Raw genomic sequence first — 113,101 nt, 5'->3', positions numbered from 1 at the left:
CGTCGCCCTCTCGGACCGCACGAGTCTTGATGTTCTGCAGATCCGAGCCCGTCCCGGGCTCGGTCATACCGATCGACAACACCATCTCACCGCTGGCGGCCTTCGGCAGTACCCGGCTCTTGAGCTCCTCGGACCCGAACTCCTTGATGTACGGCGCGATGATCGACGAATGCACCGGCATACCCAATGATCCGTCCCCCGCGAACGACTGCGCCTCGATCAATGCCGCCTCGTGCGCGAAAGTGCCACCGCCACCCCCGTATTCGGCGGGAATCGCGGGGCACAGCAGGCCCAGCTCGCCGGCCCGGTTGTACAGCTCACGATCCGGATGCCCCTGCGCGACGAACTTCTCCTCGTTCGGCAGGACCTCCTTCTCGAAGAAGGTCTTCGCCAGATCCCGGACCGCCTCGACCTCATCGTCGCTCCACGCGGAACGCGCCATCGTTACTTCCTTCGTCTCGAACCCCGCGCAGGCCTGCACCGGCCCGCAGGCACCCAGCCTGACCGACTATTGGCGAGATGTCAACAACGCGCCGCCGCTGCCGCGCCCCGCCCGCGCTCACCGTCCGCGCGGCCACCCGGCCCTCGTCGAACAGCGCCCTCACCAGCGATGCGACAATGGTCCGGCAACCCCACCGCAGACGAAGGAATCACCCGGCAGCACGATGGCTGAGTACACCGCGACGAACGCGCCCACCACCCCCCTGCCCGGCACCTCCATCGATCCCGACGAACTGGCCATCTGCCTGCGGGTTATCGATCAGGCCGCCCAGCTCGACGACAAGGACCCCGATTCGATCGCCGTCCAGCGCGCCGTCGGCCTGATGTTCAAGAAGCTCAAGCGGCAACGACGCACTCAGGCCCGCGATGCCATCGCCGAGGCCGACCGGGCCGTCGTCGCCGCGACCGCCACCGGCTCCCCGCAACGCATCGACGACGAGACCGCCGGCATCCCGCTGTCCACCACCACCGTCGGCGATGCCGCCGGCACCCTGCTGCGCCCGCGCCCCTGCTACATCTGCAAACAGCGCTACACCCGGGTGGACCGCTTCTACCACCAGCTGTGCCCCGACTGCGCGACCCGCAATCACGCCAAACGGGACGCCCGCACCGACCTGTCCGGTCGCCGCGCCCTGCTCACCGGCGGCCGAGCCAAGATCGGCATGTACATCGCCCTGCGACTACTGCGCGACGGCGCGCACACCACCCTCACCACACGCTTTCCCAACGACGCGATCCGTCGTTTCACCGCACAACCGGACAGCGCGCAATGGCTGCACCGGCTCCGCATCGTCGGCATCGATCTGCGCGATCCGGCCCAGGTCGTCGCCCTCGCCGACGACGTCGCCGCGCAGGGCCCGCTCGACATCATCATCAACAACGCCGCCCAGACCGTCCGCCGGTCGGCCGGCGCGTACGCCGCCCTCGTCGACGCCGAATCCGCCCCACTACCCGCCGGCCCACTGCCCGACACCATCAGCTTCGGCACCACCACCCAGGCACATCCCAACGCGCTGACCGCCTCGCTCGACGCCGCGCTCGTTCCCACCACGGTGTCGGCCGCCGAGGTCACCGATCTCGCCCTTGTCGCCGGATCGGCCACCCCCGAACGCATTTCACGCGGTGTCGCGATCGACGCAGGCGGGCTGGTCCCCGACCTCGCCCACACCAACAGCTGGGTGCAGACCGTCGCCGAGGTCGACGCCACCGAACTGCTCGAAGTACAGCTCTGCAACTCCACCGCACCGTTCCTCCTGATCTCCCGGCTGCGCCCCGCCCTCGCGGCATCCTCGGCCCGCCGCAAGTACGTCGTGAACGTCTCGGCGATGGAGGGCGTCTTCAGCCGCGGCTACAAAGGCCCAGGCCATCCGCACACCAATATGGCCAAAGCCGCGCTCAACATGCTCACCCGCACCAGCGCGCGCGAGATGTTCGAAGCCGACCGCATCCTCATGACGGCGGTCGATACCGGCTGGATCACCGACGAACGCCCGCACTACACCAAGGTTCGTCTCGCCGAGGAAGGTTTCCACGCTCCCCTCGACCTCGTCGACGGCGCCGCTCGCGTGTACGACCCCATCGTGCGCGGAGAAGCCGGCACCGACCTCTTCGGCTGCTTCCTGAAGGACTACGAACCGTCCAACTGGTGAGCTCGGCTTGTCTGGGCCTTCTTTGACATACGTGAGGTGCTCGGTTGTTCGCGACACTCGAATCGGTGATACATAGTTAGATGCGCATATCCACGTATCGATATTGATTGTGTCTCAGATGGCATCCCATCAGCTCGATCGGATGCCGATCCCCTGAACTTTCCGCGGAGCGTCCGCCGTGCTTCATCCACGGCGGACGCTCTCCTTCTCGACGCGAATCCGATGTATGCGTCGCCCCCCGCCCCCGCTTACGGCCGGCCTCGGTGTCCTCCCCCGCGACCCGGGGACACTCCCAATCTTGGATGCATAGATGCGCATATTGGCGTACCGGCATTGTTCAATGTCGCTCACCTCGAAAGGCGTGTGGGACAAGATGGTTCGGGATACCGACACTTTCCGCGACGAGACGAAATCCCGCGCATCACGTACGCGCTCGACCTAATCTGGATTATGTGCTGTACCGGATGCTGGCGGATGCCACCGCGGGTGTGCATTTCCTCTTCATCGCCTACGTTGTCGTCGGCGGCTTCGTCGCATGGCGTTGGCGCTGGACCATCTGGACTCATATCGCGGCTGTGGCCTGGGGATTCAGCACGATACTCGTCAGTGTCGAATGTCCGCTGACCCGTCTCGAGACGTGGGCCCGTGAGCGCGGGGGCGAAGCCGCCCTGCCCTCCGGCGGATTCATCGACTACTACATCACCGGTGTGCTGTATCCGCGCAGCGCTCTGGATATCGTGCGCGTGCTGGTCGTCGCGACAGTCGCGGTGTCGTGGATCGGCTTCGTCCGGTTCGGCCGGCGACGGCGGCTCGGAACCGCTATCCCCGGCTCATCGCCCGCACCGCGCGAACCACATCCTCCCCGGTGAGCATCTCACCGGCCGGAGCGATCAGCCACTGTAGCGCGACGCCCTGGAACAGCGCGAAGTACACTTTCGCCACCGCACGCGCGTCGGCGGCCGACAGCTCCGGGTGGACCTCGCGCAGCGGTTCGGCCAGCGCTCGGTACACCTCGTCGGTCGCATCCGACATGTAGGCCTGCGATTCCGGCGACCGCGCCACGCGCACGCCGTTCTCGAAACTGAGCATCAGCTGGTCCGGATGATTCTGGATCACGTCCACCATGCCGTTCCAGGTGGCCTCCTGCGCGTCCGCGAGCGACCTCCCCTCCCCCGCGTCGCGAATGGCAGCCTCCATCCCGTCACCGATCTCATCACCCGTCGCCTGTGCGATCGCCTCGGCGACCAGGCGATCCTTGGTGCCGAAGTGATAGCCGATGGCGGCCAGGCTCACCCCCGCGGCACCGGCGATATCGCGTGCGGTGACCTTGGCCAGTCCCCGTTCCAGGATCGCCTTGCGCGCGCCTTCCAGTAGGTCCTCTCGATTTCCCATATGTCCAGGTTACAACGTCTCAGACGTTTGTACTAGACAAACGTGCCAACCGTGTGGCACATTTGTCTAAGACGTTCGAACCAAGCGTAAGGGAATCACCACCATGAGCAACCACTCCACCGCACCGCACATCCTCGTGTCCGGAGGCGGCATCGCCGGCAACGCCGTTGCGCTGCAACTGCTTCGCGCCGGCATCCGGGTCACGGTCGTCGAACGCGCCGCCGCACCCCGCCCCGGTGGCCAGGCGGTCGATCTTCGCGGTCCGAGCCGGGAGGTGGCCGAGCGCATGGGACTCATGCCCGGTATCGCCCGGTACCAGCTCGAGGAACTCGGAATCTCCTATATCGACACCAAGGGCCGCACTTACGCCAACATCGCGATGGAGCATTTCGACGGCAAAGGCCCGGTGGCCGATATCGAGATCACGCGCGGGGATCTCAACCAGGTGCTGCTCGACGCGGTGGAGGCGGCCGGAGGTCTGCTCGACTACCGATACGACGACGGGATCGAGGAGCTGACCCAGGACGATGCCGGCGTGGAGGTCGGCTTCACCTCCGGCCGCCGCGGCCGATTCGACCTCGTCATCGGCGCCGACGGCGTTCATTCCCGGACCCGGCGGCTGGCATTCGGGCCGGAGGAGCAGTTCAGCACCTTCCTCGGTGGTTATGCCTCCTTCTTCACCATGCCCACCCCGTCCGGTCTGCGGCCGGGCTGGTTCGCCATGCAACTCGTCCCCCACGCCGCCGTCGGACTGCGGCCCGATCGGGATCCCGCGACCGCCAAGGCGATCCTGACCCTGCTCGGCGAACCGGACCCGAGCCTGCGTCGCGACGTCGCCGCTCAGCAGCGCCTGATCCGCGACAAGGCCGGATCGAACGATCAGTGGCACGCACCCGCGATTCTGGACGCGATGACCGTCGCCGACGACTTCTACTTCGACGAACTCGCGCGGATCGATATGCCGACCCTCGCGGCCGGGCGGGTCACCCTCGTCGGCGATGCGGGCTACTGCGGCTCCCCCATGACCGGTATGGGCACCGCGATGGCGCTGGTCGGCGCGTACGTGCTGGCCGGTGAGATCGCCGCCGATCCCACCGATATGCCGGCGGCGCTGCGGCGCTACGAGCAGGTGATCACCCCGTTCCTCGACAAGGCCAAGGAACTTCCGGGGGGTGGCATCTCGATGATGCTGTCCACCGGCGAATTCGGAACCGCGGTGCGCCGCACCGTCAACCGGATCATGCTCTCGCGGATCATGCGACCGGTGATGATGAAGATGTTCTTCGGCGGCACCGACGACTACGAGCTGCCGGCCTACTCCGCTACGGACCACCCCGCGGCCGCACCGCGGTAGGCCCGGATCAGACCTCGGCGGTCGTTCCCGGCGCCAGCCCCTCGGCCAGACGTAGCTTTCTCGCCATATCCGACAGCAGTTCGACCGACGCCCAGGACAGGCCCGCCGCGGCGGTCAGCAGCCGCCGCAGCGCCGGATCCGCCACCGCGGCCGAGAGCGTCTCGTCGCCGGGAACCGGATCACGCTGGCCGCGGTCGTTGAACTGGGTGAGTTCCACCGCCAGCGCCCGGGCTACCGCCTCGACCAACGCCGGCGAGGGATTGTCCCGATTACCCGAACGCAGCTGGGACAGATAGGTCGCCGAGACCGGATGTCCCGACTGCGTGACTCGGAACGCCAACGCGCGGTTGGACATCCGAGCGCCGTTCACCTGCTCCCACTGCGATACGACTTCGTTGAAACGGTCCGCGAATCTCACCGGCACTACACCCCCAGGCCGCGGCGGGGACATCCGCGCATCGGTCCACAACGCGAGCAAATTGACATGTCAAAACTACTCCGCCGCTGTCCGATTCGCTCGGCGACAGGCCGCCGAGCCCGGCAAGCCCGGTTCGCGACAACCGATTCGGCGAGTCCGCGCAAGACCGAGCAGTCCGATGAACGCTCGCAGCGAGCGCGGCGCGGCGGTCGATATCCTTGCCGTACAGCCGATTCGGCGGACCATCCGTACCGGCCGCGCCGATCGCCGCGATCATGGCCGCGCTCAACCATTTTCGCATCGGCCCTCGAGTGACCCACGATCGACCGATTCCGCGGGACCCGGGTCTTGCCGCACCGATCAAGCAATAGTACTGTCCAGACAGTTGTCCAGATTGGAGTGCAGTAACTATGACCGACACGTCTCGCACAGGATCCGGTCGCGGGACCGCGACCGAGGCCGACTATGTCGTCGTCGGCGCGGGCAGCGCCGGGGCGATCGTCGCGGGCCGGCTCGCCGACCAGGGCGCGAGCGTGATCCTGTTGGAGGCAGGACGGAAGGACAACACGCGACTGGTCACCATGCCGGGATCCATCGCGATGGTGCACACGGTTCCGCAACTGAAGAAGCGGGTCACCTGGAAGCAGTACTCGACGCCGCAGAAACACGCCGGCAACCGCCGGATCCCGATGACCCGGGGCAAGGTGCTCGGCGGCTCCAGCTCGGTCAACGGAATGCTGTTCGTGCGGGGCAACAAGGCCAACTTCGACTCCTGGGCCGCGGAAGGCTGCACGGGGTGGAGCTATGCGGATGTACTGCCCGCCTACAAGCGCCTCGAGAACTGGGAGGACGGCCCGGACGAGCTGCGCGGAGCGGGCGGTCCGATCGAGGTGACGCGGCAGCAGCACCTGACCCCGATCGCCCGGCAGTTCGTGGAGGCGGCCACCGACACCTTCGGCGTGTCCGAGATCGCGGACTACAACGGCGAATCCCAGGAAGGGATCAGCACTTTCCAGCAGAGCGTGCGGCACGGGTTGCGCTACAGCTCGGCGCGCGGCTACCTCACCGACCGCCCGAACCCGAACCTGACGGTGATCACCGGCGCACATGTGGCGCGGGTAGTCCTCACCGGCGGCCGGGCCACCGGCGTGGAAGTGATCGGCCCACACGGCCATTCCACGATCCGGGCGGCGAGGGAGGTCGTCGTATCCGGCGGAGTGATCGGCTCGCCACAGATCCTGATGCTGTCGGGGATCGGCCCGGCCGCCCGGCTGCGCGAACTCGGCATCGATGTGCACGCGGATCTTCCGGTCGGACAGAATCTGCACGATCACATGTTCGTACCGATGACATTCGTCTCCCGGAATGCCGTGCACCGCAGCACACCCACCCACTTCGCGCCGGCCGTGCTCCGTGAGCTGTTGCGGCCGGGCAGCACCTGGTTCGGCCGCACCATGTTCGAGATGGTGGGGTTCGTGAAAACCCGCTTCGCCCGGGATATCCCGGATATGCAGATTCACACGCTGCCATGGGGATATCCCGTCCCGAATCAGGACGAGGACACATTGCACACCGTCGACCGGCGCGCGGCGCTGACGATCTTCCCGACGCTGATCTATCCCGGGAGCCGGGGAGAGCTGACGCTGGCCTCGGCCGATCCGCTCGATGCGCCGCTGATCGACCCCGGATATCTCACCGACCCCGCCGATACCGAATTGCTCCTCGAGGGCATGCGCATGATCCGAGAGGTGATGGCGCACAGGGCCATCGCCGGTGACATCACCGAAGAGCTCACTCCCGGTCCCGCCTATCTCGACGACACCGCATTGCGCCGCGAACTGCCGAATCGAGTGCATTCGGTTTATCACCCGGTCGGTACCTGCCGGATGGGCGTCGACGAGCGCGCCGTAGTGGACCCGCTGTTGCGCGTGCGCGGAATCGAGGGCCTGCGAGTCGCCGACGCCTCCATCATGCCGAGTATCACCGGCGGGAACACCAATGCGCCGTCGTACATGATCGGTGAGAAGTGCGCCGAATTCATCGCCGCCTCCTAGGGCCCCAACGCCCGAACGTTGCGAACCTGCGCCGCGACCGGCGCTCCGGTGACCGCCGCGATCTACGACGCACTTGTGGTGCGCCTGTCCCGCTATCTCGCGGCAGGAGACCAGGCCTGGATGACAGCGTGCTCACCGCTGGTGCGCCACTGCGATTCGGCGGCATCGAGCTCGTCGACCTGCGCAGCCGTAAGCCCCACCACGACATCGGATTTCAGCGTCCGCGCCGCGATCAATGGGGACGGGAAGTAGTTCGCGGTCTCGGCGAACGGCGTGGTGGCGGGCCAATGCAGGTCCCCCACGAGCCGGCGGTAGTTCAGATCGCCCTTCAGCACGGTGATCGCCGTGTCCCGGAATTCGGAGGCCAGATCGCCGGGCATGGCGGTGAACGGCAGTGGAGCGCAGAAGAAGTCGTGAGTCCGGACCTTCAGATCCCCGGCTGCCATGGCGCCGTGCAGGCGCTGACCTATGGCGGCCGCCGCCCGATGTGGCGACGTGCGTAGGAAGCCGATCGTATCGACCACATCGGACATGGTCGCATCGGATACGTAATAGGGATGGGGCTTCACCCAGATCACGACCTGTGCGGCGAGCCCCGTCGTCAGCAGGTGGTCCACCAGCACCAGATCGGGAACCAGTTCGCCCGCGGCATTGTCCGCGATCAGGCTCACGGCCGGGTTCGCGGCGGCGTCGAGAACCGACCACAGCACGGCACTGTCGTCGACGAGCACACGGCTCGACCCGGTAGAGATCGGCGCCGAGGTGAGCTGAAATCCCAGATCTGCTCGATTGCCCCACAACGCGGAGGTGAGCAACCGGTCACGGCGGTCCTCCACGGCCGAACCGGTGTGCGCCGCAACTGTACTCAGCTGGTCCTCGACCGTCTTCCCGGTCAGCTCGGCGTTCTTGAACGAGGCGAACACATCGATCCCCCGCCAGGCACCGGTTCCGAAGTAGCCGGTCGCCTCCAGCAGCTTGCGGTAGAAGAAGCTCTCCGCCCACAGGAACGGCGCCTCGCCCCAGGGCCTGCCGTAGAGGCCCGCGCCCCAGACTCGCCACCGGTCGCGATCGGCGGTGTTCTCGGTCAACGGCTCGAGTACGCCGGATGTGCTCTCGACCAGCAGCCGCTCGATCGCGGCGCGCTCGCAGGGCCCGAAGGGCACCGCGTCCAGCACCCGCTCCACCAATTTCGGATGCCGCTCGACGAACACGCCGTGCGCGAACGAGCCCGGAACGCCACTGAGAATCGGAGCGGGAGTCGACAGTGGCACGGTATTGCTCCTCGTTCGGCCGGCGGTGGTTGCTCCGACCATGATGCCGCGCGCATCCGGGCATCGGCGCCACCCCCCGTGCCGCGGCACGCATCCACCGTATTCCCGCCGCGCTGCGGCACCGTTCGATCCGGCGGCGGGGGCACAGTGTGACGGCTTCGGCGCGCCGAGTACCGACAGCGCCGCGGCCGGAAGGCCGGCGACGCCGTCGGGTATCGGCAGGCGCCGCGACCGGTGACCGATCCGGGTCACATTCGAGACCTTCTCATCGGGACTGCCCTTCTTCTTCACCCGAATTACCGGTTGGTCTGCGGAATTTCGATACTGAGGGGCATATGTAGCTCGGACATGTACCAGAGCACGAATTGCCGCAGGAACTCGTCGAACATCCAGGTCGCATCCGCGGTCGGCGGAATCACCCCCATCACTCCCTCGCGGACGGCCACGAACGGCCGCCACGCGACCTCGAGCAACGGGCTCCATACCGGTTCGCGAGGGATCTGCAGCCAGTCGGCGACTCTGTCTCCCAGGATGAATCGGGTGAAGGCCCCCAGGATGGGCTTGCTCAGCAATGTCAGGTCGATATCGAAACCGAGGTCGAGCAGCTTGTGCGCCAGATCGACACCTTCGGCGGTCGGCGCGATGATCGGATCGAGCACCTGCTTGGCCTGATCGTCGGCCTGCTGCCACGACGCGGGGATGTACTCGTCGCGGATACCCAGCAGATGCCCGGCCAGCTGCCAGCTGTGCAGATAGCCCTCGGACTCGGCCTGTGGAATGACCACATTCCACGAGTTGAACGTCCGCATGATCGTGGTGGCCAGGCTGTGCCAGGTGACCATCAGATCGTCCTGGCTGATCGGCGTGTGTCCGGAGGGCCAGTGCGGCGACTGCGGCAGCAGATGCCGGACCGCGGCGTGGATGATGCGCGTCTTGACGCAGGTGACGATCATCTGGCCGTCGGGGCCGTAGGCGTTGACGGTGCCGATGTCGTATCCGAACTTCGCTGTCTTGGCGATGCGGTCCTTCATATGCGAACCACCGCGCGAGTAGTACACCGCCCGCGCCTCGTGCGGGATGACGGTGGACATCATGCCGCTGGCGAACGCGTAGAGCACACCGAGGTAGGTTCCGCGCTTCTTGTTGAACTCGAACGAGGCCGACAGTTTGTTCTGATCGGTCCACGGCGGCAGCTGTCGCGCGTACTCCATGAAGTCGCGCAGACCGGATGGTAACTCGTTCGGAACGGGCTGATCGTTGCGGACCCAGGTAGCCAGCGCCCGGTTGATCGCCGGCACGTCGCCGCGGTCCATCACATCGGCGATGACCGGGTCGGCCTCGGGGTCCCAGAGTGTCAACGGATCCGCGCCACCGCCGCTGCCGACGATCGAGCCTGCCGGCGACCACGTCCACGGTTCGGCACGCGCAGTGCGCGCCCCCAGGGCGAGTACGCCGACCGCGCCGAGCAGCCCGCCGCTGACCCGCAACGCCTCACGTCTGCTGAGTCCATCCATGCTAACGTCCCTCTTCATCGAGTCGCAGATACAGAGATACACGTTCCGTATCTGAGTATCTCGATGAGACCACACCATGTCTCCGATCACAAGGAGTTGGCAAGATTTCCGGCGATCGGCCCCGTACGAGAGGAAAATGTGAATCCTGGACCTTCCGACCCCGACAGCGCGGCAGATACCGGCTCGCTGATCGAACGCGCCTACACCGCCGCCGTCGACGGGGCCGACGACGGTGACGACATCCGCAGCCGAGTACTGGACGCGGCCTGCGAGCAATTCGGCGCGCTGGGTGTTCGCCGCTCGACCATGGACGATGTGGCACGGCGGGCCAACGTCTCACGCATTACCGTTTATCGCCGATTCGCGACGAAAGACGATCTGGTCGAACAGGTGATCCTGCGGGAGTATCGCCGCTACTTCGACCAGTTCCTCACCGACATCCGGCGCGCCCGCACCCCTGCCGACCGGGTGGTGCTCGGTTTCGTCAGTTCATTGCGCACGATCCGCAACAATCCGATCATCGGCGGATTGCTCACCGCCGAACCGGATATGGTCGTCGGCTCGATGATCGGCGACCAGGGCCGCACCGTCGCCATGGTGCGGGCATTCGTCGCCGGCCAGCTCCGTCGGGAGCAGCGTGCGGGCCAGGTCTCCGCCGAGGTCGACGCCGAACTGGCGGCCGAGCTGATGGTCCGGATCTCGGCGTCGTTTCTGGCGATCCCCAGCGGAGTCGTCGACCTCGACGACGACGAGCAATTGACCGAACTGGCCCGGCGTTACCTTGTTCCGATGCTGGAACCGCCGCACCCGGCGCCGCCCGGCACCGGAACACGCTGAGCGCCAACGGATCCGGCCACCGCGCTCGCACCGGGATGCCGATCCCGGCACCGAGTCCTCAGGCGCCGAATCCGGCCGAACCCATGTCGAGGCGGTTGAGGAGATTCTGGATCAGAACCCACGGGATCATCGTCGTTGCCCTTTCACTGGTCGTACGCCCGCGATCGAACACGCTTCAACCACGGGATCCTCACCGGTTCCCGCGGTGCGGAATACGAACGGAGACCGCCACCCGCATAGATCGGAAGTGATGAGAACTGTCAATAACATACAACCGCGCACACTGGAATATGTATGAAATCCGATAAGAATGATCGGAAACTTACAGACCGAGGTGTGCCGTGCCGCAGCATCGTGGTGATGGGAGTGTCGGCAACCGGAAAGACCGTGACGGCCCGGCTCCTGGCCGCCCGGCTCGGCCTGGTGTTCGCCGATGCCGACGACATGCACCCCCCCCCGCCGGCATCGCCAAGATGTCGGCCGGGGTCCCGCTCGACGACGCCGATCGCGAACCGTGGCTCGACACGGTCGGCCGGTGGCTACGGGAGCGCCACACCGAGGGGCGCGGCGGAGCCATCGCATGCTCGGCGCTCACACGCCGCTATCGCGATCGGTTGCGAAGCGCCGCACCGGAACCGGTCTTCCTGCATCTGACGGCCGATCGCGCGGTACTGCTCGATCGGCTCACCCGGCGCGCCGATCACTTCATGCCGGTGACGCTGCTCGATTCGCAACTGGCGACCCTCGAACCGCTCGAGCCGGATGAACTCGGCGCCACCGTGCGCACCGATGAGCCTCCGGAGGCCGTCGTCGACCTCGCTCTGCACCTGCTGCCGCGGTGAATCGCGCTCGACTGCCCGCGAATCCGGCGGCTACGGCACCACCACGACCTTTCCGGTGGCCTCGTTGTTCTCCATATACCGATGCGCCGCACCGATTTCCCCCAAACCGAAGACACGGTCGAGATTGGGCCGGTAGACGCCCGCTTCGACCTCTTCGACGATCCGCTGCAGCAGACTCCTGCCGGCATCGCCCTCGAGGGTGCCGCTGTGGAACGCGGTGAGCTTGGTGCCCGTCGGGATCATCGCTATCGGTTCGAGATTCGGGATCAGCCAGCCACCGAGTGAGCCCGCCACACAGACGGTGCCGCCCCGTCGCACCAGACGCAGCGAGTCCACCGCGGTGCTCGCCCCCACCAGGTCCAGCACCTGGTCCGGCCCCCCGGGCCACAGCGCGCGCACGTTCGCGGCAAGCGATTCGCCGTCGTCGATCAGCACGTGCGCGATGCCGGTCGCGGTCAACGCGTTCACCTTGCCGGGCCTGCGGGTGGTGGCCACGGTCTCGATACCGTGGCCGGCCGCGATCGATGCGGCCGCCATCCCCACCGAGGAGGTTCCGCCCCGAATCAGTAACCGGCCTGCGCTGTTCGGCAGGACCCCCAGGGCATCCAGCGCGCCCCGTGCGGTCAGGTACGTTTCGGGCAGCGCCGCCAGAATCTCCCAGGGCAACGTGGTGGTGATCGGCATCAGCAGCCGATTCGGCAGCAGCGCGTACTCCGCGTAACCGCCGTCGAACTCGCGGCCCATCTCGCCCATGACCGCCGCGACCGTCGCTCCCAGCGGCAGGGCGCCGGGAGCGCTGGACTCCACAATCGTTCCGACGCATTCGATCCCGAGCACACGCGGGAATCGCACGTTCGGCGAATGGCCCTGCCTGGTCCGCAACTCCGACCGATTCAAGCCCGCACCCCGCACTCGCACGAGACTCCAGCCCGCCCGAACGGCCGGCACCGGCAGCTCACGCGGTTCCAGCACCTCCGGGCCACCCGCCCGGACACAGACAACGGCTCGCATCGACGTGCGATGTTCGGTTCCGGCGGCCGGGGCCGAGTGATTGCTCATGCGTCCACTGTGACCGGACCGTCCGATGGCCGACCACCGATAGAATGCCAAGCTGTGCCGATCGGCCGCCACTCTCGGCCGGCGGGTGCGCACCGGAGACCACGGCGGCGGGGCCAGGGAATCGGGCCGATCGCCGGTCGATAGTCTCCTATCGTGCGGCAGACGATCATGCTCGACGTCGATACCGGAATCGACGATGCGCTGGCACTGCTGTATCTGCTGGCGGACCCGCGAGCAGATATCGCCGCAATCGCATCGACGGCCGGTAACGTCGCCGCCGAACAGGTGGCCGCCAACAATCTGGCGCTGCTGGATCTGTGCCGGGCACCCGACATCGAGGTGGCATTGGGCGCCGCGCAACCACTGGCGATTCCGTTGCGGACCACCGAGGACACGCACGGGCCGCACGGAATCGGTTATGCCGAACTGCCACCCTCCACCCGCGCCCTGTCGTCTCGTTCGGCGGCGCAGCTCTGGGTGGATATCGCGCACTCCGCGCCCGGCACGGTCCTGGGCCTGTGCACCGGACCGCTGACCAACCTCGCGCTGGCTGTGGAGCTCGAACCCGATCTGCCGCAATTGCTTCGGCGGCTGGTGATCATGGGCGGAGCGTTCCAGCACCCGGGCAACACCACGCCGACGAACGAGTGGAATGTCCACGTGGACCCGGAGGCCGCGAAGGTGGTCTTCGACGCGTTCTCCGCCGCGCCGGCCGATCGCCGGCCGATCGTGTGCGCGCTCGACATCACCGAGACGATCGAGATGACGCCCGGGCATCTACGGCGCATCGCCCAGCGCGCCGGCGCCGGAGCGGACTCGATTCCCGCCCCGGACGACCCCCTTGGCCTGCGGTCGCGAGCGGCGAATCCGATCGTGCGCTTCCTCATCGACGCGGTGCGGTTCTATTTCGAATTCCACCAGCAGCACGGTCAGGGCTATCTGGCGCATATGCACGACCCGTTCGCCGCGGCGGTGGCATTGGACCCGGCCATCGCGGTGCTGCGTCCGGCCACCGTCGATGTCGAACTCGCGGGAACCATCACCCGGGGTGCGACGGTGGCAGATTGGTCCGGGCTGTGGGGACGGCGGCTCAACGCCGACATCGCGGTGAGGACCGATCCCGCCGCGTTCTTCGACCAGATGATCACGCGTATCGGCGATTTCGCGGCATCGGTCCATCCGCCCGCGGTACAGGAGGTTCGGTGAATTTCGACGAGGGTGACCGGGCGGCGGTCGCGGATTTCCGGTCCCGGCTGGGCCTGTCCGGAATCATCGATGTCCATACCCATTTCATGCCGGACCGGGTCCTGCGCAAGGTGTGGGCGTATTTCGATTCGGCCGGCCCACTGATCGGACGCCCCTGGCCGATCGCCTACCGCGACGACGAGAAGGAACGCCTGACCACGCTGCGCGGATTCGGGGTCCGTGCGTTCACCTCACTGGTGTACCCGCACAAGCCCGATATGGCGGCGTGGCTCAACGAGTGGGCGGCCGATTTCGCCGCCCACACCCCCGATTGCCTGCACACCGCGACCTTCTTTCCCGAACATCACGCCGAGAGTTACGTGAGCGCGGCGATCGAGTCCGGGGCCCGAATCTTCAAATCCCACATCCAGGTCGGCGGCTACCATCCCGGCGATCCGCTGCTGACCGACGTCTGGGGGTTGCTGTCCGAGGCCGGAATCCCGGTGCTGGCCCATTGTGGCTCCGGTCCCGCACCCGGCGACTTCACCGGGCCGGAGCCGATCGCCGAACTCCTGCGACGCTTTCCGAAACTACGATTGATCATCGCCCATATGGGCGTACCCGAACATTCGGAATTCCTCGATATCGCCCAGCGGTACGACACCGTATATCTGGACACCACGATGTCGTTCACCGATTTCGTCGAGGAGCGAACTCCGTTCCCGCGCAGCGAGTATCCCCGGCTGGCCGACCTCGGTGACCGCATTCTGTTCGGCAGCGACTTCCCGAACATCCCGTATTCCTACGCCCACGCGCTCGAGGCGCTCGAACGGCTCGACCTCGGCGAGAATTGGTTGCGCGCGGTGTGCCACGACAATGCCGCTCGGTTGTTCGCACTGGACTGAGACTTCGCGGTCGCCGAGCGGTGGTCACGCGGCGGACTACCCCTGGGCGCACCCGGCCGCGCGCTGCCGGATTCCCGTCAGCACCGTGTCGAGCATCCGGTCGAATTCCGCTACGGATCCGAAACCGGCGAGCCGCGGCGCGAGTGTGGCCATCGTCGGATACCGCGCGGAGTCGATATCGGGAACGGTCGAAGGGCCGCCGGGGCCGAGTATCGCCATCAGATAGCCGTTGAGGAATCCGAACAGCAGCGTCGGCGTGTCCGAGACGACCTCATCCGGCAGACCGGCCGCGCGCATCGCGCTGACCAGCCGCTCGAGTGCGGTCAGCGCCGAGGGTGAGGTCTGCGGCCGGGCGGCCAGCAGCGCGACGATGTGGGGGTGCCGAGAGGCCGTCGCCAGGTAGTCGCGAGCGGTCCGGCGCGCGATCTCCTCCCAGCTTCCGGCGTCCTCGGCATCGGCCGAGATCTCGGCGAGTACGGCTTCGGTGGCCGCGTCCAGCAGCGCCGCCTTGCCTTTGATGTGGTTGTAGATCGACATCGGGTCGACCCCGAGTTCCTCGGCGAGCCGCCGCACACCGAACCGCTCCAGGCCGTCGCGATCGATGAGTGCGACCGCCGCGGCCGCGATCCGCTCGCGACTGAGTCCCGCCGCCGTCCCCTGCGTGCGCCTGGCCACCCACACTCCCTTCCCTTGCCAAACCTACATCGTAGGATATACGGTCGACCCGAAACCTACGTCGTAGGTTTATGTGACCCCCGCACCGAGGAACTCAGATGTACGAGCCCATCACCGAACGCCGGGCACCGACATGAACCGCCGGGCGTTTCTTCGCGACCTGACCGCGACGGCGACGCTCCCCTGGCTCGCCACCGGTTGCGTTGGCGGCGAGGCGGATTCGGTCGTCGCCACCGCCTCGGGCCGGGTACGGGGCAGGGTGGACGCGGGGATCCACGCGTTTCGCGGCGTGCCCTATGCGGCGCCGCCCATCGGTGCGCACCGCTATCGTCCGCCGCGCCCGGTCCGAGCCTGGAGCGGCGTGCGTGACGCCATCGCGCTGGGACCCACGCCACCACAGCCGGCTACTCCGCCGCCGTTGGAGTTCTTCGCACCTCCGATTCCGGGAGCGGACTATCTCAACCTCAATATCTGGACTCGCGAACCCGGTTCGGCGCGGATGCCGGTGGTGGTGTGGATCTTCGGCGGCGGATTCGACACCGGCAGCAACGGCCTCTACGACGGGACCGCGTTCGCTCGCGACGGGGTGGTGTTCGTCGCGATGAACTACCGCCTCGGCGCCGAGGGGTTCTTGTTCCTCGACGACGAGGTGGCGAATGTGGCACTGCTGGATCAGATCTCGGCGCTGGAATGGGTGCGCGACAATATCGCCGCGTTCGGCGGCGACCCGGACAACGTCACGATCGCCGGACAGTCCGCGGGGGCGATGGCCGTGGGCACGCTACTGACCATGCCCCGCGCCTCCGGGCTGTTCCGGCGGGCCATCCTGGAGAGCGGAGCGGGCAATCTGTGCTACTCCGCCGCCACCGCCCGCGAGATCGGGCAACGTCTCGTCACGAAACTCGGTGTGGCCGCCGACCGTGACGCCGTGGCGACGGCGGGGGTCGAACGGGTGCTGGCCGCCCAGACCGCGGTGATGGGCGATCTCGCGCGGCAACCGGATCCACAGCGATGGGGTGGTGAACCGGGATGCCGGGTCAACATGTGGCGGCCCACGCTCGACGGCAGCACACTGTCCGCCGCGCCCGTCGACGCCGTCACCGCCGGAGCGGGCGCGGATGTCGATGTCCTGATCGGGCACAACGGTGCGGAAGGGCGGCTGTCACTGGTTCCGTTCCGCGGCCTCGACTCGGTCACCGAGGCGGAACTGGCCACCGCGATGCACCTGTATCGGCTGCCCGTCGAGCGTGCGCTGACCGCCTATCGCGCCGCCTATCCGGGCGCCGATCCCGGGGCGCTGCTGGCGATCGTGCAGGGCGACTGGTTCTATACCGTGCCGGGACTCCGGCTGGCCGATGCCCACGCACCCGCGCCCGCGTCCACCTACATGTACGAATTCACGTGGCGCTCACCGCAGTTCGACGGACAACTGGGGTCGTGCCATTTCCTGGAGGTACCCTTCGCCTTCGATCGGCTGCACGACCCGCGCATGCGCTGGCTCACCGGACCGAACCCGCCGCAACAGCTGGCCGATCTCGTCCACGGCGCCTGGGTACAGTTCGCCACCACCGGCCGAGTGCACTGGCCACCCTACGAACCTCTCCGCCGCACGACGATGCGATTGGACCTGGAGCCCACCGTCATCGATGACCCGTGCCCGGTCCGGACGTTGTGGGAGGGCATCGCTCTCACCTGAGCGCCCGCTGGAACGCTATCCCTCGTCGAAGGCTCGCAGCAGTTCCTCCGCGGCCAGTGCCGGAGTCAGCGAGCCGTCGCGGATCCGCTTTTCGACCTGACCGCGGATCGCCTTGACACCGGGACTGTCGGCCAACCGCCGCAAGAGCTGGTCGTGCACCATGGTCCAGGTCCAATCGACCTGCTGGCGGCGGCGCTTCTCCGCGAACTCCCCCGCCTCGGTGAGTACCCGGCGGTGTTCGAGCACCGTGTCCCAGAAGGTGTCGAGGCCGCTGCCGTTGAGTCCGCTCATGGTGAGAACCGGTGGCCGCCACAGCGATTCCCGCGGATGGATCAGCCGCATCGCGCCCTGCAGTTCGCGGGCCGCCGCCCGCGCCTCCACCTCGTGCCGCCCATCGGCCTTGTTCACCGCCACCAGATCGGCCAATTCCAGCACCCCCTTCTTGATGCCCTGCAACTGATCTCCGGTGCGGGCGAGGGTGAGGAAGCAGAACACATCGACCATATTCGCGACGGTCACCTCGGACTGCCCGACGCCGACAGTCTCCACCAGGATCACGTCGTACCCGGCCGCCTCGAGTAGCACGATGGTTTCCCGGGTGGCCTTGGCGACGCCGCCGAGGGTGCCCGCCGTGGGCGACGGACGGATGTAGGCGTCACGCTCCACCGACAGCCGCGCCATGCGGGTCTTGTCCCCCAGGATCGAACCGCCGGTGCGGGTCGAGGACGGATCCACGGCCAGGACCGCGACCCGGTGCCCCTGACCGATCAGATACATCCCGAGGGCGTCGATGAAGGTCGACTTGCCCACCCCGGGCACGCCGGTGATGCCGACCCGATTGGATTCGGCGCAGTCACCGCCGGCCAGTTCGAGCAGCAGCTTCTGAGCGGCCTCGCGGTGATCGGCGCGGGTCGATTCGACCAGGGTGATCGCCCGCGCGAGCGCGGCACGCTGATTGCCGCGGATGGCCTGTGCCAGCTCCGCGACATCGATGCCGCGTTTGCCGGCGGACCCACCGCCGCGTTTGCCGGCGGACCCACCGCCGCGTTTGCCGGCGGACCCACCGCCGCGTTCCGGACCGGCCACCCGCAGCGCCGGGGGCATGCCGCGCTCGGTCGACAGCGCCTGGGTGCCGGGCAGTTCCGCCCCGGCGGACCCACCGCCCGCCGGGGTCAGGTCGGCGTCGCTCATTCCGCCCCGGCTTGTCCGCCGATCTCGTGGCCGAGTTCGGCCGCCAGCTTCTGCAGCAGGCCGATCGCGGCATCGGCGATCACGGTGCCCGGCGGGAAGATCGCCGCGGCACCTGCGGCGTACAGCTCGTCGAAGTCACCCGGCGGGATCACACCGCCGACGATGACCATGATGTCGGGACGTCCGACATCGGCCAGCGCCTGGCGCAGGGCGGGCACCAGCGTGAGGTGACCGGCCGCCAGCGAGGAGACACCGACGATGTGCACGTCGTTGTCGGCCGCCTGCTGCGCCACCTCCTCCGGAGTCTGGAACAGCGGGCCCACATCGACATCCATGCCGAGATCGGCGAAGGCGGTCGCGATGACCTTCTGCCCGCGGTCGTGGCCGTCCTGGCCCATCTTCGCGACGAGGATGCGGGGACGGCGCCCCTCCGCCTCGGCGAATTCCTCGACCAGCTCGATGGCCTTGCTGATATTGGTCACCTTGCCGGCCTCCTCCCGGTAGACGCCCGACAGTGTGCGGATCTCGGCCTGGTGGCGGCCGTATACCTTCTCCAGCGCGTCGGAGATCTCGCCGACGGTCGCCTTGGCGCGAGCCGCGTCGATGGCCAGGGCGAGCAGGTTGTTGCCCATCCCGCCCTCGGAAGAGCCCGCGGCCCTGGTCAATTCGGCCAGTGCCCGCTCGACCTCGGCGCTGTCGCGTTCGGCGCGCAGACGCTGGAGTTTCTCGTTCTGCTCCGCGCGCACGCGCGAGTTCTCGACCTTGAGGACCTCGATCTCCTGGTCCTCTTGCACCTGGTATTTGTTGACGCCGATCACCGGTTGCGCGCCGGTGTCGATCCGCGCCTGGGTGCGCGCGGCGGCCTCCTCGATGCGCAACTTCGGAATACCCTCCGAAATCGCCTGTGCCATACCGCCGTGCGCCTCCACCTCGGCGATATGGGCCCGAGCCCGCTCGGCGAGCTGGTGGGTCAGCCACTCGACGTAGTACGAGCCACCCCACGGGTCGATCGGCCGCGTAGTGCCCGACTCCTGCTGCAGCAGCAGCTGGGTGTTGCGGGCGATGCGGGCGGAGAAGTCGGTCGGCAGTGCCAGCGCCTCGTCGAGGGCGTTGGTGTGCAGCGACTGGGTATGGCCCTGGGTGGCCGCCATCGCCTCCACGCAGGTGCGCGCGACATTGTTGAACACGTCCTGGGCGGTCAGCGACCAGCCCGAAGTCTGCGAATGGGTTCGCAGCGACAGCGACTTCTGGCTCTTGGGCTCGAACTTCGAGACCAGTTCGTTCCACAGCAGCCGGCCCGCGCGCAGCTTGGCGACCTCCATGAAGAAGTTCATGCCGATCGCCCAGAAGAACGACAGCCGCGGTGCGAACTGATCGATCTCCATCCCCGCGTCCAGACCGGCACGGATGTACTCCACACCGTCGGCGAGGGTGTAGGCCAGCTCCAGATCGGCGGTCGCACCGGCTTCCTGGATGTGGTAGCCCGAGATCGAGATCGAGTTGAACTTCGGCATCTTCGCGCTGGTGTAGGCGAAGATGTCGGAGATGATCCGCATCGAGGGCTTCGGCGGATAGATGTAGGTGTTGCGGACCATGAACTCTTTCAGAATGTCGTTCTGAATGGTTCCGGCCAGCTGTTCCGGCTTGACGCCCTGTTCCTCGGCGGCCACGACGTACAGCGCCAGGATCGGCAGCACCGCGCCGTTCATGGTCATCGACACCGAAACCTGGTCCAGCGGAATCTGATCGAACAGTTCCCGCATGTCCAAGATGGAGTCGATGGCGACACCGGCCATACCCACGTCACCGGTGACGCGCGGATGATCGGAGTCGTAGCCGCGGTGTGTGGCCAGGTCGAAGGCGACCGACAGCCCCTTCTGGCCCGCGGCCAGATTACGGCGGTAGAAGGCGTTGGAATCGGCGGCGGTGGAGAAACCCGCGTACTGGCGGATGGTCCACGGCTGATTCACGTACATCGTCGGGTACGGGCCGCGCACGAACGGCGCGATACCGGGCACGCTGTCGAGCGGATAGCCCTCGGCGACCACACCGTCACGGTCGGCCTTGGTGTACACCGGCGCGACGTCGATCCCCTCCGGGGTGGCCCACACCAGCTGTTCGGGGGTGTAGCCGTTGGCGGCGGCGGATTCGGCGACGAACGCCTCCACCCCGGCGCTGTCGACCCGCGCGGGCGACGAATCGCCCAGTGGCACCTCGGCGAAGCTGCCGATCACGTGGTTCACATCTCGAGTAGTCATTACGCTCCCAGCTTCTCCAGCAGGCCGGACAGGGTGGCCACCGCGTCCATGCGAGCGGTGAGGAATCCGTCCGGCCGCTGTGTGCCGGTCACCTCCGCCACCGCTTTCTCCGGCCCGGCAAGCAGAACCGTGGCGACACCGGCGCTGCGCAACTGCTGCACCGCGGCCGCGGCCTCGGTCCCGTAGCGGGCGTCGGCGCCGCACAGCACCGCGAGGGTCGCCTCGGATTCGGTGGCGGCGGCGCCGATTCCGGCGATCGCCACCGGGCCCGGGTGGACGGTCTCGATTCCGCCCGAGGCCAGCACGTTCGCGGTGAAGGTCACCCGCACATTGTGCTCGGCCACCGGTCCCAGCGGCACCAGCAGCGCCCGCGGGCGACGACCATGGGTGGCCAGGTACGCATCGGAGCGATTGCGCAATTGCTCGAAGGCCGCACCGTAGCGGGCCGCCGAGCCGGTCGCCCGCGCGGCTTCCGACAACGGTTCCTCGGCGAGGTTCGGGAATTCGTTCACACCGGTGACCGCGGTGCGGCGGTGCGCGATATCGGATTCGCGGCGCGCCTTCGTCTCGGCGATCCGCTCGGCCAGCACGCCCGAACCCAGCGCCGCGCGATATCCGCCGGCCCGTTCGAGTTCCTGCATGAACGCCCACGCCGCCGCGGCGACCTCGTCGGTCAGGCTCTCCACATGCCAGGAGCCGGCGCCCGGATCCTGCACGTGCCCCAGGTGCGACTCCTCGAGCAGCAGGAGCTGGGTGTTGCGCGCCATGCGCTCGGAGAACGCCTGCGAGACACCGAGTTCCCCGGCGGGCAGGGCCGCGTCGAACGGCAGCACGGTGACCAGATCGGCGCCACCCACGCCGGCGCCGAAGGCGGCCAGCGTGGTGCGCAACATGTTCACCCAGGGATCGCGCTGGCTGAGCATCGCTTCGGAGGTGACCGCGTGCTGCGGGGCGTTGCCGAAGTCGGGCGCGCCCACCTGGTGCGCCACCCGGGCCCACAACCGGCGGGCGGCGCGGAACTTCGCGATGGTCTCGAATTGATCGTCGGTGGCCGCGAACCGGAAACTCACCTGATCCAGCGCGTCGGCGATATCGAGTCCGGCATCGGTCAGCAGGCGCAGGTAGTCCAGGCCCGCGGCGACGGCCGCGCCGATCTCCTGCGCGTCGGAAGCGCCCGCGTCGTGGAATACGGTGCCGCACACCGTGATCGCGCGCACCGCCTCGGGGCGCTCGGCGGCGGTGCGAGCCAGCTCCACCGCGCCCTCCACCGAGATATCGGGAATCGAGGCGAACTCACCGGTCAGCGGCGACGCACCGAGGAACACGCGGATATCGGAGCGATCGGCGACCTGATAGGCGTCGAGCACCGCCAGCACCTGCGCGGCCGCGGCCGCGGTATCGGCCCCGGCCCGCACACTCAGCGGCGCGAGTTCGAACAACAGACCGCGCAGCGCGTCCGGCAGCCCGGCCACCGGCACCCCCTCGACCCCGACACCCAGCCACACCGCGCTGACGCCGTTTTCCAGCGCCGCCAGGATCTCCTCGTTGACCCGGGCCGGATCCGCCCCGCCGAACCGGGCGCTGACGTGCCAGCCCCGGTGCACATCCCGGGTCGCCTCGTTACCGCGGACGAACGGGAACTGTCCCGGCAGTGGCTGCTCGGGCAGCTCGTCGCGGCGGGTGTACAGCGGCGCGACGGTCACTCCGTCGTAATTGGTGACCTCGAGCAGACGCTCCGGCTCGTCCCCGAGTTCGGCGGCATCGACCCTGCGGGATTTGGCCAGAACTCCGGCCACGCCCTTACGCCACGCGGCGTACCCGGGCACGGTGTCCGCGCCCGGATCTGAACCAATCGGCATCGCTGCTGTACCTCTTCCACTCGACTGGCGATACTCCACCTGTACCGGATACCGGCACCCGAACCCAACTCTTCGCAGGGCCTTCGCAACCGGCTGTGTGTCCGCTTCACATTGCCGCCGATATGCGATATCGGCAGGTCACAGGCCAGTTCGGTTAACGTTCATTCCTCAACCTTCATGTGATGCTAGCCCGGTGTTCGCACCCGCTTCGCACAGGCTCGTCCTACCAACCGGTAACCTGTCGCGGGTGCCGAGGACGACGGAAGTGGCGCTGCGAATGCTGCGCAATCGACGGGTCGCAACGCTGCTACTGCTCGCGATCGCGCTGGTCGCGGTAGCCGCGCTGGCGCCGCATCCGGCTCCACAGCAGATTCGTGAATGGGCCGATTCGGTCGGTCCCATCTTCCCCCTCGTGTTCTTCCTCGTCCACGCGATCGTCACCGTCGCGCCCTTCCCGCGCACCGTCTTCACTCTCAGCGCCGGGCTTCTGTTCGGGCCGGTGGTCGGCATCGCCCTCGCCGTCACCGCCACGACGGTCAGTGCGGTGCTGGCACTGCTGCTCGTGCGCGCCCTCGACCGGGACCAGGTCGCGGCGCGGCTGCATCACCCGGCAGTGCGGGCGGTCGATCGGCGACTGGCCCGGCGGGGCTGGCTCGCCGTGGGCTCACTGCGGCTGATCGCACCGGTACCGTTCTCGGTGATCAACTACTGCGCGGGGTTGTCGTCGGTGCGGATGGTGCCGTATCTGCTGGCGACCTTCCTCGGCATCATTCCCGGCACGATCGGCGTGGTCGTGCTCGGCGACGCGCTGACCGGCCGGACCGATCCCGGCCTGCTCATCTTGTCCGGAGTGTGCATCACCCTCGGCGTCATCGGGCTCGTCGTCGACGCGCGCTGGGGCGCGGACGAGTTCATCGAGACCGCCGCCGCGCCCGCGGACGAGCCCGCACCACACTGAGCCCGCTGGGCGGTGTCCGACGGGTACTTCCGCGGCGGCTCGCCACGATCACCGCGATCCGATCGAGATAGTCCGGCTCGCCGGGGACGATTGCGCCGCGATACATGTCGATCGCCGTCCTCGTTCATCACGTCGGCGCGCCACGATATTCGCCCCCGATCGGCGGCAATCCGTGGCCCTGGAATTCGTTCCTCCGCGTCGGTGATCCGCTCGCGCTGCGCACAACCATTGCCCCAGGTCTGCGGGCAGGACAGAGTGCGATACATCGTTTTCGGTCCCGGCAGGAGGATCTATGGCCGCCACCGATGAACCGCGTTCGGGCGCACGCGCAGTCGATCGTGCGATCGCGATACCGAACTGCTTCGACGGCGACGACCCCGAACTGTCGGTCAGCGATCACCGCGGGTCATCGCGATCCGCGCCGCCGGTACGAGCATTTCCCGAAAAGGCCACCCGATGAATGTCTTCCGTCCACTGACGCGGCGCCGCACGGTCGATCTCATGCGCGTTTCGCACGGGATCTGTCGCGCCTGAATCCGGGCGCCATCGCCGTCGCCGAAAGCCCCTCCCAGGCAATTCGTTTCGCGGACCTGCGGGTCGTCGCATTTCCATATGCGTGCGACCGCGGTCGCATTCAGTGAAAGAAACCATCATGTTGTCGTTCAGACGACCCCGGGTCGTGCGCGCCCTCGCCGCCGTCCTGGCCCTGCCCATATCCCTCGCGCTCGCGGCCGGCTGCTCGAGTTCTGGGGCCGGCACCACCGCCGACGGTAAGGCCATCCTCCGGTACCAGGGCCAGGCCGGAACGGTCACACCCTACGAACTGGCCGCCGATCTCGGTTACTTCTCCAAGATCGAGCTGAAGTGGGAGGGAGATACCACCAGCGGCCCCGCCAATATCCAGGCCGCCACCACCAAGCAGATCGAATTCGGCAGCGCCTTCAACGGCGCCGTCGTCAAGCTCATCGCCGGCGGCGCCCCGGTCACCTCGGTACTCAGCTCCTACGGCGCCGACGCGCAGAGCTTCACCGGCTACTACGTCCGCGACGATTCCGGTATCAAGACCGCCAAGGATCTGATCGGCAAGAAGGTCGGGGTCAACACCCTCGGCGCACACCACGAATTCATCACCCGGCAGTGGCTGCACGATCAGGGCCTCACCGACGACGAGATCAAACAGGTGCAGCTGGTGGTGCTGCCACCGGTCAACACCGAGGACGCGCTGCGCAAGCGGCAGATCGATGCCGCGGCCCTCGGCGGACCGCTGCAGGACATCGCGCTGGCCCACGGCGGCATCCACCCGCTGTACACCGACAAGGGGCTGTTCGGTGAGTTCGACTACGGCACCTACGTTTTCCGCAACGAGTACATCTCCGATCACAAGGACGCGGTAGCCGACTTCGTCCAGGGCACCGCCCGCGCGACGCGGTGGTTGCAGCTCACGCCGCGCGATCAGGTGGTGGCACGACTGGCCGACATCATCCACAAGCGCGGCCGCAACGAGAACACCACATTGCTCGACTCCTACAAATCCTCCGGCATTCCGGTGCCCGGTGCGGTGATTCAGGAGCGAGAACTGCAGATCTGGATCGACTGGCTGGTCCGCAACGGTGAACTGCCGGCCGGGAAAGCCGCGGCCAAGGATATCTACACCAACAGCTTCAACCCCTACGCCAACGGGAAGTACCCGCCCGGCAGCGGGCCGACCGGAGAGGCGGTGGCCGCCAAATGAGCGACACGGCAATCAAACTCGCGCTCGACGGGGTGCGCAAGGAGTTTCCCGCCCGGGGCGCCGGCACCACGTTCACCGCGCTCGAGAACGTCACGGTCGACGTGCGCGACGGTGAATTCCTCGTACTCGTCGGCCCCAGCGGCTCGGGCAAATCCACACTGCTGGATCTGCTGGGCGGTCTGACCCGCCCCAGCCACGGGCAGATCCTGCTCGACGGTGAACCGGTGACCGGGCCCGGACTCGACCGCGGCATCGTATTCCAGCAGTATGCGCTGCTGCCGTGGCGCACCGCGCGCGGCAATATCGAATTCGGGCTGGAGGCCAGACGAATTCGCCGCCGGGAGCGCCGCCGGATCGCCGAGGAATATCTGGAGCTGGTCGGCCTGACCGGCTTCGGCGACCGGTATCCGCACGAATTGTCCGGCGGTATGAAACAGCGTGTCGCCATCGCGCGCAGCCTCGCCTTCGATCCGGAGGTGCTGCTCATGGACGAGCCGTTCGCCGCGCTCGACGCGCAGACCCGCGAATCGCTACAGGACGAATTGCTGCGCATCTGGCGCACCACCGGGAAGACCATCCTGTTCATCACCCACGACATCAATGAGGCCGTGTATCTGGGGCAGCGAGTGGCCGTCCTCACCTCCAGGCCGGGACGGGTCAAGGCGGTGGTCGATATCGATCTCGACCGCGACGCCGATCCGGACGCCGACGTCCGCTCGAGCGAACACTTCAGCGAGATCAGGCATCGGATCTGGTCACTGCTGCACGACGAGGTGGCCCGCGCTCAGGGCCTCGAGCAGGCCGAGCTCGCGGCCGCCGACAGGAGGTAACACCGTGTCCACCACTTTGCCCGCCACCGCCGAATCCGTGCTGGTGCCGAAGAAGTCGCACATCTCGGCCGCGAGTGCGGCCGAGTCCCCCGCCCGCCCGGCTTCCGGATCGGGACGGCGACTGGTCGGCATCGCCGGCCGCTGGGGCTGGCGATTGCTCAAACCCGTTCTGGTCATCACCCTGTTCTTGGCGTTCTGGGAGCTCGCGCCCCGGTTCGGTCTCGTCGATCGGATCTTCCTGCCGCCCTTCTCCACCGTGGTGACACGGGGTGAGGAGCTGATTCGCAACGGCCAGCTCTGGGACAACACCTCCGCCAGCCTCGGACGGTCGCTGGTCGGGTTCGCGATCGCGGTGGCGCTCGCGGTACCGGCCGGGGTCGCCATCGCCTGGTACAAACCGGTCGCCGATTTCCTGAACCCCCTGCTCGAACTGTTCCGCAATACCGCGGCGCTGGCGCTGCTACCGGTGTTCATCCTCATTCTCGGCATCGGCGAGACCTCCAAGGTGGCGATCGTCGTCTACGCCGGGTTCTTCCCGATCCTGCTGAACACCATCAGCGGCGTGCGATCGGTGGATCCACTACTGGTCAAATCGGCAGTCTCACTGGGTTTCTCACCGCTGCGGCTGTTCCAGAAGGTGATTCTGCCCGCCGCGGTCCCGACCATCTTCACCGGCATCCGGATGGCGGCGTCGGCGTCCATTCTGGTTCTCATCGCCACCGAGATGTCGGGCGCGCGAGCGGGGCTCGGCTATCTCATCACCGCCGCCCAGCAGAATTTCCAGATCCCCGATATGTACGTCGGGATCGTCGCCATCGCGATCGTCGGACTGGTCTACAACGCCGTCCTCGTCGCGATCGAACGCCGCCTCACCCGCTGGCGCCCCGAATCCGATCGCTGAAGCACTCTCTCGAAGGGACGACGACGCCCGATGTCGCCATCACGGAAAACCTTTCATATCAACGCCTTTCTGATGGGCGTCGGCCACCACGAGGCGGCCTGGCGCCATCCGCGCACCGAAGAACAACGCGTTCTCGACGTACGGCATTTCCAGGAATTGGGCCGCATCGCCGAGCGTGGGAAATTGGATTCGGTATTCTTCGCCGACGGTTTGGCGGTGGGCCCGCGAATTCAGCGCAATACGCTCGCGGTATTCGAACCGGTGACGCTGCTGTCGGCCATCGCCGCCGCGACCGAGCACATCGGCCTCATCGCCACCGCATCGACCACCTACAACGAACCGTTCAATCTGGCTCGCAAATTCGCCTCGCTCGATCACATCAGCGGAGGCCGGGCCGGGTGGAACATCGTCACCTCCGGCACCGTCGACGAGGCCTATAATTTCGGCTACGACGCCATTCCCGAACATGCTCGCCGATATGAGCGCGCAACCGAATTCGTCGATGTCGCACTGCAATTGTGGGACAGCTGGGAGTCCTCGGCGATCGTGCTCGATCCCGAGACCGGGGTCTTCGCCGATCCCGACAAGGTCCACACCGTCGACTACGCCGGCGACCGGTTCCGGGTGCGGGGCCCCTTGAATTCCCCGCGCGGTCCGCAGGGCCGCCCGCTACTCGTGCAGGCCGGATCCTCGGAGAGCGGAAAGGAATTCGCCGCCCGCTATGCCGAGGCGGTGTTCACCGCGCAGCGCGGTCTCGAGGAGGGGCAGCGCTTCTACCGCGACCTCAAAGCTCGGCTGCCGAAATACGGCCGGAGCCCGGACGAGCTGAAGGTGCTTCCCGGCCTGGTTCCCTACATCGCCGATACCACTGCCGAGGCGCTCGCACTGGAGCAGGAGTTCACCGACCTCATCGCACCGGATTACGCACTGCGCCAACTGTCTACGCAGCTGGGCATCGATCTGACCGAGCACCCCCTCGACGCACCGCTGCCGCCCCTGCCGGCCGAAAGCGATATCGAAGGCGGCAAATCACGGTTCACGCTGGTCAAGGATCTGGCCACCCAGGAGCAGCTGACCGTCCGGCAGCTGATCGGCAAGCTCGGCGGCGGGCGCGGGCACCGCAGCTTCGCGGGTACACCCGAGCAGATCGCCGACGAACTGCAGACGTGGTTCGAGGCGGGCGCGGCCGACGGATTCAACATCATGCCGCCGTATCTGCCGGGCGGACTGACCGATTTCGTCGACCGGGTGGTGCCGATCCTGCAGGAACGCGGCCTGTTCCGCACCGAGTACAGCGCCGACACCCTGCGCGGGCACTACGGCCTCGCGCCGGTCGAGAGCCGTTACGCGACCGGCGCCGCAATCGGCGCCTGAACTGGGATAACGACGACAGGCCCCGCCCGGCACTTCCGGGAGGGGCCTGTCGGCACGCTATCGATGCGGGAGTCGATCGAGCGGCGAACCCTTACAGGTTGGCGCCGCAGACCGGCCAGGCGCCGGGGCCCTGGCTGGCGAGCACGTTCTCCGCGACGCGGATCTGCTCGGCCCGGCTGGCGTTGGACGGGCTGCCGCTGCCGCCGTTGGCCTCCCAGGTGCTCTGGGTGAACTGCAGGCCGCCGTAGAATCCGTTTCCGGTATCGGCGCCCCAGTTGCCGCTGGCCTCGCACTGCGCCACGGCATCCCAGTCGTGGCCGCCGTCGGCAGACGCGGTAGCGGTGAGGCCGAACGGGACGGCGACGATGGCGCCGGCGACGGCGGCGAAGCCGAGTGCGCGAGTGCTGAACTTCCGGTTACGAGACATGTAAGTATTTCCTGCCTGCGCCCAGCCGGCCCGCCGGTGGCGATCGCGGGTCCCTGCCCCCAGGTATGTCGGGGTCGAACTCGAACCGCGGGACAGGGTTACCGGTGTTCAGCGATTCGAGCGTCAGCCCGGAATTCCGAGCTGCAGACGACGGTAACGAATAAATCTCGACAGATCACGTTGTGGTAACAACCAAAACTCATCGAGTCATATCCCGGATCATTCACGTTTCCGCAGGGCATGCGCGGATAAACGCGCCTTACACAACTGTAGTTATATAAACGTTATGTGGCGGAGATCACCCGTATATAGTGACTCGGGTCGCAGTATCACGCCCGAAATGACCGAATCCGACGCGGCGAAAGCCCCGCAACCCGCGGCGACAGCTCGGATGAGGCTACCGCTCGGACACTTCGATCGGCCATCGGCCCACGGTGTCGCGGACCTGCACCCGCGCGGCACGCAACACCCGCGTGACCTGGCGTCTATAGCGGCGCGCGAGCAGCGAGTCCGGCGCGGGACGGTCGGGGCGGTGCTGTTCGGCGTAGGCCAGCCAACCCGAGGCCTCGCTGAGAACCTCGCCGGTATCCACCGGCCCGGCCAGCACCAGACCCCCGTATTCGGGTACCACCACGACCGCACTGCCCAGATGCTGCAAGCAGCGGCAGATGCCCAGTTCATGACCCAGATCGCGATAGCGGGTCAAGGCCAGCAGCCACCAGCGCAAGGCTCGGCGCGGCTCCCCGCGCATCCACCACAACACGCCGAGGATCTCGAAGGTGTGCGCACGCCCGGAGGGGTTGCGCCCGCCACGGGTCAGCGCTTCGGCCAGCTCCAGCCGATCACGCGCGGCATCCAGGCGGCCCTGATGCAGCTGGGCGATCGCCAGGTCGATCAGGGCGCACACCTCACCAGCGGTGTCACGACGGGGGAACAGCCACCAGGCCCGCTCGAATCCGTCCACGACCTCCGACAGCGACCCCGCCGCGGCCGGACCCGGCGCGCCGTCCCAGCGCCGGTAGCGCTGGAGGCCACGCAACGCGGTCTCGTGCGCGCGGCGCGCTCGCAGGCCCGTCGTTCCGCGACGCCTGCGGACGCGCGCCCAGGGCCGCCGGCGAGAGCCCGATTCCGGTTCCGACAGGTCCCCGCAGCGGATCGACGCCAATTCCCGGATCTCGGGGTGTGAGCGGGACGCGAGAGTGCGCATGGCCACGGCCGCGGCACTACCTGGCGGCACCCCGATGCGCGCGTACCAGAGGTCCAGGGCGTCGGCGATGCGCGCCAGGGCCGTGATATCGAGCTCGATGCCGTGCTCGGCCTCGGCGCACGCGCACAGCAGCGCGGCGAGACGATCGGCCGATCCGAGGAACCAGCGGTGAGCGCCGGCACCGAGCCGATCGGAGTCCAACGCCACCGCCCAGCGGTGCGCCAGATCCGCGTAGTGGCGGACCAGGGCGGGCAGGGCGGCCCGCCACTGCGGGGTACGACAGACGTCGCGTCCCGGCCCGGCGGGTGGGCGATCCCCGCGATCCACCCGGAACCGGTCGTGACCGTCGTGTGCGACGATCCCACCGGCGGCCAAGCGGATCAGCACATCACTCGCGTGCCGACGCGCCACCGCCTGATCGCCCGGCAGGATGGACACGCAGTCCAGCATCGCGCTCACCATGTCGTAGAGCGCGGCCGACTCGTAATCGGCGAACGGCAGCGCCCGCAGGACCGCGACCACCGGTTCGTCCTGCGCGTCGAGCCGCGGCGCCGGCTCCGGCGGCAGCGCCGGTGCGATCGTCACCGTGCGGGCGACCGCGGCCGGTGGCTCCACCAGATCCGACGTCAGATCCAGCTCCCGGCGGATCCGCGCGCCCTCGCGCATATCCATACTCTTGCGCCACAGCACGTACAGCGCGGCGGCCAGCACAACCGCCACCGCAACCCAGCGCAGGACCCCGGCCAGTGAGTTCAGCACATGGCTCTGGCCGACCGAGCCCTCGAGCAGTTTCGCCACCACCTCGAGCAGCAACGACGAGGACAACACCCAGGCGGCGCCCAGAAACCCCTGCCACACCGACGCTTTCGGTGCCGTGATCAGCGCAGCGGCGGACTCGGTGTCGTCTCGGCGTTCGGTATCGGTGCTCATCGCACGAAACCGCCGGTCAGGCCGGGAACGAGAAACCGCCGCCAGGTCGCGAGCAACAGCAGCGCCGGCGGCACCGTCGACAGCAGCGCACCCGCCGCGAGGTGGGCGGCATTCTCCTGGAACTGGCGCGCGTCCCCCCACAGCAGCAGCGACCACGGGCTCACATCCGCACCGCTGACCATCAATCCGATGAAGAAGTCGTTCCACACCTGGATCAGTTCCAGGACCGCGACCGCCCCGACGGCCGGCCACGCGGTCGACAGCATCCGGCCCACCACGGCCCACGGTCTGGCCAATCCGCGCAGCGTGTCCGCCGCCGGACTGTCCGACGGCGCGAGCAGCGCACCGCGCAGGATCAGGATCGCGATCGGCAGCCCGATCGCGGCATGGACGACGATCAGCGAGGAGATCGAGGTGCCGGTCAAGCCGAAGCTCTCGATCACGCGACGGATGGGTCCCACGGAGAACTGCGCGGGCAGCACAGTGAACACCACCAGCACCACCAGGGTGATCCGCGATCGCATCGCATCGGCGGGCAGCCCGGCGAGCCGGTGGGCCACCGGAAACGCGGCGCCGATGACGAGCAGGGTCGCCCAGCCGGCAACCCATCCGGTATTGGCCATGGCGTGCAACAACTCTCGGTGGTGCCACACCGAGCCCGAACCGGCGAACGCCGGGCCGTCGGCGCCCACCCAGCTGAACACCACCAAGGCCAGCAGCGGCCCGAGCGACAGCAGCGAGACGATGCCGACCCGGACCACGCCCCGGGCGTCGCGCCGGGTGCGGAACGGGTCGACCTCCGGGCGGCGTATCCAGCCGACCCGGTGCCGACGCACCGTGGTCTGCATGATCCACGCCGCCGCGCCGATCAGCACCGCCAGCGGCAGCGAATACGCCGCCGCCACGCCGGGATCGGCATCCGGATCCGAGACCAGGCGCCACCAGTGCACGGTGGCGGAGTCCAGCGAATACTGCAGTGATCCGGGAACCGCGATCAGGATGATGTCGAAGATCCGGGCCGCGGCGATCGCGACCACCAATCCGAGGATCAGGAATACCGGTCGCACGAGCTCGAACAGCCGCGCCCGGGTACGCCAGGCCCCCTGCGCGTCCTCGAGGTATCCCCGCCGGACCGGATCGGCCTCGATCGCGGCGATCGCGGCGCGGAACAGGGCGAACAGGGCCCCCAGCCAGCACCAGACGAACGCGGTGATCAGCATGGCCATCAACCAGACGCGCTGACCGGTGACGCCGGGCACCGGCATCCGGTAGTCCGGATTCTCGGCCAGCAGCCGAAACGCCAGCCCGGCGACGAAGGCGGATACCCCGAACGGCAGGATCAGCGGCTGCCACGGCCACCAGCTGCGGCGGCCCCGCCAGGCCAGCTCGAGTGCCAGCACCAGAACCGCTACTCCGCACACCACCCACACCAGCGTCCGGGCGTAGGCCCCGCGCCCGGACGCGCCCAGCTCGACGCCGATGCCCCCCAGGGTCACCCCCAGCGCCAGCATCAGCACCGGCCACCACAGCGACCGCCACCGCATGCGCCGCGGCACGGGTCCCGGCCCCACCGCGCGGCGCACGACCAGTTCCCGCAACCGGATTCGCACCAGCGACCAGCGGCCCCGGACCACCGCGGCAACCACGCCGCGCGCGGCGGCATCGGCCCGCCACAGCAGCGTGACCGCGGCGATCAGCACCACCAGCAGCGCACACCACGCCACCATGTCCCAGCGCGCGCGGGCGGCGGTCCACAGTGTCGTCGCGGTGGGGCCCACCAGCAGGATCAGCATCAGCCCGAGCGCCGGGAGTTGGGCCGGCCACGTCGCCCAGCGCCGGGGCGGCCGGCCCGGAATCAGCGGTCCCGCGACCCGCGCGGGCGCCAGTTCCAGATCCAGGCCGTGCGCGTGGATTCGCCCCGCGGTCATCGTGTTCTCCGCTCGAACTCGTCGAGTCCGCGTACCGCGTGGTCGACCGCGGCATCGATGCGGTCACCGCGGCCGTCACCGACGGTGATGAGCAGATCGGTCAGTACCCGCCACAATCCGTCCCGCCGCCCGGCCGCGCCGATGAGATCGGCGAAATCGAAGGCCGTCCACGACCGCAACTGCGCGGCGACCGGCTCCAGCATCGGCGGATGGCCGGGAACCGTCCGTGGGCTCGGTGCCAGGAAACCTCCGTGATCGGCGATCCAGCCCGCTACCGCGTCGGGTGCGGTCAATGCGCTGATCACCGGGACCACATCGCGGGTGCCGGCGGCGGTCGCCACGATCACATCGCCACCGCCGATCGCCGGACGTGACCCGCCGGGCGCCACCGCCGGAAAGGGCATCACACCGACCGCGTCCGCCGGACGGTGGGCGCGCCGCAGGCAACTGCGCACGATCGGCTCCGCGAAATCGGGTGCGACCACCATCGCCGCGGTGCGCCGTTCGAACACCTCACGGATCGACTCGGGGAATTGCCGGATCAGGGTCGCCGCGATACCCCCGGGAAAGGCCCCGGCGGGTGACCACAGCGCGCCCAGACGCGACAGCGTCGCCCGCACCGCGTCGCGGTCCCACTCCCGCGGACGAGTCCGCGGATCGCCAGGCGACGCCAGATCGCCGTAGTCCCAGGGTGATTCACCGTAGAGGATATTGCCGAACAGATCCGCCAGCACCCAGCCGTCGGCCGCGCCCAGCGACAGCGGGTTGCGCCCGGTCGCCTCCGCGGCCCGATGCGGCCATTCCGAGACCGTCCAGTCACGCGGGTCGTCACGTGGCCCGTTCCCGCCGAAGGCGTAGCGGTCGTACCACACCAGTGACTTGTCGGCGGCCTTGAACGGAATCCCGTAGAGCGCGCGGTCTTTCCACAGCAGGGGCCGCCAGCGCTCGGGATAGCGTGGATCCGTCGCGTCACCCCACAGGGTGGCCGGCAACGGGCGCAGCACATCGCCCGCCAGTTCCCCGATCCGGCCGACCTCCGGCAGCATCACCAGATCCGGCGCCGACCGGCCGCGGGCCAGCAGGGCGGTGTCGATATCGTCGCCGAGCGGCAGCACCGCCACCGTCTCCCCCAACCCGGTGTCCGCGAGCACCCGGCGGAACGCGGCGAGCTCGGATCCGCTCCAGGGCACCGCGATTCGAATCGAGGCGGGATGACCGAACAGGACTCCGGGCGCGCACGCCGACAGCAACGGCGCGAGCGCCGCCGCCCGCAGAACCGCCCGTCGTGTCGCCATCACCACCCCCGTGATATCCGAGTCCAGGTGCCGGACACCGGAAGTCGAATGCCGACCCGCGATTGTCGCGGATCGGCATTCGAATCATCGCTGGGACGGGATTACCCGTTATCGCCCAGGGTATTCCGGCGGCTGCCACGGACGGGCCTCGCCCTCACCCGGGCGAGGCATCTGCTGCGGCTGTTGCTGCGACGGCGCGGGCGGAATGGGCGCACTCTGCGACGGCAGCGTCCGGGGCGGATTCGGTGCGGCCAGTGGCGAATCGACCGGAGTCGCGGCTGCCGCCTCGGCGGCGCGCACCGCGCGCTCGGCGGCCGGATCGGTCTTGATGTCGAACCAGTCGGCGACTTCCTCGGCATCGTCGTCGGGCCCGGACGCGGCATCGTTGTCGGGGCTCGGCTCGTACCGGAAGACCCCGTCCTCGCCCTGTGTGCCGAAGTTGCGGGCGAACCCTTCCAGGGCCTTGCCGAAGTCGCTGGGCACCATCCACACCTTGTTGGCGTCACCCTTGGCCACCAGCGGCAGCGTCTGCATGTACTGGTAGGCGAGCAATTCCGGGGTGGGCTTACCGGATTTGATTGCGGCGAACACCTTTTCGATGGCCTTGGCCTGGCCCTGCGCCTGCAGATAGGCCGCTGCGCGCTCACCCTGAGCCCGCAGGATCCGGCTCTGCCGTTCACCTTCGGCCGACAGGATCGCCGACTGCTTGGAACCCTCGGCGGCCAGGATCTGCGACTGCTTGGCGCCCTCGGCGGTCTTGATCTGAGCCTCACGGTTACCTTCCGCGGTCAAGATAATCGCCCGCTTCTCCCGGTCGGCCTTCATCTGCTTCTCCATCGATTCCTGAATCGACGGCGGCGGATCGATGGCCTTCAGCTCCACTCGCGCCACCCGCAGACCCCAGCGTCCGGTCGCCTCGTCGAGCACCCCGCGCAGCTGCGAGTTGATCTGATCGCGGGAGGTCAGGGTCTCTTCCAGGGTCATGCCGCCGACCACGTTGCGCAGTGTGGTGATGGTCAGCTGCTCCACCGCGGCGATGTAGTTGCTGATCTCGTAGACCGCGGCCTGCGGGCTGGTGACCTGGAAGTACACGACCGAGTCGATCTGCACGGTGAGGTTGTCCTGGGTGATCACCGGCTGCGGCGGGAACGATACGACCCGCTCGCGGAGGTCGACCTTCGCACGAATCCGATCGGCGAACGGGACCAGGAACGTCAGCTGACCCGAGACGGTGCGCGAATATCTGCCCAGCCGCTCGATCACCGCAGCCTCGGCCTGCGGCACCAGCGCGATCGACTTGAAGACCACCACCGCGACGAGCACCACGATGACGATCGCGACGATCAGTACAGCCATTACGGCCCCTTCCAGACGACGGCGTGCGCGCCGTCGATCTTCATGACGTAGACGGTCTCACCCTCGGTATATTCCTCGGCCGGATCGAACGGGCGTGCACTCCACACCTCACCACCGATCTTCACCTGACCGCTGTTCTCGTTCACCGCCTCGAGTACCTTCGCCGTCTTTCCCGGCAGCGCATCGACATTGGTCGGCGTGGGCGGCGGAGTTGCGAAGCGGCGCAACAACATCGGACGAACCAGGAACAACAGCGCGATCGCGGAGATACCGAAGACGACGGCATCGATCACCACCGGAGTATCGGCCACCCCGGCGACCCCGGCCGTGACGAGCGCCGCGCCTCCCAACATGAGCAGCGTGAAGTCACCGGTGAGCATCTCGGCTGCGGCGAGCAGAATTCCCGCGACCAGCCATACGATTGCGGCCACGACTTCACCGTACCGTGCCTGTCCGTTTTTCCGCGCCTTTAAGACGGACAAGTCGAGCGCCGAGTACCCGGTCGACGGTCCGGATCGCATGCGGGCGAGGCACTGTCGAACCCGGAGATCTGTTCGCGAGCGTCACGCCTCCCCCCGAAGGACAAGTGAAACAGGTAGTTTCGGCCGCGTGAGTGCGCGCGATTACGGTGACATCTATTCCGGCCATACTCGCACCCGCAAACGCGCGGTGCCGCAGGTGATCGCCGAGCGCGATCTGGTCGCCGAGGATGCGGCCAGCGGATTCTGCGGCGCCGTGGTGGGTTTCGAGCGAACCTACGACGGCGAGTTCGTGAAACTCGAGGACGGCGGCGGCCGGATCCGGCTGTTCGCCCTGCGCGAGGCGGCCTTCCTGATCGACGGGCAGGCGGTCACCCTGGTGCGGCCCCAGGCGTCCGCACCGGCGAAGCCGTCCCGCTCGGCCTCGGGGTCCACCCGGGTGGAGGGACTCCGCGCCCGGGTGGCCCGCGCCAGCCGGATCTGGGTCGAGGGCGTGCACGACGCCGCTCTCGTCGAACGGGTGTGGGGCCACGACCTGCGGGTGGAGGGCGTGGTGGTGGAACATCTGGAGGGCCTCGATCATCTCGCCGAGCGCCTCGCCGAATTCCGGCCGCAACCCGGTCGCCGGGTCGGCGTGCTGGTCGATCACCTCGTCACCGGCTCGAAGGAGACGAACCTGACCACCGGGCTGGGACCGCATGTGCTGGTCACCGGCCACCCCTACATCGACGTCTGGGAGGCGGTGCGCCCGCAGGCCCTCGGCATCGACGCGTGGCCCAGGGTCCCGCGCGGTGAGGATTGGAAAACCGGCGTATGCCGCCGCCTCGGCTGGGGCACCCCCGCCGACGGCTGGCGCCGGGTCTACAACGCCGTCGACAGCTTCCGCGACCTCGAAGCCCCGCTGCTGGGCGCGGTGGAACAACTCATCGATTTCGTCACCGAACCGGACGGTCCGTAGATCGCGCACCCGTTGACCGCGATTCGTTTTGTTGCAAAACTGTTCCGCCATGAGGATCGTGATCGCCGGCGCGGGTATCGGCGGCCTCAGCGCCGCGTTGAGTCTGCACGCGGCCGGGTTCCGCGATGTCGTGGTGTACGACCGCGTCGAGGCGCTGCGGCCGCTGGGAGTCGGCATCAACCTGCTGCCGCACGCTGTGCGCGAGCTCACCGAACTCGGTCTCGGTGACCGCGTCGCCGCGTCCGGTACGGCACCGGAAACCCTCGCCTATTTCAACCGGTACGGACAGCAGATCTGGTGTGAGCCCCGCGGCATCGCGGCCGGGTACCGCTGGCCGCAGTTGTCGGTGCACCGCGGCGTGTTGCAGATGGAATTGCTTGCCGCCGTGCGCGATCGGCTCGGCCCGGCGTCCGTGCGGCTCGGACACCGGCTGGTCGCCGCCGAACCCTCCGGAATCGGTCGCTTCGCCACCGCGGACGGTGACGTGGACGTGGCGGCCGAGGTGATCATCGGCGCCGACGGCATCCATTCGACCCTGCGACGTCAGCACCGCCCGGACGAGGGGCCGCCACTGTGGAACGGCCTGACACTGTGGCGCGGCACCGCCCGGGTCCCCGCTTTCGCCGACGGCCGAACGATGATCATGGCCGGTGACGCCGACCAGAAGTTCGTCGCCTATCCGCTCGGCGACGAGGTCAATTTCGTCGCCGAACGCCGGACGCCCGCAGTCGCCGGCGCCGCGGGCGACTGGCACCGCGCCGTCGATTCCGCGACCGTGGTCGAGCTGTTCCGCACGTGGCGCTTCCCGTGGCTCGATATTCCCCGATTGATCGCCGCGGCCGGCGAGGTACTCGAATATCCGATGGTGGACCGGGATCCGCTCGACCGATGGACGCACGGCCGGACCACGCTGCTGGGCGATGCGGCGCACCCGATGTATCCGAACGGATCCAACGGGGCATCGCAGGCCGTCCTGGACGCCCGCACACTCGCCTTCCACCTCGCCACCGCGACCTCCGTGGAGGCGGCGCTGGCGGCCTACGAGGCCGAACGCCGCCCCGCCACCACGGCTCTGGCGCTCAGCAATCGGCGGCAGGGACCCGAGCGGGTCATGGTGCTGGCCCACGAGCGCGCGCCGAACGGATTCGCCCACATCCACGAAGTGATCTCAGCGGAGGAGCTCACGACCATCGCGACCGGATACAAGAAGGCCGCCGGATTCCATCCGGACGCGCTGAATTCACGCCCCTCACTGACGCCCCCGGCCGTCACGCACCCGCCCGCCACCACGGGAGCACAGCTGTGAGCGGCCTGGATCCGGCCCGGCTGGCGGCCGTGATCTCCCCGCTGCGCCGCACCCTGCTCACCGCCACCCGCGCCGCGGAACAACTGCCCGAGATTCCGGACGCCCAGATCGAGATCATCCGAGCGCTGCCGCCCGGTACCGCCGTCACCTCCGGAGAGCTGGCGCAGCGTCTCGGCCTGAGCCGGCCCACCGTCAGCAATCTGCTCACCACGATGGAGGCCGGTGGCCTGATCGAACGCCGGCCCCGCCCCGGCGATCGCCGCCGCGTCGAGATCGTCACCACCGCCCGCGCCCGTGACCTGTTCGACCGCTTCGACGCGGCCAGCAGCGCCCTGGTCTGCGACGCGGCCGCCACCCTCTCCCCCGGCGACCGGGCCGCCCTGGCCGCCGCACTGCCCGCGCTCGAGCGCCTGCGGGAAGCCCTGCAGCGCACCCCCCAGGACCCCGAATGAACACTGTGCGCCACCGTCTGGCGCGCCGGCTCCAGCGGCGCGAACCCTGCCTGGGATCGGGCGAATCCGGCGCCACCGCAACGATATTGCACCGCGCCACCCAAGAGATCTCGCACTCGGGCGCACCGTCGCGCCTGGACCTCCCGGTGTGGAGTCACCCGTGACCGCCCCGCCGGTTCCCGGCTTGGTCACCGCGTTCCACGTGTGCGCACGACTGGGCCCGCTGGCGGATCACGGCCGCACCCGCGCCGGTCACCGCCGTGTGGTGCCGATCGTCGGCGGCCGGATCACCGGGATCTTCGACGCGGACATCGTCGCGGGCGGTGCCGACTGGCAGGTGGTGCGCCCCGACGGTGCGATCGAGATCGACACCCGGTACTCGGCACTGACCGGCGCGGGCTCGCACGTCTACCTCCGCACCTTCGGCGTGCGCAGCGGACCGCCGGAGGTGCTGCGGGCGCTGGCGCGGGGTGAGCCGGTCGATCCGGGCGAGTACTACTTCCGCCTCGGTGTGCGGCTCGAGACCTCGGACCCGGAACTCGCCGAACTCGAACACCACCTGTTCGTCGCCTCCGCGGTCCGCGACGCCGACGAGGTTCGCTACACCGCGTACCGCGTCACCTGAGCCGGCCGCCCGTCGGCGGCCGGAGACTCACCGGCGGGGACGCAGGACGACCACCGGGATCTCGCGTTCGGTCCATGCCTGGTAGGTGTCGAAATCGGCGTAGGCGGCGACGAGCGCGGGCCACAACCGGGCACGCTCGCGCGAGTCGGCGGTCACGGCGTGCACCGGGCGCCGTTCCCGCCCGATCTGGATGTGCACGTCGGGCCCGGCGACCAGATTGTGATACCACTGCGGATGTTTGGGCAGTCCGCCCTGGGACGCGACGATCACGATATCGGCGCCGTCGCTGATGTAGAGCAGCGGCGTGGTGTAGACCGCCCCGGACTTGCGGCCACGATGTTCGAGCAGCAGGGTCGGCACGGGTTTGCGGAATCCGGCTCCCACACGCCACTTTCCGCCGATCCGGCCGCCGGTGCGCCGATAGACCGCGACCTGCACCTTCGTCGCGTATTTGAAGATCTTCGGCAGCAGCGGTGAGTCGAGTTGTTTCGGACGCGGCGGTGTGGTCGTCACGGAGATTCCTTCCCTGGGGCGAGCTACGGGAGACCATACATCGCATTTCAGGTGTATGGTCAAGGTCCGCGTGGCACCGCGAGGTCGAGAAGCCCGGCCGCGCACAGGACCGGTCGGTTCCGGTATGAACGAAGGGTCGGCGAGCAGGTGCGCACACACGGATGGTCGGGTGCCGCGCCGGCCGACGACGAGGAGGCCGTCGAGCGCATCCTGGCCGCGGCCCGCACGGCGATCGACCGCTCCGGCGGCGACTTCACCATCGCCGAGGTGGCCCGCGATCTGGGGGTCACCCGCCAGACCGTCTACCGCTACTTCACCAGCGCCGACGCGCTGCTCACCGCCACCGCGATCGCGCACACCGACCACTTTCTCGATGTACTCGCCGACCATCTCCGCGACGTCCGCGATCCCGCCACCGCGGTCGTGGAGGGAATCGCCCTCACCCTCGAACGCCTGCCCGAGGAGAAGTACCTCGCTCTGCTGCTCACCCCGGGCCGGACCGGCGCCTTCTCCGCCGGGGTCACCTCCGATACCGCTCTGGCCTTCGGCCGTTCGATACTGCGGCGTTTCTCCGTCGACTGGGCCGCCGCCGGCATCGCCGACGTCGATCAGCTGGCCGAACACATGCTGCGTATCGTGCAATCCTTCGTGATCGATCCGGGCCGCCCGCCCCGCCGCGGCCGCGAGCTGCGCGACTACCTGACCACCTGGGTCGCCCCCGCGCTGAACGCACCATCGGGCCCCCGGGCCCGGTGACCACACGCGCGACCGGCCCCGGCCCACGCCTGCCACCCGGCAATGCGGTCTGCCGCAGCGCATTTCCCCGGCACGGGGCGAACCGACCGAAATCCGGGCGCGGGCGGGTTCGACGGAAAAGACTTGCCTGCTGTTGGCTCACCTGCGCCACGCGAGTTCTGCCGCGCGATTATCCTCGATCACATGTGTTCTCCCAGTGCCACGCTTACGGTGTGGGCAGGCTCGTGGCTGTCCGGCCGCAGCGCGCCCGACGACGTACTGGACGCCTTACGCGCCTGGTCGGCCCACCACAGCGTCGCCGCCGGTGATCCGGTCACCGGCGGGCGCAGCGGATTGCCGTGGCCCACGGCCGAACCGCTGGAAGCGGGCACCGGGATCATGATGCTGCTCAAGGTGATTCGCGAGGCGATGGCTGACCCGGCGGCGCAGATGCGGCTGGTGCTGCCGGTTCCCGGCGATGCGCGTGGACTGCCGACCGGCACCGAGTTCGCCACGGCGGCAATGGATGCCGAGGAGGGCGTGGTCGCCGGGGTCCCCGGCGGCGACGGCGTCGCACTGGTTCCGCAGTGGATCGGTGAGGACTCGCTGCAATGGACCGTCTTCTACACCTCGGTCCCGGTCCCCATCCCCGATATGGCGCTGGGCGAGGCCGAATTCGCGATGCGCGAGGCGGTCCGGGATGCGGCCGAGGCGCTGATGCAGTTGCACACCACCGCGGTCGGCGGCGACGACGATCCCCGCGAACTGATCGAGGCCGAACTGGCCGACTGCTCACGTCACATCTATCCCGATTCCGCGCCGCTGCGCGCCCGCCGCATCCTCGACTCCGCCGACCATGTGGCCGCCATCCTCACCGTGGCCCAGCAGACCGCACCCTCCTCGCCCAGTTCGGCCAGCGCGCTCCAGGCTCAGGAGACGTTGCTGCGCCCGCTGTGGAACGCGATTCGCGCCGCCCGCCTGGCCGCGGTCAACGCGGCCGCCGGTCCGCGCTAACGTCGCGGCCCCTGCAGGCGCAGCTCATAGTCGTTGTAGCGACCGCAGATCCGCATGCCGACCCGGGTCAGCGCGACGCGCAGCGTCTCGTCGTCGAATTCGAACACCCGCAGCACCGCGACGGACGGCACCATCGCTCGTAGTTCGGCCGCGACCGCACCGAACACCTCGGTGAGCAGATCCGCGTCGGCCTCGTGATGCGGGAATCCGTCCTCGGCACTGATGTAGGCCTCGGAGCCGCCGGCGAAGGTGGTGACCGTGGCGACCGGTTCGCTGCGCGGCCGCGCGGACAGAACCGTGGTGATGAGCACGCGCCCGGGTGGGTCGGCCGACTCCGCGACGGTATGCACCAATCGGTCGTACGGCGGCATCCAGGCAGCGGGTACAGCCAGCTCCAGCTCCCACAACCGCGCGTATTCGTCGACCCTACGCGCGCCCAGTTCCACTGCGGCCCGGCCAGAGGGACCGATATCGGTCCCCTGCCATCGCAATACGCGATATCCGCCCGCGGCGGCCCGGCGCGCGGCCTCCGCGGTCAGGCGGCACACCATCCCGGTCTCGGCGGCATCCGGTTCCGATTCGTCGGCGCGGCCCAGATGCAGCGAATGCACCAGGCGCTGCGCCGATACCGCTTGCACCCACGCCTCACCGAGACCGGCATCGCGCAGTTCCGCCCACCCGAGCAGCTCACCACCACCGCGGGCCGCGATCACCCCCAGCAGATCCGCCGTCCCGTCGGCTACGGAAATGTCCTCGAGCAGGGGCAACCCGGTACGGCCCGCCAACTCGGCGGCCAGTCGCAAACCCGTACCCGGATGCTGGTCCCACTCCAGCGCGATGTCCACATCCGAACAATAGCGATGGATTAGCTGATCTCAGGTCAGATATCGCCGGAAACACCCGGAAAAGCCGATGACCTCAATGTTTACGTACCACCGTCTCACCGGACGAAGGTTTCCAGATCACCACGTCCATATGGCCGTCGCGGACTTCCACCGCGGCCGCGCCGGTGATATCGGCGGCGAAGAACGGCTCCAGGCGCTGCCCGCGCAGGTCGAATCCGGTATCGGTGTAGAGCGCGTCGGCCCAGCGCCGCCGCAGATCCACATCGTCCACCTGATACACCACGCCCCACAGTTTCGCGTCGCCGTCGCCGACCTCGGGATCGACCGTGGCGGTGTTCAGGCAGAATCGCGGGTCACGCCCCAGATCCGCGAATTTCACCGTGCCCGGCATTCCGACCAGCCACAGCTGCCCCTCGAACAACCGCGGCTCGATCGGGCTGATGCGCGGATATCCGTCGCGCCGGGTGGTGCCCAGTAAGCAGAGATTCCCGGCCGCGGCGTGGCGGCGCGAGAATATCGCCGAAACGCGTGGCGCGACGCCGGCGAATTCGGTCCAGCTCGTCATAGTCGTACGGTAGAACTTCGCCGGACAGGTCATCGGAGCATCGAGGTCGTCATGAGGAAATTTTCGCGCCGGGCAGCGGTCGTGGCCGCCGCCGCGATCGCCTGTGCGGCGAGCCAGAACACCGCCGCGCACGCCGTGGTAGGTGGTGCGCCCGCCCAGGCCGCCGACTACCCCTGGCTGGGCGCCATCGGTACTCCCGTCTACGCCACCCGGCCGGGTGGCCAATTCTGCGCCGGCACACTGATCGCCCCGGACCGGGTGCTCACCGCCGCGCACTGCGGAGCACTGGCGCGCACCCTGCCCAGGACGACGGTGACCTTCGGGCGCACCGACGCCGGCGGCGACGGCGGCGTCACCGTCGGCATCTCCGAGGTCCGGATCCATCCGGACTTCCGGGTGTCACTGTTCGGCACCGATCTCAGCTATCACAACGACGTCGCGATCGTCGTCCTCGCCGCGCCGGTCCACCTGCCGACCCTGGAAGTGGCCGCCCCACAGGGAGATTCGGCCACCATCGTCGGATGGGGCGCCACCGCCGCGGACGATCGATCCAACAGCGCACTGCACTCGGCATCGGTTCCGCTGGTTCCCGACGCCGCCTGCGCCGCCGCCTACGGGAGTGAATTCGATCCGCACGAAGCCGTGTGTGCCGGATCGCCGGCCGCCGACACCGGCGAATTCGACAGTGGCGGACCGCTGCTGGTGAACGGCAAGGTCGCCGGAATCACCTCGTGGGGTAAGGGTGCCGCGGAACCGGGCTTCCCGGGCGTCTACGCGCGGGTGCCCGCACTCGATTTCTGATCCGCGGCCGATCGGACGGCTGCCGGATCATCGCTGCCGGCGGCGTATCCCTCGGCGGGGTTACGGTCGGCGACGCACCGGTTCACAGCATCCGGGAGCGCAGATCTCTCCGTTGCGAGTGCAGCCGTAGCCGGGCACCTCGGCGCTGAGCCGGCGAGGTTGCTGTGCGCCGAGATGTTCGTCGACCAACTCCGCGACCATGCGGGCGAAGCGCGGGTCCGGACCGGGGGTCGCGGCGCGGGCGAAGGCCATTCCGAGTTCGGCCGCCTTCTCCGCCGCCTCGTTGTCCAGATCCCACACGACCTCGAGGTGATCGGAGACGAAGCCGATCGGACACACCACCACGGCGTCCACCCCCTTACCCGACAGCACGTCGAGGTGGTCGACGATATCCGGGTCCAGCCACGGCACCTGCGGCGGTCCGGAACGGGACTGCCACACGACGTCGAAGTCGTCGAAACCCGCGGCCGCGGCGCACAATCGGGCCGCTTCGGCGACCTGGCGGCTGTAGAGATGCCCGCCGTCGGCGGGCGGGCCGGCCGCGATATCGGCGGAGACCGGAATCGAATGCGCGGTGAACACCAGCCGCGCACGCCCGCGGACCCGCGCCGGAAGCCGCTCCACCGCGGCCCGGACGGCGTCGGCGAAGGACTCGATCAGCAGTGGATGATCGAAGTATTGCCGCAGTTTCGTCAACTCCGGTGCGCCGGGTACAGCGGTCCGCGCGCGCTCGATGTCCTCGTCGTACTGGCGGCACCCCGAATACCCGCCCCAGGCCGACGTCGGAAAGACCAGCGCGTGTCCGACACCGTCGGCGCGCATGGTCGCGACGGTCTCCTCGATCATCGGGTGCCAATTGCGGTTGCCGAAGTACACCGGCAGATCCAGTGCGCGCGCATCGAATTCGGCCTCGATGGCGGTGATCAGCTCGCGGTTGAGCGCGTTGATGGGTGAGACCCCACCGAAATGCAGATAGTGCTGAGCGACCTCCTCGAGGCGCTCACGCGGCACTCCCCGGCCCCGGGTGACGTTCTCGAGGAACGGCATCACGTCCTCGGGGCGTTCGGGACCGCCGAAGGACAGCAGGAGCAGTGCGTCGACGGTCCCGGACACGGCGAATGACCTCCCGCTGCTAGTTCGACGACCAGTTCTCGGGGAACCAGGTGTTGTGGCTGGCGCCGCCGTCGACGTAGATGATCGACCCAGTGGTGCCCGGAAGCCAATCCGACAGCAGCGTGACGATCGACTTGGCGACCACGGTCGGGTCGTCGACGTCCCAGCCGATCGGCGAGGCGCCATCCCAGTAGGTGTTGAGCATGTTCAGTTGCTTGGCGTCATCGGTCGCGGTGCCCGCGATGGCTTTGGCGGCGAGCGTCTTGATCGGTCCGGCGGCGACCAGATTCGAGCGAATCCGCTTGGCCTCGCCCACTTCTCGTGCCACGTAGCGGTTCACCGACTCGAGCGCGGCCTTGGCCACACCCATCCAGTTGTAGAACGGCAACGCGGTACGCGGATCGAAGTCCATCCCCACGATCGAGCCGCCCTCGTTCATGGCGGGTAGCACGGCCCGTGCCAGCGAGGCGTAGCTCCAGGCGGAGATCTCGAACGCCTTGGCCGCGTCCGGACCCGGGCCCTCCAGGAAGGGGAACGCCTCGGGGCCCATCAGCGTGCGCGGCGCGAAGGCGATCGAGTGCAGGACGCCGTCGACGCCCTCGGGCGCGAGTTCACGCACCTTGTCGGCCAGCTCGGCCAGATTCTCCTCATTGGTGACGTCGAGGCCGATGGCGGGCGGCACCTCCTGCGGCAGCCGCTTGGCGATGCGATCGATCAGGCGCAGCCGCTCGGGAATTCCGGTGATGATCACCTTCGCGCCCTGTTCCTGCGCGACCTTGGCCGCGTGGAAGGCGATCGACGAATCGGTGATGATGCCGGTGATCAGGACGGTCTTCCCGTCCAGGATTCCGCTCATGAGTGGTGAATTCTCCTCTGGAAGCTGGGGTGGGGTGAGGCGGAAGGGGTCAGTGCCCCATGCCCATACCGCCGTCGATCGGCACGATCGCGCCGCTGATGTAGGCGGCGTCGTCGGAGGCGAGGAAGCTGATCGCCGCGGCGACCTCCTCCGGCTGGCCGATGCGGCCCGCGGGGATCGCCTTGAGCGCCATCTCCCGCATGTCCTCGCTCATCTCCTCGCGAGTCATATCGGTGTCGATGAATCCGGGCGCGACCACGTTGGCGGTGATGTTGCGCGAGCCGATCTCACGGGTGATCGCGCGCGCCATACCGACCAGGCCGGCCTTGGCGGCGGCGTAGTTGACCTGTCCGGGAATGCCCATCTGACCCACGACCGAGCCCAGGAAGATGATGCGGCCGAACCGCGCGCGCAGCATCGCCCGGTTGGCCCGCTTGGCACAGCGCCAGGCACCGGTCAGGTTGGCGTCGATGACGCGGGTGAACTGTTCCTCGCTCATCCGCATGAGCAGCGTGTTGTCCACGATGCCGGCATTGGCCACCAGCACCTCGACCGGACCCTGTTTGGCCTCGATCTCGCTGAACGCGGCATCGATCGAATCCGCGTCGGTCACATCGCATTTCACGCCGAGCAGACCTTCCGGCGCACCCGATCCACGGTGGGTGACGGCCACCTTGTGCCCGTCGGCGGCCAGCCGCCGGGCTACCGCGAGACCGATACCCCGGTTACCGCCGGTCACCAGGACCGACCGGGAAGTGAAGTTCGACATGAATGTCAACCTATCTGTTCGAGTTCGACTGTCGTGGCCGGGTTGCGCGGTACCCGTTATGGCAGGCGTTGACGATAGACCAAGCCGCTCACCACACCCGCAGCGGTCATCAGCAGCCCCAGCAGCAACCACGGCCTGCTGGCATCACCCATCTGCATCTCGAAGCCGATCTGCTTGTCGAGGGTGTCGTAGACGGCACTGAGTTCCTCCAGCGTGGAGGCGGTGTAGAAGTCGCCGCCGGAGATCTTGGCGATCTCCCGCAGCGAATCGTCGTCCACCGGCACCCGGACCCGCTGGGAGCCCTTACCGTCCTGATCCGGAATCTCCACCGATCCCCAGGTGGTACCGAAGGAGATCGTCGAGACCGGGATGCTCTTCTGCTTGGCGACGCGGGCCGCGACGAATCCGTGCCGGGGATTGTCGACGTCCTTGTCGTCGGGAACGGTCTGCTTACCGTCGGACATCAGCACGACCCGGGCCGGCGGCGGGGTCTCGGCGCCACCGAGCACCGAGGCCAGCGTGTCGATGGCCTGCAATGCGCTGAAGATGCCCTCACCGGTGGCGGTGCGCTCGGCCAGTTTCATGTTGTTGATCGCCGCCTTCATCGCCTCGCGGTTGGTCGTCGGCGAGACCTGTACCGATGCGGTACCGGCGAAGGTGACCAGCCCCAGATTGATACCCGGGGTGAGGTGTTCGACGAAATCGGTGGCGGCCTTCTTGGCGACCTGAATACGCGAGGGCGGCACATCGGTGGCCTCCATCGACAACGACACGTCGATCACGAGCATGACCGTGGCCCGGTTGCGCGGCACCTTCTTCGCCGCCTGCGGACCCGCCGCGGCGACGGTCAGCAGCACCAGACCTACCAGCATCAACGCCACCGGCACGTGCCGCCAGGCACTGGGCCGCTTGGGCGCCACCTTCTCCAGGGTCTCCATATTGGAGAACCGCAGCATGTGGCGTTTACGCCGGCGCTGCACCAGCACGTAGAGCAACGCGATCGCGGCGACGACGAGGAGGAAGGCCAGCCAGATCGCGGAGGTGAAATGCGAAATACTCACTGTCGGGGCACCCGCCCGGTCGGGGCGCCGAACGTGTGGCGCCTGGTGGACACGAAGCGGACCACGTCGGCGATCCAGTCACGATCGGTGCGCAGAGTCATCACCGGCGCGCCGCAGCTGCGCAAGGCCGCCTCGACCTGTTCGCGATGCTGCTCCGCCGCGCGCCCGAAATCGGCGCGCAGCGTGGGGGTGACGGTGAATTCGCGGGTGCGGCCGGTCTCGGGATCGTGGAGCACCACATCACCGACATCGGGCAGATCCAGATCCAGCGGATCGAGGATCTCCACACCGAGCAGATCGTGACGGCCGGAGATCGCGCGCAATGAACGCTGCCAGTCGATCTCGCCGAGGAAGTCCGAAATCACAACGGCCAGACCGCGTTTGCGTTGTGGCCGACGCAACGATTCGATGGCGCCGCGGAGATCGCCGCGGACGCCGTCGCTCGCATGCGGGGTGGTGGCGATGCGCCGCAGCAGCGATTGCGCGTGTACCCGACCGGTGCGCGCCGGAATCCGGTACAGCCGTTCGCCGTTGGCGATGACCGCGCCGATCCGGTTACCCCCGCCGCTGGTCAGATGGGTCACCGCGGCGGCGGCCGCGACCACCAGATCGCGTTTCTGGCACAACGCGGTCCCGAAGTCGAGACTGGCCGACAGGTCGACCACCAGCCACGTCTCGAGTTCGCGGTCGGCGATCATCTGCCGCACGTGCGGATGGGTGGTACGGGCGGTGACCGACCAATCCATCTGCCGCACGTCGTCACCGGGCTGGTACATCCGGGCATCCCCGGGTTCGGACCCGGGGCCCGGTATCAGGCCGAGATGATCACCGTGCAGGACGCCGTCGAGCCGGCGGCGCACCGTGAGCTCCAGCGTCTTCAGAGCCGCCGACAGGCGCGGATCGCGCAGGTCACCGGCCCGGAACGAAGGCGGAGCACTATCTGGGTGGGCGGGGACGTGTGCTGAGTTCGTCACTGGCGCAACCGAATCCGATGCCCCGCTCACTGGCGCGGTGGCTGCCCGGCGCCCTGACCGTTCTGCGGTTGCCCGGCCGGATGCGGCGGAATGGGCTGCGGTACCGCGCCTTGCGGACCGGGAGCCGGCATCGGCGCCGGGCCGTTCTGCGGCGTGGGTGTGTTGGCCTGGGTGGCCACCTGCGGCAGGCCGACGGTCTGTAGCACCCGGCGGATCACGTCGTCGGGGCTGACCTCGTCGGCGAGTGCGTCGTAGGACAGCACCAGGCGATGGCGCAGCACGTCGGGCACCACCTCGACCACATCCTGCGGCACCACGTAGTCACGACCGCGAATCAGCGCCACCGCGCGGGCGGCGGCGATGATGCCGAGGCTGGCACGCGGCGAGGCGCCGTAGGCGATCCAGCCCGCGACATCCTCGAGGCCGAATTCGGCCGGGGTGCGGGTCGCGGCGATGACGCGGACCACGTAGTCGACCAGCGCGTGGTGCACGAAGGTGTTCGAGGCCAGCTTCTGCAACCGGATCAGCTCGTCCGGCTCGAGAATCTGCTTGGGCTCCGGCGGGGTCACACCCATCCGGTAGATGATCTCGCGTTCCTCCTCGACCGTCGGGTAGTCCACGACGACCTTGAACAGGAAGCGGTCGCGCTGCGCCTCGGGCAGCGGGTACACACCCTCGCTCTCGATCGGGTTCTGGGTCGCCATGACCAGGAACGGATCGGGCATCGGGTAGGTCTTGCCGCCGATGGAGACATGCCGCTCGGCCATGACCTCGAGCAAGGCCGACTGCACCTTCGCCGGGGCGCGGTTGATCTCGTCGGCGAGCACGAAGTTCGCGACCACCGGGCCCAGCTCGGTGTCGAACTCCTCGCGGCCCTGCCGGTAGATGCGGGTACCGATGAGGTCGGTGGGCACCAGGTCGGGAGTGAACTGCACACGCGAGAAACTGCCGCCGACCACCTTCGCGAAGGTCTCGACCGCCAGCGTCTTGGCGATACCGGGCACACCCTCGAGCAGCACGTGCCCACGAGCCAGAACGCCGACGAGCAGCCGCTCGACCAACCGATCCTGACCGACGATGACCCGTTTGACTTCGTAGATCGCCTTCTCCAGGGTCGCGACGTCACGCTCCAGGCTGGCCGACACCGGTTCCGGCGTCGGCTTCACCGCACTCGCAGCGCTCACATCGTCCGTCGAAGTCACCAAACTCCCCGCTTTCGCTTCGGTCTCTATGCGTGCCGCCCCAACTATTCCAGGTATCGAGCAAGATTGCCGCAACTGGGCTCGCACTATGTCGCTGCCCTGGTCTCCCGGGCGGAGGGGGAGACACTTATCGATGTCCGGAATGCGCTGATTCCGAATTATCGCGTCACGGCCGATGGCGGCACGCCCGATCAGCCCACGGCCGCCAGATATTCCGCGTAGAACAACGCGAGCCCGACGGCCGCGGCGATCCCGGCGAGCAGCCAGAACCGGATGATCACCGTGGTTTCGGGCCAGCCGCCGAGTTCGAAATGATGATGAAACGGCGCCATCTTGAACACTCGGCTGCGGGTGGTCCGGAAAACCAGAATCTGCACCGCCACCGACAGAATTTCGGCGAAGAACAACGCGCCGACGACCACCATCAGCAATTCGGTGCGGGTGGTGATCGAGATTCCTGCCAGCAGCCCACCCAGTGCCAGCGAGCCGGTGTCACCCATGAAGATCTTGGCCGGGGCCGCGTTCCACCACAGGAAGCCGATGCAGGCCGCGCCACCGGCCGCGCAGACCACCGCCAGATCCAGCGGATCACGCACGCTGTAGCAGCCCGGCAGCGCGTGGGCGGCACAGGAGTTCGTGTACTGCCAGAAGGTGACGATCACGTACGCGCCCAGGGCGAACCCCATCGACCCCGCGGCCAGGCCGTCGAGCCCGTCGGTGATGTTGACCGCGTTGGACCAGGCGACGACCACGAAGCAGACCGCCAGCAGAAAGACGACCAGCGGAAACGAGACCGTCGGCCAGTCCCGGACGTAGGACACCTGCCTGCCGGCCGGGGTGAGGCCGGTGCGGCCGGGAAACTGCAGCGCCAGCGCACCGAAGATCACGGCGGCGCCGATCTGGCCGACGTATTTGCCGGTCGCGGTCAGGCCGAGATTGCGGTGTTTGCGGATCTTGATGAAATCGTCGAGGAATCCCACGAATCCCAGTGCGGTGGCCAGGCCGAGCACCAGCAGTCCCGACGCCGAGGGCCCGGCGACGTCGTAGCGCAGCCCGATCAGATGCGAGGCCAGATAGCCGGCCCACAGCCCCGCCACGATGGCGATACCGCCCATCGTCGGGGTACCACGTTTGGCCTGGTGGCTCTGCGGACCCTCGACGCGGATCTGCTGACCGATATTTCTGCGCGCGAACAACCTGATCAGCAACGGCGTCACGGTGATCGAGACCGCGAGTGCGATCGCCGCCGAGAACAGGATCTGCCTCATCAATACCCCAACTACTGCCGAGCTCTCGGCATGCTACCGAACGGACCGGCACGATTTGTGCCGATTCGCATGGTAGCCAAGATCATTCGGCGATACCTCGTCCGGGCGGCGATCGGCCCGGCGCAGTGACCGCTAGGTGATCAGCCGCACCGCGTACGGCATGATGCCGCCCTCGCGCACCGGTGAAATCTTCACCACGTCACCGGATTCCGGCGCCTCGATCATCTTGCCGTCGCCCAGGTACAGCGCGACGTGTTCACTGCCGTTGGAGCCCCAGAACAGCATGTCGCCCCGTTCGCGCTCGTCGACATCGACCCGGGTGCCCATCGTGTACTGGTAGCCGCTGTAGTGCGGCAGGGAGATCCCCACCCCGGCGAAGGCGTAGATCATCAGGCCCGAGCAATCGAACCCCACCTTGTCGTAGTCGCCGTAGGAATCGGCCACGCCGCCGTCGTGGATACCCTTGGTCGGGCCGTCCTCGTCGCCGCCGCCCCAGGAGTAGGTGACGCCCAGCTGCGACATGGCCCGATCGACAACGGTTTCGATCAGTTCCGAGCGGCTGCCGCTGGGCCGGCTGGGGGTCGACATCGAGCGGCGCGGCGGAGGTGAACTGTCGAGCTGCGTATGCGGGCGCCTGCCCGCGCCCAGTTCCGCGGCGCGGTCGCGGGCGGCCTGATCGGCCGCGGCCCGCGCGGCCGCCGCACCGGCCGCGGCCTGGGCCGCGGCCACCTCGGCGCGGCGCTGCCGGTCCCAGCTCAGATAGGCCTCACGCTGCCCCTGCAGGCCCGCCACCGCCGACCGGGCCCGGTCGAGTTGCTGCTGGGCCGAATCCCGCTGCGCCATCAGCGCATTGCGTTTCTGAGCCTGATCGTCGAGAGCGGCCTTCGCCGCGGCCACCGCGGCCTGGGCCTGCTGCTGCTTGCGCTCGGCCTCGGCGGCTGCCGCGTCCGCGGACTTCTTCGCCTGGCGCGCCGAGGAGTCCTTGTTGGCCTGCTCCACCTGCGCGCGACGCAGGCCGTCGATGGCCGACTGCTGATTCTTCGAGGCCATCCCGAGCAGATCGGCCCGGTCGAGTGCGCCCGCCGGATCGGGAGCGGCCAGGTAGTTCACCATCGACGTCGAGCCGGGATGGGTGTAGGCGTCGACCGCGAACTCGTCGAATTTGCCCTGTGCCCGATCGACCTGGGTCCCCGCGGCCTGCAGATCGCGCTGGGTGGCGGCGACGGTGGCCGCGGCCGCGTCGGCGGCGTCGCGGGCGTCCTGCAGGTCGACCAGCGCCTTGTTCACGGCCTCACGCTTACCGGCGACCTCGGTATCGAGCTGGGCCAGCTGCTGATCGGCGGTGGCGACCTGATTGATGAGCCCGCTGACCTGACCTACCCCCGCGTCGACCTGCGCCCCCGCCGCGGCGATATCGCCGTCACTCGGATTGGGCGGTGGAGGCGGCACGGCGGCCACCAGCGGAGCTGTGATCGTCAGCGCGATCCCACTTAAGAGCAACCCCACAGCGACCCTCGCGGCACCCCCGGGCCGACTCGCCGATATTCGCATCACACCTCCCTGATCCCGCTGCGGCTCCGGGCGGAAAAGAGATTCGCCAGGACTGCGCTGGGCGACCGGTCGAGGCGTCGCCGCACGAGCACCAGCGGCCCGTCCCTCCTCGGGGGGACGCTGGAGGCCCATGTGACACTTCTTCCCCAAAAGCGTCAATCGAAACCGTACGACACTTCCTTCACAGAGGAAACATCGGACGACAAATCACACGCGGGTAATTTTTCAGGTAGCCATGAATTTGCTACCGCGAATACGGGTTCGGGAGTGCAAACAAACCGATCGTTCAGTTTCGTTTGCGGAAGCGGGACATATCGCCCGCCGGTATACGCACTTCGAGACGTCGAAACCTCCCCGGCGATCAGCCAGCATCGCCGGGGATCACGCCGTCACGGCGCGTGGGTGACGAACTGCCGCTACCGAGCGGCGGGGTCGGCCGTTGCTTCCGGCGCCGCGGCACGCGCGCCCGCCGCACGGCGGGATTTCACGACGTACAGGCCACCGATCACGACCACCAGGCCTGCCAGCAAAACCGCGGTAATCGCGGTCCAGGACACCTTCTCCGGCGCTTCGAGACGATCGACGAAGATCTGCGCGGCGGTAGTGGCATGACCGCCGCCCTGGAATTTGGCCTTGTCCTCGGCCCACTCCAGCCGGGAACGGCTGATCGTATCGCTGTAGGTACCGATCCAGTCGTCGCTGAACACGACGACGGTGCCGTGCTCGGACTTGCCGAGCGTGGTGGCCAGGTCACGCAGGTCCGAGTCCCGGCCCCGATTCCCCTGCACGACCACGATGTCGAGATCGATGCCGTGCGCCCGCGCCTGGTCGGCGATCTCGGCGAGTTTGTCCTGCTTCGTTTCCTCGGGCGCCGCGACGTGATTGTCGGCCAGGTCCGCCACTATGGCATCGACATCGGTATCCGGCGGCAGCGCAGCGGCCATTGGGGTGAAAACCGAGGCATACGAGACGGTCATCTTCCATCCGGTCTTGTCGAGCCGCCGACTCCAGCGGCGGACGTCCAACACATTCACATGATCAACACACACCGGCCGGCACACCGGAGGCGACAACTCCGACGGGGCCTGCGAGCACAGTACGCGACGGGCGCATGATGGATTGCGGCACGCCGCGCCGGACGTGCCCCGCACGTTTCATAGGACAAGCGTACTGTTAGAGTTCGGAAGTACGAGGCGCGCAGCCCGAAAACGCGCCCTCGACGACAGCCACCGGCGCAGCCCCGCCGGTGGCCACCCCCGGGGCCCGCACGCGCCCCGATCGGAACACCGACGAGTGGAGCTGAACGTATGACAAGTATCGATACATTCGGCGCCAAGGGCACCCTCGAGGTCGGAAGCAACTCCTACGAGATCTTCCGCCTCTCGGCCGTGCCCGGCACCGAGAAGCTGCCCTACGCCCTGAAGGTCCTCGCGGAGAACCTGCTTCGCACCGAGGACGGCGCCAACATCACCGCCGACCACATCCGCGCCATCGCGAACTGGGACCCGTCGGCCGAGCCGAGTATCGAGATCCAGTTCACCCCCGCCCGCGTGATCATGCAGGACTTCACCGGCGTGCCCTGTATCGTCGACCTGGCCACCATGCGCGAGGCCGTCACCGCCCTGGGCGGCGACCCCAACAAGGTCAACCCGCTGTCGCCCGCCGACATGGTCATCGACCACTCGGTCATCCTCGACGTCTTCGGCCGCGCCGACGCCCTCGAGCGCAACGTCGACCTCGAGTACCAGCGCAACGGCGAGCGCTACCAGTTCCTGCGCTGGGGCCAGGGCGCCTTCGACGACTTCAAGGTCGTCCCCCCGGGCATGGGCATCGTGCACCAGGTCAACATCGAGTACCTGGCGCCCACCGTCATGACCCGCAACGGCCAGGCCTACCCCGACACCTGCGTCGGCACCGACTCGCACACCACCATGGTCAACGGCCTGGGCGTGCTGGGCTGGGGCGTCGGCGGTATCGAGGCCGAGGCCGCGATGCTGGGCCAGCCGGTCTCCATGCTGATCCCGCGGGTCGTCGGCTTCAAGCTGACCGGTGAGATCAAGCCGGGCGTCACCGCCACCGACGTCGTGCTCACCGTCACCGACATGCTGCGCAAGCACGGTGTGGTCGGCAAGTTCGTCGAGTTCTACGGCGCCGGTGTGGCCGAGGTTCCGCTGGCCAATCGCGCCACCCTGGGCAACATGAGCCCCGAGTTCGGCTCCACCGCGGCGATCTTCCCGATCGACGAGGAGACCATCAACTACCTGCGCCTCACCGGCCGCACCGACGAGCAGCTCGCGCTCGTCGAGGCGTACGCCAGGGAGCAGGGCATGTGGCACGACGCCGCCCACGAGCCCGCGTACTCGGAGTACCTGGAGCTGGATCTGGCCACCGTGGTGCCGTCCATCGCCGGCCCGAAGCGCCCGCAGGACCGAATCCTGTTGTCGGAGTCCAAGACCGCGTTCCGCAAGGACATCCACAACTACACCGACGACGCGGAGAGCGGCCCGGCCGCCGAGACCCCGCACACCCACCTGGACGAGGCCATCGAGGAGTCCTTCCCGGCTTCCGATCCGGCGGTGCTGTCGTTCGCCGATGCCGACGACGACGCGCGGGTACCCTCCGCCGCCAACGGCAATTCCGGGCGTCCGTCCAAGCCGGTCAAGGTCTCCGATCCCGAGCGCGGTGATTTCGTGCTCGATCACGGTGCCGTCGTGGTCGCGGGTATCACCTCCTGCACCAACACCTCGAACCCGTCGGTCATGATCGGCGCGGCGCTGCTGGCCCGCAACGCGGTCGAGAAGGGCCTGGCGTCCAAGCCCTGGGTGAAGACCAATATGGCCCCGGGCTCGCAGGTCGTCGCCGACTACTACGAGAAGGCCGGTCTGTGGCCGTACCTGGAGAAGCTGGGCTTCTTCGTGGGCGGCTTCGGCTGCACCACCTGCATCGGCAACACGGGCCCGCTGCCCGACCAGATCTCCAAGGCGATCAACGACAACGATCTGTCGGTCACCGCGGTGCTCTCGGGTAACCGCAACTTCGAGGGTCGTATCTCCCCCGACGTGAAGATGAACTACCTGGCCTCGCCGCCGCTGGTCATCGCCTACGCGCTCGCGGGCACCATGGATTTCGACTTCGAGACCGATGCCCTGGGCAAGGACTCCGACGGCAACGACGTGTTCCTGCGCGACATCTGGCCGTCGCCGCAGGAGATCGACGACACCATCAAGTCGGCGATCAGCCGGGACATGTTCACCAAGTCCTACGCCTCGGTCTTCGAGGGCGACGAGCGCTGGAAGGGTCTCAACACCCCCGAGGGCGACACCTTCGCGTGGGACGAGAACTCGACCTACGTTCGCAAGGCGCCGTACTTCGACGGCATGTCGATGGACCCGGCCCCGGTCGAGGACATCACCGGCGCCCGCGTGCTGGCGCTGCTGGGCGATTCGGTCACCACCGACCACATCTCCCCGGCCGGTCCGATCAAGCCGGGCACCCCGGCGGCGCAGTACCTCGACTCGCACGGTGTCGAGCGCAAGGACTACAACTCCCTGGGCTCGCGTCGCGGTAACCACGAGGTGATGATCCGCGGCACCTTCGCCAACATCCGGCTGCGCAACCAGCTGCTCGACGATGTCTCGGGTGGTTACACCCGCGACTTCACCCAGGACGGTGGCCCGCAGGCGTTCATCTACGACGCCTCGCAGAACTACCAGGCCGCGGGCATCCCGCTGGTCGTGCTGGGCGGTAAGGAATACGGGTCCGGTTCGTCTCGCGACTGGGCCGCCAAGGGCACCCGCCTGCTGGGTGTCAAGGCCGTCATCACCGAGTCGTTCGAGCGCATCCACCGCTCCAACCTCATCGGCATGGGCGTCATCCCGCTGCAGTTCCCCGCGGGCGAGTCGGCCGGGTCGCTGGGTCTGGACGGCACCGAGGTGTTCGACATCGAGGGCATCACCAAGCTCAACGAGGGCACCACGCCGAAGACCCTGAAGGTCACCGCGACCAAGTCCGATGGCGAGAAGGTCACCTTCGACGCGGTCGTGCGCATCGACACCCCCGGTGAGGCCGACTACTACCGCAACGGCGGCATCCTGCAGTTCGTGCTGCGCAACATGATCCGCGGCTGATCATCCGCGCCTGCGGTGTTTCGACACACCGCGCCGGGTCCGGCCACCGGTGGGTAGCCGGGCCCGGCGCGAATATCGTTGCGCCGCCGATGATCTACGCGCGCTCGACGCTCGTACTGTGACAACCCCCGCGCCGGATCGTCCCGGCGCGGGGGTCCGCGCATTCCCGCTGGAGGAGCCCATGCCCAAGGTCAGTGACGATCACCTCGCCGCCCGGCGCAGCCAGATTCTGGACGGGGCGCGGCGGTGTTTCGCCGAATTCGGGTACGAGGGCGCCACCGTCCGCCGCCTCGAGGAGGCCATCGGCCTGTCGCGCGGGGCGATCTTCCATCACTTCCGGGACAAGGACGCACTGTTTCTCGCCCTGGCCCAGGAAGATGCCGGACGAATGGCCGAAGTCGCCGCCAACGAGGGCATCGTGCAGGTCATGCGGGAGATGCTCGACAATCCGGAGCAGTACAACTGGCTCGGCACCCGGCTCGAGATCGCCCGGCGGCTGCGGACCGATCCGGAGTTCGCGGCCGGCTGGACCCAGCGATCGGCCGAGCTGACCGCGGCCACGCTGGCCCGTCTGGAGCGTCGCAAGGCGGCGGGGGCGTTGCGCGACGACGTGCCCACCGATGTGCTGCTCGGTTATCTGGATCTCGTCCTCGACGGCCTCATCGCCCGGATCGCCTCCGGGCACGTCAACGAGAATCTCACCGCGGTGCTCGATCTGGTCGAGGCCTCGGTCCGGCGTAAGGACTGATCCCGGCCCGCGCCATTCGAATCGACAGTGCCCCAACACCATTGCCGCCCGTGACCGACACCACGCGGAATTCGGAAATAGCGGGCATACAGCGGAGGTTCGCCCGAGTATGACCTTTTCCGTGCCCGTTACCGTTCGCGGTTACGAACTCGATGTCAACGGCCACCTCAATCAGGCCGTGTACCACCAGTACGCCGAGCACGCGCGGTGGGAGATCCTGCGTGCGGCCGGGCTGCTGCCGGACAAGATGCGCCTGTCCGGACTCGGTCCGGTGGTCCTGGAATCCAACGTCAAGTACCTGCGCGAACTGCACCTCGGTGACGAGATCACCATCACCTGCCGGACCCGCTGGGGCTCCGGCAAGGCGTTCTGGATGGATCAGCAGATCCGCAAACTCGACGGCACCGTCTCCGCCGAGTTCTCGGTCGTGCTCGGACTGATGGATCTCCAAGCGCGCAAACTCGTATCGAATCCGAGCGAGCGTTTTCTCGAGCTCGCCGAATCCGCCGATGTACTCGGCCTGTGAAGCGTTGACAGCTCAACCGAATATCTTTCGGCGATAGCGTTTTCCACGTCCCGCCCAGGCCGGGTATTTGCACCGAAATTCTTTCGATGCGAACCGGTCGGGCGCCGTCGCGGGCTATGATCCAGTTCACGCTCGACTTCCGGGGCAAATCGCGAGCAGATCGGAGTCCAGCCCATGAGCCATGCCCGCCGCCAGGTGCCCGACACCCGGCCGCGCCCACAACCCCAGCGATCGGCACCGCCGCTGTCCGGAAGCCTGGTCGCCGAATCCCGCGACACCATCAGTGTTCGGGTCGCCGAGGGTACCTGGACCCTCGACCGTGACGATGTCCTCCAACTCCGCGACGGATCCCCGGGCGCGGATCCCGGCACCGCCGAACGAGCGGTCCTGGTGTGGATACGCCCCGGCGCCGCAGCCGATTTCACGCAGCGCCGCCGGATTCAGCTGACCGAGCGCCCGTTGACCCTCCCGCCGCAGCCCAGCCCCGCGGTCGATGATGACGCACTGGATCGGCTCACCGACCAGTGGGCTCGCCGGCTGCGGCTCCGGCGCGCGCCCGGCGTCGTCGGAGCGACCGTGAGCTACAGCCAGACGAACAGCCGAGGTATCGGTGACGACGGTACGGCCTGCGACAGCCTGGACTGAGGGACAGCCGCGATGAGTGCCCGTTCGCCGGGTGCCGTACTGATCGTCTCGGAAAGCGGCGATCTGCACGCCGATGCGATGGCCTCGACACTGCGAAAGAGCTACCGGCTCAGTCCGATTCTTCTCGATATGCGTGACTTTCCGCATGAGAGCGGCAGTTTCCGGCTCGACCGAGCGGGCACCGCTCGATCACTGTCGCATCTGCCCGGTCTCGACGAGGTGACCTCGGTCTGGTGGCGGCGGCCCCACCGATGCCGGGTGCCCGGTGGCTTCCACAACGGTGACGACGATTTCCGCCAGGCCGAATGCGACGGTTTCCTGCAGGGCCTGCTGTGGTCCATTCCCGCCGTCTGGGTCAACGATCCCGGCGCCGACCGCACCGCCACCCGCAAGATCGTGCAACTCGACACCGCGCGGCGCTGCGGTTTCGCGATTCCGGAGACCCTGATCACCAACGATCCCGACGAAGCCCGGAGTTTCGTCGACTCCCGCGGCGGTTCGGTCGTCTACAAGCGCACCGGCACCGGGCGAGCCGAATTCACCGAGACCCGGATCGTGGGGGTCGACGATATCGCGCGACTGGGCACGATCCGTTCGGCGCCGACCACCTTCCAGGACTATGTCGAGGCCGAATGCGATCTCCGGGTGGTGTGGATCGATGGGGTCGAATGGGCGGTCCGGATCGATTCGCAAGCCGGTGCGGGCTGGGTGGATTCACGATTGGACACCTCGGTCGCGTTCACTCCCGAACGACTGCCCGCGTCGGTGAGCAAGGCGCTGACCACACTGATGGGCGCGCTCGGTCTGGGATTCGGTGTCCTCGACCTCCGTCTCGGACTCGACGGTGAGTACTACTTCCTCGAGGTGAATCCGCAGGGCCAGTTCGCCTACCTGGAGATCAAGACGGGTCTGCCGATCTTCGCCAGCCTGGCCCGGTTTCTCGTCCACGGCGAGGCGATGATCAGCGACTGATCACCGGAATCGGGACGGGTCATCGCCCGGCCCCGTCGTGTTCGAGCGCGACGAGCAGGGTGCGGGCGATCCGATCGAGTTCGCCACGGTCGTGTTCCGTCAGTGCCGACAGCAGCCGGGTCTCGTTCTCGGTATGCGCGGTGACCACCTCGTCCACCCGCTCCCGACCGGCCGGGGTGAGCGCGACCCGGACCGCGCGCCGGTCCGCCGGATCGGCGATGCGCCGCACCAGCCCGGCCGATTCCAGGCGGTCCAGCCGGCCGGTCATCCCTGCCCGCGAGAGCATGAGGGTGTCGGCCAGCACCGATGGCGTGAGTTCGAAGGGCTCTCCCGAACGCCGCAGTGCCGCAAGCACATCGAACTCCCCGCGGTGCAGACCGTGCGCGGTGAAAACGGCCTCGATCTCACGTTCGGCGAGCACCTGCATCCGGCCGAGGCGGCCGATGATCGCCATCGCCGCCAGATCCAGGTCGGGTCGTTCCCGCCGCCACTGTTCCACGATCGCGTCCACCGCATCGGTCTGCTGTCCGGCCATGGACACACTCTATTCGATGGGATATAGTTCGGTAGCGAATTATCAAGCGCCGAACTACACCGGAGGTTCCGATGTCCACCACCACCCCCCGCATCCCCGCCGCCGTCGTCCAGCCCGCCGAGGCCGAGGTCCGCGCGACCGACGCGGTGACGATGCGGCTGCTCCTGGACTCGAGTCGCACCGGCGGCAGTGTCAGCACCCTGGAGGTGACCATGACAGCGGGCGCCGACGGCGCGACCCCGCACTACCACACGCTCTCGGACGAACTCTTCTACGTCGCCGACGGTGAATTGCAGGTCCTGGCGGGCGACGAGATCGTCACCGTCGGCGCGGGCGGTGCGATCACCGTCCCGCGCTTCATGCCGCACGCGTTCGGCGCCGCCCCCGGCTCGCCGGCCCGCATCCTCATCGCTTTGACTCCCGCGGTGGAGCGATTCGGCTACTTCCGCCTCCTCGAGCGGGTCGCCGCGGGTGAGGCGACGCTCGCCGAACTCGCCGCCACCCAGGAGGAGTTCGACAACCACTTCGTCGACGCACCGGCGTGGTGGGCCGAACGCAACGCGAACCGGGCATGAGCGGTCGACACGGAAACCTTACGGTCACAACGGATTACCGCGTGCTCGCGAAGAATTCCGCATCCGGCCGGCGCCGCCGGTTCTCCGTCGTCCGGCCGGGCGCGGACGAGCGAATCCCCGCGCGGACCGATCAACAGGTACGCGCGCGGATCACTCGGCCGAGGCCGGCCGATCAGGCCTTACTGATCGCCTTACGACGGTTGGCACCACCACGACTGCGGAGCTGCACATGCGACTCCACCAGAACGTTGTGGATGAACCCATACGAACGGCCGGTCTCACGCGCCAGTGATCGGATACTGGCGCCCGCCTCGTATTGCTTCTTGAGCTGGGTCTGTAGCCGGTCGCGCGATTTGCCCGTCACGCGCGTGCCCTTACCCAACATCGACTTCCCCTGTGCGGGCCTGTCACTCATGGCTTCCTCCGGTCGCCGTGCAGCCTGATTCCAGGCTAGACACTCGACCGGCAGTGATCAACGCCTCATTGTGATGAAACTCACCGATTGCGAAGATATTTCGCCGCGCCCGGCGCGTCGCGCCGGGAACTCGCCGCGCTCAGGCCAGCTGAATGAGCTCGAGATAGTCCTGCGACCAGTGATCCTCGGTGCCGTCGGGCAGCATGATCACTCGTTCCGGGTTCAGAGCCTCGGCCGCACCCGGGTCGTGGGTCACCAGGACGACCGCGCCCGCATAGCTGCGCAGCGCGTCGAGGACCTGTTCGCGCGAGACCGGGTCGAGGTTGTTGGTGGGCTCGTCCAGCAGCAGGACGTTCGCGGCCGAGGAGACCAGTCCGGCCAGGGCCAGACGGGTCTTCTCACCGCCGGACAGCGTGCCCGCGGGCTGGTCCAGCTGTGGACCCGAGAACATGAACGCGCCCAGCAGGCCGCGGAGGTCCTGTTCGCCCGCGTCGGGCGCCGCGTGCCGGATGTTCTCCCAGACGGTGGCCTGATCGTCGAGGGTGTCGTGCTCCTGCGCGAAGTAGCCGATCCGCAGGCCACGGCCCGGATCGATCTGCCCGGCCGTGAGCGTCTCCACCCCGGCGAGCAAACGCAGCATGGTCGTCTTACCCGCTCCGTTGAGACCCAGGATCACCACCCGGCTGCCCTTGTCGATGGCCAGGTTCACCCCGGTGAAGATCTCCAGCGATCCGTAGAGCTTGGTCAGGTTCGTGGCCATCAGCGGCGTCTTGCCGCAGGGAGCGGGCTCGGGGAACTTGATGCGCGCGACCTTGTCGGCCACCCGGATCTCGTCGACCTCCGACAGCATGCGCTCGGCGCGCTTGACCATCTGGTGTGCCGCAGCGGCTTTCGTCGCCTTCGCGCCGAGTTTCGCGGCCTGCTGCTTGAGCGCTGAGGCCTTCTTCTCCGCATTGGCACGCTCGCGCACGCGGCGCTGTTCGTCGGTGGCGCGGGCGTCGAGATATTTCTTCCAGCCCATGTTGTAGATGTCGGCCTCACCACGCACCGCGTCGAGGAACCACACCTTGTTCACCACGTCGCCGAGCAGTTCGACATCGTGGGAGATCACGATCAGTCCGCCGTCGTGGTTCTGCAGGAAGCCGCGCAGCCAGGTGATGGAGTCGGCGTCGAGGTGGTTGGTGGGCTCGTCGAGCAGCAGCGTGGTGTCCGACTTGCCGCCGGAGCCGTCCGAAGCGCTGAACAGAATGCGCGCCAACTCGATTCGCCGTCGCTGACCACCCGACAGCGTGCGCAGCGCCTGGCCCAGTACCCGCTCCGGCAGACCGAGGCTGTTGCAGATGCGGGCGGCCTCGCTCTCGGCGACATAGCCGCCCAGCGCCGAGAACCGCTCCTCGAGCCGGCCGTACTTGCGCACCGCCTTCTCGCGCTCGGCGTCATCGGCCACCTCGGCCATCAGCGCCTGCTGCTTCTCCATATCGCGAATGAGCTTGTCCAGCCCGCGCGCCGACAGCACGCGATCGCGCGCCAGCACATCCAGATCGCCCTCGCGCGGATCCTGCGGCAGATAGCCGATCTCGCCCGAGCGGATCACTTTGCCCGCATACGGCTCGCCCTCCCCCGCCAGGATGCGCAGGGTCGTGGTCTTACCCGCGCCGTTGCGGCCTACCAGGCCGATCCGATCACCGGCCTGCACCCGCAGCGCCGACCCCGGCGCGGTGAGCAGGGTGCGGATTCCGGCCCGGACCTCCAGGTCGGTCGCGGTGATCACAACAGTCTCCTAGCACGATAAAGGGGGCAAACGGTTCGATTGTGCATCCCTCGGACGCACCAGAACCACCTATTTTACCGGCTGTAACCCCACCCGGACGAATCAGCACACCACCCGCAACCGGCCACGACAGCGAGATTCGTCACCATGGCAACCGCCGGGATCCCTCGCGCGAGGCGTCCCAATCGGTCAGCGAATGACGAGCCCGCGCCACAGCGCTGCGGAACTGCGCGCGATCCCCCTGTGGCGCGAAGATGTCGTAGGTGCCGGCCCCCACCGCCGCCACGACCGCGATCAGCAGCAGAGTCGTCATAGGACAAGTCTGCGGCCGGACGCCGCGCGCCACCAGAGCCAGTACCGCGACACTGGCCCGGAGACCGACCGCCGACACATTCGAACCGATGACCGGTTTCTCGTGCGCGGACATGTGCCGGTCAGTAACATCTGCGCGCGTAACCCAGAACGACGGCTCGGCGGGACGCCATCGGCATACGACAAGGGGGCGCGGCACCGGAACCGATAATCACCCGGTCGGGGCCGGCACGAGCCGTCGATATCCCGCAACGACGAACGGCGTTCGCGCGTCGATGTTTTCGCGGGCGCCGATGCGGTGACCGGCGTTCGTCGATTCCCGACGCCGACCTCCGGCCGGACCCCGCCGATCACATCGCATCGTCATCGACCACCACATCCGCATGGAGTTGCCTGCTGTGCCTCTGCCACCCTCACCGGGTCTGTCGCCGAATGAGTGCCCGGTCGTTCACAATTCGCCGGCCCCGCCCGACGGGCGGCGGGTTCGCCTCTACACCGAGGAGTTCGCCGCCGACCCCCACCGCGAATACGACCGCATGCGCCGGCACCACAAGTCCTTCGCCCCGGTGGAACTCGCGCCCGGCGTCCCGGCCACCTTGGTGATCGGATATCAGGCCGCCATCCGAATTCTCAACGACCCCGACCACTTTCCCGCCGATCCACGCATCTGGGAACGCGATGTACCGGCCGACTGCCCGATCCTGCCGATGCTGGGATGGCGGCCCAACGCCTTGCGCAGCACAGGTGCCGAACACGCGCGGTTCCGCGCGGCCAACAGTGAGGCCATCGACAAGGTGGACCTGCACACCTTGCACACCGTCGTCGAACGGATCGCGATTCCGCTGATCAACTCCTTCGGGGCGGACGGGCGGGCCGATCTGATCACCCAGTACATCCACCCGCTGGTGTTCACCACGTTGAACACGATGCTCGGTATCGAGCCGGATATCGGCCAGCGGGTAACCGCCGGTATGACGGCCATCTTCGACGCCACCGGCGACGCCGAAGAGGGAAACCGGGTGCTCACCGCCGCCCTTCAGGAACACACCCGCCGCAAACGCAGCGCGCCCGGCGACGACATCACCTCCCGGCTCATCGCCCACGACGCCGGGCTCGACGACGAGGAGATGATCAACCAGCTGGTCACCCTCTACGGCGCGGGCATCGAACCACAGGTCCATCTGGTCGCCAACGCGCTACTGCTGATGACGACCGACGATCGGTTCTCCGGAAGTCTGCTCGCCGGCAGTCTGGCCACCCGCGACGCCCTGGATTGGGTGCTGTTCAACAACCCGCCGCTCGCCAACTATTGCGCCAGCTATCCGCGCCAGCCGATCCTCGTCGACGACGTCTGGCTGCCTGCACACCAGCCGGTGCTGATCAGCATCGCCGCCTGCAACGACGATCCGCTGGTCCGCACGGGCGATCGCAACGGCAATCGCTCCCACCTCGCCTTCAGCGCCGGACCGCACGCCTGTCCCGCCCGCCGGATCGGATACCTGGTCGCACAGGACGCGGTCGATCAGCTGCTGGACGCGCTGCCCGATATCGAACTCGCCGTCCCGGCGGACGAATTGCATTGGCGCCCGGGCCCGTTCCACCGCTCACTGTCCGCGCTGCCGGTGCGCTTCCCGCCCTCCCCGCCGCTGAACATCTCCTCGGGTCCGTGACGCCGCGACGCCGCGGGGTTACCTTCGTGGCATGCACACCCTCGTGATGACGGGCGCGACCCGCGGGATCGGCCGGGTCGCCGCACGGTGCATCATGCGCACCGCGCCGGAGGCCCGGCTGCTGGTACTCGCCCGCGGTTCCTCGGGCGCGCGGATGTGCGCGGAGCTGGCCGGCGCGGGGTATGCCGCGTCCGCCGTCGAGGCAGACCTGTCGTCACTGTCGAGCGTGCGCGCGGCCGCCGGCGCCATCCACGACCTGCTCGACCGGGGCGAAGTGCCGCCGCTCGCCGGATTCGTCGGCAACGCCGGTATCCAGTACACCGACGACATCACCGAGACCGACGACGGACTGGAGGCCACCTTCACCGTCAACGTGCTCGCCAACCACCTGCTGCTGCGCACGCTCGCCGACCGGTTCATCGTCGGGTCGCGCAGCGTGATCACCGTCAGCGACACCCATTTCGGCGATCTGCGGCACAACCTGGGCATGGTGCCCGGTCCGGTCTGGCACTCCCCCGACGTCCTGGCCCGGCCGCGCGCCTTCCCTCATCCCACGAGCACCTCCGCGGGCCGGATCGCCTACTCCACGAGCAAGCTGGCGATGATCCACCTGGTCCACGAGTACGCACGCCGACTGCCGGCCGGAGTCGACATCCTGTCCTACAATCCCGGCTTCGTGCCCGGGACCGATCTGGCCCGCAACGCCGGGCCCGCGGCCCGATTCGCCATGCGCCGCATCGCACCGCTGCTGACCGTCACCCCGCTGGCCACCGATGCCGAGACGGCGGGACGCCGGCTCGCCGCGGTCGTCACCGGCGCGGTCGCCGCGCCCACCGGCAGCTACATCGATCGCGACCGGGTCGCCGACTCCTCCCGCGATTCCTACGACCCGGTGCGGGAACGCGACCTGTGGGACTACGCCGAACAGCTCACCGCCTCGCATCGGGTCTGAGCCGCCCGCACGACGACCTCGCGCCCGACACCGCGCCTGCCGCTGGGCGCCGGCATCGCCGGTGTGCTGATCTACCTGAGCAACGGCAGCACCCGGGGCTGGGGGTAGCTGTCGGCGTTGAGCCGGCTCATCGGCGGCGTGATCCTGCCGGTGGCGTTCTACGCCGGGGAGTTGTTCACCCCGAGCCGATCAACGCCCCCGGGCACGTCGAGGACCGTAAACTCGACAGCGGCCCGATGGCACAACTGCCCGACGGCGCGGCCTATACGAACATCTTCCATCTGTTCGCCGGCGCGGCAGTGGTCGCCTTCGTCCTGGCTCTGGTGTTGTTGCGCTACTACGACCGCCCGAGCACCGGAGGGACCGCCCACTGACCGACGAGATCCGTTCTCGCCGTGTTCATTTCCGCCGAGGTCACAGGAGGGTACGTGACCGGCCGACGCACCGACAGGGTCGCATTCGTCACCGCTACCGCCGGGGATCTCGCCGAGACACGTCCGCCGGCTCGCCTCCGACGAGTCCCGCTACCTCACTGGCGCCGCGATCCCGGTGGACCGAGGCAGCACGCAGCACCGAACACAGTGGTTGGGAGAGACAGATGAGTGACTTCGACATCGCCGGACCGGATCCGCGACTGACCGAATCACTGTGCGCCGCGGCGCGAGAGCTCGGCGATCAAGTCCGCGCCGTCCTGTTGCACAGCCCCCGCCCGGTATTCCTGTTCTATCTGGCGCAGACCTTCGAGGCGCTGGAATCGGACCGCGCTCGCGGCCGTCGACCGGTCCCGGCGACACCCGCGCAGCAGCTGTGCCTGCAGCTGATGCTCACCCACGCCGAGCGGCGCGCTCCCGGCCGGGACCTGTCCCTGATCCGCCCGCAGTCGCTGGACCGCACCGGTGCCGATATCGCGGCCGACCTTCGCGCGATCATCGGAAAGTCCGGGGACACCTGCGATTTCATCGCGCTGGGCGATCTGCTCACCGCGGGCGGAATGGCCGCGTTCTTCGCACCGTTCGACTCCACCGACCTGGTCGCGTGATCATCCGCGGGTCACGGCACCGCGGCGGGATCGCGCAGTCCGCGCATGAGCAAACCCCAGGCCCGCCGGGCCGTGGCCCTGCGGGCCGGTAGTTGGGTCTTGATCAGGACGGTGGCCAGCATCGCCAGCGCCATCACCACATCGTCGGCGCTCAGATCGGCGCGCAGGGTCCCGCGCTGATCCTGGTCGGCGAGTTTGGCGTCGATCAGGTCGACCACCCGGCGCGACACCTCGAACAGCCTCGGGTCGTCGAATCCGGTCGGGTCGATGGTCGCGATGAATCCGGCCGAGACCGCGATCTGGTCGACGATGAAATCGAGCAGATTCTCCGCTGTCGTCCCGGGCCGGTTCGCGACCTCCTCGATGGCGACGATGTTGTCGTCGAAGACGGCCAGAATCATCGATTCACGGTTCGGGAAGTGCCGGTAGAGCACGCCCGGGCCGACCCCGGCGGCGCGGGCTATGGAACTCAGGGGCGCGTCGAAGCCGTTCTCGGCGAATACGTCCCGCGCGGCGCGAACCAGAGCCCGCCGGTTCTCCGCAGCGGCCTTAGGCCCTCGATTGGCCCGGGGTGACGCGGTCATCGCACTGACGTTACCGCACCCGCGGCTCGGTCCTTTCCGCCGCGACCCGCGGGCCCGGCCGAGACCCCGCCCCCTGGGCGGCCCCCCACCACACGCTCGGGCGACGTTCGGCGCGAGCGGATTTCGCACCCACCGGACCCTGCCCCTGCAACACGTTGCAGTTGACGTGACGCACCGGTTCGTACACACTGCCCTGTGCAACCGGAGCTATGTGTCCGGTTGGGTGTCGAGCAGCTCGCCCCCCTTCCGCAGTCGGTGAGGCCGAGCCGCTCGACGCCGGTTACGTACCTGTAGGTCTTGTATGGAGTGTGCATGCCCCCGATGAAGCGACGCTCGTTCCTGGTCGGCGCGACCGCGGCCGGACTGACCCTGGCCACCGCGGCCACCGCGAGCGCCCAGCCCTGGATGAGCACCGGGAGACGTCGGACGTCGGTCCCGCTGACCAGGCAAGACCATCGCGTCGTCATCATCGGATCCGGTTTCGGCGGCGGAGTCAGCGCACTGCGCCTGGCTCGAGCCGGTGTCGATGTGCTGGTGCTCGAACGCGGAATGCGCTGGCCGACCGGCCCGAACGCCGACACCTTCCCGCATCCTTCGCGCCCGGACAAACGGATGCTGTGGTACCGCTCGGCACCCGAGGTCCTGGGCCGGCCGGTATCGGTCGGGCGCTACACCGGACTGCTCGAGGCGGTCGTCGGCGACAACATGACAGCGGTGTGCGCTGCCGGTGTGGGCGGCGGATCGCTGGTCTACCAGGGGATGACCCTGCAGCCGACCGAGGCCGCGTTCAATACGGTCCTGCCGCCCGAACTGGACTATTCGACGATGGCCCGCGACCACTATCCGCGAGTGGCCCGGATGCTCGGTGCCGCCGTGGCCCCCGACGAGCTGATCGACAGCCCCACCTATCTGCCGTCGCGGGCTTTCGCCCGCAATGTGACCGCGGCCGGCTATCCACTGTCGAAGATCCCGATGCCGATCGACTGGAATTTCGCGCTGCGCGAGCTGCGCGGAGAGATGAAACCGTCCTACACCAACGGCGATTGCGCACTCGGTGTCAACAACGGCGGCAAGCATTCGGTCGATGTCACCTACGTGGCCCAGGCCGAGGCCACCGGGCGGGCCACGGTGCGCACACTGCACGAGGTCACCGATATCGCGCGGACGTCCGACGGCCGCTGGCAGATCCACGTCGATCGCCTCGACCCCACAGGCACGGTGGTCGAGCAGCTGATCCTCACATCCACGGCGCTGATCATGGCCGCGGGCAGTATCAACACCACCAAACTGCTGCTGCGGGCCGCCGCGAAGAAGCAGATTCCGGATCTGCCGGACGGTCTGGGCAGCAACTGGGGCAACAACGGCGACCGCATCTTCACCTGGACCAGCCTCGCCGACGACTTCGGCACCCAGCAGGGCGGCCCGGTCGTCTACGGCAGCAAGGAATGGGACGATCCCGCGACCGCCAACACGGTGATCCAGGCGTCGATTCCACCGGCCGGCCTCGACGCGCACTCCACGATGCTGGTCGGCTTCGGCATCACGCAGGGTCGCGGCCACCTCGCCTACGATTCGGCCACCGACGACGTCGGACTGTTCTGGCCCGCCGACGGCGACGCCGAACTGCAGCAACGCATCGCCGCGCGCGTCCACACCATCGCGGGCCCCGGCAGCACCGTGCTCGACACGAATCTGGCGATGCCGAGCACCTGGCATCCGCTCGGCGGTGCGGCGATGGGCTCGGTCTGCGATCTGGAGGGCCGGGTCCACGGCACCCGCGGGCTCTATGTCCTCGACGGAGCGCTCATCCCGGGCAGTACCGCCGCGTGCAACCCGTCGATGACCATCGCCGCGGTAGCCGAACGAGCCCTCGACCACATCGTCGCCGGCGATATCGGCACCGTCATCTGAGCGACTCGTGCGCGGCGTCCCGGCGGCTCGGCACGGGCCGTTCGCCCAGCCAGATCCGACCGGAGATCGCCAGCGACTCGCCGCCCAGTGCGGGTGGGGTGCTCCAGATCCGGCGCAGTCGATCGGTGTCGTCGAATCGTGGCCACCCCGGATCGCCGGTCGCGGCGAATGCGGTGAAGGCATCGCGCATCGCCGCCGACAACGCGGCGAAGTCGGACGGAATCCGCGCACCGATGAGACTCGCGGCGAGCGGGCTGCCGGGAGTGTCGAAGGTGAAGGGGATGTCGAGGCCGTGACAGGCGCGCAGCGCGCCGTCGCGCGCCGGGCTCGGCCACGCGAATTCGTACAGGTAGGTAGCGGCGCCCGTCTCGGCGTGGGCCTGCGCGCACCACAGCGCCGGGATCCGGAACAGGGCATCGGACAGGATCAGGGCATGGAGGTCGTCGTCGGTGATGCCGGGATGTCCGGCGCGGTAGTCGCGAACCGCATCCGCGTCCAGGCCGCACCCACGAGCGGTGTCGAGGGGATCGATACCCGAGAGGTCGGCGTCGACGGTGAACATCCGCGCCTCGTCCGTGGTGAACCCGCAGATCAGTTCTCGGTTCGTTCCGGATAGTCGCTGTCGCCGGCCTGTCCACGGTGGCGCGTCGAACAGTTCGTTGTCGACGATCAGAGAGTAGGGCGCGTTCGGATGGGTCCAGCGTCCCGGCTCACTCGACATGATCGCCACCGGCGCCATCTGCACCGCGTGAATCCTCTCGGGCGCCAGCGCGGCCAGCGCATCGGCTTTCGCGGCAACGCCGAGCTTCGAGGTGATCATCGCCGACACCGCGCGGGCCTCGTCGGCGGGAACGAAGATCTTTCCCGGACTCTGCGCGATACCGCGCCGAAACAGTTCCGGCGCAACGTCATCGGCGATCAGCCCCAGCACCGACGAGGCGCCGGCCGATTGTCCGATCAAGGTCACCGCGCCCGGATCACCACCGAAGGCGGCGATGTTCTCGTGCACCCATCGGAGTGCGGCGAGTTGGTCGAGTACGCCACGGTTGCACGGTGCGTCGTCGACCCAGCCGAATCCCTCGTATCCCACCCGGTAGTTCACCGTGACCACGACGATGCCCGTGGCGGCATAGGCCGCGCCGTCGAAATCGGTGGTGGCGGCGGTGCCGCCCAGGCACGCGCCACCGTGCAGCCACACCAGCACCGGCATCCCCGAGGACGTGGTGTCGGGAGTCCAGACATTGACGGTGAGGCATTCCGGATCGTCGCCGGGATGCCAGAGAATCGGCTGGGGAACCGAGGAGCCGAACGTCCGCGTATCGCGCACACCATCCCAGCCGCGCGCGGGAGCCGGCGCCTGGAAGCGGCGGGCGCCCTCCAATGGCGCGGCATAGGGAATGCCCAGGAACACCGAGTGCCCCTGCCGCGATTCCCCCCGTACCGCACCGCACTTCGCGCGAACGACGACACTCACCAGCGCCCCCTTCGATCGAACCCATTCTGATATAAGTCACTGTACTAAAAAAAGGAGGTTCGGTGCCGAAGATCGTCGACCGCCGACAGCGTCGCGACGAGGTCGCCGCCGCCCTCTGGCGGGTGGCCTACCGCGAGGGCTGGAGCGCGGTGAGCCTGCGCAGGGTCGCCGCCGAAGCGGGGCTGTCGCTGGGCTCGCTGCAACACTATTTCGCGGGCATGGACGACCTGCTCGACTACGCCGTCGGCGGAGTGCTCGATGTCCTCGACGCGCGGCTCGTCGATCAGCTCACCGCCCTCGCCGACCCACGGCAGGCCGAATCTACTGTGCGCCACGTGCTTCAGAGCATGATCCCGGGCGCGACTCCCGGCACGCCGGTAGCCGACGACGTCGGGCGGATCCAGGTGATGGCCTGGCTGACCGTGGTGGGCGCGGCCGCGCGGAATCCGCAGATGTCGGCGCGGTTGTCCGCCGGTTCCGATCGGCTCGCCCGAGCGATCGCCGAGACCATCCGGATGCGCACCCACCGCCCCCTCGGCACGGCGCGACGCGATGCGCGCGGACTACTGGCCCTCGTCGAGGGCCTGCTGCTTCACCTGGCGCGTGACGATCTCGATCCGGCCGAGGCATCCGCGGTGATCGCGCGCTTCGTGACGGACGTATTCACCCGCTGAGGCCGGTCAACGCGGGTCGACGCGGTCGCGTCGCCATTGCCTCGACGCCTGTCCGATCTCGGTGACCGGGGGCTCGTGATAGAGCCACTCCCGCGCGATCCGATGCCAGTTGTTGGTGGCCTCCAGCTGTCCCAGCACCCCGACGGTGTAGAAGTCCGCGCGCCGCGAGAACAGATGCTCGGGCGGCAGCAATTGGTGGCGCATACCGCGGAACTCCGCGGTGCGTGGATCGACGGCGAGCACGAAGGCGCCGGTCGCCAGTTCGGAGGTGATGGTGATCGGTTCGTCGAGCAGATGCCACCCCGCCGCCGCCCAGGTGTACTCCAGGCATTCCTGCGGCCCCACGTCATGTCCCGGGTCGATGATGCCCTGTTCGGACCACATGTCGTGCAGATCCTCGGCGCGATATTCGGCCGCCGCGCACAACGCCGCGCGCTCCAGCTCCACATGTGCCGGTTCCATCCGGTTGTAGAGGCCGAAATCGATGAAGGCGAGCCGGCCGTCGGCGCCGAGCAGCATATTGCCCGGATGCGGATCTCCGCAGAATTCGTGATCGACGAACAGCGAGCCGACGTAGAAGCGATAGACGAGTTCGCCGATCCGGTCCCGCTCGGGCGCCGCCAGCGTCCGGATCCGATCGAACGATTGCCCGTCGAAGTACTCCGACACCAGAACCCGTGGCGCGCAGAACTCCCCGATGCTGTCGGGGACCGTGATGTAGGGATGGCCGCGATAGCGTCGCGCCACCAGGTGCTGGGTGCGCGCCTCCCGTGGATAATCCAGTTCACCGGTCAGATTCCGGGAGATCTCGTCGAGCACCGCGGTGTCGGCGGCGGTGGGCAGGAAGGATTTCCACAGCCGGGCGAACATCGCGAGGTTGCGCATATCCGCCTCGATGGCGTCGTCCACTCCCGGGTACTGCACTTTCACCGCGACCGCGCGACCGTCGCGCAGCGTCGCCCGGTAGACCTGGCCGATCGAGGCAGCCGCGATCGGCGTCTCGTCGAAGTCGGCGAAGATCCGCCCCAGTGGGCCCAGATCCTCCTCGACGACCGTCCGCATCCGGTCGAACGAGACCGCCGGAGCCTGATCGCGCAGCTGGGCGAGCTTGTCGCGGAACTGATCTCGATACGGCTCGGGCACGAGTTCGAAGTCCAGCACCGACAGCATCTGGCCCAGTTTCATGGCCGCGCCCTTCATACCGCCGAGCACGGTCACCAGCTGCTGCGCGGTCTGCAGGGTCGACCGTTCGGCCAGCAGCCGGCGCGCCTGCTCGGTCCGCCCGACCATGGCGAGGCGGGTTCCGACGCCACGAACAGCCTGCCCGGCAGCGAGCCGGCCCAATGATCGGCCGCGCGCGAAGCGGCTCGTGGGGACTCGACCTGCCACCTCAACCCCTCTTTCGGCGCGGCGCCCGATGCCACACTCACGGTGGTGCCGCCGTCGACCGAACATAATGCGAGCCCGCGCTCACCTTCTACTCCGCTTCCGCGCGCGCCCGGCCGGGTTCGATCAGCAGCGACGATACGAGGCCGGGCGCGGCGGGAGCCCCCGCGATCGCCGATGTCCGTGGCGACCGCTCATTTTCGTGACGCCGCCGCCTCCGGAGCCCGACGCACGGCCTCGCCATCGATCCAGTCGCCGATCATCCGCGCGGTCACATCGATCACCTCGCGGCGCTGCTGTTCGTCGACCTCGACCGCCGATGCCCGCAGGACCGCGGAGAACCCGGTGTTGATCAGCACGAAGGTCATGACATCGAATTCGTGGTCGTCGCCGGGGCCGAGCATCTGAATCAGCATCACCTTGATCAGCAGGCGCAGACGCGGTTCGAATTCCGGAATTCCGCTGCTGTAGAACTGCACGCCCGCGACGAGCGCGCGCACCAGCAGTGCGTTGGCGACCAGTTCCTCGGCGATGGAGCCCAGCAGCCGGGCGGTCAGCTCGTGCGTGGTGAGGTCGGGCAGATCGAATACCCGCTCGGTGGCCCGTCGTTCGACGTTCTCGAGCAGGCGGGCGAGCAATTCCTCGACGATGACGGTGCGGTCGGAGAAGTAGCGGTAGACGGTGCCGATGCTGAGACCGGCCTCGGTGGCGATCCGATTGGTCGAGGTGTTCACGATGCCCCGCTCGCCGAAGAGCCGCGCGGCGGTGTCGAGAATGTGCTCCCGGGTGGCCTTGGCCCGCTCCTGGGTGGGCCGGCGACGCTGCCCGGCGACCTTCGACGCCATCACACACTCCTGCCTGGCCTTCGTCCGTGGACCGATCGCCCATCCTATCCGCGCCGGTCGGCTCGCGCCCGGACCGAGAAATCCGCCGAACTATTTTCCCCGATCGGGAAAAATCGTTACCCTCGATTCCGCGGCCGTCGCCCAGCGTCGTGCGACGCGCCGCGGTCCGGTGGCGGATTCGCCCACCGGGTGCGCCGCCGGCGGTGGTCGTCGGCACGAGAACAGCGAAGGCGACCCATGGCCCACCCCGACCCATCGACGCCCCTCCCCCCAGGACCTGCGCCAGGCCACAGCGCGCTACAACCGCGACCGCGATGCGCGCGACCGTGGCGCGCCGGCCGATCCGATGCCCGCTGACATGGAATCCGCTGTGCGCGAGGACGATTCCCGCAGGACCGGGATCACCGGGCACGAGACGACGCCCGCGAGCCCGCACCGCGGCCGACCAGCGGCCACCCCGCCTCACCGCGGAAGCACGCTTCTCACTGCAGAGAACGCAGCATCGGCCGAGTGTATCGACCGACCCGGTACCGCGCCCGGGACGCGATCGACGGCGGATCGACCGCGGCGGCCGCGCACGTGCGGTCACGACCCGGCACCGCGACCTCGGCGACCAGCTCGCCCAACAGATCTCGGGCCGCTTCGGCCCGCACACGCAGTTCGGGCGAGGCCTCGCTCGTGGCGAGTTCGACGATCGCGTTCAGTTCACCGAAGACCACCACCAGCCGGCGAAGCGCCGCTCGCTGCTGGGCCACCGACAGGCCGTTGATACTCACATTCGACAGATCGCACTACCGCCACCGGATGTTTCGTATCGGGGCGAACGAGTCGGCCGCCCCTCCGCCGGCCCACCAGGAGCACGCGGTACGCAGTGGCGATCCCCCGTGCACCCGGGCGCGCGGGCGCGCGGGGCAGGCCGGCGCAGCTCGGTTCGCTGAGTAAGGTGCCGTCGTATGACTCAGGATCTGTTGGGTAAGGGCGCGCTGGTCAGTGGCGCCAGTCGCGGTATCGGGCATGCCGTGGCGGCCGAGCTGTTGCGGCGTGGGGCGAGCGTGGCGATCACCGCCCGCAAGCCGGAACCGCTCGCGGCCGCGGCGGAGCAGTTGCGCGCGCTCGGTCATCCCGGGAAAGTGCTGGCGCTCGCGGGCAATTCGGGCGACGAATCGGCACGCGCCGAGCAGGTGGCCACCGCGGTCGACGAATTCGGCTCGCTCGACATCCTCATCAACAACACCGGGATCAATCCGGTGTACGGGCCCCTGATGGATGCCGATCTCGACGCCGTACGCAAGATCTTCGATGTGAACGTCGTCGCGGCGCTGGGCTACGTGCAGCAGGCCTACCGGGCCTGGATGGGTGAGCACGGCGGCGCGGTGGTGAATCTGGCCAGTGTGGCCGGACTGCGGTCGACCGATGTCATCGCCGCCTACGGCGCGTCCAAGGCCGCCCTGATCCGGCTCACCGAGGAGCTGGCATGGCAGCTCGGTCCCACGATCCGCGTCAACGCGGTCGCTCCCGGCGTGGTCAAGACGAAATTCGCCGACGCGCTGATCTCCGACGACGAGGACGGCGTCGCGGCGACCTATCCGCTGCGGCGACTGGGCACTCCGGAGGATGTCGCCGCGCTGGTCGGCTTCCTGGTCTCCGATCAGGCGTCCTGGATCACCGGCGAGGTGGTGCGGGTCGACGGCGGCCTGCTGGCCACCGGCGGCATCTGATCAGCGGAAGGCGAGGGCGCCCAGAATATCGCCGTGCCGGTACTTGAGGTACTTCTTGGCGGTCTCCTCGTCGACCGATGTGGTGGCCGTCGCGAAGGTGACCACCAGATACTCCTTCTCGGCGTCGTCCTTCCATTTACCGACCGCGAAGTGGTCGACATAGGTGCCGGGCCGCAGTTTCAGGTCGGCGTCGGTGTACTGCCCCGGCGCCGCCTCGGCCGCATCCGCACTCGACATCCCGAGGATGAACTGGGTCAGCATCAGCGACCCGCCCTCGGCTCGATACACCATCTCGGCCGCGTATTGGCAGCCCAATCCGGTCAACTTGCCGCCGACCTCGATATCGGAGCAGGTCGGGTGGTCGCGGCCCTCGACCCAGTCGGCGTGCAGTTCCACATCGCCGGCTTTGAAGTTCCAGTCCTTGCCGTAGTCCTGGTAGCTGATGTGACCCGAGGTGCCGGGTTTCGCACTGGTGCCGGGCGCGGAGGTGGACGGTGCGGCGCTGGTCGTCCCGGCCTCGGTGCTGGCGGGTACCAGTGCCGGAGTGCTCGACGCCCCGGCGTGGTTCTCGGTGCCGGAGTCCCGGGTGGCGACCACGGCGATACCGCCGGCGATCACCAGCAGGGCGATGACACCGAAGACGATGCCGACGATCAGCCCGCTGTTGTTCTTCGGGGGCTGCGGGGGCGGGTAGCCGCCGTAGCCGGGCTGTTCCCACATCGGCTGCGCGGGCTGGTGATCCCACGACGGCGACTCCCACCCCGTCGGCTGGGCATCCCAGCCGGACCCCGGCCGGCCGGGGTCATGGCCCCAGCCTCCCTCGTGGGGTTGCTGCGGGCCGCTACCGTAGGGCCCGGAGCCGGGGGGATATGTCATCTGCTGCCACCTTCCACATCCCGGGGCAGCACCCTCCGCGGTTCGTCCCCCCGGGCATCGTCCGTCGACCCTACCGGACCCACTGCGCCCCTTGCGATACGCCGGGCGTCCGCCCACCGGTGCCCATCTGCTGCAATAGCCGGGTGAGTGCGGATCTGATCGTCTGCGGACTGGGCCCTGCCGGGCGGGCGCTGGCCCATCGCGCCGCCCGCCTCGGACTGGCTGTGACGGCGATCGATCCGCATCCCGGCCGCCGGTGGCAGGCCACCTACGCGGCCTGGGCCGACGACCTCCCCGACTGGCTGGCACCGCAGGTGGTGGCCGCGACGGTGCCGCATCCGCGCGCCCGTGGCACGCGCTGGTTCACCCTGCCGCGCGCCTATGACGTGTTCGACACCGCCGCGCTGCAGGACAGCCTGGATCTGTCCGGGGTCCGCGTGCTCGCCGACCGGGTCACCGGCATCGAGCGGCCCGGCCGCGTACTGCTGGCCTCCGGAACGACCCTCACCGGCGGCCGGGTCGTCGACGCGCGCGGCCTCGCCCGGGCACCGCGGCGGGCCGAGCAGACCGCGTACGGCATCGTGGTCCACGACGACGGTGATCCCCCTGCCGTTTTCATGGACTGGTGCCGTGACAACGGCGCGACCGCGGACGAGATCCCGTCTTTCCTGTACACGATCCCCCTCGGCGGTGGCCGGATCCTGTACGAGGAGACCTGCCTGGCGGGGCGGCCGGCGTTGTCCCCCGAACACCTGCGGCGCCGCCTCGCGTACCGATTGCGCTGCCGGGGAATCGAATTCGGCACCGTCGAGGCGGTCGAGCGCGTGCGGTTCCCGCTCGAGGGCGGCCGTCCTCGCGACAACGCGTTCGGCGCTGCCGGCGCCCTGCTGCACCCGGCGACCGGATACAGCCTGGCGGCCACGCTGTCGGCCGCCGACTCGGTCGCCCGCGGCCGTTCGCTGTGGTCCCCTTCCGCGCGACTGGTGCACATCCTGCGTACAGCCGGGCTGCGCGCGCTGCTGGCGCTGCCGCCGCACGAGATTCCGGTGTTCTTCGATACCTTCTTCGCGCTGCCGCCCGCGCGGCAGCGGGCCTACCTGTCGGGACGCTCCGATCTGCGCGGCACCGTCGTGGCGATGTCGGCGCTGTTCCGCGAACTGCCGTGGCCGCTGCGGCGGGTCCTGGCGAGCGCCGCGGCCGGGGCGATCCCGGATCACCGGTGATCGAAGACCAGCGCGGTGGTGTTGTCGGTGGCCCCCGCCGTGATCGCGGCCTCGACCAATGCGTCGGCGGCGGAAGCGGCGGAGTCGGAGTCGGCGAGGATCTGCTTGATCTCGGTCATGGCCAGCGTCTTGTGGACGCCGTCGGTGCTCAGCAGCCACCGTCCGGTGCCGGTACCGGTGACGCCGTGGCCGATCGCGTCGGCGCGCACGGTACGCGCCGAGGTCGTCACCATGTGATGCATCCGCGGGGCGACGGCGATGCCGCGCGCATTCATCATCTCGGCGACGGTGTGATCGCTGGTGACCTGATGTAGCACCCGCCCGTTCCAGTGGTAGGCCCGGCAATCGCCCACCCAGGCGATATCGCAGGGCCCGTCGACGCGATCCGGGGTCGGGCAGACGGCCACGACCATCACGCTGTCGGCCGAGGGCTCGGGAAACTCACGCAGCAATTGCTGTTGTGCGGCAAGCAGTCCCGCCACCGCGCTGCCGCCCACGGCCACCCGCGCCGCGACCTGGGCCACGGTCCGGGCCGCGCGAGCGGCCAGCAGATGATCGCCGATCCCGTCGGCGACGGCGAAGGCGCTGCGGCCGACCGCCGAGTCGATATACCCCGACACCGCATCGGCATTGAGTGATCTGCCACCGCGCCGGCTCACCGAATGCGCCGTGATCCCGGTGAGCCGCATCAGCTCACGCCGGGTGATTGCCGTCGTCACCGCTGTGTGCACGGCCGACCTCCTCGACTGCCCCTGCCGACTGTGGTTCCGTTCACTCACGCCGACGACCACTTGAGCCTCGACAAGCGCGCGTTGCCCGAACGGAACCACCTGCCGCAACTATGTCAGTCCGGACCGTGTTCAACCTGTGAAAACGGGCACGAGTTCATCACAGGCGGTCGCCCGACGCCCGGTCAGAGCGACCGGGCATCGGCGTATCGGTCCGAAATGCCCGAGCCGGCGCGGACGGAATCGGCGCGCCGACCGCCCCTCGTGACCGGGCCGACGCTCGCTCGCGGCCACCTCGTGACCTCCGGCCGTGGACGACGCCGATCGGGCGCCGATCAGCTCGATTCCGGTGCGGGAGCGGGAGTGCCGGTCAGTGCGCGGATCTCGGTCACCAGCGATTCCAGCGGGGTGCCGGTCGGGAAGACCGCCGCCGCACCGGCCTCGAGCAGTCGCGGCCACGCGCCGCATCACCTCGGTGGCGGACAGCTCGATGTGCACGCCCTCGCCGCGCATCCGCTCGAGCCGATCCCGCAGGAGACCTCCGAGACGGGCGCACGCGGTCCGGCGCCGGCTACGACTCGACATCGGTCAGCTTCCTCGCCGCGCGGGGACCGGCGCGGATCACGCTGCTGACCGCTCGCGGTCGCGATTCCGCCAACGAGGACCTCGACCGGGCGCTGCGCTTTCCGGAACTGGAGCACAGGATTCTGCCGGAATCGAAGCTGCCCTTGACATATGCCGGATCGACGGATGGTCCTACCTGGTTGAACGAACCGTCGCCGCTGATCGTCGGCAGAAGCCGGGTCGGCGCACTCACCCGGCTGGCCGCGACCTTCGGCCCGCGTGTGCATCTGACGGGCCATGGCGGTGACCATGTCTTCAGCGGCGCACCCGCCCGCTATCGCCATCTGCTCCGGCACCGTCCGGTCACGGCGTGGCGGGGACTGCGGGCATTCGGCGCTCTCGGCGGATGGCGTATGCGAGACCTCCTCTACAGCGCGCTCGAACCGTCCGATTTCCATACCCGGTGGAAGAATTCCGATCCTGTCGTCGGCGTAAGCGACAAGCGCAAACCCATGCTGGGCGATCGTTCCGTCGACGCCCCTCTGGGCAACCGGCACAGCTCGCGAGGCGATACGGCACGGCATTCTCTGGATGGCGTCGGCTACCGAACCAGTGGCGCCCGGACGCGGCCGCCACTTCGAACTGGCGACGAACATCGAGGGTGCGCGGACGGCGGCGGTGTTGAACCGCCTGTCCATGGCCGCGGGCGGGCCGCCGCTGGCGGCACCCCATTTCGACGACGGCGTGATCACCGCGGCCTTGTCCGTCGCGGTCGAGCATCGGGTCAGCGCGGGGACCTACAAGCCGCTCCTCGCGGCGGCGATGCGCGACATCGTTCCCGATTCGGTGTTGCGGCGCCAGACGAAGGACGACGGCTCCAACGATGTGGAAGCCGGATTGCGAAAGCACCGAGACGAACTCGTAGCCCTGTGGGAACAATCGCGGCTCGGCGATATCGGCCTCGTCGACTCGAAGAAGCTCGCGGACCTGTGCGCCCGGCCCAGTTCGTTCGAATTGGAGGAGGGCACCATGTTCACCACCATCGCCTGCGAGCTCTGGCTACGCGACCTCGAGCGAACCTTCGTCGAGCCCGGAACGACATCGCACCAACAACACTGTGGGGGAACGAAAGATCTGTGGGCACCACCCTGCTGAGCCGACGGTACGGTGCGTGGACGACCTGGTGCGTCGGCGTGCGAACGGAACTGCCGTTCGCGGCGCACGCGTGGGTCGAAGCCGAGGGCAGGCTCGTCGGCGAGGCAGGAAGCATGTCTACATTCAGCCGGCTGATCGTAGTCGGCCCGCAAACGAACGTGGGTGGAGATGTCGACCGACAGCAGCGCTGACACCGGGCACAGCGATTCGTGGCCGCGCCGAGCCGGAGCTCTGCTCAGACTCATCGCACCACAGCGCAATTCGCTGATTCTGGCTACGACGCTGCTACTCCTCGGCACCGGATTGACCCTGGTGCAACCGCTGCTGGCCGGTCAGGTCGTCCGGAACGCGGCCTCCGGGACGGCGATCGGATGGTCGCTCGCGGCGTTGGTGGGGTCCTATCTGCTGTACGCCGTGGTCGACACCAGCGGGCTCTACATCCTCGAGCGGTCCGGTGAGTCCCTGCTGCTGTCCGTGCGGAACCGCTTGACCGGGCATCTGCTCGGATTGCGGATACCCACTCTCGAGTCCCTGCGGGTCGGGGACCTGATCTCCCGTGTCACTGTCGACTCGACGGTCGTCCGTAATGCCGTCGCGTCCAGCCTGGTCCAGTTGCTGACAGGGATGATCACGCTGATCGGGACCGTCGCGGTGATGATCTATCTCGATTGGCTGCTGTTCTCGGTCGTCATCGTCACCGTCGGCGCCGCCGCCGCCGCGATGTTGCTGGTGATGACGAGGATCGAGATGGCCTCGAATCGCTTGCAGGAGAGCGTCGGCGCGCTGTCCGCCGATATCGAACGCGCGCTCAACGGAGTACGCACGGTGAAGGCGAACAACGCCGAGCACAGTGAGCACGAGCGCTTGGCCGAGTTGGCCGGGGCGGCGTTCGCCGCCGGTGTTCGCGCCGCTCGGCTCAAGGCATGGGGAAATCCGGCGACACATCTGGCGGTGACCGGATCGTTCGTGGTTTCCCTGCTGGTCGGCGGCATCCGGGTGGCGAACGACCAGATGGAACTGAGCAGTCTGGTGACCATGATGCTTCTCGCGCTGAATCTGCTCGTACCGGTCGGAGATCTCTTCAACGGCTCGGTCGGCCTCCAACAGGCCCTCGGCGCGCTCAACCGCATCGAGGGCACGCTTCGATTGCCTGCCGAGGATGTCGACGACATCACCGCCGATCGAAGCGAACATAGTGGGCAGCAAGCGATGTCGGCACGCCGGTCACCCGCCGACAACGCGAATCTCGCGCTCGAGTTCCGCGGAGTGCACTTCTCCTACGGTGACCGGGAGATACTGAAGGGAGTTACCTTCTCGGTTCCACCTCGCGGGCACGTCGCATTGGTCGGACATTCGGGCGCGGGAAAGTCCACCGTCTTCTCGCTGGTCAGCAGGTTCTATGAGCCGGATGCCGGCGATATCCTGCTGGACGGCCGGTTGTCCGCCGATCGTCCGCGCCGGGCATGGCGCTCGGAGATCAGTCTGCTCGAACAGAACGCGCCACTGTTGTTCGGCAGCCTTCGGGACAATCTGACATACCGGCAACCGGATCTCGCCGAGGACGACCTCGCCCGGACCGTAGAGCTCGCGGGACTGGCCGATCTTGTCGCGCGATTGCCCCGCGGTCTCGATACCTCCGTGGGTGAGCACGGTGTTCTGCTCTCGGGCGGCGAACGTCAGCGCGTTGCGTTGGCCCGGGCGTTGATTCGCCGCCCCGTGCTCATGATGCTGGACGAGCCCACCGCGATGCTGGACGCCGAGACCGAGAAGGCATTGAACGCGACCATCCAGGCGGTGCGACGCGAGTGCGCACTACTCGTGATCGCCCATCGGCTGTCCACGATCCGCGAAGCGGACACCGTCGTGTTCCTCGAGGACGGGCGAATCACGGACAGTGGCCCGCACGACGAATTGCTGGCCCGCAACACGCGCTACCAGCAGCTCGTCGGCGCGAAGCGGTGACCAGCACGCGGGATCGCGGGCGGCGGGCTCCCGGCAGCCGACACGATCGTAGAAGATAGGACGCGCCGCCACCGGTTGGCACACCTGGCCGGCGGTGGCCGCGAACTATCTGCATCGGTGGCGGTACCGACCGATCCGGCCATGAGACAGTAGTGATCTCGCCGCCGCGAAGCTACGGCCGGTATCGACCGGTCCCGCGACCGGCCACTACGAGCAGGAGAGGCCGGTGGTTCAGCCGTCTGGGTCCGATGCGGACGAAATACACTCGTTGATTTCCACATTGGAACAGCTCGTCGCCGACGCCACCCGAACGATTCAGCGCCTGAAGACGACACTCGCCGACGCCGAGGCGATCACCGGCGGTCACGACACCCCGGTAGCGGCGCCCGCACCGGAACGTACCCCCTCGCCGGGCGTGCACCGGCCCGGCACGCGGGCGCAGCCGACGCCGTGGGCGGGGTTGAAGCCGGTTACCGCATCCGTCGCGACGGCACCGCCACCGCCGAGTCCGGTACGCCCACACCACCTTCGCCGATCCGCGCCGCCGGCTACTCCACCGGTCCCGCCGCCTGTTGCGGAGCCGGCGGCGCTCATGCCCGCTGGGCCGTCCGTTTCGGCCGGCCTCGGCGGCTCCGCGCCCCGCACCTCCGTCAGCTCCCACGATATCGTCGCGTCCGACCCACACATCGCCGGTCTCGGCCAGGTCGATCCGGCAGCCCCCGCCACCTACCGCTGGGAGCTGATCGGCTTCGACCGCGGCGACGTCGACGCGAGGCTGGCCCGGGAGATCACGTCCGCGGTGGATCATCTGGTCAGAACATATCCGATCCCGCTGCGGGGCATCGAGATTCGCGACGGATCGCCACATCCGGAGCTCGAGCGATCCTCGAACCTGCCCGTACCCGACCGGTCCGCCGACGATGCCGCCGCCTGGATCGTGCTGGACCGAGCGGCCCTGGGCCGACCACCTCGCCCGCGCGCCCGCTGGCGATCGCCACGCCGCCGTCCCGACCGCGCGCTGTACACCGCGGTCGTTCGCGAATACGCGCACACCTTGGACCGTGCCGGTGGCTTCCGCGCGCGTGAGCAGGCTTGGCAGCAGATCCTGCCCCTGTCGCTGCGGTCCGGACCGTCGACCTTCAGCCCGCTGAATCCGGAGCAGGCGCTGATCGATGGATTCACCGAGGTGGTGCTTCGAGGTAAACGTGCCGGGACGATCGCCCACGTCCTCCACGACGCCCTGGTCAACGCGGCCACGTGGCCGCCTCCCGCGACAGCCACCGCCGCCTTCGCCGTGCCGGCGGCCGAGGTGCAATACCTGCTGCCTCCGGATCCGCTGCCTCCGGCACCGTCGAATCAGCGGAAGTAGGAGGCGAAGTCGCCGTAGGGAACCTGGCCGGTGGGGCTGGCATCGATGGCGTCGACGACGGGTCCGGGAATCGGCGCCCAGTAGGCGGGCATGTCCGCCGCCAGCGTCGGCTTCATGATGTAGATCAGGGCGAAGTTCACGATCCACAGCGGCGGCGCCATCGACATGCCGACGACCGCGCCGACATCGCCCTTGGTGTTGGTCACCAACTGGGCTCGGCCCGAAATCTGTTGCGCCGCGAATCCGTAGGCCGCTTGCACGGTATAGGCGGAGCGGTAGAGGGCAGCGAGCGTCCGGGTGGCGCCGTTGTCTCGTAACCAGTTGCCCACATAGCCGCCGGGCGCGATCAAGGTGTTCACCTGCCTCGTCGGCGCGTCCGCATTGGCCGGACTCTCCAGCAGCCCACCGGGATTCACGTACAGCCCGTAGCTCGCCAGGACCGAGGGCGTGGGCCGGCCGCCGACGTCGGAGTGGAGCGGACGGCCGACCGTGTTCGTGAGGATATCGACACACGCATCGATCACCTGCGCGTTCTCGACGCTGCCGCCGACGCCGCCCCCCGTAGTCAGGTCCTGGTACTGCTGATCGGTCAGCACGTCGTCGCGACGCAACCCGATCCGGCCCGCGATATCGTCGGCCCGGGCCTGGCCCAGCGGCTGGTTGAGCTGATCCGGACCGGTCAGCTGCGTCGGTGCCGCGTTCTCGTAGGCGGGCGCGCCGGAGAAGGGCAGGGCGAACCCGGTGTCGGCGGCGTTTGCCACTGGTTCGCCATAGGCCGTCTGAGGTACCACGAAGGTGAGCAGGGACGCTCCGGTCAACGCCAGTACCGACAGGGCCACGCGTCCTGTGGACGATCCGCGCCGGCGTCTCCGGCCGGCCGATGTCGTGCGATGCATGTGCCCACCTCCCAGAACGCTATCGAACCAGGTACGACCGAGCTTCCACGTTAGTCAAAGCCGCGACCCGCGCCGTGTCAAGACCGCGGCGGTCCCGCACGGCCCCAGTGCGCCACCCACGCCGCCGATCGATTGCCCACAACTAGCCTCGGAGGCGCCGAGCCTGCTCGCCACACCGCCTCCGCCGTCCCGAGCGGTGTTCAGCGCGGCGTCGCCGTCTCGTCGAAGAGAAGGACCCGCTCAGCGAGAATGTCGCGACCGGTCTCACTCGCGTACAACACGTCGACACTGCCGAAGCGCGCATCGGAATAGTCCAAGCCGAGACTCTCGGCCGCGCGGCGGACAGCCGCCTCGTCGGGTCCCTCGATCTCCAGAAACGTCGGGAGAGCGGGCCAGGTGTCGATATCGAACACGACCTCGCCCAGCTGCCACTCCTCACGGTAATTCTCCTGGTACCGCACCTCGGTCAGGCCGAGGTGCACCAGAATCTCGGCGACGGCGTTCGGATCGCCCACCGTGGTCTCGATCTCGGTCGTCCCGTCGATCGTGGTGGCGTCGGTGACCTGTTTGAGGGTGAGCGTCGAGCGCGCACCCTCGTCACGCAACCGGACCCACGCACCGCGGGCCACGGCGTCACCGTCGAAGATCCTGCGCGTCAACAGCGTTCGCGGCATCGTCGGCACAGCACCCAGCACGGTGAGCGCGGTGCGGACGGCCTCGACATCGATGGCCGGGAACGTGGCCTCGTATTCGTGCTTCACAGCGTCGAAAACCTTTCTATCGAGCGGGGTTTCGGAATCGGTGCGGGAACTGCCGCCGGGTGACCGGCCGACGTGCGAGGTCGGGAAGCGGTCGGAGTTCGCCGGATTCCGGCCATTACATCCACTCCCGTGCCCCGCGGGCAAACGAATATCGCCCCCACGATCACACCCCATCGGCCTCGGAGATGTTCCAGCTGCCGGTCCGGATCGATCACCCGATGATCGTTGGTGACACGATCGAGGGATGAGTCTGCAGAATTTCCGCGACCTCGCCGCGGCGCGCTTGCGCGACTTCGACTTTCGGGCGACTCCCGATACACCCGGAATGCGGCGCGCGACCGTGGTGCTGTGCGTGCTCGAACACCACGGACACCCCTGCGTGATCGTGATCAAACGCGCCTACCACGGCCGCAACGCCGGACAATGGGCCATCCCCGGCGGGCGGGTCGACGGCGATGAGACCGCCGTGGCGGCCGGATTGCGGGAACTACACGAGGAGATCGGCCTGACCGCGACCGGAGACGATGTGCTGGGCCGGCTCGACGACTTCCCCGCGGCCTCCGGATTCGCCATCACCCCGATCGTGGTGGCCCTCGACGATCCCGGCCCGCTCACGCCCAATCACGAAGTGCACGCCGTGCACTACGTCGCCTTGGATCGCCTCGCCGCCGACGACACGCCCCACTGGGTGGACCGCCCCGACGGCACCCGCCTGCTGCAACTGCGGCTCGGCGACGCGATGACGATACACGCACCGACGGGCGCGATACTGCTGCAGTTCCGCGACGTCGTCCTGCTCGGCCGCGAGACCCGGGTCGCGGATCTGCAACAGCCCGATTGGACGCACCGCTGAATGCCGCCGCCGCGTCCGATCCGAATCGTCAGGCCGCGACGTCGTCGAGCCATGCCGCGAACGCATCGAAGGCGAACGGCCGACCGAGGAAGTCGGCCACCAGATCGGCCGCGTCGCGGGAGCCACCCGGAGCGAGAACGCGGTCGCGATAGCGCTGTGCCACAGCGGGATCGAACATATCGCCGTGGTCGAAGGCGGAGAACAGATCCTTGGCGATCACCTGGCTCCACAGATAGGTGTAGTACCCGCAGGTATAGCCCGCGAGGTGCCCGAACGAGGTCTGGAAATGGGTGTGCGGCAATCCGGCGATCCGGTTGTGACGGCCCACGGTGTCGAAGACCATCGGGCTGTGGTCCGCGGGACGGTCCCGGTGCAGCAGGTAGGACACCTCGGCGTAGCCGACCTGGGTCAGCACCGAGATACCCTTCCCGAAATCCTTCGCCGCCCGCATCCGTTCCACCAGTTCGGTGGGGATGACCGCGCCGGTCTCGTCGACGGCGAAGGTCTGCAGCACCGTGGCGTCCCATGCCCATTCCTCGAGCATTTGCGACGGCGCCTCGACGAAATCCCACTCGGTGGCAACGCCGGAGAAACGCGCCCAGTGCTGCCGCCCGCCGACCACGTGGTGGATCAGGTGCCCGAATTCATGGAACAGCGTGACGACATGCTGGTGTTCCATCAGCCCCCGGGAGAAGTTGCACACCAGCACCCCCTCGGGCAGCAGCCGGCCGGTGATACCGCCGGTGAGGTCGAATTGCGCGGCGTGCTTGTATTTGCCCGCCCGTGGATGCAGATCGAGATAGATGCGTCCGCGTCGTTCACGGTCGGCGTAGACGTCGTAGACGGCGACATCCTCATGCCAGCGCGGCACCTCGACGGGCCGGTACTCGAGGCCGAACAAGCGGCCGGTGACCTCGAGCAGGCCGTCCCGCACGCGCCGGAAGTCGAAGTACCGCCGTACCTCCCGCGCGTCGACGCCGAACCGTTCCCGCCGGACCAGCTCGGTGTAGTAGGCGACTTCGGCGCGGTCGATAGTCGTGGCGGAGAGCTCGTCCGCGCGGCGCCGCTCGAGCAACGCGTCGAGATCGCGCCCGCCGGCCGCCGCGGCGGCACCCGCGATCCGCTCGATGAATTCGCCGATCGCGCTCCCGCTGCCGATCATCTTGACCTCCGCGTCGTAATCGGGCCACCCGCCGTATCCCAGCAACCGGGCCTTCTCGTCACGAAGGTCGACCATCTCGTGCAGGACCGAGTCGTTGGCCGGCCAGCCGCGCGACTCGAAGGCGACCGTGAGATCGCGGCGGGCGCGGGCGTCCCGAGCGTAGGTGCGCACCGGCAGATAGTCCGGATAGTCGGTGGTCACCGCGACGAGTCCGTCCTCGGCGGGTCGATGATCGGCGATGAAATCGCCCGGCAGCCCGTCGAGTTGCTCCCGGGTGAGCCGAACGGTGCGCACGTCTTCGCGTATCGTCCGCCCGAATTCCTGTTCCAGGGTGGTGAGCCGTTCGGAGATGTCGCGCAACCTGGCCCGGGTCCGGTCGTCGCGATCCACACCGCTGCGCCGGAAGTCCCGCAGAATGTGCTCGCGCACGCGCAGCATCGATTCGTCGGCCCCCGCTGTGCCGGTGGCCGCGACGATGTCGTGAAGCGCGCGGTCGAGATCGCGGTCGGTCGTGGCCCGATCGACCTGTCGGACCAGCTCGTCGGCCAGCAGACGCAGATCGGGGTCGGGGTGGACCTCACCGAACAGATGTGCCGCGGAACCGGCGCCACGCAGCGCGATATCGGCGTCGTTCCACAACTCGAGCACCGCGGCGGTGTCGCGAACAGTTCCGTCTTTCAATCGGTCCAACGCCCGCGCCGCGGACCGAAGCCCCTCGCGCACATGATCGTCGAGCCAATTCCGCCAGTCGGCCGACGGCAGGGCCAGAGGTTCACGACACATGAGCCGACTGTAACCGCAGCCCGGCAACCGTTCACCGGCTCCGTGCCACCCGGTCGCTACCAGCCCTGCCGGGCCGGTGGTGCCAGTCCCATCGTCGCCGCCAGCCACCTCCTGCCCCGTGCGCGGTAGCCGCGGGCAATTCCCGCGCCGGGAGCCCAGCTGTCGAAACCGTGCGGTGCGCCGGGTACGACATCGATCTCGACCGCCACCCCGGCGGCCCGCAGTCGCCGCGCGTAGGCCACATCCTCATCGTGGAACAGATCGACCGTTCTCACCCCGATCCACGTCGGCGGCCCGCCGGCGCGGTCGTCGCGCCGGGCCGCCACCGCGAACTCCGGCACCGGCCGATCGCCGGGCGGCACACTCGGATAGCTGCGCCAGCCGAATCGGTTGTGGCGGTTGGACCAGACCGGATGATTCACCGCGTCCAGCTCCCGACGCAGAGCGGTGCGGTCGTCGAGCATCGGCGCGCTCAGCCACAGGGCGGCCGGGCGGGTGCTCCGCCCGGATATCAACCGCTGACACAGGCAGGCGGCCAGTCCCCGCCCGCGCTCTGTCCGCCGAGCACCACCCGAGCGGGATCCAGGTCGAAACGAGCGGCGTTGCGCCGCAGCCACATCCATGCGATCCAGCAGTCCTCGAGCGGAGCCGGGAACGGATGTTCGGGCGCGACCAGAGACCGGTCCATCGCGGCCTCCTTCTCCCCCGCCGGTCGAAACTGCCGTCCGGACAGGTGTTCCCAACTGGCGGAACGGTATCACCCCGGTCTTCGATGATGCCGAGATCCTGTGTGCGCTCATAGGTCCGGGGCAGCCCGGCGAAGTAGTTCACGATCTCGAACGGCGTCTCGAGCTGATTGGCGTGGGTCATCATCCGGGTGGGTGCTGCGCGACTGGCCGGCCGCCGAGGTCACCGAGTTCGCGGCCTTCCCGCGCCAGCTCAACACCGACATCGAGCGACTCGACGGGCAGCCGTGGCCGCGGCCGGAGGTCTCGTTCGCCCCGGGGTGAGCCGTCCTCGACTCGACCGCCTGCCACGGCCTCGGCGCCGCCGGTTCCAGCGCCGCGCGGCAGCGGATCAACTACGACGCAGGGCGAGTACCGGAATGGTCCGGATCCCGGCGGTCTTCTCGGCGTAGCCGGCGAAACCCGGATATCGGCGAGCTTGTTCGGCGAAGATCCGATCACGGGGTTCACCGGTGATCTCCTCGACGGTGACCGGGTATTTCTCGGTGCCGCGTTCGACGTCCGCGGTCCCCGCGGTGGTGAGGTTGTAGTACCAGGCGGGGTTGGTCGGGGCGCCGGCCTTACTGGCGAAGACGTAGATCACGTCCGGATGGTGTTCATCGGGCAGATACAACATGGGGGTGATCAGTTCGCGGCCGCTCTTGCGGCCGCGATGGTGGACGAGGAGCATCGGGGCGCCTTCGAACGGGCCGCCTACGCGACCCTCGTTGGCCCGGAACTCGTTGATGATCCCAGTGTTCCAGTCATCGGGTGTGCTCATGGATGGATTGTCCTGTCGATGGAGCGATCGGGCGCGAATTCCGCGCGGCGCGGCGGGCTCGTGTTCCGATCGCCGACTTCCCGAGCGCACGCGCGGCGGATCTCGCACGCCAGATCCGCCACCTCCTCGGCGGCAAGACCGGCCGGGGGTGCGAACGACAGGCGGGTGATCAGGCCGCCGTAGCGCCGCGCCGGCTGCTCGGGCACCTCGGACACCGGGGCGACCATGGCGAAGGCTTCGATCATCTCGTCGCTGATCGATTCCGCCATCCGGTCCCACTGTCCGACCTTCGACAACAGGGTCAGCCCGGCATTGTGCCGAACCCAGCCGTGCAATTCGAACAGCGGCCGATAGGCGGGGGTGGAGGCGTAGAGCGCCGGGCAGGCGCAGCCGCGCTACGCCGCGATCGATCTGCTCGCCGATACCGGTGAGGACGAAAGGCGTTGCGAGGATTTCGAATTCGTGTCGGGCCCCGACGGTGGCGAGGACCGGCAGCGTCCGCTCCCGGATCCAGCGCCCGGATGGCGCGCGGCGGGCCGACATCGTGTGCGGGCGGGACGAAGTCGCGCGGCATCAGCAGTGGCGGGCAACGGTATACGCACACCTTTGGGCCGGCCCAGCGGTTCCGCCGGAGTACCCTCCGCACTGTCCGCCCATCTGACCGGGACGACCCTGCATCCCGACGGCGGCACCAGCGCCTCGGCCGGCTGGTTCAACCGGCCCGATACCGGATGGGCGAACTATGCGCCCATGCGGTACCCGACCGGCGATCAATAGGCGAGAAAGAGGATTTCCTCGCGTGAGTAGTCGTGGCCGGGGTGGTTCTCCGCCAGATGCTGCTTGGTCTTCTCGACGAGGTCGTCCTCATCGGTTCCGACGATCTGTTCACCACAGGGGCAGCCCAGTCTGGTCTTCACGGTCTTCTCTCCATCGGTCGGGCTGTGAGCGTCGTTCACGTCACCTTATGCACATCACCCTATGCACAATCCGTGCCTTCCGTCACCCCGGGGCAATCACCCCCGCCACCGCCGGCGATACCTGTCCGGCGGTGATCCCCGCGCTGAACTCGACGAACACCTCGGCGCCGGCACGCGACACTTCACCCTCGGAGGATCGCCGGGCCACCCGCAGACCGGTGCGGCGGCCCGGGGCCGATTCCTATAACGTGTTCTAATCCAAAGTCGGGAACGAGAGGACCGAGGACGATGGTGGCATTCTTCCGCCGCACGGACAGCGGACTGGTCGCGAGCGACATCGCCGTGAGCAGGTGGTCACCCGGCCAGGTCGCGGGACCGGCGATCTGCGGGCTGCTGGCCCGTGAACTCGAAACCCACTGCCCGGAAGCCGGTTTCATACCCGCGCGACTCACCGTGGACCTGTTCCGCCCCGTCCGCGACGAACCGCTCACGGTGCACAGCACGGTGGTGCGCGAGGGCACCCGGGTGCGGGTCGCGGACGCCTGGATCGAGCAGCAGGACCGGATCCGGGTGCGGGCCTCGGTGATGTATCTGGCCGTGGCGCAGCAGCCGCCGGGGCAGGTGTGGCAGGCCGACCCGGACCTGCCGGTCCCGGATATCCGTCTCGATGAGCCGACCGGTCAGCCGCCGCTGTTCAAATGCGGAGACGGTGAGTGGTCCGGCGATTTCGCCGCCGCGCAGAACGGCGAGCGCAAATCGTGCTGGCAGAACCTTCCGGCGTTGGTGGACGGGGAGCAGATCTCACCGTTCCAGCGCGCCGCCTTTCTCGGCGACACCACCAATCTGGTGTGCCACTGGGGCACCGAAGGCGTCGGCTACATCAACAGCGATATGACGCTCACCCTCACCCGGCTGCCGCGCGGCCACGAGCTGGGATTACACGCCCAGGACCATATTTCGTCCGATGGCGTCGCGGTCGGCACCGCCACGCTCTACGACCGGCAGGGACGGCTGGGCACCTGCGTCGTCACCGCCGTCGCCGACGCGCGCCGCCAGGTAGATATGGCCGACACGACCGTCTGAACGGCGCCGACAGCCGGCCTCACCCATCCACGCGGACCGCTCGCAGACAGACCCGGCCGATAAGCCGGGCGTCGGATCGAGCGCAATGTGGGCCTCCACGGCCGAAACGGTCGCCTCCGAGCTGCGGACCCGCATTCTGTCCGGCGACGACGACTACCGACTGCCCACCCAGGATCAGCTGGTCATGGAATTCGGCGTCAGCTCTCCGTCGATCCGGGAATCGCCGCGCATTTCTGGAAACCGAGGAATTGGTGACCGTCCGGCGCGGCAACGTCGGTGGCGCCGAAAAACATCGGCCCGACGAATCCTCGGCCGCTTACTATCTGGGCCCCGGCGTGGTCAACGCCTCCTCCGATCTGCCGCGCCAGGCGATCGCGGCCGGCCCGCGCGCACGTCTGTAGTGCGCGCGGCGCCGTCGCGACGGACCTGCCTCAGCTCAGGTACGGCTGTGCGAGCGCGGCGAACTCGTCGAGGGCTCGCAGCGTCTCCGATTCCGGCATGGTCGGCAGCGACAGGGTCACCCGCACCACTCCGGCCGCGGCGTAGGCATCGAGCACCGCGGGATCCGGCGCCACCGGCGTGATCGCGACCGGGGTGTCGCTGTCACCGAGCACCGCGAGCTGTGCCGGCACCTCCGCCGCGTCGGCCACACCGTTGGGTATCCAACCCAGACCGAGGCGGACAGCCCGCTGCGCCGCCGCCGCACCGCCACCGACGAAGATCGGCGGATGCGGCCGCTGAACCGGCTTGGGCCAGGCGAAGATCGGATCGAAATCGACGAACCGGCCGTGATACTCGGCCAGATCCTGAGTCCAGATCGCCCGGATGGCCGCCAGCTGCTCGTCGAGCAGGGCGCCCCGGGTGCGCGGATCGGTACCGTGATCGGCCATCTCCTCCCGGTTCCAGCCGACGCCGACACCGAAGACCACGCGCCCGTTCGACAGGTGGTCGAGGGTGGCCACCTCCTTGGCGGTGTGGATCGGATCGCGCTGCACCAGCAGGGTCACCCCCGTGCCCAGCACGAGCCGTTCGGTCACTGTCGCCGCCGCGGCCAGCGCGACGAATGGATCCAGCGTGCGGTAGTACACCCGGGGCAGTTCCCCACCACCGGGATACGGCGACTCCCGGCTGGCCGGAATGTGGGAATGTTCGGCCAAGAACAGCGATTCGAACCCACGCTCCTCGAGCGCCGGGCCGAGGACCCGGGGGGGCGATGCCCTCGTCGGTCAGGAAGGTGTTGACTCCGATCTGCATGTAGGAGCCGAACCTCGATGCCGTACCCCGCTATTCCCACCGTCCGCCCCCACTCCGCGTGTCGGCGCGAATTGCCCGACCGGGGCGGATTCGTGCGAAACAATCGTTACCGTCCGCCGCGTCTCACCGAGCAGCCGCGGCCGCCGAGAGGAGCGTGACATGCAACCCGAGGCATCGCACTATCCGGTCCGTGTGCGCGGCGATCTGGATCCCGCGCTGTCGCGCTGGCAGTGGATCGTGAAGTGGTTCCTGGCCATTCCGCACTACATCGTGCTGTTCTTCCTGCACATCGCCTACGGCGTGGTGACGATCATCGCGTTCTTCGCCATCCTCGTCACCGGGCGCTATCCGCGGGGCCTGTTCGATTTCAACGTCGGCGTCCTGCGGTGGTCGTGGCGGGTTCGGTTCTACGCGCTCTCGGCGCTGGGCACCGACCGGTACCCGCCGTTCAGCCTGCGGCCCGACGAGAACTATCCGGCCGATCTCGACGTCGGGTATCCGGAGCATCTGCACCGCGGCCTGGTCCTGATCAAATGGTGGCTGCTGGCGATACCTCAGTATCTGATCGTGTGGGCGTTCGTCGGCGGATCCCGGACCTGGGGTGGCGACGACGACGGCACCGTCATGGTGTGGATTCCCCTGCTGTTCATCCTGGTCCTCATCGCCGCGATCGCACTGCTGTTCACCGGCCGCTATCCGGGCGGACTGTTCGCGTTCGTCGTCGGGGTGAACCGGTGGATCCTGCGCGTGCGCGCCTACGCGTCGCTGATGTGTGACGACTATCCACCGTTCCGACTCGACCAGGGTCCGCGGGAACCCGAGATCACCACGCGCCCAACCGAACCGGGCTACGGAGCCTGATCACGGGCCGAGACCACCCATCGCACCAGCCACCAGCTGCCCCGCCCCGAAGGCCCGCGCGGAATCCCGGGTCGCTCCCGTCTTCGCGACGCTCGCCGCGGTCGGTGTGCTCGCGGCATGCGGCAACACCGACGATCACGGGGCCGACGCGGCCACGACACCCGCGCCCGTCTCCGGCACCGCCGCGGCGGCGGTGACACCCCGCACCCCGGCGGCGACCTTGGCCGCCACCCCCTGGGAGTCCACCGCCGCCAAGGACTCCCACGGCCGGTCCGTCGCCCTCGAGGAGACTGCCGTCGCCGGCTATGTCGGCTTCGCCTACTTCGAATCCGACGGCACCTTCACCATGGTCGACCTCCACAACTCACCGAAGATGCGCGGCGACCGGTCGGTCTCCCCCGACGGCAGGACCCGCACTCCGGTCGCGAAAGACGATGCGGGACACGAACGCTTCCGCCGCGTCGTCGACATCGTCACCCTCGACGACAAGGAATTCACCTACCGCGTCCACCTCGACGCCGCGGACGAGACCGTCTACCACGACATCGTCCACACGCCCACCGACCATCCCGAACCGCGGAACCGAGCGGCTCCCCCACGACTCGGGTCGTTACCTCTGCCCCGCCTCCGCGCGATCGCCGGCGCGATGCTCATCGACCTCGGCCATATGCGCCTGCGCCCAGGCTCGCAGTGCCGCGAGCGGAACCTCCAGCGACAGGCCGAGTTCGGTGAGCCCGTAATGCACCTGCGGCGGCACCGTCGACTCCACGCGCCGGGTGACCAGACCGTCGGCGACCAGGCCCCGCAGCGTCTGCGACAGCATCTTCTGCGAGACCCCGGTCATCGCCCGGCGCAACTCGCCGAATCGCACCTCCGCCGGATATCTCTCGGCGAGGATCTTGATCGTCATCGAGGTCCATTTGGTCCCGATCCGGTCCAGCAGGTCGCGGGTCGGACAGCTGGGATCGAACAGGTCGCCCTGCCGACCGGTGACGTCCGGGCTCGGCGTCACTGCGATTCTCCGGGTACGAGGCTCTCCGTCACCATCGAATTATCGACCGAGACCCGGGCCGGTGCGCGGTCGGGGCGCCGGCCCGGCCGCACCTCAGAAACCGGCGAGCGCGGAGGCCAGATCCGTTGTGCCCGTCGCAACCAGCGTGTCCGTGCGCACCTGCGGACAGGTTGCGGTGGTCGTTTTGTCGATCACGTCGCGGTTCCGCACGACCGCGATATTGATCCCGTTGTTGCGCGCCGCCCACTCCTGCACCACGCCGTTGAATTGGGTCTTGACCAGAACGGCGTCCTTACCCCGCCAGCCCTCGACATGACTTTGCAGCTTCTGGCACAGGTCCGACGCCGCCGTGGGGGTGATCGTCGGATCCACGCCGGTATCGGCGGACTGGGAGGCGCCGGGCTGGGTCGGCTCGGTGGAGGTCGCGCAAGCGCCTGTCCCCAGCACCGCGCCGAGGGTCGCCACCGCGCAGATCCAGACTCGACCGGATTGGATGATCATCGACATTCCGCCTGTTCCTCAGGTGGTGCCGGAAAGACCTTTCCGGCACCACTTCTCGATATTTCGGAGGCGCGGTGCACGCGCAGTCCGGCTGTCTGCGAATCGGCCCGGCTAGAAATAGTGAGCGCGGCCACCCACCGGGCGGCCCAGCGTGCCGAGCAGCGCGAGGATCGCGCCCACCACGACCGCGATGATGCCCAGGGTCCACAGAATCGGGATTCCGAAGAGGAAACCGAGAACAAGGAGAACAACTCCGAGAACGATCATGCCAAACACCTCTATCCTTGCCGCGCGTCGAATTCCGATCGGTGGAATTCAGCGATATCGCGCCACGTGAACAGCGTGATACCCGGCATTCTCAGGGTGAAACAGCGAAGCTTCGAAACACCTTGATGCCCCGCCGATCCCGGTGCGCCCGCCACACTCGGCCGCCCGGATGACACCGGCGCTCACCCCGCCCTTACGGTGGTGCCCGCGCGACGATGGGGTGCGGGCGAGATGCGGGCGGCCGAGGCTGTGCGCCCGGATCGGAAGAGTTGTTCTTCGGAGGTGACGAGAGTGGCGGTCGGGTCGGAGCCCAGCCTGCGGTATCGGATGTTTCGCCGGACCGAGGTCAGGGTGCTGCTGCGCACGGTGCGCGCGGCATGGTCGGACGAATTGTCCGACTGGGCAGCGGCATTGACGTACTACAGCATGTTGTCGCTGTTTCCGGCGCTGCTGATCGCCATCGTGGCGCTGAGCCTCGCGGGCCCGGTACCCGCGGACTCGCTGGCGGGGGCCGCCGGACGGCTCGGTCCCGGCGACGGAACGACGCTCATCTCCGATTCGATCCGCCACCTCGAGTCGGTGAAGTCGCTGTCGGGACCGATGGCGATCGCGGGCCTGCTGTCGGCGTTCTGGACGGTGTCGACCTACCTCGGCGCCTTCATCCGGGCGGCCAACGCGCTCTACGGTGTCCGGGAGAGCCGATCGGCGTGGACGACGCTGCCGCTGCGGCTGGCCCTGGGCCTGATGATGGTCGCCGCCGTCGTGGTCACCGTGCTGGGTTTCGCGGTCACCCCGGAAGTCGCCGAACACATCGGCAACCGCCTCGGGGTGGGTTCGGCGGGTCTTTTCGTGTGGTCGATCGTGAAATGGCCGGTGCTGGCGGTGCTGGTGAGCATCGCGCTGGCACTGCTGTATCGGGTCGCGCCGAATACCGAGGGGCAGCGACTGCGCTGGCTCACCTCCGGAAGTGTGCTGGCAGTGGCGATCTGGATCGCCGGGTCGGCGGGACTGGCGATCTACGCGGCCCATTTCGATTCGCTCGATCGCGTGTACGGATCCCTGGCGGCCGCCGTGGTCCTGTTGATGTGGTTGTGGCTCACCAACTTCGCGATTCTGCTCGGCGCGGTCGTCGATGCCCAGCTCACCCGGAACAAGGCGATGCGCATCAACGGGATCTCGCAGTCGCCGCCGATCGACTGACCGCTCACGACGGCGCGATGGTTACCCGCGAGATACCAGGTTTCGCGACGTTGCCTTCTTGTGCACCACAGATCACCATCGGTTAGCTGGTATCCAACAGTCACCGAAGGAGTTCCGCGTGTTCGACACCTCCCCGCTGCGCACCGAAACAGTCCGTGTCACCACCGGTTCCGCGGAGTTGGCGGTGACGATCGCCGGATCCGGGCCACCGCTGGTTCTGCTGCACGGCTGGCCGCACACTCGCCACATCTGGCATCGGGTGGCGCCCGAACTCGCTCGCGCACACCGCATCGTCGCCCCGGATCTGCGCGGGCTGGGTGAGAGCAGCCGCCCCGCCCACGGCTACGACGCCGGCACCGTCGCCGCCGATATCGTGGGCCTGCTCGATCGGCTCGGCATCGGACGAGCCGCACTCATGGCCCTCGACGTCTCGGTCCCGGCGGCGGTACTGACCGCACTGCGCCACCCCGACCGGGTGGAGCGCCTGGTCGTGATGGAATCGCTGCTGGGCGATCTGCCCGGCGCCGAGGAATTCCTCGCCACCGGCCCGCCCTGGTGGTTCGGCTTCCACGCGGTGCCGGGCCTGGCCGAGAACGTCCTGATCGGACACGAGGCCGACTACATCGACTGGTTCCTCACCAGCGGAACGCGGCAGCGCGACAGTATCGACCCCACCCTGCGCGCACATCTGCTCCGGGCATACACCGGCACCGACGCACTGCGCGGCGGCTTCGCCTATTACCGGGCGCTGCCGGAGACCGCCCGCCAACTGTCGGCGGCGACCACGGCGGCCGCGTTGACGGTTCCGACGCTGGCGGTGGGCGCCGGGGCGGTCGGCGACGCTCTCCATCGGCAGCTGGCGACCATCGCCGATGCCGTCGCCGGCCATCTGATTCCGGAGTGCGGCCATATCGTTCCGCTCGATCGGCCCGACGCACTGCTCGCGCGCGTCACGCCGTTTCTGGCCTGAAGCCGCCCACGGGCCTACATGGAATAGCGAAGGATGGCCGCGGCCACGGCCTCTTCGGGGATATCGGATGCGCGCACCGCCAGCACCCGGGCGCCCGACAACAGTGCCCGGCGTGCGATCTCGTCGGCGATTCCCGGAATCTCGGTCTCGGATTCGGGCCCGTATTCGATCGCCCCGGTCTCGGGTGAGACCGTTCCCGGTACGGCGGTGTCGATGTCGACCAGCAGGGTCTGCACGATACCGAAGGTGGCGGCGCGAGCGATCTCGGCCAGATCGGTGGTGGCGCGGGCCTCGCCGCGGCGCTTGTCGAACAGTTCGCGCAGGTCGGCGAGCTGCGCGGCGTAGTGACCGTCGAGAATGTGGCGGGCCCGGTCGGCCAGCTCCTGATCCGACAGGTGTTCGGGATTTCCCGGTATGCCGTCGTCGAGCAGTTCACCGTAGCTGGCCACCGAGCGGTAGATCCCGTCGATCGGCTCGGGTGCGGCCAGGATCAGCGGAATGTCGCGCCCGGACAGAATGTCGCGCAACGCCCGGTCGACGCCGCGCGCGTACTGGCGCACCAGCACCTTCTTCCCCTCGCTGCCGGTCAGCCGCCGCTTCGGCGACCGATCGCCGATTGAGGACTTGTTGGCGAAATCGGCGGCGTCACGGGGCATATCGGGCACCGACACGTCCTCGGCGGCACGGTCCGGGGTGACCTCCACCAGCCGGGCCGAGCCCTCGGCCAGCGCCAGTACGAAAGCGCTCTGCGGGAAGGTGATCGCCCGCAACAGCGGTTTGAGCAGGAACCGGTCCGATACCGTCACCGCGGCGCCGAGCCGATTGGGGATGCGGAAGGTCCACATCCGCTGCGGCGTGACGTGTACGACGAGGGTGTGCGACTGGTAGCGCCAGAAGTCCTCATCGTCGGTGAGATCGTCGAGCTGATCCTCGACCGCCATCCGGCTGGGTGCGTCGGTGATGAGTTCGGCCGCCGTGCGCACCTGGTTGCCGAACGCGATCCGATTCGCCTCCGGGTTCGCGGTGACCGCCTCGGTCGGCAGATAGATCGACACCGACCAGGGGCCGGTCCGTTCGGCGAGGGCCTCGATCTCGCGGCGGGTCGGGATGTCGGTGTGCAGCACTTCGATCCTCCTTCGTTGTCCCGCACGACGCGTGGGGTGAGGGCCGTGACCGGCGCACACGACGCTGGTGCCGGCACGGCTGGCTACGGCCGGTCATTTGCCGACTGGTAACCAGATCGACGGTACTGGATCGAAACTTGCATCCGGCATTAATACGGACATGGATGCCGAACTGTTGCTGCACGAGGAGATGAGCGCTTCGGCCCGCTAGCGGGTGGGTGTGGGCGAGGTGGTCGAGGCGCCCGGGGCGTAGAGCCGCCCGATGATCTCCTTGGCGATCTCGCTCGCCGCGGCGTGCCCGTCGGCGGTGGGTTCGAGATTGGCCCACACCACCACGGTCACCTTGTGCACCGGGTCGGCGCCGGCGAAGGCGTTGAAGCCGGGCAACTCACCCGTATGTCCGTACAGCGCACCGAATTTCGCGATCGCCAACCCGTACTGCGGCGCTTCGGGCGGGTTGGCCGGATCGGTCGGCCGCAGACTCGCCATACGTGTCGCCTGCATCTGAGGGCCGAGCACCTTGCCTCCGGCCAGCGCCTCCACCCAGGTGGCGAGATCGGCGACCGTGGAGATGCCGGCGCCGGCCGCCCAGCCCCAGGACGGATTGTCGGCGGTCCGGTCGTTCGGCAGGAGCGTGCCCGCCTTGACCTCGGCCTGCATCCGGGGTGGTAACGCCGGGGGCGAACCCATCGTCAGCACATTGGTGCCGTACATGTAGCCCTGCGGATGCGGATCGGGTATCGCCGCGGAGGTCCGGGGCGGAAACGAGGTGCCGCGCAGGCCGAGTGGCCCGAACAGCCGATTCTGCAGAATCTGCTCGAGCGGTGTGCCGTCCACCTGTTCGGCGATGAGCCCGAGCAGGACGGTGTTGGTGTTGGAGTAGTGATACCCCTGCCCTGGCGGGAAGTAGGGCGGATGCGAATAGGCCATGGCGAGTAGCTCTTCGGGCTGCCACACCCGGCCCGGATCGGCATCCATCGCCTCGGCGAGCTCGCGGGTTTCGCTGTAGTTGTACAAGCCGCTGCGCATATCGAGCAGTTCGGCGATCGTGATCGCCTGTCCCCCTGGCACATCGGGGCGGAATTTCGATACCGGATCGTCGAGTGCCAGTTTGCCTTCCTGTGCCTGCTGCAGGATCACCGTGCCGGTCCAGGTCTTGGTGAGGGAGCCGACGCGGACGCGGTCGGCCGGGGTGACCGCCGGGCCGCCGCCGAAGGTCCGGGTGCCGTACGCGGCCCCGATATCGCCGGCGGGCGTGCGCACCAGCGCCACCACGCCCGGCACCGACCACTGCCGTGCCAGCGGGGCGATGATGCCCTCCAGCGCCGGTTGGTCCAGTGGACGGACCCCGGCCGCGGTGGTGGTGGCCGGCGCGGCCGAGGTGCTCGAGGCCGCGGGTGCCGACGACGACCCGCAGCCGCACGCACCGACCACGACGACGACACCGATCACCGCTCCGAACAACTGCTGGGGGCGAATCCGTACAGAGGGTGAAACCGCGGGCACTGCACAACCTCCCTCATCGGGGAACGGTGGAGCCGGGATCAGAACTCTACTGCTCCGGCGTCCGCTGCGGAGAGGGTTGGCGAATGCTCAGCGACATCACCGCGGCCACCGCGCACAGGCCGCCCGCGAGGTACCAGGCCAGCTGATAACTCCCCTGCAGGTCGCGGATGATTCCCGCGCCGGAGGCGGCGATCGCGGCCCCGATCTGATGGGAGGCGAACACCCAGCCGAAGGCGATGGGCCCGTCCGCGCCGAAGTGCGCGCGGCACAGCGCCACTGTCGGCGGCACCGTCGCGATCCAATCCAGTCCGTAGAACACGATGAACATCCACATGCTCGGCCGCACGTCGGGTGCGAACAGCGCCGGCAGGATCAGCAGCGACAGACCGCGCAGCGCATAGTAGGTGGTCAACAGGTACCGGGATCCGATCCGGTCGGTGAGCCAGCCCGAGGCGACGGTGCCGGCGACGTCGAAGATGCCGACGGTGGCCAGCAGACCGGCGGCCGTGGTCGGCGGCATGCCGTGATCGTGTGCGGCACTGACGAAATGGGTGCCTACCAGTCCGTTGGTCGAGGCCCCGCAGATGGCGAAACCGCCTGCCAGCAGCCAGAATACGGGCCGGCGCAGGACGGTGCTCAGGACCGTGATCGCCCGCATCGCCCCGCCCGCCGCCGCGGTGCGCGTCCCGCTGTCGTCGTCGGCCGCGGCGCCGTAGGCCCCACGCCCGATATCGCTGGGGAAGTCGCGGATGAACAGCACCACCAGCGGCACCACCGCCAGTGCCGTCGCGGCGACCACCAACGCGGGAACCCGCCAGCCGTGATCGCGAGCGAGCATCGAGATCAGCGGCAGGAACACCAGCTGTCCGGTGGCGCCGGCGGCGGTCAGCACACCGGTCACCAGGCCTCGATGCCGGACGAACCAGCGCCCGGTGATGGTGGCGACGAACGGCATCGACATCGATCCCACCCCGACGCCCACCAGCAGCCCCCAGGTCACCATCAACTGCCACGGCTGGGTCATGAGGACGGTCGATCCGCTGCCCGCGGCCACCAGCACCAGCGCACAGGCCACCACCCACCGGATCCCGAACCGGTCCATGAGCGCGGCGGCGAACGGCGAGATCACCCCGTACAGGAGCATATTCACCGACACCGCGGCGCCGATGGTGCCGTGCGACCAGCCGAATTCCTCGTGAAGCGGCTCGAGCAGCACACTCGGTACCGAGCGGAAGGCGGCCGCGCCGAGCAGTGCGACGAAGCCGACGGCGGCGACGATCCACGCGGGATGCGGCCATCGGCTCACCGGCCGCGGCGCCGCGGTGGAGGGGTGGTCGGACAGGCGAATTTCGGTCACCGGCAGATCGTCCCGAATCCCGGCACCACCGACGAGTGGCATGAATGCCATAATGCGTAAAGATTCAGCCATTCCATCGGCCGGATACGAGGAGGCGACGACGGTGCGACCCCATTCGGTGGCGGTGCTGGCCCTGGAACCGATCGTCGGCTTCGATATGACGATTCCCCCGACCGTGCTGGGCGCGGCCACCGACCCGGCCGGCAATCCCTACTACGACGTGCGCATCTGCGGGATCGATCGCACCCCGATCGCCGCCACCGGGGGCTATTCGGTGGTACCCGAGCACGGCCCGGAACTCCTCGCCGACGCCGACACGGTGATCGTGCCCGGCACCCGCCTGCCCGCCGCCCGCGCCGACGGCACGCTCTCACCGCCGGTCCGGCAGGCGCTCGAGCGCATTCGCCCGGACGCGCGGATCGTGTCGATCTGCACGGGCGCCTTCGTCCTGGCCGCGGCCGGACTGCTGGACGGCCGTCGCGCCACCACGCACTGGGCCTACGCCGATACCTTCCGCGCCCTGTATCCGTCCGTCCGGCTCGACGAGAATCTACTCTTCGTGGAGGACGGGAACATCTGCACCGCAGCGGGTCTGGCCGCCGGTGTCGATCTGTGCCTGCATCTGGTGCGCGGCGATCACGGCAGTGCCGCGGCGAATCGGGCGGCCCGCTACTGCGTGGTGCCGTCGTGGCGCGACGGCGGCCAGTCCCAGTTCATCGAGCAGTCGGTGCCCGACCCCGGCACCGATGGCACGGGCCCCACCCGTGAGTGGGCGCTGAGCCGGCTCGACCGGGAGCTGGATGTGAGCACACTGGCCGGTCACGCCAGGATGAGCGTGCGGACCTTCACCCGGCGCTTCAAGGCCGAGACCGGTATGGCGCCCGGCACGTGGGTCCAGCACCAGCGGCTGCGCCATGCCCGACACCTCCTGGAGACGACCGGGCTGACGGTGGACGAGGTCGCCCGGGCGGCCGGAATGGGCACCGCGGCGTCGCTGCGTCACCATCTGCGCACCCGCCTGGGTGTGGCCCCGATCGCCTACCGCAGGACTTTCCGGCAACCGACGGGGATCGGCTCCTGACCCGGTCGCGACGACACGCACCCAGGCATTGACAACCCCCGCCACCGGGGTGCTACCTTAGGCAAGGGTTACCTCTTTAGGCGAGGCTTACCTCCCACTCGACCCCCCGTTGTTGTCGTTCAGAGCATTCCGAGGCCGACCGTGTACATCTGCATCTGCAATGCCGTCTCCGAAGCAGACGTGCACACCTGTGTCGCCGCCGGCGCCTGTTCGACCAGACAAGTCAAGAAGGCCTGTGGCTGGAAACCCGGCTGCGGCTCGTGTACGGCTCGACTGGCCGAGGCGGTAGGCCGGGCGCGCGCAAGCGACCCGGCTGAATCAACCGCGGCCTGAGCCGACACGCCCCCCGCCCGTTCCCCTGGGTTGTGATGTGTGCCACCATCACACCCCATGGAAGGCGACAAGGAAATCATCGCTCTGCTCAACGAGCAGTTGACGGCCGAGCTCACGGCGATAAATCAGTACTTCCTGCACGCCAAGATGCAGGAGAACTGGGGCTACACCAAGCTGGCCAAGCACACGCGGCACGAATCCATTGATGAGATGAAGCACGCGGAGATCCTGACCGACCGGATCCTGTTCCTCGATGCCCTGCCGAATTACCAGAAGCTCAATCCGCTGCGGATCGGCCAGACCGTCCCCGAGCAGCTGGAGGCGGACCTGCAGATCGAGATGGAGGCGGTGACCCGGCTGCGGGGCGGCATCGACCTGATGCGTTCGCGCGGTGATGTGACCTCCGCGCGCATCTTCGAGGCGATCCTCGAGGACGAGGAGAGCCACGTCGACTATCTCGAAACCGAGCTCGGCCTCCTGACCGCGCTGGGCGAGCAGCTCTACCTGCAGCGCTTCACCGACACTCCCGGCGACTGACGTGACCCACCCGGCCGCGGCGCCCGCGCGGCCGGGTCGTTTCGCGGGCGGAACCGGTTACAGCGCCGGCGATTTGGCACTGATCGTCTTCATCACCTCGCTGGTCCCGGCGTAGATGCGCGCGAGCCGTTTCGCTTGCTGCAGGCCGACGATCTCGGGCAGCGACCAGGATCCGCCCAGATCCGGGGACGATCCGCGATGGCGCACCGAATTCCTGTACTCACGCGCCGCCACCAGCTACGGGGCACCGCGGAGATCCAGCGCAACATCATCGCCCGGCGACTGGCAAGGAGTGACAGGGACATCCCACCGCAGGCCCACGCACCACGGTCGAACGGACCCATCGTGAATACCGCTGAACTCGACCTGCTGACCGCCGAGGCCACCCTCGCCACCGCCGACGACGAACTCGGCGCGCTGCCGGCCAAGGCGACCGCCGGTCAGGCCGCCCGCCGCACCGCTCGGCACTGCCAGCAGGTGCTGGGCGGTTTCGGTTTCACCGCCGAACACGAATTCCACCGGCACGTGCGCCGGGTCCTCGTTCTCGACGAGTTGCTCGGCAGCACAACCGATCTCACGCGCGAGGCCGGCGTGTGGGTTCGCACCCGGGCGACCGCGGCGCGGCTGGCTCAACTGTGAGCCCGGGGCACCTTCGATTCGCCGGGTATCGACGCCGGCGGGTCCGAGTACCGGCTCTGTCGTCGCCGGGACCGGTCGGACCGACTCGGTACCATACAGCGCATGCCCATCAAACTCGAGAACGTCGGCATCGCCGTTCGCGACCTCGAAGCGACGATCGCGTTTTTCACCGACCTCGGTCTCACGGTCCTCGGCCGCGACACGGTCAGTGGCGAATGGACCGACACTGCCGTCGGCCTCGATGGCAACCACGCCAACATCGCGATGCTTCAGACCCCGGACGGTCAGGGTCGCATCGAACTCTTCGAGTACATCCACCCCGAAGCGATCGAGTCGGAGCCCACTCGTCCCAACGAGATCGGCATGCACCGCGTCGCCTTCTCGGTCGACAATATCGACAACGCCCTCGAGATAGCCGCGAAGCACGGCTGCCATCCGCTACGCGGCGTAGCGACCTACCAGGACATCTACAAACTCACCTATGTCCGCGGTCCCAGCGGCATCATCGTGATGCTCGCCGAGGAGCTCGGGCAGAAGTGACGGCCGATCGACCCGATCCGGGTCGTCAGGCAACGGCCTGGGGCGGCATCGGATCGATCGGATGAGGTGGGGCCTGGGGTGACAGCTCGTAGCGCACCGTAGCCTGTCCGGTCGGATTCGCGTTCGGGTCACCGGGCTCGAGCCATCGGAACCGCACGGTGATCTGCCCGGGAGCGTCGCTGCCGACGACACCGGTGAAAGCGGTCGGCTTCTCGGTTGCCGTGCTCCCGTACTTGAAGTGGTCGAACAGCAGGATGTGCGTGGGCGAACTACCGGTCGCACCCTCCGGATCGACCTGCACCCAGTTCAGAGCGCAATCGACGGACGAACCGCTGCCCGAAACCTGCCACGGCACATCGGGAAACGCGTCCGGTAGCCGTCCGACGGCCTCCTGCACCCGGTCGGCGGGGACGGCGGGACAGGGCCGAGGCGAGGTGGGGGGTTCCGGTTCGGCGACAGAGGTCCCGGCACAGGCCGCCGTGGCCGCGACGGTGAGTGCCAGTGCGACAACGGTTCTAGGCATACAACCGGCTCCTTTCGTTCGACGTCGGACACCCGGTACGTCGCCCGAGAACGCGGGGGCGTTAACCGAGTTGATCATTCGGTGGCAGGGGCCATGCGCTCCGGATAGCTTGCAGTCATGCAAGACCACCTCGACGACGATCTCCGTTTCGCCCATGTCCTCGCCGATTCCGCCGACGCGGTGAATATGGACAGATTCAAGGGCCTCGACCTCACGGCCCGGACGAGACCGGATATGACCTCGGTCAGCGACGCCGAGAACGCGGTGGAAAAGCTCATCCGTGGCCAGCTTCGCCGCTCCCGTCCGCGTGATGCCGTTCTCGGTGCGGGTGAAGGTCTGGTAGGTGGCGGTCCGCGCTGCTGGGTGGTCGACGCCATCGCCGGAGTCGAGAACTACGTGCGAGGTGTGCCGGTGTGGGCCACGCAGATATCGCTGCTGGAGGTGTCGGAGGGCGGCTATCGTCCCGTCGCCGGTGTCGTCTCCGCTCCCGCGCTGGCCCGCCGCTGGTGGGCCGCGAAGGACCACGGCGCGTTCACCGGCCGCAGTCTTTCCTCGGCGTCCCGCCTGCGCGTCTCCGGCGTTTCGACACTGCCCGATGCCTCCTTCGCCTACTCCAGCGTCATCGGCTGGGAGGAATCCGGCCGGTTGAACAACTTCCTGGCCCTGTCCCGCGAGGTGTGGCGGACACGCGCCTACGGAGACTTCTGGTCCTACATGATGGTGGCCGAGGGGGTGATCGATATCTGCGCCGATCCGCAACTGTCCCCGGGAAATATGGCCGCCAACGCGATCATCGTCACCGAGGCCGGCGGCACCCTCACCGGCCTCGACGGCGACCCCGGCCCGCTCAGCGGCAGCGCGGCCGCGTCGAACGGATTACTGCACAACGACTTACTGGGGTATCTGAACCAGCCGTCCTGACGCTACCGACACCGGATCAGCCTTCGACCACCTGGGTGCCGTCGGCAAGTCTGTCGTGCCAGCCCTGTTTGGTCGGGCTGGAACTCACCGTGACGGCGATGGCGATCGCGGCGATGAACCACAGCAGCCCGCCGATGTAGGGAATCAGATTGAGCAGCATGTACGCGTTGCGTAGTGCGGAATCCTTGATATTCGGCTTATCCGAACCCCCGGATCCCCTGACGTGCAGGCCCAGAATCTTCTTACCCGGTGTGGATCCCGTCGTTATCTCGAATCCGACGAAGTACAGGAAGCCGAAGCCGGCACCGGGCAGGATCGACACCCAGTCGGGCGTGTTCGCCTTGTTCAGCAGCCAGAACAGGATTCCGCCGACGATGCCCGCGATGATCCAGTCGATGAAACGTGCCGCGGCGCGTTTGCCGAGCCCGCCGGGTGCCACGCCCGCCGCCGTGCCGAACTGAGGTTGGTAACCACCTGTGCTCATCACGTTCCTCCTCGTCAGGACGACCACGCGCATCGCCCCCTATGTCGGGTGTGCGCTTCTACGATCGCACAATCGGAATCGCCCGCAGGTGCAACTCGGCCATGATCGGCCGGCCTCCAGCGCACGGTCGACCACCACGGTGGTCCCGCTGCTCCGCGCGGCGGGCGCTCTCACCGACGGCTACCCGGTCCACCTGCCCGATCGGTCTGAGGGGCCTGGGGGTCCGAGGGGCCTGAGGGTCTGATCCGGATCGGGAACCCGCAGGCGCCGGTGTCGGTCTACAGTGCCCTGGTGTTCGTTCGACAGCTGATCCTCACGCCCGTATTCGCCGCCGTGACCGTGCTGGCCGCAGCCGCCTGCACCGTGCACGGTGCGGGTACCACCACCGCATGCAAGGTCGACGGGTGCACGATCACCTTCGACCGGGGTGTCAACGCCAAGGCGAGTGTGCTCGGCGTGGACGCCGAACTCGTGGCCGTCGAGGGTAACCAGGTCACCCTGTCGGTGGGTGGGCAGAAGGTGACCGTCCCCGTCGGGGAATCGGGATCCACCGACGGTGGTGCCACCGTCAAGGTCCGAGAGGTCACATCGGATCGGGTGATCGTCGACATCTCGACCGGCATTCGACCTGGCGGCTGACGCGTTCCGGTGGCTGTCCGGCCGACGGTCCCGGACGCGGTACCGCTCAGATTCCGAAGTCCCGCAATGCTTCCAGGACTCGGTCCGCCAACTCCGGACGGCAGATGAGCAGGTCCGGCAGATACGGATCGGGCTGGTTGTAGATCAGCGGTGAACCGTCCAGACGCGAGGTGTGCAGGCCTGCCGCGGCGGCCACCGCCACCGGCGCACAGGAGTCCCATTCGTATTGGCCGCCGGAATGGGCGTAGATGTCGGCATCGCCGCGGACGACTGCCATCGCCTTGGCGCCCGCCGAACCCATGGGGATGGTGTCGGCGCCGAGGACGGCGGTGAGATGGTGGACGCACGCGGGTGGGCGGCTGCGGGACACGACGATGCGCGGCGGCCCGTCGTGGGCGGGTGGAAGCGCCGGAGGCGCACCGGTTTCCAATACCAGCCCCGGGACCGGGAGGGCGACGGCACCGATTTCGGCGCGGCCGTCGACGGCCAAGGCCACGTGTACGGCCCAATCCGCGCGCGGGGGCTGACCGTATTCGCGGGTGCCGTCGAGGGGGTCGACGATCCAGACCCGGCTGCGGGACAGTCGAATCGGATCGTCGGTGCTCTCCTCCGACAACACCGCGTCGTCGGGGCGAAGTTCGGCCAGCCGGCTCAGCAACAGTTCGTCCGAGCGCTTGTCCCCGACCGCACCGCCCTGGTCACGAATCTCGAGCAGCAGCTCACCGGCTTCCCGGGCGAGCTCTGCGGCCACCGCGTGGTCGTCCATCTTCGGTTCTCACTCTCCCGCCGGACGACGAACACATGCCGACCGGGCGCACCTCGCGCATCGGCCGTTCCGGCCGATACTCGCAATCACCCCGCGATGTTCGCCGGGATCTCTGCAGTGTGCCAGCCGACACGACCGGGAAGGGGCACCGGCCCGATCGGCGGGAGACTCGAGACCCGCCGATCAGCAGGCGGGCGCGGTGCCGCGCTGCGGTTTCACCAGCGCACCGCGGCGCCCGCGCGGGCAGGATCGGCGAAATCCGTTGCCAGCGGGGCGAATCGCGTCATGGTCGCCAGGTAGGGGTGGGATCGGTGGCGTGGCCCGGTTCCTCGAGGACGATGCCCAGCTCCACCGCTGCCGCCGCCCCGGTCAGTTCGGTCCAGCCGAGGTCGAGGTGAGCATCCGGGACCGCCGCTCCGGCCGCGAGACTGCCCACCGACGCGGGAATAACATTCTCCGCATTGGAATCTAACAGTCTCCAATTTTGTATCTGGACACCCGAGATCGACGCCCGGGAACATGACATTCTCCGGTACAGTGCATTCATGTTCTGCACACATCACCAAGGACCGAGTCGATCGTGAGCAGCCCCAGCGAAGAGCCCGCCTGGAAGCAACGCGCCGTCGAGCGCTCGATCCGGACCGCGAAATTGCGTGCCGAACAACGAGTGCAGCGCTTCCTCGACGCGGCCCAGGCCATCATCGCCGAAAAGGGCACCACCGACTTCACCGTGCAGGAAGTCGTGGACCGCTCCAAGCAGTCGTTGCGCAGCTTCTACCTGCAGTTCGACGGGAAACACGAATTGCTGCTGGCGCTGTTCGAGGACGCGCTGAGCCGCACCGCCGAGCAGCTGCGCGCCGCGGCGGACGGCCAGGACGACCCCCTGGACCGACTGCGCGTGACGATCGAGCTGCTGTTCGAGCTGAGCCGGCCCGATCCGACGGCCCGGCCCCCGCTGTTCACCGATTTCGCGCCACAACTACTGGTCTCTCATCCGGCCCAGGTCGAGATCGCGCACGCGCCGCTGCTGAGCCTCATCACGGAATTGATGGACCAGGCCCAGGAACAGGGCCGGATGCGCAAGGAGCTCAACGCCCGCCGGACCGCGGCGATGGTCATGCAGACGGTGATGTTCACCGCTCAGTCCACCGGCAGCACCGACGAGGAGACCTCGCACCCGATCACCGCCGACGAGGTCTGGAACTTCTGCGCACACGGCTTCGCGCAAGAATGAGAATTTCATTCTCTTAGCCGAGAAGGTCGATTACGCTCGGGATCATGCCCGATTTGTGGAGCGACCTTCTCGCCTGTCTCGACCCGCACCGGTTCCGGCCGCTGACGGCGACCGCGACATCGCGGCGTTCACCGGACCCGATCAGTGCCTGGGTCACCACCGCATCTTCGGTGGCCCATTGCTCGGCCAATTCGTCCGTGCCGCGCAGCCGGCCCGCTCGGACAAGTCCGTCGAATCTGTTCACGCGCTGTTTCCGCGAGAGGGGAAGCCCGACCGGGAAATTCGGTACCGGACCCAGGTCCACCATCAGGGACGGACCTTCGCGACCGCGCCAGTGCTCGCGGAACAGCCTTCTGGGGTCATCGCCACCGCGTCGATCTCCCTGCACGCCGCCGACACCGAACCCGAGCAGCAGGCCAGGGCAGCGATCGGGCCGCTGCCGCCGGCGGAGCACAAGGCGGGCTTCGACATCATCCCGTGGGAAACCCGCACCACCGCGGATCTCGACGACACCGCTTCGGCCCCAACGGAATTCGAGCTGTGGATGCGCACGCCCACCGCCGCGGCCGCCCTCGCGCCGGCGCTGACCGCCTACGCCACCGACCTCACGCTCATCGGCACCGCGCCGCGCCCGCTGGACGGCGGTGTGCCAGCAAGGCAACGGCACCGCCTTCCACTCCGCGGTCACCAGTCACACGCTCCTTCGCACAGGAAGCCACCATCCGGTCCCCCATGAGACCGGATACGCTGCCGCACAACCGATCCGATACGGCCTCGGTCCGTCACGTCACGCAGTGGGCGTATTCACTGTCGTGTCGTACGCCGAGCTCGGCTCCCTCGGCATGCGGGCCCTCACCCTACTCGGCTCACCGGCGGGCACCACCCGCCGAGACTCCTGACGACTCACCCCTCCGGTCGGCACGCCGCGCTCGACGATTACTCTTCGATAACGATCGCTATCACGAATGTCGAGCGGCTATATCGTCGCGACAGCGAGTAGAGAGCTTTTCTGGGCGTTGCACGACGTTTAGGAGGTTCGAATGGCTGTGCTCGTACAGCCGCGTTCCGTCCCCGCTTCCGCGGCGGACAATATTCTGATCGACAAAGCAGATCCGGCCGACTTCTTCCGGCGCAACAGGTTTCGATATCTACGGCAACACACGGACGAGAGGTTCGTTTCGGCGGCGGCCACGCTGTATGTCGGCGAATGGACGGCTCAACTGTCCGCGATCCGCACTCTCGCCCACATCGCCGATGTGTCGGCACCGGCGCCACGCCAACGATGCATCGACATCCTGTGCGGCTATCTCCGGCTTCCGCGCCGACCGGGGCTGATCGACCTCCACGACCGGGCCGTGCGCCGGGCGATCGTGACCGTCATCGCCGATCGTGTCCGCCGTGGCGCCCGCCGCAGCTGGTCACGGGCCACCTTCGATTTCCGCGGCGCCCACCTCGAAGATGCCGACTTCACCGCCGCCGTCTTCCGCGGCCCCGTGGTGTTCGAACACGCGACGCTGGCCGGCACGACCCGGTTCGACAGCGCGATTTTCGGCAGCGAAATCCATTTCCAGATGGCCGCATTCGACACCGCGTGGTTTCGCGACGCGCAGTTCGCCGATTCGGCCAGATTCTTCGGCGCCCGGTTCCACAGCGCGCGCTTCGACGGTGCGACCTTTCGGGTCGCCGCGCAATTCCCACTGACCGTATTCTCCGACTATGCCGGGTTCCGGCGAACCGCCTTTCGCGGCCCGGCATATTTCGACAGCGCGCGATTCCACGGAGCCACCGACTTCAGCGCGGCGCGATTCACCGTCCCCGTTCATTTCGACGGCGCCACCTTCACGATGTCGTCACGGCAGGCATGCCGCGCGGGCTGACGGGAAATCTTCAGGCCGTGTATCCGCCGTCGACATCGAGAGTCTGACCGGTGATGAACCCGGCCCGATCGGAGGCCAGGAATCCGACGGCCTCGGCGATGTCGTGCGCGCGGCCGAACCGGCGCAGCGGGATGTTGCCCCGGGCGACGTCGAGTGCCGAGGCGCTCAGATCCCCGGACTCGATGAGCCGCTCGGCCATTCCATCGGTGAGCATGCCCGGCCCCACGCAGTTGACCCGCACCCCGAAACGCCCCTCCTCGACCGCCAGGCCGCGCGCCACCGCTTCCACGGCCCCCTTGGTTCCGGCCGACAGTCCGTCGCGAACCGGGTGCCGCCGGACCGCCGCGGTGGTCACCGCGACCACGGCGCCCCGCGACTCCCGCAGCATCGGCAAGGTCGCGTGCATCAGGGTGAAGAAGGCCACCGCGTCGGCGTTCAACTGGTCGCGGTACCGCTCCGGTGACACCGTGCTCAGATGCACCATCGGCACGTGCGGGCCGGCGGCATAGACGACGGTGTGCACACCACCGAACCGTTCCCGGAAATCCGAGACCACCGCTGCCATCGCGGCCGGATCGCTCGAATCCAACGACCACATATGGCAGGCACGGCCGAACTGGGCGACCTTGTTCGCGAGCAGCTCGGCTCCCTCCCGGTTCGCCCGATAGGTGAATCCGATATCGCTGCCGCGCCGCGCGAGCAGTTCGACGACGGCCGAGCCGATACCGCCGGTACCACCGGCGATCAGCGCCGCACCGCGGCGCCCTCCGAAGTCACTCGCCACCAGCACCCCGATCTTGACCAAGCATTTGCTTGCCTCACGGTATCACTCGAATCGAGATGTCCGGGCGGTGGTGTGGGCACCGTCGCCGACCCTGAGCACAGGCTGAGGAACGGCAGACGAAATCGCGGATAACAGAAGCGTCACGCTAGCATCGGCGACCGTGGTCGACACGATGGTGAGGGCGGACGGTGCGCCGACGGCAGGCGCGGACCCCGGGACCGCGAGTAGACATCGCGGTCACTGGGCCAAGCCGGTGGCCCTCATCGCCGGGCTCCTGGGCGCGCTGTGCGCCATCGCGGTGCCGCTGCTTCCGGTGAAGGTGGACCACACCACCCTGTCGTGGCCACAACAGGATTCGACCCGCAGCATCAACGCGCCACTCGTCACCTACGCCCCCCTGACCTTCGACGCGACCCTCCCCGGCCGGTCGATGGCACAGCTGAGCGCACACGGCGGAGTGCTGGCCTCAACCCTGCCCGCCGGCGCGCCGCAGCTCGAGAAATACGGGTTCGTCGCCCGTGTGCGGCCCGCCGAGGGCGGCAAACCCGCCCTGCTCGAGGTGGTGCTGCGCAATCAGTCACTGTTGAGCGTCCCGATCGACGCGGTCGCCGACAGCACCCTGACCGTGCACGCCGATATGAGCTCGACGAAGGTCACCCTGCCCGGCTCGGATATCCAAGCGTCGGTACTGCCGCCGGGAGACTGGCGGCCACAAGTGGTCGGCATCTTCAGCGATCTCCCCAGAGCCGACGGCGCCGAGGTCGTCGCGCAGGTGGACAGCCGGTTCTCGGTCACGCCGACCTTCCCCAAGCGGGCCGCCGAAGTACTGGCCGTCGCTTTCACGCTGATCGCCCTGGGGGCACTGTATCGGCTGGACCGGACCGACGGACGGCGGTTCCGGCGCCTACTGCCGCAGCGATGGTGGCGGTTCACCGGTGTCGATGTGGTGGTCGGGGCGACGCTGCTGGTGTGGCACTTCATCGGGGCCACCACCTCCGACGACGGCTACCAGTTCGGAATGGCGCGCACCTCACTGGTGTCGGGCTATATGGCCAACTACTTCCGCTTCTTCGGCGTGCCCGAGAACCCCGTCGGCACACCGCCGTACGACATCATCGCCCACATGTCGGAGATCAGCGTCGCGAGTCCGTGGATGCGGTTGCCGACGCTGCTGGCGGCCGTGGTCACCTGGCTGGCACTGAGCCGGGAGGTGATTCCGCGGCTGGGCGTGGCCGTGCGCCACGACAAGGTGGCGGTGTGGACGGGCGCGCTGGCCTTCCTCGCCGTGT

General features: G+C 68.2%; 110 protein-coding genes and 9 pseudogenes (2 of these 119 only partly in view). 59 read left to right on the top strand and 60 right to left on the bottom strand.

Annotated features, from left to right (window positions below; genetic code table 11):
- Positions 1-442 carry the 5' end (the start) of an acyl-CoA dehydrogenase family protein gene (locus LKD76_RS15950; protein ID WP_227982115.1) on the bottom strand. 704 nt of this gene lie to the left of the window's left edge, so 442 of the gene's 1,146 nt are visible here — the first part of the coding sequence; its start codon is at positions 440-442; its stop codon lies off the left edge, out of view.
- A 223-nt stretch (positions 443-665) separates the two neighbouring features.
- Between LKD76_RS15950 and LKD76_RS15945 the strand changes: the two genes are divergently transcribed.
- Together LKD76_RS15945 and LKD76_RS15940 are read left to right on the top strand one after the other, a co-directional pair.
- On the top strand, positions 666-2,150 hold the full coding sequence (locus LKD76_RS15945; protein ID WP_227982114.1) for an SDR family NAD(P)-dependent oxidoreductase: 1,485 nt from the start codon (positions 666-668) through the stop codon (positions 2,148-2,150).
- A 452-nt stretch (positions 2,151-2,602) separates the two neighbouring features.
- Positions 2,603-3,019, top strand: coding sequence for a DUF2784 domain-containing protein (locus tag LKD76_RS15940; protein ID WP_227982113.1), 417 nt, complete (start codon positions 2,603-2,605; stop codon positions 3,017-3,019).
- On the opposite strand, the gene LKD76_RS15935 is transcribed toward LKD76_RS15940, so the two are convergent.
- Positions 2,970-3,542 (bottom strand): TetR/AcrR family transcriptional regulator, encoded by a 573-nt coding sequence (locus tag LKD76_RS15935; RefSeq protein WP_227982112.1) that lies wholly within the window; start codon positions 3,540-3,542, stop codon positions 2,970-2,972. The two genes, LKD76_RS15940 and LKD76_RS15935, sit on opposite strands and share 50 nt — an antisense overlap.
- Before the next feature lie 103 nt (positions 3,543-3,645).
- On the opposite strand from LKD76_RS15935, the gene LKD76_RS15930 reads away from it, so the two are divergent.
- Positions 3,646-4,896 carry an FAD-dependent monooxygenase gene (locus tag LKD76_RS15930; RefSeq protein WP_227982111.1) on the top strand — a complete coding sequence of 417 codons (1,251 nt, stop codon included), beginning with the start codon at positions 3,646-3,648 and terminating at the stop codon, positions 4,894-4,896.
- A gap of 7 nt (positions 4,897-4,903) precedes the next feature.
- Here the strand turns inward: LKD76_RS15930 and LKD76_RS15925 are convergent, their stop codons facing one another.
- Positions 4,904-5,314, bottom strand: a complete 411-nt coding sequence (locus LKD76_RS15925; protein ID WP_227982110.1) for a hypothetical protein — start codon at positions 5,312-5,314, stop codon at positions 4,904-4,906.
- 410 nt (positions 5,315-5,724) lie between these two features.
- On the opposite strand from LKD76_RS15925, the gene LKD76_RS15920 reads away from it, so the two are divergent.
- Positions 5,725-7,368: a GMC family oxidoreductase gene (locus LKD76_RS15920; RefSeq protein WP_227982109.1), complete on the top strand. Its 1,644-nt coding sequence runs from the start codon at positions 5,725-5,727 to the stop codon at positions 7,366-7,368.
- A 92-nt stretch (positions 7,369-7,460) separates the two neighbouring features.
- Here LKD76_RS15920 and LKD76_RS15915 read toward each other — a convergent pair whose 3' ends face one another.
- Both LKD76_RS15915 and LKD76_RS15910 read right to left on the bottom strand, forming a co-directional pair.
- On the bottom strand, positions 7,461-8,639 hold the full coding sequence (locus tag LKD76_RS15915; RefSeq protein ID WP_227982108.1) for a damage-control phosphatase ARMT1 family protein: 1,179 nt from the start codon (positions 8,637-8,639) through the stop codon (positions 7,461-7,463).
- Positions 8,640-8,935: 296 nt separating this feature from the next.
- Complete coding sequence (locus LKD76_RS15910; protein ID WP_227982107.1) at positions 8,936-10,153, bottom strand: oxygenase MpaB family protein; 1,218 nt, start codon at positions 10,151-10,153, stop codon at positions 8,936-8,938.
- A gap of 138 nt (positions 10,154-10,291) precedes the next feature.
- Between LKD76_RS15910 and LKD76_RS15905 the strand changes: the two genes are divergently transcribed.
- Together LKD76_RS15905 and LKD76_RS15900 are read left to right on the top strand one after the other, a co-directional pair.
- Positions 10,292-10,990 carry a TetR/AcrR family transcriptional regulator gene (locus LKD76_RS15905; RefSeq protein WP_227982106.1) on the top strand — a complete coding sequence of 233 codons (699 nt, stop codon included), beginning with the start codon at positions 10,292-10,294 and terminating at the stop codon, positions 10,988-10,990.
- A 360-nt stretch (positions 10,991-11,350) separates the two neighbouring features.
- Positions 11,351-11,832 (top strand): annotated as a pseudogene (locus LKD76_RS15900) (gluconokinase).
- Between the two features lie 30 nt (positions 11,833-11,862).
- Here the strand turns inward: LKD76_RS15900 and LKD76_RS15895 are convergent.
- Positions 11,863-12,891: a zinc-binding dehydrogenase gene (locus LKD76_RS15895; RefSeq protein ID WP_227982105.1), complete on the bottom strand. Its 1,029-nt coding sequence runs from the start codon at positions 12,889-12,891 to the stop codon at positions 11,863-11,865.
- Between the two features lie 168 nt (positions 12,892-13,059).
- On the opposite strand from LKD76_RS15895, the gene LKD76_RS15890 reads away from it, so the two are divergent.
- Positions 13,060-14,097, top strand: a complete 1,038-nt coding sequence (locus tag LKD76_RS15890; RefSeq protein WP_227985260.1) for a nucleoside hydrolase — start codon at positions 13,060-13,062, stop codon at positions 14,095-14,097.
- On the top strand, positions 14,094-14,981 hold the full coding sequence (locus LKD76_RS15885) for an amidohydrolase family protein (RefSeq protein WP_227982104.1): 888 nt from the start codon (positions 14,094-14,096) through the stop codon (positions 14,979-14,981). The genes LKD76_RS15890 and LKD76_RS15885 overlap by 4 nt, the downstream gene beginning before the upstream one ends.
- Positions 14,982-15,017: 36 nt before the next feature.
- On the opposite strand, the gene LKD76_RS15880 is transcribed toward LKD76_RS15885, so the two are convergent.
- The gene (locus tag LKD76_RS15880; RefSeq protein ID WP_227982103.1) at positions 15,018-15,656 is read right to left on the bottom strand and encodes a TetR/AcrR family transcriptional regulator; all 639 of its coding nucleotides are present in this window, start codon (positions 15,654-15,656) and stop codon (positions 15,018-15,020) included.
- Between the two features lie 133 nt (positions 15,657-15,789).
- Here LKD76_RS15880 and LKD76_RS15875 point away from each other — a divergent pair, with 133 nt between their 5' ends.
- A complete protein-coding gene (locus LKD76_RS15875) occupies positions 15,790-17,352 on the top strand; it encodes a carboxylesterase/lipase family protein (RefSeq protein WP_227982102.1) in 1,563 nt (520 codons plus the stop codon).
- Positions 17,353-17,367: 15 nt separating this feature from the next.
- Here the strand turns inward: LKD76_RS15875 and meaB are convergent, their stop codons facing one another.
- The 3 genes from meaB to LKD76_RS15860 are packed head-to-tail and all read right to left on the bottom strand — an operon-like array spanning position 17,368 to position 22,660.
- Complete coding sequence (gene meaB / locus LKD76_RS15870; protein WP_227982101.1) at positions 17,368-18,543, bottom strand: methylmalonyl Co-A mutase-associated GTPase MeaB; 1,176 nt, start codon at positions 18,541-18,543, stop codon at positions 17,368-17,370.
- Positions 18,540-20,801 (bottom strand): methylmalonyl-CoA mutase, encoded by a 2,262-nt coding sequence (scpA, locus tag LKD76_RS15865; RefSeq protein ID WP_227982100.1) that lies wholly within the window; start codon positions 20,799-20,801, stop codon positions 18,540-18,542. Before scpA ends, meaB begins: the two co-directional genes overlap by 4 nt.
- Positions 20,801-22,660: a methylmalonyl-CoA mutase family protein gene (locus tag LKD76_RS15860; protein ID WP_227982099.1), complete on the bottom strand. Its 1,860-nt coding sequence runs from the start codon at positions 22,658-22,660 to the stop codon at positions 20,801-20,803. The genes scpA and LKD76_RS15860 overlap by 1 nt, the downstream gene beginning before the upstream one ends.
- 277 nt (positions 22,661-22,937) lie before the next feature.
- Between LKD76_RS15860 and LKD76_RS15855 the strand changes: the two genes are divergently transcribed.
- The 5 genes from LKD76_RS15855 to LKD76_RS15835 all read left to right on the top strand — a co-directional run bounded on the left by LKD76_RS15855 (position 22,938) and on the right by LKD76_RS15835 (position 28,455).
- Positions 22,938-23,618, top strand: a complete 681-nt coding sequence (locus tag LKD76_RS15855; protein ID WP_227985259.1) for a TVP38/TMEM64 family protein — start codon at positions 22,938-22,940, stop codon at positions 23,616-23,618.
- A 652-nt stretch (positions 23,619-24,270) separates the two neighbouring features.
- Positions 24,271-25,350 carry an ABC transporter substrate-binding protein gene (locus LKD76_RS15850; protein WP_227982098.1) on the top strand — a complete coding sequence of 360 codons (1,080 nt, stop codon included), beginning with the start codon at positions 24,271-24,273 and terminating at the stop codon, positions 25,348-25,350.
- Positions 25,347-26,180, top strand: a complete 834-nt coding sequence (locus tag LKD76_RS15845) for an ABC transporter ATP-binding protein (protein ID WP_227982097.1) — start codon at positions 25,347-25,349, stop codon at positions 26,178-26,180. Before LKD76_RS15850 ends, LKD76_RS15845 begins: the two co-directional genes overlap by 4 nt.
- A 4-nt stretch (positions 26,181-26,184) precedes the next feature.
- Positions 26,185-27,081 carry an ABC transporter permease gene (locus LKD76_RS15840; protein ID WP_227982096.1) on the top strand — a complete coding sequence of 299 codons (897 nt, stop codon included), beginning with the start codon at positions 26,185-26,187 and terminating at the stop codon, positions 27,079-27,081.
- A gap of 30 nt (positions 27,082-27,111) precedes the next feature.
- Positions 27,112-28,455: an LLM class flavin-dependent oxidoreductase gene (locus LKD76_RS15835; RefSeq protein WP_227982095.1), complete on the top strand. Its 1,344-nt coding sequence runs from the start codon at positions 27,112-27,114 to the stop codon at positions 28,453-28,455.
- 91 nt (positions 28,456-28,546) lie between these two features.
- Here the strand turns inward: LKD76_RS15835 and LKD76_RS15830 are convergent, their stop codons facing one another.
- The 6 genes from LKD76_RS15830 to LKD76_RS15805 form a co-directional block, all read right to left on the bottom strand.
- Entirely contained in the window at positions 28,547-28,882 is a 336-nt protein-coding gene (locus LKD76_RS15830; RefSeq protein WP_227982094.1) for a transglycosylase family protein, read from the bottom strand.
- A gap of 397 nt (positions 28,883-29,279) precedes the next feature.
- Entirely contained in the window at positions 29,280-31,019 is a 1,740-nt protein-coding gene (locus LKD76_RS15825; RefSeq protein ID WP_227982093.1) for a hypothetical protein, read from the bottom strand.
- Positions 31,016-32,947: a hypothetical protein gene (locus tag LKD76_RS15820; RefSeq protein ID WP_227982092.1), complete on the bottom strand. Its 1,932-nt coding sequence runs from the start codon at positions 32,945-32,947 to the stop codon at positions 31,016-31,018. Before LKD76_RS15820 ends, LKD76_RS15825 begins: the two co-directional genes overlap by 4 nt.
- The gene (locus LKD76_RS15815; protein ID WP_227982091.1) at positions 32,944-34,242 is read right to left on the bottom strand and encodes an ABC transporter substrate-binding protein; all 1,299 of its coding nucleotides are present in this window, start codon (positions 34,240-34,242) and stop codon (positions 32,944-32,946) included. The genes LKD76_RS15820 and LKD76_RS15815 overlap by 4 nt, the downstream gene beginning before the upstream one ends.
- Before the next feature lie 108 nt (positions 34,243-34,350).
- Positions 34,351-35,598 (bottom strand): SPFH domain-containing protein, encoded by a 1,248-nt coding sequence (locus LKD76_RS15810; protein WP_227982090.1) that lies wholly within the window; start codon positions 35,596-35,598, stop codon positions 34,351-34,353.
- Positions 35,598-36,029 carry an NfeD family protein gene (locus LKD76_RS15805; RefSeq protein ID WP_227982089.1) on the bottom strand — a complete coding sequence of 144 codons (432 nt, stop codon included), beginning with the start codon at positions 36,027-36,029 and terminating at the stop codon, positions 35,598-35,600. Before LKD76_RS15805 ends, LKD76_RS15810 begins: the two co-directional genes overlap by 1 nt.
- A 178-nt stretch (positions 36,030-36,207) precedes the next feature.
- On the opposite strand from LKD76_RS15805, the gene LKD76_RS15800 reads away from it, so the two are divergent.
- The 4 genes from LKD76_RS15800 to LKD76_RS15785 all read left to right on the top strand — a co-directional run bounded on the left by LKD76_RS15800 (position 36,208) and on the right by LKD76_RS15785 (position 39,418).
- Positions 36,208-37,035 carry a DUF3097 domain-containing protein gene (locus tag LKD76_RS15800; RefSeq protein WP_227982088.1) on the top strand — a complete coding sequence of 276 codons (828 nt, stop codon included), beginning with the start codon at positions 36,208-36,210 and terminating at the stop codon, positions 37,033-37,035.
- A gap of 49 nt (positions 37,036-37,084) precedes the next feature.
- A complete protein-coding gene (locus LKD76_RS15795; RefSeq protein ID WP_227982087.1) occupies positions 37,085-38,341 on the top strand; it encodes a flavin-dependent oxidoreductase in 1,257 nt (418 codons plus the stop codon).
- Complete coding sequence (locus tag LKD76_RS15790) at positions 38,338-38,793, top strand: MarR family winged helix-turn-helix transcriptional regulator (protein WP_227982086.1); 456 nt, start codon at positions 38,338-38,340, stop codon at positions 38,791-38,793. The genes LKD76_RS15795 and LKD76_RS15790 overlap by 4 nt, the downstream gene beginning before the upstream one ends.
- A 160-nt stretch (positions 38,794-38,953) precedes the next feature.
- On the top strand, positions 38,954-39,418 hold the full coding sequence (locus tag LKD76_RS15785) for a DUF3237 domain-containing protein (RefSeq protein WP_227982085.1): 465 nt from the start codon (positions 38,954-38,956) through the stop codon (positions 39,416-39,418).
- A gap of 27 nt (positions 39,419-39,445) precedes the next feature.
- Here the strand turns inward: LKD76_RS15785 and LKD76_RS15780 are convergent, their stop codons facing one another.
- Positions 39,446-39,931, bottom strand: coding sequence for a nitroreductase family deazaflavin-dependent oxidoreductase (locus tag LKD76_RS15780; protein ID WP_227982084.1), 486 nt, complete (start codon positions 39,929-39,931; stop codon positions 39,446-39,448).
- Positions 39,932-40,078: 147 nt separating this feature from the next.
- On the opposite strand from LKD76_RS15780, the gene LKD76_RS15775 reads away from it, so the two are divergent.
- Positions 40,079-40,687, top strand: a complete 609-nt coding sequence (locus LKD76_RS15775) for a TetR/AcrR family transcriptional regulator (protein ID WP_227982083.1) — start codon at positions 40,079-40,081, stop codon at positions 40,685-40,687.
- 183 nt (positions 40,688-40,870) lie between these two features.
- Entirely contained in the window at positions 40,871-41,680 is an 810-nt protein-coding gene (locus LKD76_RS15770; protein WP_227982082.1) for an Rv1486c family protein, read from the top strand.
- Here the strand turns inward: LKD76_RS15770 and LKD76_RS15765 are convergent.
- Both LKD76_RS15765 and LKD76_RS15760 read right to left on the bottom strand, forming a co-directional pair.
- Positions 41,677-42,525 (bottom strand): hypothetical protein, encoded by an 849-nt coding sequence (locus LKD76_RS15765; protein ID WP_227982081.1) that lies wholly within the window; start codon positions 42,523-42,525, stop codon positions 41,677-41,679. The genes LKD76_RS15770 and LKD76_RS15765 overlap by 4 nt on opposite strands.
- Positions 42,526-42,598: 73 nt before the next feature.
- Positions 42,599-43,090, bottom strand: coding sequence for a pyridoxamine 5'-phosphate oxidase family protein (locus LKD76_RS15760; RefSeq protein ID WP_227982080.1), 492 nt, complete (start codon positions 43,088-43,090; stop codon positions 42,599-42,601).
- A gap of 51 nt (positions 43,091-43,141) precedes the next feature.
- Here LKD76_RS15760 and LKD76_RS15755 point away from each other — a divergent pair, with 51 nt between their 5' ends.
- The gene (locus LKD76_RS15755; protein ID WP_227982079.1) at positions 43,142-43,891 is read left to right on the top strand and encodes a S1 family peptidase; all 750 of its coding nucleotides are present in this window, start codon (positions 43,142-43,144) and stop codon (positions 43,889-43,891) included.
- Between the two features lie 60 nt (positions 43,892-43,951).
- Here the strand turns inward: LKD76_RS15755 and LKD76_RS15750 are convergent, their stop codons facing one another.
- The 9 genes from LKD76_RS15750 to LKD76_RS15710 form a co-directional block, all read right to left on the bottom strand.
- Positions 43,952-45,004, bottom strand: a complete 1,053-nt coding sequence (locus tag LKD76_RS15750) for a ferrochelatase (RefSeq protein WP_227982078.1) — start codon at positions 45,002-45,004, stop codon at positions 43,952-43,954.
- A 19-nt stretch (positions 45,005-45,023) separates the two neighbouring features.
- Positions 45,024-45,860, bottom strand: a complete 837-nt coding sequence (gene inhA / locus LKD76_RS15745) for an NADH-dependent enoyl-ACP reductase InhA (protein WP_227982077.1) — start codon at positions 45,858-45,860, stop codon at positions 45,024-45,026.
- Between the two features lie 49 nt (positions 45,861-45,909).
- Positions 45,910-46,629 (bottom strand): 3-oxoacyl-ACP reductase FabG1, encoded by a 720-nt coding sequence (gene fabG1, locus LKD76_RS15740; protein ID WP_227982076.1) that lies wholly within the window; start codon positions 46,627-46,629, stop codon positions 45,910-45,912.
- Positions 46,630-46,685: 56 nt separating this feature from the next.
- Positions 46,686-47,690 carry a VWA domain-containing protein gene (locus tag LKD76_RS15735; protein WP_227982075.1) on the bottom strand — a complete coding sequence of 335 codons (1,005 nt, stop codon included), beginning with the start codon at positions 47,688-47,690 and terminating at the stop codon, positions 46,686-46,688.
- On the bottom strand, positions 47,687-48,664 hold the full coding sequence (locus LKD76_RS15730; RefSeq protein ID WP_227982074.1) for a DUF58 domain-containing protein: 978 nt from the start codon (positions 48,662-48,664) through the stop codon (positions 47,687-47,689). The genes LKD76_RS15735 and LKD76_RS15730 overlap by 4 nt, the downstream gene beginning before the upstream one ends.
- A 26-nt stretch (positions 48,665-48,690) precedes the next feature.
- Complete coding sequence (locus LKD76_RS15725; RefSeq protein WP_443678160.1) at positions 48,691-49,866, bottom strand: AAA family ATPase; 1,176 nt, start codon at positions 49,864-49,866, stop codon at positions 48,691-48,693.
- A 191-nt stretch (positions 49,867-50,057) separates the two neighbouring features.
- On the bottom strand, positions 50,058-51,134 hold the full coding sequence (gene mraY / locus LKD76_RS15720) for a phospho-N-acetylmuramoyl-pentapeptide-transferase (RefSeq protein WP_227982073.1): 1,077 nt from the start codon (positions 51,132-51,134) through the stop codon (positions 50,058-50,060).
- A gap of 132 nt (positions 51,135-51,266) precedes the next feature.
- The gene (locus LKD76_RS15715; RefSeq protein ID WP_227982072.1) at positions 51,267-52,685 is read right to left on the bottom strand and encodes an NlpC/P60 family protein; all 1,419 of its coding nucleotides are present in this window, start codon (positions 52,683-52,685) and stop codon (positions 51,267-51,269) included.
- A gap of 416 nt (positions 52,686-53,101) precedes the next feature.
- Positions 53,102-53,713, bottom strand: coding sequence for an Rv1476 family membrane protein (locus LKD76_RS15710; RefSeq protein ID WP_227982071.1), 612 nt, complete (start codon positions 53,711-53,713; stop codon positions 53,102-53,104).
- Between the two features lie 279 nt (positions 53,714-53,992).
- Here LKD76_RS15710 and LKD76_RS15705 point away from each other — a divergent pair, with 279 nt between their 5' ends.
- From LKD76_RS15705 to LKD76_RS15685, 5 genes are all read left to right on the top strand, one after another.
- Positions 53,993-56,812, top strand: a complete 2,820-nt coding sequence (locus tag LKD76_RS15705) for an aconitate hydratase (protein WP_227982070.1) — start codon at positions 53,993-53,995, stop codon at positions 56,810-56,812.
- 181 nt (positions 56,813-56,993) lie between these two features.
- Positions 56,994-57,560, top strand: a complete 567-nt coding sequence (locus LKD76_RS15700; RefSeq protein WP_227985257.1) for a TetR/AcrR family transcriptional regulator — start codon at positions 56,994-56,996, stop codon at positions 57,558-57,560.
- Between the two features lie 109 nt (positions 57,561-57,669).
- Positions 57,670-58,086, top strand: coding sequence for an acyl-CoA thioesterase (locus LKD76_RS15695; RefSeq protein WP_227982069.1), 417 nt, complete (start codon positions 57,670-57,672; stop codon positions 58,084-58,086).
- A gap of 174 nt (positions 58,087-58,260) precedes the next feature.
- On the top strand, positions 58,261-58,731 hold the full coding sequence (locus tag LKD76_RS15690; protein ID WP_227982068.1) for a hypothetical protein: 471 nt from the start codon (positions 58,261-58,263) through the stop codon (positions 58,729-58,731).
- 12 nt (positions 58,732-58,743) lie between these two features.
- Complete coding sequence (locus LKD76_RS15685; RefSeq protein WP_227982067.1) at positions 58,744-59,703, top strand: MvdC/MvdD family ATP grasp protein; 960 nt, start codon at positions 58,744-58,746, stop codon at positions 59,701-59,703.
- Between the two features lie 19 nt (positions 59,704-59,722).
- Here LKD76_RS15685 and LKD76_RS15680 read toward each other — a convergent pair whose 3' ends face one another.
- Entirely contained in the window at positions 59,723-60,238 is a 516-nt protein-coding gene (locus LKD76_RS15680; RefSeq protein ID WP_227982066.1) for a MarR family winged helix-turn-helix transcriptional regulator, read from the bottom strand.
- 71 nt (positions 60,239-60,309) lie between these two features.
- Here LKD76_RS15680 and LKD76_RS15675 point away from each other — a divergent pair, with 71 nt between their 5' ends.
- The gene (locus tag LKD76_RS15675; RefSeq protein ID WP_227982065.1) at positions 60,310-60,813 is read left to right on the top strand and encodes a cupin domain-containing protein; all 504 of its coding nucleotides are present in this window, start codon (positions 60,310-60,312) and stop codon (positions 60,811-60,813) included.
- 172 nt (positions 60,814-60,985) lie between these two features.
- Here LKD76_RS15675 and LKD76_RS15670 read toward each other — a convergent pair whose 3' ends face one another.
- From LKD76_RS15670 to LKD76_RS15660, 3 genes are all read right to left on the bottom strand, one after another.
- On the bottom strand, positions 60,986-61,228 hold the full coding sequence (locus tag LKD76_RS15670) for a helix-turn-helix domain-containing protein (RefSeq protein ID WP_227982064.1): 243 nt from the start codon (positions 61,226-61,228) through the stop codon (positions 60,986-60,988).
- Between the two features lie 139 nt (positions 61,229-61,367).
- Entirely contained in the window at positions 61,368-62,999 is a 1,632-nt protein-coding gene (locus LKD76_RS15665; RefSeq protein WP_227982063.1) for an ABC-F family ATP-binding cassette domain-containing protein, read from the bottom strand.
- Between the two features lie 142 nt (positions 63,000-63,141).
- Positions 63,142-63,312: a hypothetical protein gene (locus tag LKD76_RS15660; RefSeq protein WP_227982062.1), complete on the bottom strand. Its 171-nt coding sequence runs from the start codon at positions 63,310-63,312 to the stop codon at positions 63,142-63,144.
- 382 nt (positions 63,313-63,694) lie between these two features.
- On the opposite strand from LKD76_RS15660, the gene LKD76_RS15655 reads away from it, so the two are divergent.
- The 4 genes from LKD76_RS15655 (at position 63,695) to LKD76_RS15640 (ending at position 66,972) form a co-directional block, all read left to right on the top strand.
- Positions 63,695-64,981 carry a cytochrome P450 gene (locus LKD76_RS15655; protein ID WP_372465818.1) on the top strand — a complete coding sequence of 429 codons (1,287 nt, stop codon included), beginning with the start codon at positions 63,695-63,697 and terminating at the stop codon, positions 64,979-64,981.
- A gap of 31 nt (positions 64,982-65,012) precedes the next feature.
- Positions 65,013-65,933: an SDR family NAD(P)-dependent oxidoreductase gene (locus LKD76_RS15650; RefSeq protein WP_227982060.1), complete on the top strand. Its 921-nt coding sequence runs from the start codon at positions 65,013-65,015 to the stop codon at positions 65,931-65,933.
- A 236-nt stretch (positions 65,934-66,169) separates the two neighbouring features.
- Positions 66,170-66,307 (top strand): hypothetical protein, encoded by a 138-nt coding sequence (locus LKD76_RS15645; protein WP_227982059.1) that lies wholly within the window; start codon positions 66,170-66,172, stop codon positions 66,305-66,307.
- Positions 66,308-66,531: 224 nt separating this feature from the next.
- Complete coding sequence (locus LKD76_RS15640; protein ID WP_227982058.1) at positions 66,532-66,972, top strand: hypothetical protein; 441 nt, start codon at positions 66,532-66,534, stop codon at positions 66,970-66,972.
- A gap of 11 nt (positions 66,973-66,983) precedes the next feature.
- On the opposite strand, the gene LKD76_RS15635 is transcribed toward LKD76_RS15640, so the two are convergent.
- Complete coding sequence (locus tag LKD76_RS15635) at positions 66,984-67,556, bottom strand: TetR/AcrR family transcriptional regulator (RefSeq protein ID WP_227982057.1); 573 nt, start codon at positions 67,554-67,556, stop codon at positions 66,984-66,986.
- Positions 67,557-67,868: 312 nt separating this feature from the next.
- Here LKD76_RS15635 and LKD76_RS15630 point away from each other — a divergent pair, with 312 nt between their 5' ends.
- Complete coding sequence (locus tag LKD76_RS15630) at positions 67,869-69,467, top strand: GMC oxidoreductase (protein WP_227982056.1); 1,599 nt, start codon at positions 67,869-67,871, stop codon at positions 69,465-69,467.
- Here the strand turns inward: LKD76_RS15630 and LKD76_RS15625 are convergent.
- Positions 69,460-70,941, bottom strand: coding sequence for a carboxylesterase/lipase family protein (locus LKD76_RS15625; RefSeq protein WP_227982055.1), 1,482 nt, complete (start codon positions 70,939-70,941; stop codon positions 69,460-69,462). The two genes, LKD76_RS15630 and LKD76_RS15625, sit on opposite strands and share 8 nt — an antisense overlap.
- A 62-nt stretch (positions 70,942-71,003) precedes the next feature.
- On the opposite strand from LKD76_RS15625, the gene LKD76_RS32165 reads away from it, so the two are divergent.
- The gene (locus tag LKD76_RS32165) at positions 71,004-71,615 is read left to right on the top strand and encodes a TetR/AcrR family transcriptional regulator (RefSeq protein ID WP_227982054.1); all 612 of its coding nucleotides are present in this window, start codon (positions 71,004-71,006) and stop codon (positions 71,613-71,615) included.
- A 6-nt stretch (positions 71,616-71,621) separates the two neighbouring features.
- Here LKD76_RS32165 and LKD76_RS15615 read toward each other — a convergent pair whose 3' ends face one another.
- The 3 genes from LKD76_RS15615 to LKD76_RS15605 form a co-directional block, all read right to left on the bottom strand.
- Positions 71,622-73,004 carry an ABC1 kinase family protein gene (locus LKD76_RS15615; RefSeq protein WP_227982053.1) on the bottom strand — a complete coding sequence of 461 codons (1,383 nt, stop codon included), beginning with the start codon at positions 73,002-73,004 and terminating at the stop codon, positions 71,622-71,624.
- A 191-nt stretch (positions 73,005-73,195) separates the two neighbouring features.
- Positions 73,196-73,846, bottom strand: a complete 651-nt coding sequence (locus LKD76_RS15610) for a TetR/AcrR family transcriptional regulator (protein ID WP_227982052.1) — start codon at positions 73,844-73,846, stop codon at positions 73,196-73,198.
- A gap of 482 nt (positions 73,847-74,328) precedes the next feature.
- Complete coding sequence (locus tag LKD76_RS15605; protein WP_227982051.1) at positions 74,329-74,622, bottom strand: hypothetical protein; 294 nt, start codon at positions 74,620-74,622, stop codon at positions 74,329-74,331.
- A 177-nt stretch (positions 74,623-74,799) separates the two neighbouring features.
- Between LKD76_RS15605 and LKD76_RS15600 the strand changes: the two genes are divergently transcribed.
- Positions 74,800-75,564: an SDR family oxidoreductase gene (locus LKD76_RS15600; RefSeq protein WP_227982050.1), complete on the top strand. Its 765-nt coding sequence runs from the start codon at positions 74,800-74,802 to the stop codon at positions 75,562-75,564.
- Here the strand turns inward: LKD76_RS15600 and LKD76_RS15595 are convergent, their stop codons facing one another.
- Positions 75,565-76,440, bottom strand: a complete 876-nt coding sequence (locus tag LKD76_RS15595; RefSeq protein WP_227982049.1) for a hypothetical protein — start codon at positions 76,438-76,440, stop codon at positions 75,565-75,567.
- A gap of 143 nt (positions 76,441-76,583) precedes the next feature.
- Here LKD76_RS15595 and LKD76_RS15590 point away from each other — a divergent pair, with 143 nt between their 5' ends.
- The gene (locus tag LKD76_RS15590; RefSeq protein ID WP_227982048.1) at positions 76,584-77,663 is read left to right on the top strand and encodes a lycopene cyclase family protein; all 1,080 of its coding nucleotides are present in this window, start codon (positions 76,584-76,586) and stop codon (positions 77,661-77,663) included.
- On the opposite strand, the gene LKD76_RS15585 is transcribed toward LKD76_RS15590, so the two are convergent.
- Positions 77,654-78,394, bottom strand: a complete 741-nt coding sequence (locus LKD76_RS15585) for a PP2C family protein-serine/threonine phosphatase (protein WP_227982047.1) — start codon at positions 78,392-78,394, stop codon at positions 77,654-77,656. The two genes, LKD76_RS15590 and LKD76_RS15585, sit on opposite strands and share 10 nt — an antisense overlap.
- A 332-nt stretch (positions 78,395-78,726) precedes the next feature.
- Positions 78,727-78,846, bottom strand: a pseudogene (locus LKD76_RS15580) (methylmalonyl-CoA mutase); the annotation flags it as partial.
- Between the two features lie 273 nt (positions 78,847-79,119).
- Between LKD76_RS15580 and LKD76_RS32340 the strand changes: the two are divergent.
- The 5 genes and pseudogenes from LKD76_RS32340 to LKD76_RS15560 form a co-directional block, all read left to right on the top strand.
- Positions 79,120-79,452, top strand: a pseudogene (locus tag LKD76_RS32340) (asparagine synthase-related protein); the annotation flags it as partial.
- 94 nt (positions 79,453-79,546) lie between these two features.
- Entirely contained in the window at positions 79,547-80,110 is a 564-nt protein-coding gene (locus LKD76_RS31870; protein WP_255660092.1) for an asparagine synthase-related protein, read from the top strand.
- Positions 80,092-80,301 (top strand): lasso peptide biosynthesis B2 protein, encoded by a 210-nt coding sequence (locus tag LKD76_RS32335; protein ID WP_227982046.1) that lies wholly within the window; start codon positions 80,092-80,094, stop codon positions 80,299-80,301. Before LKD76_RS31870 ends, LKD76_RS32335 begins: the two co-directional genes overlap by 19 nt.
- On the top strand, positions 80,279-82,072 hold the full coding sequence (locus LKD76_RS15565; protein WP_227982045.1) for an ABC transporter ATP-binding protein: 1,794 nt from the start codon (positions 80,279-80,281) through the stop codon (positions 82,070-82,072). The genes LKD76_RS32335 and LKD76_RS15565 overlap by 23 nt, the downstream gene beginning before the upstream one ends.
- A 280-nt stretch (positions 82,073-82,352) precedes the next feature.
- Positions 82,353-83,441, top strand: coding sequence for a hypothetical protein (locus tag LKD76_RS15560; RefSeq protein WP_227982044.1), 1,089 nt, complete (start codon positions 82,353-82,355; stop codon positions 83,439-83,441).
- Here the strand turns inward: LKD76_RS15560 and LKD76_RS15555 are convergent.
- Together LKD76_RS15555 and LKD76_RS15550 are read right to left on the bottom strand one after the other, a co-directional pair.
- Positions 83,429-84,337, bottom strand: coding sequence for a hypothetical protein (locus tag LKD76_RS15555; RefSeq protein WP_227982043.1), 909 nt, complete (start codon positions 84,335-84,337; stop codon positions 83,429-83,431). The two genes, LKD76_RS15560 and LKD76_RS15555, sit on opposite strands and share 13 nt — an antisense overlap.
- A gap of 200 nt (positions 84,338-84,537) precedes the next feature.
- Positions 84,538-85,098, bottom strand: a complete 561-nt coding sequence (locus LKD76_RS15550; RefSeq protein ID WP_227982042.1) for a class IV adenylate cyclase — start codon at positions 85,096-85,098, stop codon at positions 84,538-84,540.
- Positions 85,099-85,342: 244 nt separating this feature from the next.
- Here LKD76_RS15550 and LKD76_RS15545 point away from each other — a divergent pair, with 244 nt between their 5' ends.
- Positions 85,343-85,951 carry an NUDIX hydrolase gene (locus tag LKD76_RS15545; RefSeq protein ID WP_227982041.1) on the top strand — a complete coding sequence of 203 codons (609 nt, stop codon included), beginning with the start codon at positions 85,343-85,345 and terminating at the stop codon, positions 85,949-85,951.
- A gap of 28 nt (positions 85,952-85,979) precedes the next feature.
- Here the strand turns inward: LKD76_RS15545 and LKD76_RS15540 are convergent, their stop codons facing one another.
- The gene (locus tag LKD76_RS15540) at positions 85,980-87,896 is read right to left on the bottom strand and encodes a M3 family metallopeptidase (RefSeq protein ID WP_227982040.1); all 1,917 of its coding nucleotides are present in this window, start codon (positions 87,894-87,896) and stop codon (positions 85,980-85,982) included.
- A gap of 56 nt (positions 87,897-87,952) precedes the next feature.
- Positions 87,953-88,584, bottom strand: a pseudogene (locus LKD76_RS15535) (alpha/beta hydrolase fold domain-containing protein).
- Between the two features lie 193 nt (positions 88,585-88,777).
- On the opposite strand from LKD76_RS15535, the gene LKD76_RS31865 reads away from it, so the two are divergent.
- Positions 88,778-88,906 (top strand): hypothetical protein, encoded by a 129-nt coding sequence (locus LKD76_RS31865; protein ID WP_255660091.1) that lies wholly within the window; start codon positions 88,778-88,780, stop codon positions 88,904-88,906.
- A gap of 67 nt (positions 88,907-88,973) precedes the next feature.
- On the opposite strand, the gene LKD76_RS15530 is transcribed toward LKD76_RS31865, so the two are convergent.
- The 3 genes from LKD76_RS15530 to LKD76_RS15520 form a co-directional block, all read right to left on the bottom strand.
- Entirely contained in the window at positions 88,974-89,402 is a 429-nt protein-coding gene (locus LKD76_RS15530) for a nitroreductase family deazaflavin-dependent oxidoreductase (protein ID WP_227982039.1), read from the bottom strand.
- Positions 89,399-89,671: a hypothetical protein gene (locus LKD76_RS15525; protein ID WP_227982038.1), complete on the bottom strand. Its 273-nt coding sequence runs from the start codon at positions 89,669-89,671 to the stop codon at positions 89,399-89,401. Before LKD76_RS15525 ends, LKD76_RS15530 begins: the two co-directional genes overlap by 4 nt.
- Before the next feature lie 501 nt (positions 89,672-90,172).
- On the bottom strand, positions 90,173-90,319 hold the full coding sequence (locus tag LKD76_RS15520) for a DUF1059 domain-containing protein (RefSeq protein ID WP_081769375.1): 147 nt from the start codon (positions 90,317-90,319) through the stop codon (positions 90,173-90,175).
- A 288-nt stretch (positions 90,320-90,607) separates the two neighbouring features.
- Here LKD76_RS15520 and LKD76_RS15515 point away from each other — a divergent pair, with 288 nt between their 5' ends.
- Together LKD76_RS15515 and LKD76_RS15510 are read left to right on the top strand one after the other, a co-directional pair.
- Positions 90,608-91,402, top strand: a complete 795-nt coding sequence (locus LKD76_RS15515) for a thioesterase family protein (RefSeq protein WP_227982037.1) — start codon at positions 90,608-90,610, stop codon at positions 91,400-91,402.
- An 85-nt stretch (positions 91,403-91,487) separates the two neighbouring features.
- Positions 91,488-91,731, top strand: a pseudogene (locus LKD76_RS15510) (GntR family transcriptional regulator); the annotation flags it as partial.
- Positions 91,732-91,833: 102 nt separating this feature from the next.
- Here the strand turns inward: LKD76_RS15510 and LKD76_RS15505 are convergent.
- A pseudogene (locus tag LKD76_RS15505) lies at positions 91,834-92,656 on the bottom strand (LLM class F420-dependent oxidoreductase).
- A 159-nt stretch (positions 92,657-92,815) separates the two neighbouring features.
- Between LKD76_RS15505 and LKD76_RS15500 the strand changes: the two are divergent.
- A complete protein-coding gene (locus LKD76_RS15500) occupies positions 92,816-93,517 on the top strand; it encodes a DUF4389 domain-containing protein (RefSeq protein WP_227982036.1) in 702 nt (233 codons plus the stop codon).
- A gap of 193 nt (positions 93,518-93,710) precedes the next feature.
- Positions 93,711-94,034 (top strand): annotated as a pseudogene (locus tag LKD76_RS15495) (DUF4822 domain-containing protein); the annotation flags it as partial.
- A gap of 93 nt (positions 94,035-94,127) precedes the next feature.
- Here the strand turns inward: LKD76_RS15495 and LKD76_RS15490 are convergent.
- The 3 genes from LKD76_RS15490 to LKD76_RS15480 form a co-directional block, all read right to left on the bottom strand.
- Entirely contained in the window at positions 94,128-94,529 is a 402-nt protein-coding gene (locus LKD76_RS15490; protein ID WP_227982035.1) for a winged helix-turn-helix transcriptional regulator, read from the bottom strand.
- Positions 94,530-94,622: 93 nt separating this feature from the next.
- Positions 94,623-95,036, bottom strand: coding sequence for a hypothetical protein (locus LKD76_RS15485; RefSeq protein WP_227982034.1), 414 nt, complete (start codon positions 95,034-95,036; stop codon positions 94,623-94,625).
- A 105-nt stretch (positions 95,037-95,141) separates the two neighbouring features.
- Positions 95,142-95,297: a DUF6131 family protein gene (locus LKD76_RS15480; protein ID WP_227982033.1), complete on the bottom strand. Its 156-nt coding sequence runs from the start codon at positions 95,295-95,297 to the stop codon at positions 95,142-95,144.
- Positions 95,298-95,588: 291 nt separating this feature from the next.
- Between LKD76_RS15480 and LKD76_RS15475 the strand changes: the two genes are divergently transcribed.
- Positions 95,589-96,497: a YihY/virulence factor BrkB family protein gene (locus LKD76_RS15475; protein ID WP_227982032.1), complete on the top strand. Its 909-nt coding sequence runs from the start codon at positions 95,589-95,591 to the stop codon at positions 96,495-96,497.
- A 118-nt stretch (positions 96,498-96,615) separates the two neighbouring features.
- On the top strand, positions 96,616-97,467 hold the full coding sequence (locus LKD76_RS15470) for an alpha/beta fold hydrolase (RefSeq protein WP_227982031.1): 852 nt from the start codon (positions 96,616-96,618) through the stop codon (positions 97,465-97,467).
- A gap of 14 nt (positions 97,468-97,481) precedes the next feature.
- Here LKD76_RS15470 and LKD76_RS15465 read toward each other — a convergent pair whose 3' ends face one another.
- The 3 genes from LKD76_RS15465 to LKD76_RS15455 all read right to left on the bottom strand — a co-directional run bounded on the left by LKD76_RS15465 (position 97,482) and on the right by LKD76_RS15455 (position 101,505).
- Entirely contained in the window at positions 97,482-98,591 is a 1,110-nt protein-coding gene (locus LKD76_RS15465) for a baeRF11 domain-containing protein (RefSeq protein ID WP_227982030.1), read from the bottom strand.
- Positions 98,592-98,798: 207 nt separating this feature from the next.
- Positions 98,799-100,097: a serine hydrolase domain-containing protein gene (locus LKD76_RS15460; RefSeq protein ID WP_227982029.1), complete on the bottom strand. Its 1,299-nt coding sequence runs from the start codon at positions 100,095-100,097 to the stop codon at positions 98,799-98,801.
- A gap of 46 nt (positions 100,098-100,143) precedes the next feature.
- On the bottom strand, positions 100,144-101,505 hold the full coding sequence (locus LKD76_RS15455) for an MFS transporter (RefSeq protein ID WP_227982028.1): 1,362 nt from the start codon (positions 101,503-101,505) through the stop codon (positions 100,144-100,146).
- A gap of 52 nt (positions 101,506-101,557) precedes the next feature.
- Between LKD76_RS15455 and LKD76_RS15450 the strand changes: the two genes are divergently transcribed.
- From LKD76_RS15450 to bfr, 3 genes are all read left to right on the top strand, one after another.
- Positions 101,558-102,535 (top strand): GlxA family transcriptional regulator, encoded by a 978-nt coding sequence (locus LKD76_RS15450; protein ID WP_227982027.1) that lies wholly within the window; start codon positions 101,558-101,560, stop codon positions 102,533-102,535.
- Between the two features lie 141 nt (positions 102,536-102,676).
- On the top strand, positions 102,677-102,868 hold the full coding sequence (locus LKD76_RS15445) for a (2Fe-2S)-binding protein (RefSeq protein ID WP_227982026.1): 192 nt from the start codon (positions 102,677-102,679) through the stop codon (positions 102,866-102,868).
- Between the two features lie 57 nt (positions 102,869-102,925).
- Entirely contained in the window at positions 102,926-103,405 is a 480-nt protein-coding gene (gene bfr / locus LKD76_RS15440; RefSeq protein ID WP_227982025.1) for a bacterioferritin, read from the top strand.
- A 57-nt stretch (positions 103,406-103,462) separates the two neighbouring features.
- On the opposite strand, the gene LKD76_RS15435 is transcribed toward bfr, so the two are convergent.
- Entirely contained in the window at positions 103,463-103,612 is a 150-nt protein-coding gene (locus LKD76_RS15435) for a hypothetical protein (RefSeq protein ID WP_227985508.1), read from the bottom strand.
- Positions 103,613-103,780: 168 nt separating this feature from the next.
- Here LKD76_RS15435 and LKD76_RS15430 point away from each other — a divergent pair.
- Positions 103,781-104,044: pseudogene (locus LKD76_RS15430) on the top strand (acyl-CoA dehydrogenase family protein); the annotation flags it as partial.
- A gap of 102 nt (positions 104,045-104,146) precedes the next feature.
- Positions 104,147-104,584 (top strand): VOC family protein, encoded by a 438-nt coding sequence (locus LKD76_RS15425; protein ID WP_227982024.1) that lies wholly within the window; start codon positions 104,147-104,149, stop codon positions 104,582-104,584.
- A 25-nt stretch (positions 104,585-104,609) separates the two neighbouring features.
- On the opposite strand, the gene LKD76_RS15420 is transcribed toward LKD76_RS15425, so the two are convergent.
- A complete protein-coding gene (locus tag LKD76_RS15420) occupies positions 104,610-105,107 on the bottom strand; it encodes an LppP/LprE family lipoprotein (protein WP_227982023.1) in 498 nt (165 codons plus the stop codon).
- A 117-nt stretch (positions 105,108-105,224) separates the two neighbouring features.
- On the opposite strand from LKD76_RS15420, the gene LKD76_RS15415 reads away from it, so the two are divergent.
- Positions 105,225-106,028, top strand: a complete 804-nt coding sequence (locus LKD76_RS15415; protein ID WP_227982022.1) for an inositol monophosphatase family protein — start codon at positions 105,225-105,227, stop codon at positions 106,026-106,028.
- Positions 106,029-106,044: 16 nt separating this feature from the next.
- Here the strand turns inward: LKD76_RS15415 and LKD76_RS15410 are convergent, their stop codons facing one another.
- Positions 106,045-106,512, bottom strand: coding sequence for an RDD family protein (locus LKD76_RS15410; RefSeq protein ID WP_227982021.1), 468 nt, complete (start codon positions 106,510-106,512; stop codon positions 106,045-106,047).
- A gap of 291 nt (positions 106,513-106,803) precedes the next feature.
- On the opposite strand from LKD76_RS15410, the gene LKD76_RS15405 reads away from it, so the two are divergent.
- Positions 106,804-107,151, top strand: a complete 348-nt coding sequence (locus LKD76_RS15405) for a hypothetical protein (RefSeq protein ID WP_227982020.1) — start codon at positions 106,804-106,806, stop codon at positions 107,149-107,151.
- Positions 107,152-107,197: 46 nt separating this feature from the next.
- On the opposite strand, the gene LKD76_RS15400 is transcribed toward LKD76_RS15405, so the two are convergent.
- Complete coding sequence (locus tag LKD76_RS15400; protein WP_227982019.1) at positions 107,198-107,917, bottom strand: 3'(2'),5'-bisphosphate nucleotidase CysQ; 720 nt, start codon at positions 107,915-107,917, stop codon at positions 107,198-107,200.
- Positions 107,918-108,141: 224 nt separating this feature from the next.
- Positions 108,142-108,317, bottom strand: a pseudogene (locus tag LKD76_RS15395) (acyl-CoA dehydrogenase family protein); the annotation flags it as partial.
- 180 nt (positions 108,318-108,497) lie between these two features.
- Here LKD76_RS15395 and LKD76_RS15390 point away from each other — a divergent pair.
- The 3 genes from LKD76_RS15390 (at position 108,498) to LKD76_RS15380 (ending at position 111,028) form a co-directional block, all read left to right on the top strand.
- Positions 108,498-109,151: a TetR/AcrR family transcriptional regulator gene (locus LKD76_RS15390; RefSeq protein WP_227982018.1), complete on the top strand. Its 654-nt coding sequence runs from the start codon at positions 108,498-108,500 to the stop codon at positions 109,149-109,151.
- 178 nt (positions 109,152-109,329) lie between these two features.
- Entirely contained in the window at positions 109,330-109,887 is a 558-nt protein-coding gene (locus tag LKD76_RS15385) for an acyl-CoA thioesterase domain-containing protein (RefSeq protein ID WP_372465812.1), read from the top strand.
- A 304-nt stretch (positions 109,888-110,191) separates the two neighbouring features.
- Positions 110,192-111,028 carry a pentapeptide repeat-containing protein gene (locus LKD76_RS15380; RefSeq protein WP_227982016.1) on the top strand — a complete coding sequence of 279 codons (837 nt, stop codon included), beginning with the start codon at positions 110,192-110,194 and terminating at the stop codon, positions 111,026-111,028.
- A 10-nt stretch (positions 111,029-111,038) separates the two neighbouring features.
- Here the strand turns inward: LKD76_RS15380 and LKD76_RS15375 are convergent, their stop codons facing one another.
- The gene (locus LKD76_RS15375; protein WP_227982015.1) at positions 111,039-111,833 is read right to left on the bottom strand and encodes an SDR family NAD(P)-dependent oxidoreductase; all 795 of its coding nucleotides are present in this window, start codon (positions 111,831-111,833) and stop codon (positions 111,039-111,041) included.
- Positions 111,834-111,972: 139 nt separating this feature from the next.
- On the opposite strand from LKD76_RS15375, the gene LKD76_RS15370 reads away from it, so the two are divergent.
- Positions 111,973-113,101, top strand: the 5' portion of a protein-coding gene (locus LKD76_RS15370; protein WP_227982014.1) for an arabinosyltransferase domain-containing protein. Its footprint extends 2,156 nt past the window's final position; 1,129 of the gene's 3,285 nt are visible here — the first part of the coding sequence; it begins with the start codon at positions 111,973-111,975; its stop codon lies off the right edge, out of view.

Origin of the sequence: Nocardia spumae (genome assembly GCF_020733635.1) — a bacterium.
GTDB lineage: Bacteria > Actinomycetota > Actinomycetes > Mycobacteriales > Mycobacteriaceae > Nocardia > Nocardia spumae.
The sequence above is the reverse complement of the archived record's forward strand: the minus strand, read 5'-3'. Positions and strand labels throughout refer to the sequence as shown.

What these genes read in the sequence shown, in the direction of transcription:
- LKD76_RS15500 (WP_227982036.1), top strand. Translation starts at nt 92,816, where the DNA reads ATGCAACCCGAGGCATCGCACTATCCGGTCCGTGTGCGCGGCGATCTG.
- meaB (WP_227982101.1), bottom strand. Translation starts at nt 18,543, where the DNA reads ATGAGCGACGCCGACCTGACCCCGGCGGGCGGTGGGTCCGCCGGGGCG.
- LKD76_RS15855 (WP_227985259.1), top strand. Translation starts at nt 22,938, where the DNA reads ATGCTGCGCAATCGACGGGTCGCAACGCTGCTACTGCTCGCGATCGCG.
- LKD76_RS15810 (WP_227982090.1), bottom strand. Translation starts at nt 35,598, where the DNA reads ATGGCTGTACTGATCGTCGCGATCGTCATCGTGGTGCTCGTCGCGGTG.
- LKD76_RS15420 (WP_227982023.1), bottom strand. Translation starts at nt 105,107, where the DNA reads ATGCCTAGAACCGTTGTCGCACTGGCACTCACCGTCGCGGCCACGGCG.
- LKD76_RS31870 (WP_255660092.1), top strand. Translation starts at nt 79,547, where the DNA reads ATGGCGTCGGCTACCGAACCAGTGGCGCCCGGACGCGGCCGCCACTTC.
- LKD76_RS15755 (WP_227982079.1), top strand. Translation starts at nt 43,142, where the DNA reads ATGAGGAAATTTTCGCGCCGGGCAGCGGTCGTGGCCGCCGCCGCGATC.
- LKD76_RS15680 (WP_227982066.1), bottom strand. Translation starts at nt 60,238, where the DNA reads ATGGCCGGACAGCAGACCGATGCGGTGGACGCGATCGTGGAACAGTGG.
- LKD76_RS15690 (WP_227982068.1), top strand. Translation starts at nt 58,261, where the DNA reads ATGAGCCATGCCCGCCGCCAGGTGCCCGACACCCGGCCGCGCCCACAA.
- LKD76_RS15715 (WP_227982072.1), bottom strand. Translation starts at nt 52,685, where the DNA reads ATGCGAATATCGGCGAGTCGGCCCGGGGGTGCCGCGAGGGTCGCTGTG.
- LKD76_RS15830 (WP_227982094.1), bottom strand. Translation starts at nt 28,882, where the DNA reads ATGTCTCGTAACCGGAAGTTCAGCACTCGCGCACTCGGCTTCGCCGCC.
- LKD76_RS15540 (WP_227982040.1), bottom strand. Translation starts at nt 87,896, where the DNA reads ATGTGTCGTGAACCTCTGGCCCTGCCGTCGGCCGACTGGCGGAATTGG.
- LKD76_RS15555 (WP_227982043.1), bottom strand. Translation starts at nt 84,337, where the DNA reads ATGCATCGCACGACATCGGCCGGCCGGAGACGCCGGCGCGGATCGTCC.
- inhA (WP_227982077.1), bottom strand. Translation starts at nt 45,860, where the DNA reads ATGAGCGGAATCCTGGACGGGAAGACCGTCCTGATCACCGGCATCATC.
- LKD76_RS15890 (WP_227985260.1), top strand. Translation starts at nt 13,060, where the DNA reads ATGCTCGACGTCGATACCGGAATCGACGATGCGCTGGCACTGCTGTAT.
- LKD76_RS15895 (WP_227982105.1), bottom strand. Translation starts at nt 12,891, where the DNA reads ATGAGCAATCACTCGGCCCCGGCCGCCGGAACCGAACATCGCACGTCG.
- LKD76_RS15670 (WP_227982064.1), bottom strand. Translation starts at nt 61,228, where the DNA reads ATGAGTGACAGGCCCGCACAGGGGAAGTCGATGTTGGGTAAGGGCACG.
- LKD76_RS15930 (WP_227982111.1), top strand. Translation starts at nt 3,646, where the DNA reads ATGAGCAACCACTCCACCGCACCGCACATCCTCGTGTCCGGAGGCGGC.
- LKD76_RS15760 (WP_227982080.1), bottom strand. Translation starts at nt 43,090, where the DNA reads ATGACGAGCTGGACCGAATTCGCCGGCGTCGCGCCACGCGTTTCGGCG.
- LKD76_RS15530 (WP_227982039.1), bottom strand. Translation starts at nt 89,402, where the DNA reads ATGAGCACACCCGATGACTGGAACACTGGGATCATCAACGAGTTCCGG.
- LKD76_RS15770 (WP_227982082.1), top strand. Translation starts at nt 40,871, where the DNA reads ATGTGTTCTCCCAGTGCCACGCTTACGGTGTGGGCAGGCTCGTGGCTG.
- LKD76_RS15640 (WP_227982058.1), top strand. Translation starts at nt 66,532, where the DNA reads ATGAGTGACTTCGACATCGCCGGACCGGATCCGCGACTGACCGAATCA.
- LKD76_RS15650 (WP_227982060.1), top strand. Translation starts at nt 65,013, where the DNA reads ATGCACACCCTCGTGATGACGGGCGCGACCCGCGGGATCGGCCGGGTC.
- LKD76_RS15845 (WP_227982097.1), top strand. Translation starts at nt 25,347, where the DNA reads ATGAGCGACACGGCAATCAAACTCGCGCTCGACGGGGTGCGCAAGGAG.
- fabG1 (WP_227982076.1), bottom strand. Translation starts at nt 46,629, where the DNA reads ATGTCGAACTTCACTTCCCGGTCGGTCCTGGTGACCGGCGGTAACCGG.
- LKD76_RS15675 (WP_227982065.1), top strand. Translation starts at nt 60,310, where the DNA reads ATGTCCACCACCACCCCCCGCATCCCCGCCGCCGTCGTCCAGCCCGCC.
- mraY (WP_227982073.1), bottom strand. Translation starts at nt 51,134, where the DNA reads ATGAGGCAGATCCTGTTCTCGGCGGCGATCGCACTCGCGGTCTCGATC.
- LKD76_RS15480 (WP_227982033.1), bottom strand. Translation starts at nt 95,297, where the DNA reads ATGATCGTTCTCGGAGTTGTTCTCCTTGTTCTCGGTTTCCTCTTCGGA.
- LKD76_RS15515 (WP_227982037.1), top strand. Translation starts at nt 90,608, where the DNA reads ATGGTGGCATTCTTCCGCCGCACGGACAGCGGACTGGTCGCGAGCGAC.
- LKD76_RS15695 (WP_227982069.1), top strand. Translation starts at nt 57,670, where the DNA reads ATGACCTTTTCCGTGCCCGTTACCGTTCGCGGTTACGAACTCGATGTC.
- LKD76_RS15945 (WP_227982114.1), top strand. Translation starts at nt 666, where the DNA reads ATGGCTGAGTACACCGCGACGAACGCGCCCACCACCCCCCTGCCCGGC.
- LKD76_RS15595 (WP_227982049.1), bottom strand. Translation starts at nt 76,440, where the DNA reads ATGACATATCCCCCCGGCTCCGGGCCCTACGGTAGCGGCCCGCAGCAA.
- LKD76_RS15875 (WP_227982102.1), top strand. Translation starts at nt 15,790, where the DNA reads ATGAACCGCCGGGCGTTTCTTCGCGACCTGACCGCGACGGCGACGCTC.
- LKD76_RS15655 (WP_372465818.1), top strand. Translation starts at nt 63,695, where the DNA reads ATGGAGTTGCCTGCTGTGCCTCTGCCACCCTCACCGGGTCTGTCGCCG.
- LKD76_RS15645 (WP_227982059.1), top strand. Translation starts at nt 66,170, where the DNA reads ATGGCACAACTGCCCGACGGCGCGGCCTATACGAACATCTTCCATCTG.
- LKD76_RS15410 (WP_227982021.1), bottom strand. Translation starts at nt 106,512, where the DNA reads ATGAGCACAGGTGGTTACCAACCTCAGTTCGGCACGGCGGCGGGCGTG.
- LKD76_RS15815 (WP_227982091.1), bottom strand. Translation starts at nt 34,242, where the DNA reads ATGGCGACACGACGGGCGGTTCTGCGGGCGGCGGCGCTCGCGCCGTTG.
- bfr (WP_227982025.1), top strand. Translation starts at nt 102,926, where the DNA reads ATGGAAGGCGACAAGGAAATCATCGCTCTGCTCAACGAGCAGTTGACG.
- LKD76_RS15485 (WP_227982034.1), bottom strand. Translation starts at nt 95,036, where the DNA reads ATGTCGATGATCATCCAATCCGGTCGAGTCTGGATCTGCGCGGTGGCG.
- LKD76_RS15525 (WP_227982038.1), bottom strand. Translation starts at nt 89,671, where the DNA reads ATGGCGGAATCGATCAGCGACGAGATGATCGAAGCCTTCGCCATGGTC.
- LKD76_RS15400 (WP_227982019.1), bottom strand. Translation starts at nt 107,917, where the DNA reads ATGGACGACCACGCGGTGGCCGCAGAGCTCGCCCGGGAAGCCGGTGAG.
- LKD76_RS15795 (WP_227982087.1), top strand. Translation starts at nt 37,085, where the DNA reads ATGAGGATCGTGATCGCCGGCGCGGGTATCGGCGGCCTCAGCGCCGCG.
- LKD76_RS15415 (WP_227982022.1), top strand. Translation starts at nt 105,225, where the DNA reads ATGCAAGACCACCTCGACGACGATCTCCGTTTCGCCCATGTCCTCGCC.
- LKD76_RS15920 (WP_227982109.1), top strand. Translation starts at nt 5,725, where the DNA reads ATGACCGACACGTCTCGCACAGGATCCGGTCGCGGGACCGCGACCGAG.
- LKD76_RS15545 (WP_227982041.1), top strand. Translation starts at nt 85,343, where the DNA reads ATGAGTCTGCAGAATTTCCGCGACCTCGCCGCGGCGCGCTTGCGCGAC.
- LKD76_RS15705 (WP_227982070.1), top strand. Translation starts at nt 53,993, where the DNA reads ATGACAAGTATCGATACATTCGGCGCCAAGGGCACCCTCGAGGTCGGA.
- LKD76_RS15600 (WP_227982050.1), top strand. Translation starts at nt 74,800, where the DNA reads ATGACTCAGGATCTGTTGGGTAAGGGCGCGCTGGTCAGTGGCGCCAGT.
- LKD76_RS15380 (WP_227982016.1), top strand. Translation starts at nt 110,192, where the DNA reads ATGGCTGTGCTCGTACAGCCGCGTTCCGTCCCCGCTTCCGCGGCGGAC.
- LKD76_RS15565 (WP_227982045.1), top strand. Translation starts at nt 80,279, where the DNA reads ATGTCGACCGACAGCAGCGCTGACACCGGGCACAGCGATTCGTGGCCG.
- LKD76_RS15860 (WP_227982099.1), bottom strand. Translation starts at nt 22,660, where the DNA reads ATGCCGATTGGTTCAGATCCGGGCGCGGACACCGTGCCCGGGTACGCC.
- LKD76_RS15825 (WP_227982093.1), bottom strand. Translation starts at nt 31,019, where the DNA reads ATGAGCACCGATACCGAACGCCGAGACGACACCGAGTCCGCCGCTGCG.
- LKD76_RS15660 (WP_227982062.1), bottom strand. Translation starts at nt 63,312, where the DNA reads ATGACGACTCTGCTGCTGATCGCGGTCGTGGCGGCGGTGGGGGCCGGC.
- LKD76_RS15685 (WP_227982067.1), top strand. Translation starts at nt 58,744, where the DNA reads ATGAGTGCCCGTTCGCCGGGTGCCGTACTGATCGTCTCGGAAAGCGGC.
- LKD76_RS15700 (WP_227985257.1), top strand. Translation starts at nt 56,994, where the DNA reads ATGCCCAAGGTCAGTGACGATCACCTCGCCGCCCGGCGCAGCCAGATT.
- LKD76_RS15850 (WP_227982098.1), top strand. Translation starts at nt 24,271, where the DNA reads ATGTTGTCGTTCAGACGACCCCGGGTCGTGCGCGCCCTCGCCGCCGTC.
- LKD76_RS15835 (WP_227982095.1), top strand. Translation starts at nt 27,112, where the DNA reads ATGTCGCCATCACGGAAAACCTTTCATATCAACGCCTTTCTGATGGGC.
- LKD76_RS15635 (WP_227982057.1), bottom strand. Translation starts at nt 67,556, where the DNA reads ATGACCGCGTCACCCCGGGCCAATCGAGGGCCTAAGGCCGCTGCGGAG.
- LKD76_RS15910 (WP_227982107.1), bottom strand. Translation starts at nt 10,153, where the DNA reads ATGGATGGACTCAGCAGACGTGAGGCGTTGCGGGTCAGCGGCGGGCTG.
- scpA (WP_227982100.1), bottom strand. Translation starts at nt 20,801, where the DNA reads ATGACTACTCGAGATGTGAACCACGTGATCGGCAGCTTCGCCGAGGTG.
- LKD76_RS15935 (WP_227982112.1), bottom strand. Translation starts at nt 3,542, where the DNA reads ATGGGAAATCGAGAGGACCTACTGGAAGGCGCGCGCAAGGCGATCCTG.
- LKD76_RS15425 (WP_227982024.1), top strand. Translation starts at nt 104,147, where the DNA reads ATGCCCATCAAACTCGAGAACGTCGGCATCGCCGTTCGCGACCTCGAA.
- LKD76_RS15820 (WP_227982092.1), bottom strand. Translation starts at nt 32,947, where the DNA reads ATGACCGCGGGGCGAATCCACGCGCACGGCCTGGATCTGGAACTGGCG.
- LKD76_RS15630 (WP_227982056.1), top strand. Translation starts at nt 67,869, where the DNA reads ATGCCCCCGATGAAGCGACGCTCGTTCCTGGTCGGCGCGACCGCGGCC.
- LKD76_RS15610 (WP_227982052.1), bottom strand. Translation starts at nt 73,846, where the DNA reads ATGGCGTCGAAGGTCGCCGGGCAGCGTCGCCGGCCCACCCAGGAGCGG.
- LKD76_RS15455 (WP_227982028.1), bottom strand. Translation starts at nt 101,505, where the DNA reads ATGGCATTCATGCCACTCGTCGGTGGTGCCGGGATTCGGGACGATCTG.